This is a genomic window from Sphaerospermopsis sp. FACHB-1194 (assembly GCF_014696235.1).
Lineage (GTDB): Bacteria > Cyanobacteriota > Cyanobacteriia > Cyanobacteriales > Nostocaceae > Sphaerospermopsis > Sphaerospermopsis kisseleviana.
In genome coordinates, this window is the sequence record NZ_JACJPU010000009.1 from 1 (window position 1) to 114989 (window position 114989).

General features: G+C 37.3%; 123 protein-coding genes, 1 tRNA gene, 5 pseudogenes and 3 CRISPR repeat arrays (1 of these 132 running past the window's edge). Of the genes and pseudogenes, 72 read left to right on the forward strand and 57 right to left on the reverse strand.

What is annotated here, in order from left to right:
- From H6F45_RS07420 to H6F45_RS07430, 3 genes and pseudogenes are all read right to left on the reverse strand, one after another.
- A pseudogene (locus H6F45_RS07420) lies at positions 1-270 on the reverse strand (hypothetical protein); the annotation flags it as partial.
- A 283-nt stretch (positions 271-553) separates the two neighbouring features.
- Positions 554-1912: a DUF3370 domain-containing protein gene (locus H6F45_RS07425; RefSeq protein WP_190346871.1), complete on the reverse strand. Its 1359-nt coding sequence runs from the start codon at positions 1910-1912 to the stop codon at positions 554-556.
- Positions 1913-2036: 124 nt separating this feature from the next.
- Entirely contained in the window at positions 2037-2633 is a 597-nt protein-coding gene (locus H6F45_RS07430; RefSeq protein WP_137669302.1) for a peptidase C15, read from the reverse strand.
- 75 nt (positions 2634-2708) lie between these two features.
- Here H6F45_RS07430 and hisH point away from each other — a divergent pair, with 75 nt between their 5' ends.
- Together hisH and rsmD are read left to right on the forward strand one after the other, a co-directional pair.
- Positions 2709-3344, forward strand: a complete 636-nt coding sequence (gene hisH / locus H6F45_RS07435; protein WP_096571064.1) for an imidazole glycerol phosphate synthase subunit HisH — start codon at positions 2709-2711, stop codon at positions 3342-3344.
- 83 nt (positions 3345-3427) lie between these two features.
- Positions 3428-3985: a 16S rRNA (guanine(966)-N(2))-methyltransferase RsmD gene (gene rsmD / locus H6F45_RS07440; RefSeq protein WP_137669303.1), complete on the forward strand. Its 558-nt coding sequence runs from the start codon at positions 3428-3430 to the stop codon at positions 3983-3985.
- A gap of 204 nt (positions 3986-4189) precedes the next feature.
- Here the strand turns inward: rsmD and petG are convergent, their stop codons facing one another.
- On the reverse strand, positions 4190-4303 hold the full coding sequence (gene petG, locus H6F45_RS07445; protein ID WP_013191177.1) for a cytochrome b6-f complex subunit V: 114 nt from the start codon (positions 4301-4303) through the stop codon (positions 4190-4192).
- A 341-nt stretch (positions 4304-4644) separates the two neighbouring features.
- Here petG and H6F45_RS07450 point away from each other — a divergent pair, with 341 nt between their 5' ends.
- On the forward strand, positions 4645-5019 hold the full coding sequence (locus H6F45_RS07450; RefSeq protein ID WP_096571060.1) for a cytochrome c: 375 nt from the start codon (positions 4645-4647) through the stop codon (positions 5017-5019).
- A gap of 76 nt (positions 5020-5095) precedes the next feature.
- Here H6F45_RS07450 and H6F45_RS07455 read toward each other — a convergent pair whose 3' ends face one another.
- The 3 genes from H6F45_RS07455 to H6F45_RS07465 form a co-directional block, all read right to left on the reverse strand.
- Positions 5096-5368, reverse strand: a complete 273-nt coding sequence (locus H6F45_RS07455) for a hypothetical protein (protein ID WP_190346872.1) — start codon at positions 5366-5368, stop codon at positions 5096-5098.
- A 2-nt stretch (positions 5369-5370) separates the two neighbouring features.
- Positions 5371-5841 carry a tetratricopeptide repeat protein gene (locus tag H6F45_RS07460; protein ID WP_190346873.1) on the reverse strand — a complete coding sequence of 157 codons (471 nt, stop codon included), beginning with the start codon at positions 5839-5841 and terminating at the stop codon, positions 5371-5373.
- Positions 5842-6360: 519 nt separating this feature from the next.
- Positions 6361-7002 carry a Uma2 family endonuclease gene (locus tag H6F45_RS07465; protein ID WP_190346874.1) on the reverse strand — a complete coding sequence of 214 codons (642 nt, stop codon included), beginning with the start codon at positions 7000-7002 and terminating at the stop codon, positions 6361-6363.
- A 177-nt stretch (positions 7003-7179) separates the two neighbouring features.
- On the opposite strand from H6F45_RS07465, the gene H6F45_RS07470 reads away from it, so the two are divergent.
- The 4 genes from H6F45_RS07470 (at position 7180) to H6F45_RS07485 (ending at position 10106) form a co-directional block, all read left to right on the forward strand.
- Positions 7180-7902: a pyridoxine 5'-phosphate synthase gene (locus H6F45_RS07470; RefSeq protein WP_096571055.1), complete on the forward strand. Its 723-nt coding sequence runs from the start codon at positions 7180-7182 to the stop codon at positions 7900-7902.
- A gap of 212 nt (positions 7903-8114) precedes the next feature.
- Positions 8115-8843, forward strand: coding sequence for a SnoaL-like polyketide cyclase (locus H6F45_RS07475; RefSeq protein ID WP_096571053.1), 729 nt, complete (start codon positions 8115-8117; stop codon positions 8841-8843).
- A 64-nt stretch (positions 8844-8907) separates the two neighbouring features.
- Entirely contained in the window at positions 8908-9237 is a 330-nt protein-coding gene (locus H6F45_RS07480; protein WP_096572795.1) for an MgPME-cyclase complex family protein, read from the forward strand.
- Positions 9238-9413: 176 nt separating this feature from the next.
- Positions 9414-10106, forward strand: coding sequence for a hypothetical protein (locus H6F45_RS07485; protein WP_190346875.1), 693 nt, complete (start codon positions 9414-9416; stop codon positions 10104-10106).
- Between the two features lie 174 nt (positions 10107-10280).
- Here the strand turns inward: H6F45_RS07485 and H6F45_RS07490 are convergent, their stop codons facing one another.
- The 3 genes from H6F45_RS07490 to folD form a co-directional block, all read right to left on the reverse strand.
- Complete coding sequence (locus H6F45_RS07490; RefSeq protein WP_096571049.1) at positions 10281-10736, reverse strand: divergent PAP2 family protein; 456 nt, start codon at positions 10734-10736, stop codon at positions 10281-10283.
- Positions 10737-11090: 354 nt separating this feature from the next.
- Positions 11091-12020, reverse strand: a complete 930-nt coding sequence (gene crtE, locus H6F45_RS07495) for a geranylgeranyl diphosphate synthase CrtE (RefSeq protein WP_137667621.1) — start codon at positions 12018-12020, stop codon at positions 11091-11093.
- 147 nt (positions 12021-12167) lie between these two features.
- Positions 12168-13046 carry a bifunctional methylenetetrahydrofolate dehydrogenase/methenyltetrahydrofolate cyclohydrolase FolD gene (gene folD / locus H6F45_RS07500; protein WP_137667622.1) on the reverse strand — a complete coding sequence of 293 codons (879 nt, stop codon included), beginning with the start codon at positions 13044-13046 and terminating at the stop codon, positions 12168-12170.
- Positions 13047-13330: 284 nt separating this feature from the next.
- Between folD and H6F45_RS07505 the strand changes: the two genes are divergently transcribed.
- The 3 genes from H6F45_RS07505 to H6F45_RS07515 all read left to right on the forward strand — a co-directional run bounded on the left by H6F45_RS07505 (position 13331) and on the right by H6F45_RS07515 (position 15375).
- Positions 13331-13753 (forward strand): hypothetical protein, encoded by a 423-nt coding sequence (locus H6F45_RS07505; protein ID WP_190346876.1) that lies wholly within the window; start codon positions 13331-13333, stop codon positions 13751-13753.
- Positions 13754-13770: 17 nt separating this feature from the next.
- Positions 13771-14202: an NUDIX hydrolase gene (locus H6F45_RS07510; RefSeq protein WP_137667623.1), complete on the forward strand. Its 432-nt coding sequence runs from the start codon at positions 13771-13773 to the stop codon at positions 14200-14202.
- Positions 14203-14277: 75 nt separating this feature from the next.
- On the forward strand, positions 14278-15375 hold the full coding sequence (locus H6F45_RS07515; protein WP_096571039.1) for an AI-2E family transporter: 1098 nt from the start codon (positions 14278-14280) through the stop codon (positions 15373-15375).
- A gap of 77 nt (positions 15376-15452) precedes the next feature.
- Here H6F45_RS07515 and H6F45_RS07520 read toward each other — a convergent pair whose 3' ends face one another.
- The 6 genes from H6F45_RS07520 to H6F45_RS07545 all read right to left on the reverse strand — a co-directional run bounded on the left by H6F45_RS07520 (position 15453) and on the right by H6F45_RS07545 (position 18411).
- Positions 15453-15899, reverse strand: a complete 447-nt coding sequence (locus H6F45_RS07520) for a type II toxin-antitoxin system VapC family toxin (protein ID WP_096571037.1) — start codon at positions 15897-15899, stop codon at positions 15453-15455.
- Between the two features lie 15 nt (positions 15900-15914).
- On the reverse strand, positions 15915-16175 hold the full coding sequence (locus H6F45_RS07525) for a hypothetical protein (protein ID WP_096571035.1): 261 nt from the start codon (positions 16173-16175) through the stop codon (positions 15915-15917).
- A gap of 90 nt (positions 16176-16265) precedes the next feature.
- Entirely contained in the window at positions 16266-16499 is a 234-nt protein-coding gene (locus H6F45_RS07530; protein ID WP_190346877.1) for a CopG family antitoxin, read from the reverse strand.
- A gap of 25 nt (positions 16500-16524) precedes the next feature.
- Positions 16525-16770: a type II toxin-antitoxin system MqsA family antitoxin gene (locus H6F45_RS07535; RefSeq protein WP_199301774.1), complete on the reverse strand. Its 246-nt coding sequence runs from the start codon at positions 16768-16770 to the stop codon at positions 16525-16527.
- Between the two features lie 148 nt (positions 16771-16918).
- Complete coding sequence (locus H6F45_RS26185) at positions 16919-17068, reverse strand: XRE family transcriptional regulator (protein WP_199291022.1); 150 nt, start codon at positions 17066-17068, stop codon at positions 16919-16921.
- 20 nt (positions 17069-17088) lie between these two features.
- Positions 17089-18411 carry a serine/threonine-protein kinase gene (locus tag H6F45_RS07545; protein ID WP_190346878.1) on the reverse strand — a complete coding sequence of 441 codons (1323 nt, stop codon included), beginning with the start codon at positions 18409-18411 and terminating at the stop codon, positions 17089-17091.
- A gap of 323 nt (positions 18412-18734) precedes the next feature.
- On the opposite strand from H6F45_RS07545, the gene H6F45_RS07550 reads away from it, so the two are divergent.
- The 6 genes from H6F45_RS07550 to H6F45_RS07570 all read left to right on the forward strand — a co-directional run bounded on the left by H6F45_RS07550 (position 18735) and on the right by H6F45_RS07570 (position 23863).
- Positions 18735-19982, forward strand: a complete 1248-nt coding sequence (locus tag H6F45_RS07550; protein ID WP_137667627.1) for an ATP-binding protein — start codon at positions 18735-18737, stop codon at positions 19980-19982.
- A 22-nt stretch (positions 19983-20004) separates the two neighbouring features.
- The gene (locus H6F45_RS26445) at positions 20005-20217 is read left to right on the forward strand and encodes a hypothetical protein (protein ID WP_242052568.1); all 213 of its coding nucleotides are present in this window, start codon (positions 20005-20007) and stop codon (positions 20215-20217) included.
- A 27-nt stretch (positions 20218-20244) separates the two neighbouring features.
- Positions 20245-20520: a hypothetical protein gene (locus tag H6F45_RS26450; protein WP_242052569.1), complete on the forward strand. Its 276-nt coding sequence runs from the start codon at positions 20245-20247 to the stop codon at positions 20518-20520.
- Between the two features lie 129 nt (positions 20521-20649).
- On the forward strand, positions 20650-23274 hold the full coding sequence (gene mutS / locus H6F45_RS07560; RefSeq protein ID WP_137667632.1) for a DNA mismatch repair protein MutS: 2625 nt from the start codon (positions 20650-20652) through the stop codon (positions 23272-23274).
- A gap of 45 nt (positions 23275-23319) precedes the next feature.
- Positions 23320-23646, forward strand: coding sequence for a DUF4258 domain-containing protein (locus H6F45_RS07565; protein WP_096571017.1), 327 nt, complete (start codon positions 23320-23322; stop codon positions 23644-23646).
- Positions 23636-23863 carry a hypothetical protein gene (locus H6F45_RS07570; protein WP_096571015.1) on the forward strand — a complete coding sequence of 76 codons (228 nt, stop codon included), beginning with the start codon at positions 23636-23638 and terminating at the stop codon, positions 23861-23863. Before H6F45_RS07565 ends, H6F45_RS07570 begins: the two co-directional genes overlap by 11 nt.
- A 252-nt stretch (positions 23864-24115) precedes the next feature.
- On the opposite strand, the gene H6F45_RS07575 is transcribed toward H6F45_RS07570, so the two are convergent.
- From H6F45_RS07575 to H6F45_RS07600, 6 genes are all read right to left on the reverse strand, one after another.
- Positions 24116-24583 carry a DUF29 domain-containing protein gene (locus H6F45_RS07575; RefSeq protein WP_190346879.1) on the reverse strand — a complete coding sequence of 156 codons (468 nt, stop codon included), beginning with the start codon at positions 24581-24583 and terminating at the stop codon, positions 24116-24118.
- Positions 24584-24966: 383 nt separating this feature from the next.
- The gene (locus tag H6F45_RS07580; RefSeq protein WP_190346880.1) at positions 24967-27324 is read right to left on the reverse strand and encodes a putative PEP-binding protein; all 2358 of its coding nucleotides are present in this window, start codon (positions 27322-27324) and stop codon (positions 24967-24969) included.
- 508 nt (positions 27325-27832) lie between these two features.
- Positions 27833-28474: direct repeats of the CRISPR family, unit length 36 nt; unit sequence GTCCCCACTCGCTGGGGATATTAATTGAATGGAAAC.
- 125 nt (positions 28475-28599) lie between these two features.
- A CRISPR array of direct repeats spans positions 28600-28860; the repeat unit is 36 nt; unit sequence GTCCCCACTCGCTGGGGATATTAATTGAATGGAAAC.
- A 76-nt stretch (positions 28861-28936) separates the two neighbouring features.
- Positions 28937-29113 carry a hypothetical protein gene (locus H6F45_RS07585; protein WP_190346881.1) on the reverse strand — a complete coding sequence of 59 codons (177 nt, stop codon included), beginning with the start codon at positions 29111-29113 and terminating at the stop codon, positions 28937-28939.
- 52 nt (positions 29114-29165) lie between these two features.
- Complete coding sequence (gene recF / locus H6F45_RS07590) at positions 29166-30299, reverse strand: DNA replication/repair protein RecF (RefSeq protein ID WP_190346882.1); 1134 nt, start codon at positions 30297-30299, stop codon at positions 29166-29168.
- 359 nt (positions 30300-30658) lie between these two features.
- Positions 30659-33532, reverse strand: coding sequence for a cation-translocating P-type ATPase (locus tag H6F45_RS07595; protein WP_096571007.1), 2874 nt, complete (start codon positions 33530-33532; stop codon positions 30659-30661).
- Between the two features lie 66 nt (positions 33533-33598).
- Positions 33599-33760, reverse strand: coding sequence for a hypothetical protein (locus tag H6F45_RS07600; protein WP_190346883.1), 162 nt, complete (start codon positions 33758-33760; stop codon positions 33599-33601).
- 40 nt (positions 33761-33800) lie between these two features.
- Here H6F45_RS07600 and H6F45_RS07605 point away from each other — a divergent pair, with 40 nt between their 5' ends.
- Both H6F45_RS07605 and H6F45_RS07610 read left to right on the forward strand, forming a co-directional pair.
- On the forward strand, positions 33801-35486 hold the full coding sequence (locus H6F45_RS07605) for a transglutaminase family protein (RefSeq protein ID WP_199301775.1): 1686 nt from the start codon (positions 33801-33803) through the stop codon (positions 35484-35486).
- Positions 35487-35876: 390 nt separating this feature from the next.
- On the forward strand, positions 35877-36467 hold the full coding sequence (locus tag H6F45_RS07610; protein WP_347237718.1) for a hypothetical protein: 591 nt from the start codon (positions 35877-35879) through the stop codon (positions 36465-36467).
- Positions 36468-36527: 60 nt separating this feature from the next.
- Here H6F45_RS07610 and H6F45_RS07615 read toward each other — a convergent pair whose 3' ends face one another.
- The gene (locus H6F45_RS07615) at positions 36528-37379 is read right to left on the reverse strand and encodes a PD-(D/E)XK nuclease family protein (RefSeq protein ID WP_190346884.1); all 852 of its coding nucleotides are present in this window, start codon (positions 37377-37379) and stop codon (positions 36528-36530) included.
- 116 nt (positions 37380-37495) lie between these two features.
- Between H6F45_RS07615 and H6F45_RS07620 the strand changes: the two genes are divergently transcribed.
- The 10 genes from H6F45_RS07620 to H6F45_RS26455 all read left to right on the forward strand — a co-directional run bounded on the left by H6F45_RS07620 (position 37496) and on the right by H6F45_RS26455 (position 44234).
- Complete coding sequence (locus H6F45_RS07620; protein ID WP_190346885.1) at positions 37496-38923, forward strand: phosphoglucomutase/phosphomannomutase family protein; 1428 nt, start codon at positions 37496-37498, stop codon at positions 38921-38923.
- Between the two features lie 170 nt (positions 38924-39093).
- Complete coding sequence (locus H6F45_RS07625; RefSeq protein WP_096571001.1) at positions 39094-39363, forward strand: DUF1049 domain-containing protein; 270 nt, start codon at positions 39094-39096, stop codon at positions 39361-39363.
- A gap of 74 nt (positions 39364-39437) precedes the next feature.
- A complete protein-coding gene (locus H6F45_RS07630) occupies positions 39438-39725 on the forward strand; it encodes a BrnT family toxin (protein ID WP_190346886.1) in 288 nt (95 codons plus the stop codon).
- Complete coding sequence (locus tag H6F45_RS07635; RefSeq protein ID WP_199291020.1) at positions 39694-39966, forward strand: hypothetical protein; 273 nt, start codon at positions 39694-39696, stop codon at positions 39964-39966. Before H6F45_RS07630 ends, H6F45_RS07635 begins: the two co-directional genes overlap by 32 nt.
- Before the next feature lie 220 nt (positions 39967-40186).
- Positions 40187-40885: a Uma2 family endonuclease gene (locus H6F45_RS07640; protein WP_190346887.1), complete on the forward strand. Its 699-nt coding sequence runs from the start codon at positions 40187-40189 to the stop codon at positions 40883-40885.
- Between the two features lie 168 nt (positions 40886-41053).
- Positions 41054-43030: a DUF262 domain-containing protein gene (locus tag H6F45_RS07645; protein ID WP_190346888.1), complete on the forward strand. Its 1977-nt coding sequence runs from the start codon at positions 41054-41056 to the stop codon at positions 43028-43030.
- Between the two features lie 164 nt (positions 43031-43194).
- Entirely contained in the window at positions 43195-43413 is a 219-nt protein-coding gene (locus H6F45_RS07650; protein WP_096570991.1) for a hypothetical protein, read from the forward strand.
- Positions 43410-43613: a hypothetical protein gene (locus tag H6F45_RS07655; RefSeq protein ID WP_190346889.1), complete on the forward strand. Its 204-nt coding sequence runs from the start codon at positions 43410-43412 to the stop codon at positions 43611-43613. The genes H6F45_RS07650 and H6F45_RS07655 overlap by 4 nt, the downstream gene beginning before the upstream one ends.
- A gap of 181 nt (positions 43614-43794) precedes the next feature.
- On the forward strand, positions 43795-44019 hold the full coding sequence (locus H6F45_RS07660) for a DUF433 domain-containing protein (RefSeq protein ID WP_096570989.1): 225 nt from the start codon (positions 43795-43797) through the stop codon (positions 44017-44019).
- Positions 44016-44234: a DUF5615 family PIN-like protein gene (locus tag H6F45_RS26455; RefSeq protein WP_347237719.1), complete on the forward strand. Its 219-nt coding sequence runs from the start codon at positions 44016-44018 to the stop codon at positions 44232-44234. Before H6F45_RS07660 ends, H6F45_RS26455 begins: the two co-directional genes overlap by 4 nt.
- A 166-nt stretch (positions 44235-44400) precedes the next feature.
- On the opposite strand, the gene H6F45_RS07670 is transcribed toward H6F45_RS26455, so the two are convergent.
- Positions 44401-44652 carry a hypothetical protein gene (locus H6F45_RS07670; protein WP_187041448.1) on the reverse strand — a complete coding sequence of 84 codons (252 nt, stop codon included), beginning with the start codon at positions 44650-44652 and terminating at the stop codon, positions 44401-44403.
- Positions 44653-44833: 181 nt separating this feature from the next.
- Between H6F45_RS07670 and H6F45_RS07675 the strand changes: the two genes are divergently transcribed.
- Both H6F45_RS07675 and H6F45_RS07680 read left to right on the forward strand, forming a co-directional pair.
- Positions 44834-45052 carry a hypothetical protein gene (locus H6F45_RS07675; RefSeq protein ID WP_187041447.1) on the forward strand — a complete coding sequence of 73 codons (219 nt, stop codon included), beginning with the start codon at positions 44834-44836 and terminating at the stop codon, positions 45050-45052.
- A 15-nt stretch (positions 45053-45067) separates the two neighbouring features.
- Entirely contained in the window at positions 45068-45499 is a 432-nt protein-coding gene (locus H6F45_RS07680; protein WP_187041446.1) for a DUF29 domain-containing protein, read from the forward strand.
- Positions 45500-45556: 57 nt separating this feature from the next.
- Here the strand turns inward: H6F45_RS07680 and ndhD1 are convergent, their stop codons facing one another.
- The 5 genes from ndhD1 to ndhC all read right to left on the reverse strand — a co-directional run bounded on the left by ndhD1 (position 45557) and on the right by ndhC (position 50102).
- Positions 45557-47131 (reverse strand): photosynthetic/respiratory NAD(P)H-quinone oxidoreductase subunit D1, encoded by a 1575-nt coding sequence (gene ndhD1, locus H6F45_RS07685; protein ID WP_096570979.1) that lies wholly within the window; start codon positions 47129-47131, stop codon positions 45557-45559.
- A 731-nt stretch (positions 47132-47862) separates the two neighbouring features.
- The gene (locus tag H6F45_RS07690; protein WP_190346890.1) at positions 47863-48198 is read right to left on the reverse strand and encodes a hypothetical protein; all 336 of its coding nucleotides are present in this window, start codon (positions 48196-48198) and stop codon (positions 47863-47865) included.
- A gap of 311 nt (positions 48199-48509) precedes the next feature.
- Positions 48510-49022, reverse strand: coding sequence for an NAD(P)H-quinone oxidoreductase subunit J (locus tag H6F45_RS07695; RefSeq protein WP_096570977.1), 513 nt, complete (start codon positions 49020-49022; stop codon positions 48510-48512).
- Positions 49015-49749 (reverse strand): photosynthetic/respiratory NAD(P)H-quinone oxidoreductase subunit K, encoded by a 735-nt coding sequence (ndhK, locus tag H6F45_RS07700; protein ID WP_137668669.1) that lies wholly within the window; start codon positions 49747-49749, stop codon positions 49015-49017. The genes H6F45_RS07695 and ndhK overlap by 8 nt, the downstream gene beginning before the upstream one ends.
- Entirely contained in the window at positions 49740-50102 is a 363-nt protein-coding gene (ndhC, locus tag H6F45_RS07705; RefSeq protein WP_096570973.1) for a photosynthetic/respiratory NAD(P)H-quinone oxidoreductase subunit C, read from the reverse strand. The genes ndhK and ndhC overlap by 10 nt, the downstream gene beginning before the upstream one ends.
- Before the next feature lie 201 nt (positions 50103-50303).
- On the opposite strand from ndhC, the gene H6F45_RS07710 reads away from it, so the two are divergent.
- From H6F45_RS07710 to H6F45_RS07735, 6 genes are all read left to right on the forward strand, one after another.
- The gene (locus tag H6F45_RS07710) at positions 50304-50648 is read left to right on the forward strand and encodes a rubredoxin (RefSeq protein WP_096570971.1); all 345 of its coding nucleotides are present in this window, start codon (positions 50304-50306) and stop codon (positions 50646-50648) included.
- Positions 50649-50882: 234 nt separating this feature from the next.
- On the forward strand, positions 50883-51908 hold the full coding sequence (locus H6F45_RS07715; protein WP_137668670.1) for a photosynthesis system II assembly factor Ycf48: 1026 nt from the start codon (positions 50883-50885) through the stop codon (positions 51906-51908).
- A 96-nt stretch (positions 51909-52004) separates the two neighbouring features.
- Positions 52005-52253: a cytochrome b559 subunit alpha gene (gene psbE / locus H6F45_RS07720; protein WP_096570967.1), complete on the forward strand. Its 249-nt coding sequence runs from the start codon at positions 52005-52007 to the stop codon at positions 52251-52253.
- A gap of 9 nt (positions 52254-52262) precedes the next feature.
- Positions 52263-52400, forward strand: a complete 138-nt coding sequence (gene psbF, locus H6F45_RS07725) for a cytochrome b559 subunit beta (RefSeq protein WP_096570965.1) — start codon at positions 52263-52265, stop codon at positions 52398-52400.
- 9 nt (positions 52401-52409) lie between these two features.
- Positions 52410-52529 carry a photosystem II reaction center protein L gene (locus tag H6F45_RS07730; RefSeq protein WP_197704893.1) on the forward strand — a complete coding sequence of 40 codons (120 nt, stop codon included), beginning with the start codon at positions 52410-52412 and terminating at the stop codon, positions 52527-52529.
- Positions 52530-52587: 58 nt separating this feature from the next.
- Positions 52588-52707 (forward strand): photosystem II reaction center protein J, encoded by a 120-nt coding sequence (locus H6F45_RS07735; RefSeq protein ID WP_013190555.1) that lies wholly within the window; start codon positions 52588-52590, stop codon positions 52705-52707.
- A gap of 37 nt (positions 52708-52744) precedes the next feature.
- Here H6F45_RS07735 and H6F45_RS07740 read toward each other — a convergent pair whose 3' ends face one another.
- Positions 52745-52915 (reverse strand): hypothetical protein, encoded by a 171-nt coding sequence (locus H6F45_RS07740; protein WP_190346891.1) that lies wholly within the window; start codon positions 52913-52915, stop codon positions 52745-52747.
- A gap of 69 nt (positions 52916-52984) precedes the next feature.
- On the opposite strand from H6F45_RS07740, the gene H6F45_RS07745 reads away from it, so the two are divergent.
- Positions 52985-54163 (forward strand): MFS transporter, encoded by a 1179-nt coding sequence (locus H6F45_RS07745; RefSeq protein ID WP_096570963.1) that lies wholly within the window; start codon positions 52985-52987, stop codon positions 54161-54163.
- Positions 54164-54262: 99 nt separating this feature from the next.
- On the opposite strand, the gene H6F45_RS07750 is transcribed toward H6F45_RS07745, so the two are convergent.
- The 3 genes from H6F45_RS07750 to H6F45_RS07760 form a co-directional block, all read right to left on the reverse strand.
- The gene (locus H6F45_RS07750) at positions 54263-54751 is read right to left on the reverse strand and encodes a DUF2382 domain-containing protein (protein ID WP_190346892.1); all 489 of its coding nucleotides are present in this window, start codon (positions 54749-54751) and stop codon (positions 54263-54265) included.
- Positions 54752-54943: 192 nt separating this feature from the next.
- Positions 54944-55852: a DUF2382 domain-containing protein gene (locus H6F45_RS07755; protein ID WP_137668452.1), complete on the reverse strand. Its 909-nt coding sequence runs from the start codon at positions 55850-55852 to the stop codon at positions 54944-54946.
- A 225-nt stretch (positions 55853-56077) separates the two neighbouring features.
- Positions 56078-56902: a DUF2382 domain-containing protein gene (locus H6F45_RS07760; RefSeq protein ID WP_137668453.1), complete on the reverse strand. Its 825-nt coding sequence runs from the start codon at positions 56900-56902 to the stop codon at positions 56078-56080.
- Between the two features lie 551 nt (positions 56903-57453).
- Between H6F45_RS07760 and H6F45_RS07765 the strand changes: the two genes are divergently transcribed.
- Both H6F45_RS07765 and H6F45_RS07770 read left to right on the forward strand, forming a co-directional pair.
- Positions 57454-57753 (forward strand): hypothetical protein, encoded by a 300-nt coding sequence (locus H6F45_RS07765; RefSeq protein ID WP_242027307.1) that lies wholly within the window; start codon positions 57454-57456, stop codon positions 57751-57753.
- A gap of 311 nt (positions 57754-58064) precedes the next feature.
- Positions 58065-58841 carry a DUF4231 domain-containing protein gene (locus H6F45_RS07770; protein ID WP_137668454.1) on the forward strand — a complete coding sequence of 259 codons (777 nt, stop codon included), beginning with the start codon at positions 58065-58067 and terminating at the stop codon, positions 58839-58841.
- 82 nt (positions 58842-58923) lie between these two features.
- Here H6F45_RS07770 and H6F45_RS07775 read toward each other — a convergent pair whose 3' ends face one another.
- The 6 genes from H6F45_RS07775 to alr form a co-directional block, all read right to left on the reverse strand.
- Positions 58924-61923: a hybrid sensor histidine kinase/response regulator gene (locus tag H6F45_RS07775; RefSeq protein ID WP_190346893.1), complete on the reverse strand. Its 3000-nt coding sequence runs from the start codon at positions 61921-61923 to the stop codon at positions 58924-58926.
- A gap of 29 nt (positions 61924-61952) precedes the next feature.
- Positions 61953-64250: a methyl-accepting chemotaxis protein gene (locus H6F45_RS07780; protein ID WP_190346894.1), complete on the reverse strand. Its 2298-nt coding sequence runs from the start codon at positions 64248-64250 to the stop codon at positions 61953-61955.
- A 78-nt stretch (positions 64251-64328) separates the two neighbouring features.
- A complete protein-coding gene (locus H6F45_RS07785; RefSeq protein WP_096570950.1) occupies positions 64329-64826 on the reverse strand; it encodes a chemotaxis protein CheW in 498 nt (165 codons plus the stop codon).
- A 328-nt stretch (positions 64827-65154) separates the two neighbouring features.
- Positions 65155-66204, reverse strand: coding sequence for a response regulator (locus tag H6F45_RS07790; RefSeq protein ID WP_190346895.1), 1050 nt, complete (start codon positions 66202-66204; stop codon positions 65155-65157).
- Between the two features lie 577 nt (positions 66205-66781).
- Positions 66782-66863: transfer RNA gene (locus H6F45_RS07795), tRNA-Leu, on the reverse strand.
- 134 nt (positions 66864-66997) lie between these two features.
- Positions 66998-68185 carry an alanine racemase gene (alr, locus tag H6F45_RS07800; protein ID WP_190346896.1) on the reverse strand — a complete coding sequence of 396 codons (1188 nt, stop codon included), beginning with the start codon at positions 68183-68185 and terminating at the stop codon, positions 66998-67000.
- Between the two features lie 362 nt (positions 68186-68547).
- Here alr and H6F45_RS07805 point away from each other — a divergent pair, with 362 nt between their 5' ends.
- From H6F45_RS07805 to H6F45_RS07815, 3 genes are all read left to right on the forward strand, one after another.
- Positions 68548-69045 (forward strand): HNH endonuclease, encoded by a 498-nt coding sequence (locus H6F45_RS07805; protein WP_096570942.1) that lies wholly within the window; start codon positions 68548-68550, stop codon positions 69043-69045.
- Between the two features lie 711 nt (positions 69046-69756).
- On the forward strand, positions 69757-71055 hold the full coding sequence (locus H6F45_RS07810; protein ID WP_096570940.1) for a bifunctional oligoribonuclease/PAP phosphatase NrnA: 1299 nt from the start codon (positions 69757-69759) through the stop codon (positions 71053-71055).
- A 160-nt stretch (positions 71056-71215) separates the two neighbouring features.
- Entirely contained in the window at positions 71216-71683 is a 468-nt protein-coding gene (locus H6F45_RS07815) for a DUF29 domain-containing protein (protein WP_137667274.1), read from the forward strand.
- 197 nt (positions 71684-71880) lie between these two features.
- On the opposite strand, the gene arsS is transcribed toward H6F45_RS07815, so the two are convergent.
- Together arsS and arsM are read right to left on the reverse strand one after the other, a co-directional pair.
- On the reverse strand, positions 71881-72870 hold the full coding sequence (gene arsS / locus H6F45_RS07820; protein WP_137667286.1) for an arsenosugar biosynthesis radical SAM (seleno)protein ArsS: 990 nt from the start codon (positions 72868-72870) through the stop codon (positions 71881-71883).
- A gap of 173 nt (positions 72871-73043) precedes the next feature.
- The gene (arsM, locus tag H6F45_RS07825) at positions 73044-74012 is read right to left on the reverse strand and encodes an arsenosugar biosynthesis arsenite methyltransferase ArsM (protein WP_190346897.1); all 969 of its coding nucleotides are present in this window, start codon (positions 74010-74012) and stop codon (positions 73044-73046) included.
- Positions 74013-74130: 118 nt separating this feature from the next.
- On the opposite strand from arsM, the gene sixA reads away from it, so the two are divergent.
- The 5 genes from sixA to H6F45_RS07850 all read left to right on the forward strand — a co-directional run bounded on the left by sixA (position 74131) and on the right by H6F45_RS07850 (position 79093).
- The gene (gene sixA / locus H6F45_RS07830) at positions 74131-74625 is read left to right on the forward strand and encodes a phosphohistidine phosphatase SixA (protein WP_137667276.1); all 495 of its coding nucleotides are present in this window, start codon (positions 74131-74133) and stop codon (positions 74623-74625) included.
- A gap of 112 nt (positions 74626-74737) precedes the next feature.
- Positions 74738-75874: a citrate synthase gene (locus H6F45_RS07835; RefSeq protein ID WP_096570930.1), complete on the forward strand. Its 1137-nt coding sequence runs from the start codon at positions 74738-74740 to the stop codon at positions 75872-75874.
- Between the two features lie 640 nt (positions 75875-76514).
- Positions 76515-77633 carry an NADH-quinone oxidoreductase subunit NuoH gene (gene nuoH, locus H6F45_RS07840; RefSeq protein ID WP_096570928.1) on the forward strand — a complete coding sequence of 373 codons (1119 nt, stop codon included), beginning with the start codon at positions 76515-76517 and terminating at the stop codon, positions 77631-77633.
- A gap of 167 nt (positions 77634-77800) precedes the next feature.
- Positions 77801-78385, forward strand: coding sequence for an NAD(P)H-quinone oxidoreductase subunit I (ndhI, locus tag H6F45_RS07845; protein WP_096572790.1), 585 nt, complete (start codon positions 77801-77803; stop codon positions 78383-78385).
- Positions 78386-78487: 102 nt separating this feature from the next.
- Positions 78488-79093 carry an NADH-quinone oxidoreductase subunit J gene (locus tag H6F45_RS07850; protein WP_096570926.1) on the forward strand — a complete coding sequence of 202 codons (606 nt, stop codon included), beginning with the start codon at positions 78488-78490 and terminating at the stop codon, positions 79091-79093.
- Here the strand turns inward: H6F45_RS07850 and H6F45_RS26960 are convergent.
- Positions 79040-79168, reverse strand: coding sequence for a hypothetical protein (locus H6F45_RS26960; protein WP_277876966.1), 129 nt, complete (start codon positions 79166-79168; stop codon positions 79040-79042). The genes H6F45_RS07850 and H6F45_RS26960 overlap by 54 nt on opposite strands.
- Before the next feature lie 59 nt (positions 79169-79227).
- Between H6F45_RS26960 and nuoK the strand changes: the two genes are divergently transcribed.
- From nuoK to H6F45_RS07865, 3 genes are all read left to right on the forward strand, one after another.
- Positions 79228-79533 carry an NADH-quinone oxidoreductase subunit NuoK gene (nuoK, locus tag H6F45_RS07855; RefSeq protein ID WP_006199065.1) on the forward strand — a complete coding sequence of 102 codons (306 nt, stop codon included), beginning with the start codon at positions 79228-79230 and terminating at the stop codon, positions 79531-79533.
- Between the two features lie 6 nt (positions 79534-79539).
- Positions 79540-80463, forward strand: coding sequence for an NAD(+) kinase (locus H6F45_RS07860; RefSeq protein WP_096570924.1), 924 nt, complete (start codon positions 79540-79542; stop codon positions 80461-80463).
- Positions 80464-80731: 268 nt separating this feature from the next.
- Positions 80732-81517, forward strand: coding sequence for a GNAT family N-acyltransferase (locus H6F45_RS07865; protein WP_137667278.1), 786 nt, complete (start codon positions 80732-80734; stop codon positions 81515-81517).
- 159 nt (positions 81518-81676) lie between these two features.
- On the opposite strand, the gene H6F45_RS07870 is transcribed toward H6F45_RS07865, so the two are convergent.
- On the reverse strand, positions 81677-82456 hold the full coding sequence (locus tag H6F45_RS07870) for a Uma2 family endonuclease (RefSeq protein WP_190346898.1): 780 nt from the start codon (positions 82454-82456) through the stop codon (positions 81677-81679).
- 216 nt (positions 82457-82672) lie between these two features.
- A complete protein-coding gene (gene sfsA / locus H6F45_RS07875; protein ID WP_137667280.1) occupies positions 82673-83398 on the reverse strand; it encodes a DNA/RNA nuclease SfsA in 726 nt (241 codons plus the stop codon).
- Between the two features lie 436 nt (positions 83399-83834).
- Between sfsA and H6F45_RS07880 the strand changes: the two genes are divergently transcribed.
- Together H6F45_RS07880 and H6F45_RS07885 are read left to right on the forward strand one after the other, a co-directional pair.
- Positions 83835-84503, forward strand: coding sequence for a 2OG-Fe dioxygenase family protein (locus H6F45_RS07880; RefSeq protein WP_190346899.1), 669 nt, complete (start codon positions 83835-83837; stop codon positions 84501-84503).
- 218 nt (positions 84504-84721) lie between these two features.
- Positions 84722-85987: a tetratricopeptide repeat protein gene (locus tag H6F45_RS07885; RefSeq protein WP_190346900.1), complete on the forward strand. Its 1266-nt coding sequence runs from the start codon at positions 84722-84724 to the stop codon at positions 85985-85987.
- A 133-nt stretch (positions 85988-86120) separates the two neighbouring features.
- On the opposite strand, the gene H6F45_RS07890 is transcribed toward H6F45_RS07885, so the two are convergent.
- Both H6F45_RS07890 and H6F45_RS07895 read right to left on the reverse strand, forming a co-directional pair.
- Positions 86121-88226 carry a serine/threonine-protein kinase gene (locus H6F45_RS07890; RefSeq protein WP_190346901.1) on the reverse strand — a complete coding sequence of 702 codons (2106 nt, stop codon included), beginning with the start codon at positions 88224-88226 and terminating at the stop codon, positions 86121-86123.
- A 342-nt stretch (positions 88227-88568) separates the two neighbouring features.
- On the reverse strand, positions 88569-89075 hold the full coding sequence (locus H6F45_RS07895; RefSeq protein ID WP_137667287.1) for a 2TM domain-containing protein: 507 nt from the start codon (positions 89073-89075) through the stop codon (positions 88569-88571).
- 270 nt (positions 89076-89345) lie between these two features.
- On the opposite strand from H6F45_RS07895, the gene H6F45_RS07900 reads away from it, so the two are divergent.
- On the forward strand, positions 89346-89729 hold the full coding sequence (locus tag H6F45_RS07900) for a hypothetical protein (RefSeq protein ID WP_187038586.1): 384 nt from the start codon (positions 89346-89348) through the stop codon (positions 89727-89729).
- Between the two features lie 175 nt (positions 89730-89904).
- Here H6F45_RS07900 and H6F45_RS07905 read toward each other — a convergent pair.
- Positions 89905-91005: pseudogene (locus H6F45_RS07905) on the reverse strand (nickel-dependent hydrogenase large subunit); the annotation flags it as partial.
- A gap of 250 nt (positions 91006-91255) precedes the next feature.
- Between H6F45_RS07905 and H6F45_RS07910 the strand changes: the two are divergent.
- The 3 genes and pseudogenes from H6F45_RS07910 (at position 91256) to H6F45_RS27310 (ending at position 95431) form a co-directional block, all read left to right on the forward strand.
- Positions 91256-92674 (forward strand): annotated as a pseudogene (locus H6F45_RS07910) (tyrosine-type recombinase/integrase).
- A 134-nt stretch (positions 92675-92808) separates the two neighbouring features.
- A complete protein-coding gene (locus tag H6F45_RS07915) occupies positions 92809-95070 on the forward strand; it encodes a hypothetical protein (RefSeq protein WP_137668691.1) in 2262 nt (753 codons plus the stop codon).
- 130 nt (positions 95071-95200) lie between these two features.
- Positions 95201-95431: pseudogene (locus H6F45_RS27310) on the forward strand (hypothetical protein).
- A 100-nt stretch (positions 95432-95531) separates the two neighbouring features.
- Here H6F45_RS27310 and H6F45_RS07925 read toward each other — a convergent pair.
- Both H6F45_RS07925 and H6F45_RS07930 read right to left on the reverse strand, forming a co-directional pair.
- Positions 95532-95927, reverse strand: a complete 396-nt coding sequence (locus H6F45_RS07925) for a retropepsin-like aspartic protease (protein WP_190346902.1) — start codon at positions 95925-95927, stop codon at positions 95532-95534.
- Positions 95920-96138, reverse strand: a complete 219-nt coding sequence (locus tag H6F45_RS07930) for a hypothetical protein (RefSeq protein ID WP_096570900.1) — start codon at positions 96136-96138, stop codon at positions 95920-95922. Before H6F45_RS07930 ends, H6F45_RS07925 begins: the two co-directional genes overlap by 8 nt.
- A 120-nt stretch (positions 96139-96258) precedes the next feature.
- On the opposite strand from H6F45_RS07930, the gene H6F45_RS07935 reads away from it, so the two are divergent.
- The 4 genes from H6F45_RS07935 to H6F45_RS07950 all read left to right on the forward strand — a co-directional run bounded on the left by H6F45_RS07935 (position 96259) and on the right by H6F45_RS07950 (position 97656).
- A complete protein-coding gene (locus H6F45_RS07935) occupies positions 96259-96444 on the forward strand; it encodes a hypothetical protein (protein ID WP_137668689.1) in 186 nt (61 codons plus the stop codon).
- Between the two features lie 203 nt (positions 96445-96647).
- Entirely contained in the window at positions 96648-96869 is a 222-nt protein-coding gene (locus H6F45_RS07940; RefSeq protein WP_190346903.1) for a hypothetical protein, read from the forward strand.
- Entirely contained in the window at positions 96847-97104 is a 258-nt protein-coding gene (locus H6F45_RS07945; RefSeq protein WP_190346904.1) for a hypothetical protein, read from the forward strand. Before H6F45_RS07940 ends, H6F45_RS07945 begins: the two co-directional genes overlap by 23 nt.
- A gap of 309 nt (positions 97105-97413) precedes the next feature.
- Positions 97414-97656, forward strand: coding sequence for a hypothetical protein (locus H6F45_RS07950; RefSeq protein WP_137668693.1), 243 nt, complete (start codon positions 97414-97416; stop codon positions 97654-97656).
- Between the two features lie 491 nt (positions 97657-98147).
- Here H6F45_RS07950 and H6F45_RS07955 read toward each other — a convergent pair whose 3' ends face one another.
- Entirely contained in the window at positions 98148-98393 is a 246-nt protein-coding gene (locus H6F45_RS07955; protein ID WP_242052570.1) for a DUF5615 family PIN-like protein, read from the reverse strand.
- Positions 98390-98620, reverse strand: coding sequence for a DUF433 domain-containing protein (locus tag H6F45_RS07960; RefSeq protein WP_027402180.1), 231 nt, complete (start codon positions 98618-98620; stop codon positions 98390-98392). Before H6F45_RS07960 ends, H6F45_RS07955 begins: the two co-directional genes overlap by 4 nt.
- 279 nt (positions 98621-98899) lie before the next feature.
- Between H6F45_RS07960 and H6F45_RS07965 the strand changes: the two genes are divergently transcribed.
- Together H6F45_RS07965 and H6F45_RS07970 are read left to right on the forward strand one after the other, a co-directional pair.
- On the forward strand, positions 98900-99139 hold the full coding sequence (locus H6F45_RS07965) for a hypothetical protein (protein WP_096570890.1): 240 nt from the start codon (positions 98900-98902) through the stop codon (positions 99137-99139).
- On the forward strand, positions 99126-99323 hold the full coding sequence (locus H6F45_RS07970) for a hypothetical protein (protein WP_228051833.1): 198 nt from the start codon (positions 99126-99128) through the stop codon (positions 99321-99323). The genes H6F45_RS07965 and H6F45_RS07970 overlap by 14 nt, the downstream gene beginning before the upstream one ends.
- A gap of 56 nt (positions 99324-99379) precedes the next feature.
- On the opposite strand, the gene H6F45_RS07975 is transcribed toward H6F45_RS07970, so the two are convergent.
- The 4 genes from H6F45_RS07975 to H6F45_RS07990 all read right to left on the reverse strand — a co-directional run bounded on the left by H6F45_RS07975 (position 99380) and on the right by H6F45_RS07990 (position 102080).
- Positions 99380-100186, reverse strand: coding sequence for a NifU family protein (locus H6F45_RS07975; protein WP_190346905.1), 807 nt, complete (start codon positions 100184-100186; stop codon positions 99380-99382).
- A 97-nt stretch (positions 100187-100283) separates the two neighbouring features.
- Positions 100284-100508 carry a hypothetical protein gene (locus H6F45_RS07980; protein ID WP_096570885.1) on the reverse strand — a complete coding sequence of 75 codons (225 nt, stop codon included), beginning with the start codon at positions 100506-100508 and terminating at the stop codon, positions 100284-100286.
- 44 nt (positions 100509-100552) lie between these two features.
- Complete coding sequence (locus tag H6F45_RS07985) at positions 100553-100813, reverse strand: hypothetical protein (RefSeq protein ID WP_096570883.1); 261 nt, start codon at positions 100811-100813, stop codon at positions 100553-100555.
- A 286-nt stretch (positions 100814-101099) separates the two neighbouring features.
- Positions 101100-102080: a hypothetical protein gene (locus tag H6F45_RS07990; RefSeq protein WP_190346906.1), complete on the reverse strand. Its 981-nt coding sequence runs from the start codon at positions 102078-102080 to the stop codon at positions 101100-101102.
- A gap of 603 nt (positions 102081-102683) precedes the next feature.
- Here H6F45_RS07990 and H6F45_RS07995 point away from each other — a divergent pair.
- The 10 genes and pseudogenes from H6F45_RS07995 to hypB all read left to right on the forward strand — a co-directional run bounded on the left by H6F45_RS07995 (position 102684) and on the right by hypB (position 112608).
- Positions 102684-103646 carry a hydrogenase small subunit gene (locus tag H6F45_RS07995; protein WP_096570878.1) on the forward strand — a complete coding sequence of 321 codons (963 nt, stop codon included), beginning with the start codon at positions 102684-102686 and terminating at the stop codon, positions 103644-103646.
- Between the two features lie 98 nt (positions 103647-103744).
- Positions 103745-104254: pseudogene (locus tag H6F45_RS08000) on the forward strand (nickel-dependent hydrogenase large subunit); the annotation flags it as partial.
- 445 nt (positions 104255-104699) lie between these two features.
- On the forward strand, positions 104700-105839 hold the full coding sequence (locus H6F45_RS08005) for a hypothetical protein (protein ID WP_190346907.1): 1140 nt from the start codon (positions 104700-104702) through the stop codon (positions 105837-105839).
- Between the two features lie 37 nt (positions 105840-105876).
- Positions 105877-108219, forward strand: a complete 2343-nt coding sequence (gene hypF / locus H6F45_RS08010; RefSeq protein WP_190346908.1) for a carbamoyltransferase HypF — start codon at positions 105877-105879, stop codon at positions 108217-108219.
- A gap of 136 nt (positions 108220-108355) precedes the next feature.
- Complete coding sequence (locus H6F45_RS08015; RefSeq protein WP_096570872.1) at positions 108356-108604, forward strand: HypC/HybG/HupF family hydrogenase formation chaperone; 249 nt, start codon at positions 108356-108358, stop codon at positions 108602-108604.
- 51 nt (positions 108605-108655) lie between these two features.
- Entirely contained in the window at positions 108656-109807 is a 1152-nt protein-coding gene (hypD, locus tag H6F45_RS08020) for a hydrogenase formation protein HypD (protein WP_190346909.1), read from the forward strand.
- A 105-nt stretch (positions 109808-109912) separates the two neighbouring features.
- Entirely contained in the window at positions 109913-110128 is a 216-nt protein-coding gene (locus tag H6F45_RS08025) for a 4-oxalocrotonate tautomerase family protein (RefSeq protein ID WP_096570868.1), read from the forward strand.
- A 130-nt stretch (positions 110129-110258) separates the two neighbouring features.
- Positions 110259-111362: a hydrogenase expression/formation protein HypE gene (gene hypE, locus H6F45_RS08030; protein WP_190346910.1), complete on the forward strand. Its 1104-nt coding sequence runs from the start codon at positions 110259-110261 to the stop codon at positions 111360-111362.
- Positions 111363-111430: 68 nt separating this feature from the next.
- Complete coding sequence (gene hypA, locus H6F45_RS08035) at positions 111431-111772, forward strand: hydrogenase maturation nickel metallochaperone HypA (RefSeq protein WP_096570864.1); 342 nt, start codon at positions 111431-111433, stop codon at positions 111770-111772.
- Positions 111763-112608, forward strand: a complete 846-nt coding sequence (gene hypB / locus H6F45_RS08040) for a hydrogenase nickel incorporation protein HypB (protein WP_137666450.1) — start codon at positions 111763-111765, stop codon at positions 112606-112608. The genes hypA and hypB overlap by 10 nt, the downstream gene beginning before the upstream one ends.
- Before the next feature lie 49 nt (positions 112609-112657).
- Positions 112658-113067: a CRISPR direct-repeat array (repeat unit 37 nt; unit sequence GTTTCAATCCTCAATTACCTTAATTAGTAATTGTCAC).
- 228 nt (positions 113068-113295) lie between these two features.
- On the opposite strand, the gene cas7c is transcribed toward hypB, so the two are convergent.
- Both cas7c and H6F45_RS08050 read right to left on the reverse strand, forming a co-directional pair.
- A complete protein-coding gene (cas7c, locus tag H6F45_RS08045; protein ID WP_190346911.1) occupies positions 113296-114174 on the reverse strand; it encodes a type I-C CRISPR-associated protein Cas7/Csd2 in 879 nt (292 codons plus the stop codon).
- A gap of 185 nt (positions 114175-114359) precedes the next feature.
- Positions 114360-114989, reverse strand: the 3' end of a protein-coding gene (locus tag H6F45_RS08050; RefSeq protein ID WP_190346912.1) for a type I-C CRISPR-associated protein Cas8c/Csd1. Its footprint extends 1038 nt past the window's final position; the window shows 630 of its 1668 coding nt (coding positions 1039-1668); the start codon falls outside the window, past its right edge; it ends in the stop codon at positions 114360-114362.

Sequence of the window (114989 nt, forward strand, 5' to 3'; positions counted from 1 at the left end):
TTGTGGTCTGGTATCCTGTGTTGTTTCATAAATACTTGACCACTTACGACGAAATACTGGAGACAGTGATAAGTCTGCCAGACTGTAGGCGTTGCGTGTCAGCAATATTGCATCCGTCATTTCAAATGTTGCGTCTTTTGCCCTACATAAACAATCATCAGCTGCTTGACGGAATTCCATAAGTTGTGTAAAAACATCCATAGCGGTTATATGAGAATTGGTTGTGCTTTTTTCATTTTCCGCTATGGGGGTGTCTGTTCTTACAGGCATCCCTTAATTTTTTTGCAGTCCCTTTCACTAACGATCGCTCTCTTTTAGTCTAAAGTCCAGAGCAAAGCGATCGCACCAAGCACTAAAGACTAAACCGAAAATCCTTTAATCCTGTAAATCCTCAAATCCTGGACATCCTGATTCTGACAACAAACGTTTATAGTAGAGTCAGAGACTCTAAAACTGCATTCCCAGTCTGGAGACTGGGAACGAGAATAACGAGAATAGGTAATAAGTAATGAACTATTTACTGTCACCTGTCACCTGTCACCTGTCACCTAAATTACTCCTGTGTCGCAACCGTCAAAACCTGCGGAGGAGAAGCATCAGGAGGATAAAGAAAATCAACCTCTACCCAAGAATTATCCCCTGGTTTCATATTTAAAGACACCAAAGGTTGACCAGGTTCACCTCTTTTTTGCACTAAATGTACAAACTTAGTCGCCGGTTTACCCTGATCATCTCGATAACGAACTCGGACAGTTCCCCTAAAGAAAACCTGACGCGCAGGAGTTGTAAAAAACCTTAAACCTGATTTTGTTAACTCATTTTCTTTAATGGGAGTTTGCAGAGATACAGTGACATTTTTTGCACTTTGGGAATTATTCAACAAAGGCAACCTTAAACTATATTGAATGCCATAATTACCATGTGCAAAATAAGCTGTATCAGGATAACGCACTAACATCGGTGCTGTTTGAATTTGACCTGTACCAAAAGTTCCCCCATGTAAAGAACTTAAAGCATAAGAAAAAGCTTGACCAGGTTGGGGAATAGTTAAATACCTGCTGTTAGAATTATCTGTTAAAAGCGATCGCCATTGTGACCCACGGGACACACCCGCAACTCTTCCATAAATTGCAGGTTTACCAGTTCCCTGTATGGGAGTCGGGGTTTTATCTCTCGGTGTTGATAAATCACCATTCTTTAATAAATCTTCCCATTCTGCTAAAGTTGGCACTCGTTCACTACCATCAGCATTAGTTTTTGCAAACATCGCTAAACTAGCAGCATACACCGTCCCATTACTCCGCAAACGCATATAAGTAGAACGACCATTTAAAGGTGGTGTCAATTCTCGCACGGGAATAGGTAAATTTAATAACATCTGACTTTCCCCAGGAGGAATGACTATTTGCGCTGGGAAAATATTTTGTCTTCTCCCTCTCAAAATATCAGACATCACCCTACTACCCGGACCTGCAAACACATTTCCCGCATCATTAGGAATAAAAGAATCTAATGGTAAAAAAGGTGCATCTGGTTGACTTAAATAACTTGCACCTTGCAATATATTCACAGTTACCGGTGTAGTACCAGGGTTATGTAAGATTATTCCGTGGTAAAGAGAACGTAAATCTTCTGGTGGTTCTGCTCTAGCAATATGATGGGAAAAGACATCAAACCGCCCCTGAAAAGGAAAGTTTAAATGTGCAGTAGGTACTTTTTTATCCTCTGAAGGAAAGGTAGAAAGTAAAATACCTTCCTTTAATACCAATTCTGGACTATTACTATTAAATACTGGAACAGTATCCAACCTGCCTGGTAAAGCTCGCACCTCTTGAGGTATTACCACTTCTTCTGGTGGTGGTGCGGTTGGAGTTGCTTGCGCGAGAGTCAAACCGAGTAATGCTGACAACATAGGAAATTTAAAATTCAAAATTTATAACTGACTGGGGACTGGTGACTGGTGACAGGTGACAGTTAACAGTTAACAGTTATTAGTGAGTGGAGTTTATGATTTACTGTTCCCCATTCCCCATTCCCTATTCCCTATTCCCTGTTCCCTGTTCCCTTGATTCAAAAATAACCAAATTATTCATGATTAAAACAAAATCGGCAAGAATGTCTAGCAAATTTTCTTGATGCAAAATCGGAACATGGACAAAAATACAAGGAATGGGTAGTTGAGATTGATTCAAGTAGTCCAACACTGAATAATAAAGACCTTCGCACACAAATTTACCACAGTCGTAACTAATCTCAACTGCCGCTGTCTCAGCTATTAATTGTTCAACATTAACAATTGTGTGCAAAGTTATTATCCCAAAATTTTCTCCACCATCTCTAAATGAAATATCAGTAGTCTGTATAGACTCGCTACTAGCAACAACTTCCACACTTAAATTTTGCCGACTAGCAGCCATACCACAACAGATAACATAATCTGGTTTGAGTTCATTGATTTTGGCAATGACGCGAGAACTGGCAAGGGGAACATCTACAGGTAATCGTCGCAAAAAAGTTAAGTCATGATAGATATCAGCCATTTTGGCTAGTTCGAGTAACAAGTCATCAGAAGAATTTGACTGTTGTTCACTCAGCCAAGTGTCAAAAGAAGTTAATAATATTTTTTTCTGCATAATAAATATTATTTAGAATATTATTTAGAATTAGAATATAAATGCTTCCCTAATAAATTTACAAGGAGCAAGTAAATGCCAGTCATTGCGGTCGTAGATTATGATATGGGAAATTTGCACTCAGTCTGTAAAGGTTTAGAAAAAGCTGGTGCAATTCCTAAAGTAACTTATTCTGCCAAGGAGTTAGAACAAGCAGATGCTATAGTTTTGCCAGGAGTGGGAGCTTTTGATCCTGCCATGCAACATTTACGTTCACGCGGTTTAGAACAACCAATTAAAGATGTGATCGCATCTGGTAAACCGTTCTTAGGTATTTGTCTAGGACTGCAAATTTTATTTGAATCTAGCGCCGAAGGAACTCAACCAGGACTAGGAATAGTACGGGGAAAAGTGCGGCGATTTCGTCCAGAACCAGGAATAGCTATTCCCCACATGGGTTGGAATCAACTGCAACTGACTCAACCAAGAAGCATTTTGTGGGAACATTTACCCCATCAACCTTGGGTTTATTTTGTCCATTCCTACTATGTTGAACCAACTGAACCGCAAATTAGAGCAGCAACAGTGACTCATGGTAGTCAAACTGTGACAGCAGCGATCGCTCATGAAAATCTCATGGCGGTTCAATTCCACCCCGAAAAATCCTCTAATATTGGATTGCAAGTTTTATCTAATTTTGTGGCTCAAGTCCGTGAAAAAATCCCTGCTTAATAAAAATTTGCTTTCTTTGTTAGTCGTCAGTTGTCTAATGACTAATGACTAATGACTAATAACTAATGATCAATGACTAATTAATGAGTTTAAGAATTTACGGGAATCGTCTGTTAAAAACTTTACCAGGGCAAGAGACTAGACCCACCAGTGCGCGAGTACGGGAGGCCGTTTTTAATATTTGGCAGGGAGAAATTGATCATTGTCGCTGGTTAGATTTATGTGCCGGTAGTGGTTCAATGGGTGCAGAGGCTTTATGTAGGGGAGCCTGTTTAGTAGTAGGAATTGAACAAGCAAGTCGAGCCTGTGCCATTATTCAACAAAATTGGCAGCAGATAGCGAATAATGAACAAAAATTTCAATTATTGCGGGGAAATGTCCTGCAACAATTAAAAAAATTATCAGGTCAAAAATTTGACAAAATATATTTTGATCCACCTTATGCCAGTGGTTTATATGAGCCTGTTTTAGAAGCGATCGCTCACTATCAACTTTTAGATCCTCAAGGGGAAATAGCAGTAGAACATAGTCCTAATTTTACACCACCAATCATCCCAACTTGGGAAATCAGCCGCCAAAAAGTTTATGGCAACACAGCACTAACTTTTTACAGAACAATGGAAGTATCGGAAAGCGAGTGATATCATCTACGGTTGAATACTTATCATATCTGTTGAGACTTGTAATTGGTAATTGGTAATTGGTAATTGGGGACAATTACTAATTAAACAGCTATATCGTAAGTGATTGGGCGGACATATTAAAATTAATATACAAACACACACGCCTATATGTGACTAGGGGTTTAGCATTGCTAAACCCCTACGAGAACTAGCTGTTAACCCTTAGCCGCCCAACTCGGTAGGACGCTTGTATTGCTTATAGGCAGCGTAAAATAGTCCGCTAAGAGTGACGAAAATCAGACCCAGAACAATACCTGAGAGTAGGGGTTCAACCACTGTAAATCTCCTCTTTACAAATTTTCAAGTTTCGTTTCCCATTTTTAATCTTACCAAATCCCGCATCAATCCAGCGCCCTAAGCCGTTTTTGGATTATGAATACTATCTAAAAATTTTCATCTGTGGTTGCAGGTAGAATCAAGAAATTTTAAGCTATGTGTAGAAGATGAAATATTTTTTTGTAAGAATTCAGAAGTCAGGATTCAGGAGTCAGAAGATTTGCTCATCTAGCGGTTACTCAAATAGTGATTATTAGTTTAACCGTTAAAAAGCTGACTGCTGAACACTGATAGCTGAATGCTTACAGTTTTTCGTACACTTAGACTGTAAAAGCAAACTCTTGAATAACCAGCTTATCAAAACTGAAACTTGGAGTCAGTGGATCACTTTGTCGGTTTTGGCCATACTCATAGCCATACCCGTAACTATTTTTGGTGTTCAGATAGTTCAAACCTCTGATCCTTACGTCAAAAATGTTTTATCACTGACAGGCAACCCAGTACAGGGAAAGGCTATCTTTCAAACCAACTGCGCTGGGTGTCATGGTTGGGAAGCTCATGGACTCGTTGGACCGAGCTTACAAGCTGTCTCGAAACGCAAATCTCAATATGGATTGATTCATCAAGTTATTAGCGGTGAAACTCCTCCCATGCCCAAATTCCAGCCCAGCGCCCAAGAAATGGCAGACCTTTTAAGTTATTTAGAAGGTCTTTAAGGGAACAGGAAATAGGGAAAAGTGTTATTTTATGTTTTTATATGTTGTTATAGATTTTGACAGGCTGACCAGAAAATCAATGGATAATAAAACTACCACTAAAAGAGGGTTTTACTCCTGACTCCTGTAAGGGCGAAGCATTCAGGCGATAAATTATCAATTTTTGTTTAAGGCTATTTTCCTGTAAGGGCGAAGCATTCGGGCGATAAATTATCAATTTTTGTTTAAGGCTATTTTCCCGTAAGGGCGAAGCATTCGGGCGATAAATTATCAATTTTTGTTTAAGGCTATTTTCCGAATGCTTCGCCCCTACTTCGCCCCTACAACTCCTGACTCCTGGAAATTTCATGTTTAACTGAGTTTAAGAGTACATTCAAGAATCAATTTCTGGTTAACCAAGGAATAAGGTTGAATTTTCAACGCTTTTTGAAAAGCTTCAATAGCTTCACCATACTTTCTTATTGCTGCGTAACACAAACCCATACCATGAAGTGCGCCAAAGTGTACTGGATTTAGCTGCACAACCATTTGACAGTCAGCTAGAGATTTTTGATAATTGCCTATGCTGTAATATAAAAAAGCGCGTCTATTCCAAGCTTCAGCAAAATCTGGTTGTGTTTTAATAAGTTCTGTTAAAACTGCTTCAGCTTTGGCTGTTTCCCCAGCATCCATTAGTTTTTGACTATAATCAATCTTTTCTAGCCCATATATACCCTTTTGCTGAAACCAGAAGCGCCAAATTTTGCGAGTTGCTTGCTCACGAACTAAAGCATCAGGATTTTTCAAGTCTTCCAGTAAAGAATTGATAGATAAAGAATCCATGCAGTTGAGATAGGTAAGTTTATATTGCCAGTTACTTGTGCAGTAAGTATTCAAACATCAGCAGTCAGCTTTTTAACAATTACGCCAAAAATACTTATTTGCTCATCAAGCAATTAATCAAAAATTCTGACTTTTGACTTTTGAATTCTTACCTTGTGCAGAAGATTATCTCCTAATTTATGTTAATAGTCATCACGGTATTCTCCGATCTTGATTAAAAATTCTGGCAATATTTTGTATTGATTCATACTATTTTTTAAAAAAATTATGTAGGCAATGCTGGCGATCGCTCATTTGGGACAACATAAAAGGTAAGCATTCAGTCGTCAGCAGTCAGCCATCAGCTATGTACCTGAAATAGTGAAATCCAAGGAATGAAAAAACAGATGCAGATAACATTCCTGAAATTAACACTTCTGCATCCTTGCTATTGCTACTCTTGGCTGATTACTGATTACTGATAGCTGAATACTTGCCATAAAAGTAACTGTTCAGGGAGTGCTATATTTAAGCAACCTTTTACTGTAAATTCTCCTGCACCCAACTCCTAAAATTTCGCATTGCCTGACTTCTGCCAATAGTTAAACACTGCTGTACATACTCATTAACTAAATCCACAATGGGAATATTAGGAAAATTAGGACTAGATGGAGATTTTACATATTTCCCATCCTGTAACAAGAAAATTTCTAAACCTTGTTTTTTATATCGCCAAAGTTCAGGAACTCCCAAAATTTGATAATTTTCAAATTGAGTCCGAGAAGTAATATCAATTTCAATAGCTAAATCTGGTGGTGGATCTATATTTAAATCAATTCGATTTTTACCAATTACAGCGGCTTGATTTTGAATGTAAAAACTGGTATCTGGTTCTACGGCTTGCCTCATTCTCTCATTTTTCAGAGTTGTAGAACCAAAGGGTTCAAAATCAACATTCAGTATTTCTAACAAGATTTTCACCAAATCACCAACAATTTCTTTATCTTTTTCATGTTCAGGTAAAGGCACCATAATTTCTAACCATCCATTGCTATAGGAAATACGTGCAGCACGCTTTTCCCCCATTTCTTCTAAAATATTTTCTAGTTGCTGCCAACTAATATCTTTGAGTAACATTTGTTGGCCTGGATGAACAATAATTTGTTGCAATTCTAACAACATATTACCTCTTTAATAATTGATAATTGATAATTGATAATTGATAATTTGTAATTATTTATGGCTCTCCTCTTGCTCCTTACCTAATCATAACCAAAATTTTTAACACCAACCTGCTCACATCTCCTAAATTAGTTAAAATCAAAATCTAAAACACAGTGAACCAGGAGAAACACAGGCGTGCCTACACTCGGTGTAAACATTGATCATATAGCTACCATCCGCCAAGCCAGAAGGACAGTAGAACCAGATCCCATCGCCGCAGCAGTATTAGCAGAATTAGCCGGTGCTGATGGCATTACTGCCCATTTGCGGGAAGACAGAAGACATATTCAAGATCGAGATGTGCGGTTATTGCGACAAACAGTAAGAACCCACTTAAACTTAGAAATGGCTGCCACTGATGAAATGTTAGCGATCGCCCTGGATATCAAACCTGATTATGTAACATTAGTTCCCGAAAAAAGAGAAGAAATCACCACAGAAGGGGGTTTAGATATTGTCGGACAAATTGCTAGAATAGGGGATATAGTTGATAAATTGCAAAATGCTGGCATTCCCGTGAGTTTGTTTATTGATGCCGAACCTGCACAAATCGAAGCTTCTGTCAAGGTGCAAGCGAAGTTTATTGAACTGCATACCGGAAAATATGCTGAAGCTAAAGATGAAACAACTAGCCAGCATGAATTAGGCTTATTAGCCAAAGGATGCGAACAAGCTATAAAAGCAGGTTTGCGAGTCAATGCCGGTCACGGACTCACATACTGGAACGTTTACCCAGTAGCGGCGCTTCCAGGTATGGAAGAACTCAATATTGGCCATACTATCATCAGTCGGGCTGCCTTGGTAGGAATGGAAAGAGCAGTACGAGAGATGAAACAAGCAATGACTGGGGACTGGTGACTGGTGACTGGTGATTGGGGATACAATTTTGGATTTTGGATTTTGGATTTTGGATTGTATTTCATGAATCCAATCTAAAATCTAAAATCTAAAATCTAAAATTCTCCTGACTCCTGACTCCTGACTCCTGACTCCTTGATCTCCTTTCACAAGAGGGGTTGTAGCTGCGTAATCCTGAAAAATTAGAGTCACATTGGTAACGTAAAACTTTTATGACTTCCACACAGCCTAACAACCTACCTCTTTGGGTACAAAATAGAGATACTGTAATTGAATACAGTAAACAGGCCGAATGGCGCTATCAGACACCCCCAGATTATACCCGTTCTAAAGAAAATCTAGCCAAAGAAAGTACCTGTAATCACGCAGAAGGTTCACTAGAAGCTATTGTACAGAATTTAGTGAGAACCTTTGAAATGGAGGTATCTTTTAAGAGTAATCCTAAACAGTGGTTAGCTGTTGTGCAGGATAAGTTTCGCGTCAGTACAAATGGGGGACAAGAGTTTACAGCCACAGATGTATACACCCAGGGTACTTATAACACATTTATGGCTGATTCTGAACATTACAAAGCTTCAGAAGAAACTTTTGAATCATCAGCGAAACTTTTTCATAGTACCTTTCCTCAAGGTTTTCCTTGGGAACTGCTTGAAGTTTACTCAGGTCCACCAGTGGTTACATTTAAGTGGAGACACTGGGGACATTTTCGTGGTCCATATAAAGACTTTGCACCCACAGGGGAAACAGTAGAAATTGTCGGTATCAGTGTAGCTCGTGTTACCGATGATTTGAAGATTATCTCTTTGGAACACTATTTTGACAACAACCTGTTTTTAGAGAAATTGACAGCAGGTGGCAAAATGGAAAATGCTGCCAATAGTGAAAATAAGAGTAGTGGTTGTCCTTTCGGTTCTTGGTTCAAAGGCGTGAAGAAAAGTTAACCTATTAGGGTACAGTGTTGCTGCTGTACCCTATAAATTATTAGATAGTGACTCAAGGATGAAAATGACAACATACTATTACGTTTTAGCTAGTCAACACTTTTTACTAGAAGAAGAACCTCTAGAGGAAGTTCTCAAAGAACGTACCCGTAACTACCACGAACAAGAAAAAGAAATAGATTTTTGGTTAGTGAAAAACCCAGCTTTCCTGGAAGCACCGGAAATGGCAGCAAATAAAGCTAAATGTCCTAAACCTCCGGTAGCAATTATTTCTACCAATTCTCAATTTATTACTTGGTTAAAATTACGTTTAGAGTATGTCATCACTGGAGAATTTCCAGCTCCTTCGGCAACAATTCCTAATCCTTTGGCATCTTTAACAACTGTGTCTTAATGAAGGCAGGGGGCGGGAGGCAGGAAAGGTAGGAGGCGCAGAGGGAGCAGGGGAGGCAGGAAAGGCTGGGGAAGAATATTAACTTTTGCCTTTTGTTCTCTATTCCCTATTCCCTATTCCCTATTTCCTATTTCCTGAAATAAGTTATAAATTATACAATACTAGGTATACACCAAATGTTTTTACCAAAAGTTCATTATTTACCAAGTGCTTTATTATTAGCAGTAGCTCCAATAATTACTGGTATTAGTCCTGTTTTATCCCAACAAACCATTCCTGCCTGTCAACCTCCCAGTGCGGGGGAGTATCTGTTGTTGGTTGTTAGTCCTACGGTTAATAATCAACAGCAGTTACGTAGTGCCTTACCATCTGACCTAAAAACTGTTACTTGTAAATATCTGAATGAAACAGTAACGCGAGTTGGTGGTTTTAACAAGATTGAAGATGCTAACCGTTGGGCAAGATATGTTAACAACGTTGTTGGCTTGTCTGCTATTATTACGACTCGACCAACAGCAGCAACAGCATCAACAGCACCAACAACAGCAACGGTAACACCAGCAATAATCCCATCAGCAACTCTACCAAATCAGACAGTTAGTTATAATCCCAGAGTTTTGGGAGAAGGTTTTGCTGTGTTGGTAGATTATTTCAACCGCCCGGAACTAGCCAAAAATGTACAAAGAACGGTAGGAGGTAATGTTGGTTTAGTTTCCTATGGACAACGCCCCTATCTACTGGCTGTTTATACTACCAACCAAACAGAGGCATACAGGACATTGCAAAAACTGACGGAGAATGGTTTTTTTGCCCTGTTAGCAGATGGTAGAAAAGTCATGTTACTGCTTTCAGTTGTCACAGTAAGGTGATTGGTGATTGGGGACTGGTGATTGGGAATAATATTACCAATTACCAATTACCAATTACCAATTACCAATTACCAATTATGAATTATGAATTATGAATTACCTATTCTCTCTTCCCTTCTTACTGTCAACTGTCAACTGTCAACTGTCAACTGTCACCTGTCACCTGTCACCTTACTAATAAGCGGCTCTAGCTAACCAGGAAATGGTGACACCTAAAACTGAACCAGCTATGACTTGAACTGGTGTATGTCCGAGTAGTTCTTTGAGACGGTCTTGGAAAAAGTCTGGTTTTTCATGAAATAATTCATCAATCATTTGATTGAGTATGCGAGCTTGCTTACCTGCTGCTTGGCGAACTCCAGCTGCATCGTACATAACAATGATGGCAAATACCGCAGCTACAGCAAAATCTGGAGATGACCAACCGATAGTTTGCCCAACTCCTGTGGCTAAAGCTGTGACTAAAGCTGAATGGGCGCTAGGCATACCTCCGGTAGTCACTAAGACACGCAGATCCACTTTTTGATGTTTGATGACTTCAACGATGAGTTTTAATCCTTGAGCAACAAAACAAGCCACAAGTGCAACCAGTAGCACCCGGTTGTTGAAAATGTCGCATAAGTCCTGCATGGTTTTTTGGTTAGGTGATTGAATAAGAGCAGCACTTGTGTGTTGAGGAACAGTTTTTTTAGCAGTCAGCCTTCAGCTTTCAGCCATTAGCAGTATAACAGGTGACAGGTGACAGGTGACAGGTGTCAGAGTATAAAGTCTGTATGTGTTGAAGTTTGATCATCTGTTCATGAAGTACAACATTGACTGTCGCTATAACATGATTGTGGTGGATGATTTTGTAACTAAAATTTGGCAGTTTTGTGGTTGTGATTTTAAATTTGGGATTGTGCAATCCAAAATCCTAAAATCCTAAAATCCTAAAATCCTAAAATCCAAAATCCAAAATCCAAAATCCAAAATCCAAAATTCTCCCTAGTGATTGCGATTGATAATAAAGTGAGCGATCGCTTGTAAGGGTGCTGCTTTTTCACCAAAACTTTCTAGTTCTGCACAAGCTTCTTCAACTAGCTGTTGTGCTTTAGCGCGTGATTCTTCAATTCCCCATAAGCTGGGATAGGTAACTTTTTGTGCTGTAAGGTCTTTACCTGCGGTTTTACCTAGTTGTTCTTGAGTAGCGGTTATATCCAGAATATCATCAATGATTTGGAAGGCTAGACCAATATTTTGAGAATAACGAGTTAATTTTTGTACATCTTCTGGGGATGCGCCAGCAATTATTCCCCCACACACTACACAAGCTTCTAAGAGGGCGGCGGTTTTGTGGTTATGAATAAAATTCAAAGTTTCTAGGGAAATATCTGATTTTCCTTCTGATTCTAAATCTACCACTTGACCACCAACTAAACCGGCAGCGCCTAAAGCCTTACCGAGACGGGCAATTACTTGTAAAGTTCTTTGTGTAGGGACATTTTCGGGGGTTTGGGAGGCTACGAACTCAAAAGCCAATGCTAACAAGCCATCCCCGGCTAAAATGGCGATATCTTCGCCGTAGACTTTATGATTTGTCAACTTACCACGACGGTAATCATCATTATCCATTGCGGGTAAGTCATCATGAATTAGAGACATGGTGTGGATCATTTCCACAGCACAAGCTGTTGGCATGGCCATTTCAATGCTGCCACCAATCATTTCACAGGTAGCAAGGCATAGGATAGGACGTACACGCTTACCTCCTGCTAAGAGGGAGTAGCGCATAGCATCGTAAATCTTCTCTGGATAAACGACAGGAATTGATTGATCCAAAGCAGTCTCACAAAGCCTTTGTCGTTCTTTGAGATAGGCAGCGAGGTTAAACCTGGCTGGTTCTGATGTCTTTTGCAAGTTATCTGTTACTACCATGCTTCAATTCCTAAAATTTTCGGTTTATGGTGATATGTGTGACAATTTTACGGTGTAGAGGAGCAGAAACACTCACTGGATTTTGGATTTTGGATTTTGGATTTTGGATTTTGGATTTTAGTTAGATTCCATAAATCTGAAATTTGCTTAGTTACTGTTTGTCCGCAAATAGCTAGAGACGGTATTTTGCAGTAACATGGCGACTGTCATTGGACCAATACCACCAGGAACAGGGGTAATATATTCTGCCACATTAGCAGTTGGCGCAAAATCAATATCGCCCACTAAACGACTTTTACCACTGCTATCGGTGACGCGATTTATTCCCACATCTACCACAACAGCGCCTGGTTTCACCATGTCAGCAGTGATTAATCTGGGAATACCTGCTGCTGCAACGAGAATATCAGCGTTTTGGGTGATGGTTTTGAGGTTTTGGGTGCGGGAGTGGGCAATGGTAACTGTAGCATCAGCATCTAATAGCATTAACGCCATTGGCTTACCCACTAAGATACTACGTCCTACTACTACTGCTTTTTTTCCCACCAGGGGAATTTTATATTCTTCTAGTAGTCGCATTACTCCCGCTGGTGTGCAACTGCGTAAACCTGCCTCAGTTCGCACCAAACGCCCTAAGTTCACTGGATGCAGTCCATCAGCGTCTTTATCTGGGGCGATTTTATGTAAAAGACTTATAGCATCCAAATGATTAGGTAGGGGTAACTGTACTAAAATTCCATCTACCCGTTGATCTTGGTTAAGTTCTGCAATGACTTCCTCTAGTTCAGTTTGGTTGGTGTGGGTGGGAAAATGTTTACCAAAAGAAGCAATCCCCACTTTAGCACAAGCTTTTTCTTTGTTGCTGACATAAGCTGCTGAGGCGGGGTTATCTCCCACCATCAACACTGCTAAACCTGGAGATCGGCCAATTTTTGGTTGTACTTCTGCGATGGTAGTAGCTAATTCTTTCTGAATTTTAGCGGCTAATGCTTTACCATCAAGGATTTTCGCTGTTTTTGTTTCCATTGTCATTAGTTATTAGTTATTGGGGACTGGGGACTGGGGACTGGGGAGAAATATTTACCTCCTGCCTCTTGCCTCTTGCCTCTTGCCTTTTGCCTTTTGCCTTTTGCCTTTTTACTGTCACCAATCACCAGTCACCAGTCGCCTATTGCCTTAACTATTTTCTCAGATTAACTGCGTCAACTGAAGGATAAAGAATAAAAGGATGACCTCAAGCCTTTTTTTATCAGTGCAACATAGCTAGTATTAATAGAAACTTGAAGAAACTGGTAACAAGGTAAGGATTAATGCAAAAATTCTCTCAATTGCTTGCTGTTCAACAACAAATACAACGTACTTCTTTGAAATCTTTTCATCAAGGATTAGCCTTTTTTTTGGTAGTGGGACTGTGTAGTTGTGCTAACGGTAAATCTGGTGAAATGAATTTACAAAATCTGAGGATTGGCGCAAATGTTACACCAATTCAGGAAATTAAACCAGCACAGGATAATCAAGCTACTGTTTACATCCAAGGAAAGATAGAAAAACACGCTCCTTTGCTCAAGCAGCAAGCATATCAAATTGCTGATGCCAGCGGTAAAATTTGGGTTGTAACTAATCAAAGTAATTTAAAGGTGGGACAAGAGGTAGTATTAAAGGGTAAGGTAAGATACAAAAGTATTCCCTTGGCTGGGCAAGAGTTTGGGGAAGTTTACTTAGAGGAAGAATAATAGAGGAAGAATAATATATGAATGATCAAATTCCACAAGTAGCGATTGTTATTCTCTACCAAGACAATAAATATCTCATGCAGCTACGGGACAATATCCCCACCATAGCTGCTGCTGGGTGTTGGGGTTTATTCGGTGGACATTTAGAAGCAGATGAAACCCCAGAAATAGCACTGGTGCGGGAAGTAAAAGAAGAAATCAGTTATGAGTTACCTTCTTTTGTTAAATTTGGAATCTATTCCGATGAGAGAGTTATTCGTTATGTTTTTCAAGCACCATTATTAGTAGGATTAGATCAACTGGTTTTAAATGAAGGTTGGGATATGGGATTATTAACAAGGGAAGATATTGAAAGGGGTAGTTATTATTCGGCAATAGCTGGAGAATTTAGGCCTTTAGGTATTCCTCACCAAAAAATTATGCTTGATTTTATAGTAGGTGACAGGTGACAGGTGACAGGTGACAGGTGACAGGTGACAGAAGAAATTATTTAGAAATTGTAGAGAGAATCATCATAGTATTTTATGCAAATAGTAAATAAACTTCCCCGCTGGTTAACTTTTGGTTTGGCTTTTCCTCTGATCATTCTGAACGGATGGTTATTAATTCAGGTTGTCCAATATTTTCAACCTTTGGTAAGCGTTGTTTCTGTCGCTATTTTATTATCTTTTGTTTTAGACTATCCCATCAAATTTTTCAATCAAAAGGGAGTACCACGTAATTTAGCTATTGCAGGAGTGCTGCTTTTAGCAATAGTAATTTTAGGAGCAGTTGGTGTAATTTTAGTACCTTTGATTTTTCAACAACTCAACGAATTAGTTAATATTCTTCCTGTTTGGATAGATTCAGGAACTCAACAATTACAAGCTTTTTTAAATTGGGCAGCTACACAACAAGATTTACCTGTTAATATTAGTGGTTTAGCTACGCAGTTGTTAGAAAAAATTTCCAGTCAATTTCAATCTTTTACCGGTAAAATTTTGGGTTTTGCTTTTGATACTATTGGATTTTTAGTGAATTTTCTTTTAGCTATCGTTTTAACTATTTACCTAATATTAAATGGTGAAAAATTATGGGATGGTATTTACCAATGGTTTCCCAGTTATATTAGCATAAAAGTGAGAGCTTTATTAAAAGAAGATTTCCAAAATTATTTTATTGGACAAGCGACTTTAGGAGCGATTTTAGCTGTCACAGTTACTTTAGCATTTGTGGCTTTAAGGATTCCTTTAGCGTTATTATTTGGTATTGCAATTGGGTTTTTCTCTCTTTTCCCTTTTGGTACGGGAATAGGTATTGGTATTGTGAGTTTGTTGGTAGCTTTAGAGAACTTTTGGGAAGGGGTAGAAGTTGCGGCTATAGCTGTAGCAATTGACCAAATTAATTCTAATATTGTTGCACCGAGATTGTTAGGAAATTTAACAGGTTTAAATCCTGTTTGGGTGGTAATTTCTTTATTAATTGGGGCAAAATTAGGTGGTGTTTTAGGTTTGTTGGTAGCGATTCCTATTGCTAGTTTTATTAAAGATATTGCTGATAGTTGGAAAGCGGGGGAGTTGAAGAAGGTTGATGATGTTGATGGTATTGTGGGTGAAGTTAAGGAAGGTTTAGAGGTGAGGTGAGATTTGTTTGAGGATAAAAAAGTGTGATTTTTTGTTAATCTCTTGAGTAGAGGCGCTTTTCGTAATGCTTCATCATTTTATATCCATGATTCTAGGGAAAAATTCTCTACTTCATGAATGCGCCTAAAATCGCTATCAGCAGAAACTAGAGTAAGATTGTATTGAATAGCTGTTGCTGCTATCCAAAGATCATGATCACTAAATCCCAGATTTTCAATTTTGAAACTACGACGTTTGCTTTTTTCTTTGGGTGCAAAATAATTAAAAACAGATGCTTTGAGACGACTGTAAATAATAGCTGTTTCTTCATCCAGAAAATACAGATCGACTTGAGATAAAAATTTCTGAACTGCACTAAGATTTTGATATTTTAGTTCTGATTTTTCTGTCATATATAGCAGTTCAGAATATGTTATAATACTCACACCAATTGTTAAACCAGCATAGGATTTTAAGATATTGGTAACTTGAGGATTACCGTTGATAATGTAACTACAGTGGTTAGTATCCAGTAAATAAGACATAGATAGTAATAAAAATTAAAACTGCGTTTGAGAACGGGTTTCTTGAACAAAACGCAAACAATCTTCTAAATCATCACCTTGCCAAGTTCCCGCATACTGTAACAAATCACCTGCTTTTTTGCCTCTTTTTATAGGAGAAATACGGAGTAATTGCTTTTGGTTTACGGTGTTTTTGGTGAGGAGAGAGTCGAGAAATTCACTTAATAAGGAAAGTTGTTCTGGTGGAAGTTGGGATATTTGTTGTTTAATTTTTTCATGTATTTCTAAATCTGTCATTTTTACCTCAGTTTGTTAGTCTAATGATTGTATTTAATTCCTAGCATAACCTAAAAATGGATCATTTTTGGTGTTTCATAACTAATGAAACTAACCAGTAATTACCTTTTTATCAAGACGTTCAGCAAGCCATAATTTAATTATAGAATCAGAAGTGACACCTAAACGTTTTGCTTCTTTTTCCAATGCTTCTATCATCCACACAGGAAAATCAATATTCACTCTTTTTTGTTCATAACTGGGACGACGTGCTTGATATAGGTCTAAAAACTCAGTGATATCTTCATCATTGTCAAATTTAGTATCAAACTCTTCAGCTTGCATATATTTCCTAATTTACCTAATTATTTCACTTATCAAAAAACCTTAGTAGGAATAGATAAATATTCATCAGGTTGTTGATGATTTTGATAAAAAAATACTGTTCAATTTTCTTCAAAATTTTGGCATCATAATAAATCATGCCACAATCAAGACAAATTTGCACCGGAGTATTAGGAACTAATAAATATTGTCCTTGATGGCGATATAAATAATCAATTTGGCGTTGTTCATAATGGGGACTTCCGCAAAAGTTACATTTGATTTCACGCATTAGTTTATCCTCTAGGTTTCCGTGTGTTGATTTGTTACCATTATTTCTACATTTTGAGCCAATTTTATTAAAAAACTTAATAAATTCTCAATGGTAAATTCTTTGAGAATACCGTTACTTAAATTATTGATTTGTGCAAGTTATAAACCTAAAATTTGTCCAGCTTTGGTGTGATTTGTTGTTGTTTTAAAATATCGGCAATGACAGAAGCTAATTTAACTTTGGCTAGTTTTTCTTCTGCATTTGCAAAACCTAAATCTTGAAAGATATTGCCGGAACTGATGGTATAATTTAACATAATTTCTTTACTGCAATTTACTAACTGGAACGCCCTAATTGTTTTAATAAATCATTACGATTATTGATATAAAGTTCATCATCTGGTTGAATACTAATTGCCTTTTCATAACATTTTAGTGCTTCTTCGTACCTTCCTAGACACCATAAGGAATTAGCGCGGCCATTCCAAGCATTAGCATAGTCAGGTTGAATGGTAATAGCTTTTTTATAAGATGAAATTGCTTCTTGATATCTTTCTAAATTGTATAGGGAATTACCCCGGTTATACCAAGCTTTGTAGAAGTCAGTTTTAATAGCAATGGCTTGATCAAAAGATGAGATTGCTTCTTCATGTTTTTTTAACTTATTTAGGCAATAACCTCTGCAAAACCAGGCTTCATGTTTGTCATGTTGAATAGCAATTGCCTTATCAAAGGATGAAATTGCTTCTTCATACCTTTCTGGATCAAATAATTTAACTCCTTGTTTAAACCAATATTCACTGGACTGATTTTGTGTTAATGACTGTCTATTCTGTTGTTTAACAGTTGAAAAAACTTGATTTAATTCTTCTAATGCTTCCTTGGCAACTTTATAACGTTGTCGCCAATCATAACGCACCATTTTATTAATAAAATTCTCTAATTGATGACTAACTGAAACCAAATTAGTCCAAATGATTTCTCCTTCCTCATCTTCTGATAACGTATTAGGAGAAATTCCAGTTAATCCTTCAATGGTTGTCATTCCTAAAGCATAAATATCACTACTATATTTAGGCTTACCAAAACCCTGTTCTGGTGGCATATACCCATGAGTACCAACACCTACAGTTTTACTTGTTAACCCTGATTTCATGGCAATAGTAGTATTAATTTGTTTCACTACCCCAAAATCAATTAATACTAACTTCCCATCCTTACGTCTCATAATATTGGCAGGTTTAATATCCCGATGAATCACCTTATTTTCATGGACATAAACCAATATTTCTAAAACATCTCGCAAAAGTTGAATTACATCACCTTCACTCAAGTTTTTACCAGGTGTTATTTCTTGAGTTAAATCATATCCATCAATAAATTCTTGAATCAAATAAAAATTTTGACCTTCCTGAAAATAAGCATACAATTTAGGAATTTGATCGTGATTTTGTCCTAATTGATATAATATTTGTGCTTCCTGTTCAAATAATCTAATAATTTCTGGATCAATAACCGTAGGTTGTAACCGTTTAACGACACAAACCGGTTTAGGAGTAACAGGAATATCCAAATCTTCTGCAAGGTAAGTTTCCCCAAACCCACCTGCACCTAATTGTTTGATAATCTGGTAACGTTGACGGAGAATCTTACCAATCATAAGATGTTATCTCTATAACCCTGTTTTTGTCTATAATAACCGATAATCTCTCTTTGTGTCTCTCTCTGCGCCTCTGCGTCTCTGCGTGAGAAAAAAATTAAACAACTTAAAGCGATCGCCTCCATTACCCCATAAAATCATCAACCATGTTTTTAAATAAGTATTATTATGTAATAATTTGCTATAACAACTAAAAATGTTATCAACCAAACATATACTTAAAGATTAGGAGTAACACCATAAACCAGAAACACTGACATAGAATAAAAACATTTGATTTATATTACAATGATTAAATCACTAAAATATATTTGTTGTTAATTATGCTGAAAAAACTGATTCTCGAAAATTGGAAAAGTTTCCGTTATGCTGAACTTCCCCTTGATCCTTTAACTGTACTTATTGGAACTAATGCAAGTGGTAAATCTAATGTGGTTGAAGCATTGGAATTTTTACAAAGAATAGCTAATGGTGAAAATGTTGAAACAGCTTTAGCAGGAGATAAAACACTTCCTGCTATTCGTGGTGGTGTTCAAGGTGCTGCAAGACATGGTGAAAAAGAGTTTAGTTTAAAGGTGTTAATTGGAAGTGAAGATGATGATTATTTATATAATGTAAAAATACAAACATTCCCTGATTGTCAAATACTACAAGAAGATATTAAAAGTGATTTATATTATCACGAACAAGGGATTTACTTAAAAAAGTTTACTTTAAAGACAGGACACAACAATAGAAGTAATCTCAATAATACAGGTAATAGTTTTAGTTTGAGCGATTTATTTGAAAACAACATTCTATATAACACTACTGAAGGAGGTAACATGGTTTTTAGTAAAGATGTTAAAGATATATTCTTACCCGCAAAAAAGAAAGTTCAAGAGTTTGTGGTATCTAATTTAGAAAATATGTTAACTCTTAATCCCATTCCATCTACAATGCGTGACTATTCCCGACTTTCTGAAAACCTAGAAAGCGATGGTTCAAATATTGCTGGAGTATTAGCAGCATTACCAGACGATAAAAAATCAGAAGTTGAAAATACCCTATCTGAATATATTAAATATTTACCAGAAGGTGATATTAAAAAAGTATGGTCTGAACCAGTAGGAAGACTGAAAACAGATGCAATGCTGTACTGTCAAGAAGAATGGAAACCAGGAGAAATTACAGAAATTGATGCTAGAAGTATGTCAGATGGAACATTGCGATTTCTAGCAATACTCACAGCATTATTAACCCGTCCTGAAGGTAGTCAAATTGTCATTGAAGAAATAGATAATGGTTTACATCCTTCCCGTGCAGCATTATTAGTAAAAATATTAAAAGAAATTGGCAGTAAACGCAATATTGATATTTTACTAACCACCCATAACCCAGCTTTACTAGATGCTTTTGGTTCAGAAATAGTTCCTTTTGTAGTTGTTGCACATCGAGATTCAGAAACCGGAGAAAGTAAACTTACCTTATTAGAAGATATTGAAAACTTCCCTAAATTATTTGCTTCTTATTCCTTGGGACAAATGACAACAAAAGGCGCAATTGAACGTAGTCTTTCTCATGGTGTATAATTGGGGGAGTAATTTAAAAAAAATGAGAAAAGTTTTATTAATAGATACATCTTTATTATGTGTTTGGTTAAAAGTTCCAGATAAAGAAACTGCGGGTAATAATAAATGGGATTTTGAACTTGTAAATGAGAAAATTCACACAGAAATTGAAAAAGGAACAACTTTGATACTTCCCTTAGCTACAGTTATTGAAACCGGAAATCACATTGCACAAGCGAAAACCGGCGATAAATGAACATCTGCGGAAAAATTTGCAGAAATTATGATTTTTGCTGCTGACGAAAAAAGTCCTTGGGCTGCTTTTCGTGAACAAATTGTATTATGGGAAACAGAAGGATTGAAAAAGTTAGCTGCTACATTTCCCAACCAAGCTGTACAAAACACCTCTATGGGTGATGCCAGTATTGTCGTCTTAGGTTGGTATTATTATAGTGAAAAAGGGTTTCATGTAGAATTTCTCACTGATGATGAAAAATTGAAATCTCAAGAACCACCACCACCAACCACACCCACCCGTCGCAGTAGTCGCAAAAAATAATAATATCTCTCTTTGCGTCTCTCTCTGCGCCTCTGCGTCTCTGCGTGAGAAAAAAAATTAAAAAACCTTAAACAACCACCCCACATCACGCTATCATCAAGAATAGTGCCAAAAATCGCAGCATCTACCATGACCACACCAGAACCCCAATCACAAAACACACCTCTCAGCGATACAAAACTGGTAGAAGACCGCAGCAAGCTGAGTAAAATGTATCAGCACTACGTAGAAATGAAAGATAAATACCCCCATGCGTTGCTGCTGTATCGTGTTGGTGACTTCTTTGAAACCTTCTTTCAAGACGCTGTAACCGTTTCCAGAGAATTAGAATTAGTCCTCACCAGTAAACACGGGGGTGATGTGGGTCGGGTAGCTATGACTGGTGTACCTCATCACGCATGGGAACGATATACAACCATGTTGGTAGAAAAAGGTTATGCTGTAGTTATTTGTGATCAAGTTGAAGACGCATCAGAAGCAGTAGGTTTAGTGAAACGGGAAGTTACCCGCATCCTCACACCGGGAACTTTGCTAGAAGAAGGAATGCTCAAAGCCAGTCGCAATAATTACTTAGCGGCTGTGGTAATTGCGGTGAATCATTGGGGTTTAGCTTATGCTGATATATCAACTGGGGAATTTCTCACTACTCAAGGCAGTGATTTAGAACACCTAACCCAAGAATTAATGAGGTTGCAACCTTCTGAAGTGCTTTTCCCCACCAATGCACCGAATTTAGGTACTTTACTACGTCCGGGGGAAACTTCTCCTTCCCTTCCTCAGTGTTTACCACCCACATTTTGTTATAGTTTGCGATCGCAACTTCCCTTTTCTCAAGCCGAAGCCAGAAGTAAAATATTGCAGAAATTCAAATTGCGATCGCTCGAAGGTATCGGTTGTGAACATCTCCCCCTTGCAGTCCGCGCTGCTGGTGGACTGTTGGAATATCTGGAAGATACCCAAAAACAAAACCCCGTATCTCTGCAATTATTACGCACCTATACCTTAACCGATTACCTCATCGTAGATCATCAAACCCGTCGCAACCTAGAAATTACCCAAACTGTCCGCGATGGCACATTTCACGGTTCTTTATTATGGGCTTTAAACCGAACCAGCACCGCTATGGGTAGTCGGGCGTTAAGAAGATGGTTGTTACAACCGCTACTTGATATCAAAGGTATTAAAGCTAGACAAGATAGTATTCAGGAATTAGTTGAGAATACACCTTTACGGCAAGATTTACGAACATTATTAAGGAAAATATACGATTTAGAAAGGTTAGCAGGTCGCGCAGGTTCAGGAAGGGCAAATGCACGGGATTTAGTCGCGTTAGCTGATTCTATCTCTCTTTTACCTGAATTAGCTAACATAGCAGCAGAAGGGCGATCGCCTTTTTTAAAAGCTTTGCAAAAAGTACCTCCCGTACTGGAAGAATTAGCAAAAAAAATACAATTGCACATCGTAGAATCACCACCTAATCATTTAAAGGAAGGCGGTTTAATTCGTCCTGGTATAAATCCCCTATTGGATGAAAGAAAAGCGACAGTAGAAGCAGATCAACAATGGATCGCAACGTTAGAAGTTGATGAAAGAGCGAGAACGAGTATTCCTAATTTAAAGGTCGGGTTTAATAAGACTTTTGGGTATTATATTAGTATTTCACGTTCTAAATCAGATCAAGTTCCTGAGAATTACATCCGTAAGCAAACGTTGACGAATGAGGAACGTTACATTACTCCTGAGTTGAAAGAGCGAGAAGCGCGGATATTAACGGCGCGAGATGACTTAAATCAGCTAGAATATGAGATTTTTGCCGCTTTACGGGATGAAGTGGCTGAACACGCGGATACTATTCGCAATATTTCCCGTGCGGTGGCTGCTGCTGATGTATTATGTGGGTTGGCGGAGTTAGCGGTACATCAGGGTTATTGTCGGCCGGAAATGGTGGAGGGACGGGAGGTTGAGGTTATTGATGGTCGTCATCCGGTGGTTGAACAATCTTTACCTTCTGGATTTTTTGTTCCTAATTCTACTTGGTTAGGTGGGAAGAATTACGGAGGAATGAACCACGAAGGAACGAAGGAAGCGAAGGAAGAAGAGAAGAGAAGAGGGAAGGAAGGAAAGAAGGATACATCTTACCCTGATTTGGTGATTTTGACTGGTCCTAATGCTAGTGGTAAGAGTTGTTATTTACGGCAGGTGGGTTTAATTCAGTTAATGGCGCAAATTGGAAGTTTTGTACCTGCTATGTCGGCACGCTTGGGAGTTTGCGATCGCATTTTTACCCGTGTGGGTGCGGTTGATGATCTGGCAACTGGTCAATCTACTTTTATGGTAGAAATGAATGAAACTGCTAATATTTTAAATCATGCAACTGCGAAATCTTTAGTTTTATTAGATGAAATTGGTCGGGGTACTGCAACTTTTGATGGTTTATCTATTGCTTGGGCTGTGGCAGAATATTTAGCAGTGGAGATTAAAGCTAGAACTATTTTTGCAACTCATTATCATGAGTTAAATGAGTTAGCGAGTATTATTAATAATGTGGCAAATTATCAAGTTACGGTGAAAGAATTACCTGATCAAATTATCTTTTTACATCAAGTGCAACCCGGTGGTGCTGATAAATCTTATGGTATTGAAGCTGGGAGGTTAGCGGGTTTACCTGCGGTGGTTATTCAACGAGCAAAACAGGTAATGGGACAAATTGAAAAACACAGTAAAATTGCTATGGGTTTACAAAATTTACAATAGTCAAACCTCTGGGATTGTTAAGTTCTTGAGCAAAGAGATAAAATAATGTCAGTTTCTCTTGAAGAAATACAAACGAAATTTTCTCAGGATCAATTCGAGTTTTCTAAACATGGAGTTGATCAGTCTATACTCAGAGGTATTGGAGTCAAGGAAATTAAAAAGGCAATTCAAAACGGAAAAATAATTGAAGATTATCCAAATGATAAGTATGGAGCTAGTTGTCTAATTCATGGTTTTACCCAAAATGGTCGCCCTATTCATGTACAATGTAGTTATCCGTCACGTTCATTGATTAAAATTATTACAGTGTACGAGCCTGACTCTCATCGCTGGAGTGATGATTTTACTAGGAGGAAAAGTAATGCAGAATAACAATTTTAACGAAAACTTTGTAGAGCAAAGAGTTACTTACTCATTAGAAAAAGATGGTCAATTTTTTATAGTCGAAAATGTACCAGCTAGAGTCAACATAGAAACTGGTGAGCAATTCTTTTCTCCTGAAACTGTTGAACAGTTACAGCAAATTATTTTGCAGAAAACTCAACCAGTTCGGTTTATGCAAATTCCAGTTTATAAATTTGCGGCGTAAAGTGTGGACAGGAATGATAAATCACCCTTTCAAAGTTGCTTTTTTAGAGACAACCCATAAAAACTTATGTGGGGCTTGCTGAAAAAAGGGTGTGCCGTGATGAATAGCAGGGTCTATGCTGATGTATGGTGAAATTTCCATAAATACCTTCTTGGTGTTTGCTGTTTCTCTATTTTGCCTTGAGATTTTGCCAAGCGATAGCTTGATAAATTCTCTTAGTGATATAACTTATAACTGGAGCATCTTCAAAAATTATCCTTCCCAGTCCTGACTGGTATCACACAAAAAATCATCAGCAATAATATCATCAAATAAATAAGGACAATTTTCGGGAAAAGTTCTTAACGGTAAATTAGTTTCCCGTAAAGCTAAATCAACTCCTGCTTCAAAACCATCTAACATAGCTTCTTCCATACGAGATTTTAAACTAGGGTTTTGTCGCAGATGTCGCAGAATAGCGCGACGTTGTTCTCTAATTGTTAAAAACCAACTGCGAGAACGGTTTTCCGGTTGATATTCCCATTTTAAGAGATGACCTAATAATACACCCAAACGACTTGCTAATTCTCGATATTCCTGCCTTCCCAAAGATTGAATTTCCTCTTGTAAATGTTGCCAGTCTAATTCTAAAACTAGCCTTTCTTCTAAAGCTTTAGCTTGTTGTTGTGTCCAACAATAGAAATCTTGATGATACAAAGAAGAAGATTGAGATTGATCCATATTCAGATAATTTGATCTTCATCTGCAATGATATTTTAATTATATAACTTATATATAACTTATCCCAAAAATTATCATTTTCCCATACAATTTTTAACAATCTTATCCACCTGCTATGACAGCATATTTATCAATTGATAATTGACAATTGATAATTGATAATTGTTTCATTTAAGGTTTAAAACCTCCCCTTACCAGCGGAAAAAAGCCAAAAATTCCACTTTTCAATCCTTTGGCTTTAAGGGAGAGTTAATTGTCAATTGTTCATTGTTAATTGTCCATTATTGAAATTCCTGTCTTCCTTTGCGCCTTTGCGTGAGATATAAAAAATTAGTCCCATCACCCAAAAATTGCTGTAATTTTCAATTTTCAATTTTCAATTTTCAATTCCCCAAAAGTTTCCGCGCTGCTGCTAAAATCAAACGTTGTTCAGCACGAGCGATCGCTTGATAAGTCCTTTCCACCGCTTCCGGTTCTACAGAAATAGAACTAATACCCCATTCCACCAATTTATCAATAATTTCTGGATATAAAGCAGGTGCTTGACCACAAATAGAACAAGGAATACCCCCATCTTTAGCCATTTTAATTAATTGAAAAATCGCACCCATCACCGCAGGATGACGTTCATCAAATATACTTGCTAATTCTCCTTTTTCTCGATCCACGCCTAAAATTAATTGTGTCAAATCATTAGTACCAATAGAAATACCCGCTACCCCAGCTTTAATATATTCAGGTAGTAAAAATAATATACTCGGAACTTCTGCCATGATCCATAATTGAAAATGGGGATTTTCAGTTAAACCAGCTTCTTCAACTTGACGACGACAAAATACAAATTCTTCCACAGTCCGCACAAAAGGCAACATCAAATGAATATTACTATAACCATTTTTTTGTAACCTTGCTAAAGCCTGTAATTCTAATTCAAAAACCGCCGAATTTTTCACATAACTCCAAGTACCATGTTCACCTAAAATTGAACTTGATGCAGAGTTTACACCATAATTAAACGAAGGAAAATCCTGTGATCGCCAATCTAAAGAACGATATAAAATAGGTCGTGGTGCAAAACCAATGGCAAATTTTTTAATCTCCTCAGATAAACTTTCTAATAATTCTCTTTGTCTACCATTTGAAAGCCAAATATGAGGATTTTGTCCCTGCAAAATATTCAAAATCATCAATTCTGAACGTAACAAACCTACCCCATCCACAGGTAAACCCCGTACTGTTTCAATCAAATTTACTTGACTAAGATTAACTAATAATTGGGTAGCAATCATCGGTAATATTTTAGTATTACTCAACCCATAATGAGGTTGATTTGCATGATGATCAAATTGTTCTTTTTTATTCTCGGTTAATGAAATTTTTTCTCCATCTTTCAAGATATTACCCTCTTTTAGACCACGATAAACTTCTCCCCTATCACCATCAAGCAAGAGACTTTCACCAGTTTGAATTAAATTAGTCGCATTTTTAGCACTGACTACAGCAGGAATACCCAACTCCCTAGCTAAAATTGCCCCATGACTGGTTAATCCTCCTCTTTCTGTAATAATACCACTAACCTGATGTAATAAAGGCAACCAATCAGGAGTAATAGCAGGAGCGATTAAAATTACTCCCTTGGGTATTTGTGAAGGTTTGGGTTGTGAACCAAGAATGACATACGCGGTAGCAGTTATCCGCCCCCTAGCCGCCCCTATTCCTTTGAGGAGCAAGTTAGGAATTAAAGACGGTGGAACATTAACTTGAGTAATGTAAAGTTTTGGGGTAGGAATATTAATTGTAATTGTCCATTTTATTGTTAATTTTGTCCCTATTTCACTAAATAATTGATTGCCTAAAATAATGATTTGTTGCAGAAATTCTTCTGGAAGTGCATACTTCTTTTGTTGTTCCTCACTGAGCAGATAGGAGAATAAACAATTATGATCTGTGATTAATCTAGATTGTAATTCTTCAGCAGTCACAGATATAGGATCATGTACAGAATAGGCGAGAATTTTATTTCCTAATTGTTGTTCTTGAATAACTTCGGTGTTTTCTTCAATGTAGTAAACATCTGGTAATATTTCACCCTTGTTAATAGCTATTCCTAATCCATAAGTTGCTTCTATTTCTGCTCCTGATGTATCAGCTTGGAATGAACCGGAGGCGATCGCATTTTCTACCGGTTGCACTAATACCGCAAAATTAATGTGTTGTAAATTAATGCCGACACTCTGCCAATATAGTAAACTTCTAGCACGAAACAACTGACTCCAAGTTTGTTTTAAACCTTCAACTATAGCTTCCTCATTACAAACACAAAACACCGACTCCAGCAACCCAGAAATATTTCCCATCACCTGATTACCAGATGATATACTTAAACTCGGACGCAAAATTAAACATTTCCCTTCCCAGGTTTTAGCAGCTTGGAAAATCTCACTTACCCAATAATGTGGTACACTACCAGCAATAATTTCCTGACGCAAACGGCCAGCCACCTGTTGCAGTTGTTGCCAATTACTTACATCTAAATGTAGAGAAGAATAGGGTAAGTCCGCAACTAATGACTCTGAACTATTGAGAGTTTCTAGAAATTCTCGCCACACATCTGCGGAGACTACAAAACCAGGTACTACAGGATAGCCCCTTTGCATAATTTTACTCAAGTAAAACGCCTTATCCCCAACTTGGGCGCGGTCTTGTGGTTTAATGTTGTCTAAGCGGTAGAGTTTATCCACTCAAGTGTTAGGTGTCATTTGTGCAAGTTTTACGTATTATTTGTCAATTATCGACCTACTGTTTTTATGGTAAGATACAAACGCTACATTTTTGATTATTTCTTTAATACACTATTTCAAAGCAATAAATATAAATATCTTATATAAATAAATAAATATTATTAAAAATTGAGTTTTTACAATTACATTACTAATTCAAGTAAGATATAATACAGTTTTTAGCTCAATAGGGGTTGCTGAATAAAACTAAAACCTTGATAAATCAAAGGTTTGAAGTAGTCAGTGAGGAACTCCTGGAACTTCTGACTCCTTGATTATTGTGTAGTTTTTCCGAAGGTCAGGTAAAATGGCTGAAATATTGATTTTTTCGTTGCGAACTTCGGTCGCTTACTGGGTAACGGTTTCAGGGATTTTTTACCGCTGTTGGTTAGTTGTTTCACCACTTTTTTTCCTGACCTTCGGAAACTGCCTCTGGACACTTTACTGGGTAAGGGTTTAAAATGGAGGGGTCCCCACTCGCTGGGGATATTAATTGAATGGAAACGGATTTGAAAAGAAAGTGTAGTAGTCATCTTAGTTAGTCCCCACTCGCTGGGGATATTAATTGAATGGAAACCTATCAAGGCTGACTTACTCCGGTATCCCAGAGCCGTCCCCACTCGCTGGGGATATTAATTGAATGGAAACTTACCTTTCCGTATTTTATACTCTACACTCTCAACGTCCCCACTCGCTGGGGATATTAATTGAATGGAAACGACAAAAGCATCTAAGACTTTTGCCTCTCTGTTTGAGAGGAGTTTTTCTAGTCCCCACTCGCTGGGGATATTAATTGAATGGAAACGCAGAAGTAATTGATGAGTTCGTAGCTACACACTACATAGAGTCCCCACTCGCTGGGGATATTAATTGAATGGAAACCATAAGCGAACAGCTTAATCACTTTTGTAGAGGGAAGTGTCCCCACTCGCTGGGGATATTAATTGAATGGAAACTTTGTAGGAGTAAGACCTGATTAGGTTTCTTGCCTCCTCTTCCTGACAGTCCCCACTCGCTGGGGATATTAATTGAATGGAAACGGGTACGTTTTGCACTTTTCCTCCCTTCGCGTTGTGTCCCCACTCGCTGGGGATATTAATTGAATGGAAACTTTCTGTTAGTGGAAGGCTTTAGGTCTACCCTACAAGAGTACGCGGTTATCGCAAGATAGCTGTGCGCTGACTTCTTACTGCCAAGGCGGTTTGAAGTTGCCCTTGTCTCAAGGGGCTCTGGTAGGTCCCCACTCGCTGGGGATATTAATTGAATGGAAACTTTTTGATGGTCTGTTTGTATGGGGCGCTCAGTAGTCCCCACTCGCTGGGGATATTAATTGAATGGAAACGCAGCACTGTATTGGTACAATCCATCAATAATTATTTCGTCCCCACTCGCTGGGGATATTAATTGAATGGAAACATGTAATTTTGTTCGCCATTATTGGAGATATCGGCTAACTCAACAGTCCCCACTCGCTGGGGATATTAATTGAATGGAAACGTAAAGCTAAAAAAGCTTGCACCTTGTTGATATTTAGGGTTTGCTGAATAAACCTAAAACCTTGATATATCAAAGGTTAGAGGCTGATAAACACAGAAATTAGTGCAAGGGTTTTGAAGGGTATACCGGAAAAAGTGTGCATTTTTTGGGATTTCAAGAGATGGCAAAGAAATTTTCCAATCTCCTCCTGACTCCTGACTCCTGACTCCTGACTCCTGACTCCTATGCCCTCACGGAAAGACTTTCTCAGCAACCCCTATTTAGACAATTTCAAAATAAAAAAATTTCTGGAACTCCTAACTCCCTCACGAAAAGACTTTTTCAGGAAACTCTATTTCTCCTGATTTGACAAAGAGAACTTGTGAAGATTTTAACCATTGAGAGTCAAAAGCACCCAAATGAGTAGTAGTAATTAAAGTCTGAAACCGATCTTGAATAGCATCAAGTAATTGATTTTGACGGGATAAATCTAATTCTGCTAAAACATCATCTAATAAAAGTAAAGGAGCTTCATTCACGACTTCTTCAATTAATTGTAATTCTGCTAATTTTAAAGCTAAAACTAAAGTACGTTGTTGACCTTGAGAACCATATTGACGAGCAGGAGTTTGATTAATAATTAATTCTAACTCATCCCTGTGGGGTCCAACAAGGGTAGTACCTCGGTGTAATTCAATAACAGAACGTTGTTGAATTTTCCCGAAAAAAGATTGTGTAATATCTTCATTATCATCTTTTCCTATTGGCACATTAGGAGAATAATTAATTTCCAGAATTTCTGTACTGCCACTAATACTAGCGTGCCATTTGGCAGCAATAGGTGTTAATCTTTGAATAGCTCTGTTGCGTCTTCTAATTACCTTTGTGCCGGCGTTAACTAACTGTGCATCCCAGATAGCTAATTCTTTCTCCTGACTCCTGACTCCTGACTCCTGACTTCTTTTTAAGAAAGCATTGCGCTGTCGTAATACTTGGTTATATTGATGTAAAATGTGAGCATAAACTGGTTCGAGTTGCATTAAAAGAGTATCTAACCAATTACGACGAACTTCAGGACTACCCCGCACTAATTCTAAATCTAAACTAGAAAATTCTACAGCATTTAAAACACCAAGAAAATCCATTTGTCTGCGGACTATTTCACTATTTATAGCTACACTACGGCGGCCATTTCGGCGTAAAGTTAAAGTTAAATCACTTATTCCTGAGCTTCTTTCTAGGGTAGCATTAATTTGAGCGATATCTTCACCATCTTTAATTAAATCACGATCTTTTGCCATACGGTGCGATCGCAATGTAGCTAACAACTCTACCGCCTCCAATAAATTAGATTTTCCCTGAGCATTGTTACCCACTAAAATTGTTTTAGGGGCAGTAAAATCTATTTTTTGCTCTTGGTAATTCCGATAATTTCTTAGGTGTATATTTTTAAGATACATATTTAAGCATTAAGGAGTCAGGAGTCAGTAGGGGCAAACCCCCTGTGGTTGCCCTCAAGAGTCAGGAGTTAGTAGGGGCAAACCCCCTGTGGTTGCCCTCAAGAGTCAGGAGTCAGTAGGGGCAAACCCCCTGTGGTTGCCCTCAAGAGTCAGGAGTTAGTAGGGGCAAACCCCCTGTGGTTGCCCTCTTGTGTCAGGAGTCAGGAGAAAAATCATCAAATTTTGACTATTTACTATATTCTCTTATTTAGGAATTAGTAAAAAATTTGTTCAGCAAACCATTTTAGTCATTTAAACATAGTAATAGGTAATATTGATTGATTATTACCTATTACCAATTACCAATTACCAATTACCAATCAAACATTCTTCTTGCCCATAACTCGGAAGAAAATCTTTTCTCCTTCAATCCAAACAAACATCAAGGCACTGAAACCAATACAAATTAGTAACTCATTAAAAGGCAGATAATGAGTACCAAAAAAGGCTCGCAGTGGTGGAACATAAACCAGCATTAACTGTAAAATCGTAGTGGCAAGAACAGCCCCCAATACGAATTTATTAGAAAGAGGATTCATCTCTATTGTTAGCTGATTGTTAGAACGAATAGCGATCGCATGACCCATTTGGGCGAGACATAAAGTAGTAAAGACCATTGTCTTCCAGCGTTCGGGATTTAGACCTTCTCCGGTAGCTATTTGGACGTGAGAATAAGCCCATTGCATGAGAATAATTGTAATAATCGCAAATACAATTCCAATCCGCACCATGTAAGCACCCAAACCCCTGGCAAAAATACTTTCACGGGGACTAAAAGGGGGACGTTGCATCACATCTGGTTCTGGAGGTTCGACCGCTAAAGCTAAAGCTGGTAAACCATCTGTCACCAAGTTCATCCAGAGAATTTGCAAAGGTGAGAGGGGAACACCACCCAAACCTAAAAGTGGCGCTGAAGCAATGGTGAGAACTTCACCGATATTACTGCCGAGAATGTATTTGATAAACCGCCGAATATTGGTATAAACAACTCTACCTTCTTTCGTAGCTGCGACAATGGTGGCAAAGTTATCATCTAATAGCACCATATCGCTGGCTTCTTTACTGACATCTGTACCGGTGATGCCCATAGCGATACCAATATCAGCTTGTTTGAGGGCGGGTGCATCGTTAACGCCGTCTCCAGTCATGGCCACAAATCTACCACGACGTTGCAAGGCTTGAACAATTCGCAGTTTGTGTTCTGGGGAGACTCTAGCATAAATACTGACTAAATCAACTTGTTGTTCTAGTTCAGTGTCACTCATGCGCTGTAATTCTTGACCTGTGAGAACTCTAGCATCAGCATCAGCTATACCCAAGTCAAGAGCGATCGCCCTAGCTGTTAATTGATGATCACCAGTAATCATAATTGGACGAATACCAGCTTGACGACATTCTGCCACAGCCGCCCGTACTTCGGGGCGTGGAGCATCCAACATTCCCACCAAACCCAACCACACTAAATCATTTTCAGAAGTGTCTTCTGAAGCTTCGGGGGGTATTTCTGTTAAAGGTTTATAAGCAAAACCCAACACCCGCAAACCTTGAGAGGCCATTTGGTCATTAGCAGCCAGAATTTGGGCGTGTTGTTCTTCATCAATAGGAATAGAGCGATCGCCTAAATAAATGTGTGTGCAACGAGCTAAAGTTAATTCTGGTGAACCCTTAGTAAACATTAAATACTGTTTTGAGTCCACAAAACCAGCTATTACCGGATCAACCCCAGTCATCCCCGGATCACCTGTGGCCACTGCTTCCACTTGAGAAATAACACTCATGCGTTTTCTTTCAGAAGAAAAGGGAAACTCAGACACACGGGGTAACTTACTATTCCATTGATCTTTTTCAATACCAGCTTTACCCGCCAAAGTCATCAAAGCGCCTTCGGTGGGGTCGCCTAAAATTGCCCATTCTCCGGCTTCTTTTTGCAGTACCGAGTCATTACACACAGCACAAGCAACCAACAGGGCGGATATTTCTGGATGTTCTTCTAAATCGGCTTTTTGTCCATCTAACTGAAAATCACCAACAGGAGCATAACCTTCTCCTGTCACCCTAAAAGTTTTTTGATTGGTGTAGACTGACTGCACCACCATTTTATTTTGAGTTAAAGTCCCGGTTTTATCAGAACAGATGGTAGTTACAGAACCAAGAGTTTCTACGGCTGGAAGTTTACGAATTAAAGCATGATGGCGCACCATACGCTGAGTTCCCAAAGCCAGAGTTACAGTAATAACCGCAGGTAAACCTTCAGGAACTACCGCCACCGCCATACTCAGAGAAACTTCTACCAACTCTTGTAAATTTTTCCAGCCTATTCCCTTCACTAAATCATGGATCAGACCACCACCGACAACTAGAGCAACCAGCACCAAAGAACCAGATACCAACACATTACCCAGTTGAGTCATGCGTTGTTGTAGGGGAGTAGGTTCACTCTCCACCGACTGTAACATGGTGGCAATTTTGCCCAGTTCCGTTGTCATGCCGGTATTGGTAACAAGCACCTTAGCCCGGCCTTGAACAACTTCAGTACCTTGAAAAACCAAATTAATGCGATCGCCGAGTGACGTATCTTCTGGTAATGTAAGTATGGCTTGCTTATTGACAGCTTCAGCTTCACCAGTCAATGCTGATTCTCGGACTTGCAAATTAGACTGTTCTATTAAGCGTCCATCAGCAGAAACCTGTACCCCCGCTTCCAGTAGCATCACATCCCCAGGTACAAGATCCTTCCCCGCTACATCCGTCAGTTTACCATTACGGATCACGCGCACTGAGGGCGAAGAGAGTTTTTTCAGGGCGGCTAGAGCTTTTTCAGCACGGCTTTCCTGGACATAACCGAGAATGCCATTGAGAATTACAATTGCCATAATCGCAATTGTGTCTTTAAATGGAACTTCACCAGGTTTTAATGTACCTTGTTGCAACGCCAAAAAATCTAAGAAACCAGAAATAAAAGCCACACCAATCAGCATCAATAACATAATGTTAGTGAACTGATCTAGGAGAATCTCCCAAGGGCTACGGCCACCCTGTTCTTCTAGTTCGTTGGGACCGTATTTTTGCAAACGTTGTTCAACTTCTTGGGGTGTTAAGCCGCTGTCTGCATTGCTATCAAGCAGTTCTAAAGCTTTATCAACCTCCAAACCATGCCAAACTGCGGCACTTTCAGGTAAAGAATGAGCAGACATCGTGTAGGTTACAGGAAATGGTTACAAAATTCGATCATAATTTAGTGATGGCAGGATTTCCATCAATCATGTATTAGGGATCGGGGACTGGGGACTGGGGACTGGGGACTGGTGATGCAATTTTGGATTTTGGATTTTGGATTTTGGATTGTTTTTCTCAACTCCAATCGAAAATCTAAAATCTAAAATTTCCTTGTTACCTGTTCCCTGTTCTCTTTTCCCTACCATGACTAATAACTAATGACTAATGACTAATGACTAATGACTAATGACTAATAATATAAGTTTGACACTCCCTAGTTTGAATGTTAGCCAGATGTTTGGGCAAAAAACTATTCGACCGTTTACTGCTGCTACCCTCTATGGTATTGCTTTCATTAAAGATAAACTCATTGCTATTGACTCTATCAAGGGACATCTACTAGAGATTGACCCCATCTCTGATAACAGTAAAATTCTTAATCCCCACCAAGTTAAGGAATTTACAGATGTTACTGGTTTAGCTGTGTGGGAAGATACACTGTGGGTCAGCCGTGGTAATAGCGTTTATTTGTGTAAGTTGGGTTCTTGGGGTTTGGAGCATTTTGTTACTTTACCTTATGCGGCTGATGGTGTTGCGGTTTGGGAATCTACTGTCTATGTTAGCTGCCAAAGACTAGGTTATATTCTGATTTTTGACCAAGATACACGCAAAGAGATTACTAGATTTTATGCCCCAGGGGTGGGGAGAGAAAATTTGGCAGTCAGCGCAGAAACTCTCTGGGTTTGCGATCGCACTGAGCAAACAGTTTACTCTATGGATCGGGCAACTGGAGAAGTTCGTTTTAGTGTCCTGACTTCTTTTGCTTCTCCTACAGGTATTGCTATCCACAGTCAGGATCAAACAACAGGTAAGGATCTGCTCTACGTTGCTTACTCTACAGAAGAGCCTTATATTCGTGATAATCCCAATGCTGATCCCAATCATGAGCTAACTTATCGGGATATCACTTTTATTCATCCTCTCTACTATCACTACAACCCAGATAAACGCTACGCCTTATCTAATGGTTATTTAGTGGAAATGTCATACATAGAGGAAATTTCACCCTTAGAAGAAGTTTATTTACCCAATGTGGAATGGCGTATTGCTCTCCCCTCAGAAACAGAACGCCAAAAGGTGAAACAAGTTGAAGCTATTGGTTTACCCTTCACAGAAGAAATTATTGAAGGACAACGGGTAGCTGTATTTAACTTTGATACTCTCGTTCCCGGTGAACGTCATCTATTTGGCTGGAAGGCACTTTTAGAAGTTCGCGGTATTAAGTATCGCATTACACCCAAAGATGTAGAAGACCTCCCTGAACTAACACCAGAATTGCAAAGTCGCTATTTGGTGGATGATGATGATTTAGCAATGGATACAACCATTGTCCGCCGTGCTGCTCGTGATGCTGTTGGTTCGGAAACCAATATGTTACGAAAAATGTATAATATCCGCAACTATGTCTATGATGAGTTATCCTATGGTATTAAACCCCACATAGATACACCAAACATAGTTTTAGAACGAGGCGTTGGTTCTTGTGGGGAATATGTAGGCGTATTGCTGGCTTTGTGTCGTTTAAATGGTATTCCTTGTCGGACTGTCGGCAGGTATAAATGCCCTCCCTACGGTGAACAACAGGGAGTTCCCCTACAACCTGACTTTAATCATGTTTGGCTAGAGTTTTACATTCCTAATTTTGGTTGGCTACCAATGGAATCTAATCCCGATGATATAGGTGATTATGGTCCCTATCCTACACGCTTCTTTATGGGTTTATGCTGGTATCATATTGAAATTGGCAAAGGCGTTTCCTTTGAAACTCTTACCAGTAATGGTGAAAGGCTAACCAAAGAAGAAATATCCATTGGCAATTTGGCGATTAACCATATTCGGTTTACAATTCTTAAAGAATTACCACCTATTTAATTTGGGACTTCAAAATTGACAAATTGTATTTAGTAATGGGGTATCAGGTAGGAGCAGAATTAGCTCCTAACGCCCCTGGATAGGGCTGATCTGCCTAAGTTAATCAAAAGTTTAAGGTTTAGGTAAAAATTTTTTATGTAGCCTTGAATGAAAATATCAGTAATTTTTCGGGTTAAGCTGTAAAATGGTGATATGAACTGCTCATCAGGAAATATGGAAAATAAACTTTATTCAACCATTGTTTGTTAAAACTGTATCAGTCAAGTTCACAAGAAAATCGCTGAAAGGCACGGAAGCCACTTGGCTGTCTTACAGTGGAGGAAGTGCCAACGGCGAATTTATTCGCCTTGACATTTAAGTAATTTGTAAACGGTAATAAAAGTTTCCCCAGTGGAAGCTAATAGGATATTACGCCCTGTTGATAATCCTACATTATTGAGTGATAGGGATCTCTATAGTACGGTAAAACAATTTATTGGTAAAACAGATAGTAACTATACTTATCAAGAGAGAGCGCAGCAGTTCTTAAAATATATGAATCACAGGGGCAATAATTTCCATAATTTTAAGAAAGATTTACATGAGTATCTAATATCTTCCATTGATAGTAAATATGGTCAACGTCAATTTAATCAACGTTTGTCAAATCATTTACAAAATATATTACCGGATGCTGATGATCAAAAGATAAATGATTTTTTGGTTGTTAATAGCCAAGCATCACCACAACACGCAACTTTTTTAGATTTAATTAGTAATCAAGGTTCTCTAGAAACTATTGGGTTGTTGCTAAAAGTGGTGTTAATTTGCAGGAAAGTAAAATCCTATCTAGAGAAGAGATTTAGAATTTTATTTAATCATTATGAAAATGCAACTACAGATGCTATTGATTGGTTAGTAGCAACTTTAGAACAATTAAATATTGCTATGAGTATTCACTTTGGTAATATTGATTTATCGTTTTTTAAGAGATTTTGTTAGAGGGTGCCTGGTGCTACGCCACGGTGACAGTAAAAAGGCAGGATGTTTTAAATTACAAAATTACGAATTACGAATTATTGGCGTTGAATGTGATTTTTCCGGGTTAAATTGAGAAAATTCACAGATTGAATTAAACGGACAAAAACGACAGTGATAACCGGGGTTAGGTGGAAAGATTTTACTAAAGTTATTGCTTGTAGCTGCATAGTTTTGTAAATCAAGTTGGTGTTTATTTGCTACATTAGCCAACTCAAATTCCAAAGATGCTAACTCATGATTATTAATAGTAATTAAATCAGATTTTTTACCAATTTCCAAATTATAAAATGATGCTACGGCAGTTTTCCCAGGATAAAGATAACGTGCAGCTAATAAATAAACTAAAGCTTGTCTTTGATCAAAATCTGACTTACCAGTTTTAAAATCTAAAATATGCAAAGTGCTATCAGACTCAATAAAAACACAGTCCATAGCTGCATATAACCGAAAACAATAATTAGCTTTTTCAATGAAAATTGGTTTAGGAAAACCTTCATCACCAGGAGTTAATTGCAGAATGCGTTTATTTAACAGCAAAGGCGATTTTTGATATTTTTGTAAAATGTGCAGTACCCGTTGCTTGACTTGAAAAGTAAAATTACTTAATTTTAACAACTGGGCTACTTTTTCCACACCATCCGATTGAGTTAACCAATGGAGATGATGATGAAATTCATAGATACCCTTTTGGGCAAGCATACCAATCCGCTGTGGTGGTGTAGCTTGGGATAATAAAGCTTTTACCTCTGGTTCATGTTGTCGTGCTTTAATGAATCCCCTTCTCATTTGACAATGCCAATGTTCTTGGCCTCTTTTGGGGGAAACTAGGGACCAAAGGTGGTAACTTACAAAGGGTCTAGCAGGGATTGACATTGCTCAGGTACAGTGAGAGAAATTACCTTGGGGATACTTGCAGGATGGTGGTTGTTCCACAAGCTTTGCGGGATGCTTCCTCATAGTAGTGATGATGCACGGGAGAGAGTAGCAAAATGAGTAACCCTAACAATTCTGGTAAAATAAAATTCGGTACTGATGGCTGGCGTGGCATTATTGCCGATGATTTTACGTTTCCTAATGTGCGGAAAGTAACTAGGGCGATCGCTAGTTATCTGGAAACTGCCTATAGTAAAGACAGACCAGTTTTAATTGCCTACGATACAAGATTTTTGGCTGATGAGTTTGCACGGACATCTGCTGCGGTTTTGGCAGATTTAGGGTGGAATGTGAAAATTACGGATCGGGATTGTCCGACTCCTGTGATTGCCTACAATGCGAAACACCTTAATTCCGCAGGGGCTTTGATGTTTACTGCTAGTCATAATCCTGCACCTTATTGTGGTATTAAATATATCCCAGACTATGCTGGTCCTGCCACTCCAGAAATTACTGATACTATTGTGGCCAATATAGAAACGGCATCGGATGAGTTACCAGGAAGTAACCCATCTGGTACGATTTCTACTTTTGATCCGAAGCCCGATTATTTGCATTTTATCTACACATTGCTGGATGTGGAAAAAATTAAGGGTGCAAATTTAAAAGTTAAGTACGATGCTCTCTATTCTACATCTCGTGGCTATTTAGATGAGGTGCTGCAACATTGCGGTACTCAGTTGGAAAGTTTCCACACTTGGAGAGATGTACTTTTTGGCGGTGGTATGCCAGAACCTAAGGGTGAACAGTTGGTGGAGTTGGTGGAAGCTGTAAAAGCTGATAAAGCTGACTTGGGTTTAGCAACGGATGGAGATAGCGATCGCTTTGGGATCGTTGATGAACTAGGAAATGTTCTCACTCCCAATACAGTGCTGTTGGTTTTAGCAAGACATTTAATCAAAAACAAAGGTAAGAGTGGTGCGATAGTGAGAACTGTGGCGACTACTCACTTGCTGGATAATTTCGCGGCTAAGTATAATTTACCAATTTATGAAACTGCGGTTGGTTTTAAATACATTGGTGAGAAAATGCGAGAAACCACCGTTTTAATTGGTGGTGAAGAGTCTGGTGGTTTAAGTGTTATTGGCCATATTCCTGAGAAGGATGGGGTTTTGGCTGATATGCTGGTGGCTGAGGCGATCGCCTATGAAGGTAAACCTTTAAGTGTGTTAGTTCAGGAAGCTATTGCTGAAGCTGATGGTCCTTTATATAACAACCGTTTGGATTTACACCTGACGGAAGCTCACAAAAACGCTGTGATTGATGCCTATATCAAAAATCCTCCTTCCGAAGTAGCGGGAATTAAAGTGAAGGAAGTGGGAAGAAAGGATGGGATTAAACTTTATTTAGAAGAAGGTAGTTGGGTGTTATTGCGTCCTTCTGGTACAGAACCTTTGGTGAGAGTGTACATGGAAACCAACTCACCGGATAAACTTAGTCAAATTGCAGCAACAATGGAAGCTGAAATTGCTAAGTTAGGATAGGTGACTGGGGACTGGGGACTGGGGACTGGGGACTGGGGACTGGGGACTGGGGAAGAAAATTTTAGATTTTAGATTTTAGATTTTAGATTGGATTTGACAAAAACAATCCAAAATCCAAAATCCAAAATCCAAAATTAATAACTCCTGACTCCTTTTTTATATATAAAATTATGAAAATGTTTGTGAATTTATTTATTTCTATAGTTATAGCTGGTTGGGTGTTGGCGATCGCACTAATTTCTGTGCAGAATGCCACACTTGTATCTTTAAAGTTTTTGGTTTTTCAATCAATACAAATTCCTTTTGGTTTGATGTTGGCTTTTTGGGTAGCGGTGGGTTTGGTTGGTGGGGTGGTTTTGCAGTCTCTTTGGGGTTTGGGTGAGTTGAAGTCTGGGGTTGATGAGGAGGCGGAATTTTTTATTGATGATGAGGATTTTTAGGGTTTTTCTCACGCAAAGACGCAAAGGCGCAAAGAGGAAGAGAGAGTTAGCAATTGGTGTGGTAGATTGAGTTTATGAAGTTTGAATGGGATGAGCATAAAAACCAAAGTAATATCACAAAGCATGGTTTTGATTTTGCTGATGCTTACCGAATTTTTAATTTACCGATGCTTGTCTATATTGATGAACGACAAGATTATGGTGAAGAAAGATATATTGGTATTGGACTACTTGATGGTAGGGTTATAGTTGTTGTCTACACTGAACCTGATGTGAATATAGTTAGGATTATTTCATTAAGAAAGGCAATTTCTCATGAACGAAAACGCTATGAACAATACATCAAAAACAGATTGGGCTAGAATTGATGCGATGAGTGATGAGGAAATTGATACTTCTGATATTCCTCCTTTGTCGGATGAGTTTTTTGAGAAAGCACAGTTGCGAATGCCTCAATCACCTGTAAAAATTATGATTGAAGTTGATCCTGAAACTTTGGCTTGGTTTCAAGCACAGGGAGATAATGCTAAACAACAAATGGCGGTTGCTTTAAAGATTTATGCTGAAGCAAATAAGGCTTTTTCTGTGTCTGAGGTTAAGTAAGTTTGATGGATTTTTTTATTGATGATGAGAATTTTTAGTAGTTTTCTCACGCAAAGACGCAAAGACGCAAAGAGGAAGAACAAAGTTTTTTTATGAGTCGGTTTTAACCGACTTTTGCTTTTAGACAGGGAATTTATTCCCTGGCTCTTATTAAAAATTACGGTATCTATTATTTAGTGCTAAGATATTGGTAAAGTAAACAACTAACTAATTTAAAGTTATGGTTACTCAACCTCTACCCTTAAATACATCAGAGGTAATCTACCCAGACAGTGATGGACAACCAATGGCTAATAATACAGAACAGTTTCGTTGGATATTAGTTATTCAACAAAATTTAGATTGGTTATTTGCAGATAACCCTGATGTTTTTGTGGCTGGTGATTTATTTTGGTATCCCATTGAAGGGAAAAATTATATAGTCAATGCACCTGATGTTATGGTTGTATTTGGACGACCAAAAGGTAAACGCGGTTCTTATTTACAATGGCAAGAAAATAATATTGCGCCCCAGGTAGTTTTTGAAATTCTTTCTCCTAGTAATTCTCAAACCGAAATGGAGAGGAAATTGATATTTTATGAAAGATATGGAGTAGAAGAATATTATATTTATAATCCTCAAAATAATCAGTTGAGAGGATGGTTAAGAACGGAAGATGGTTTAGATGTCATTTCAGAAATGGAAAATTGGGTTAGTCCCAGATTAGGAATTAAGTTTGATTTATCAGGGGAAGAATTACAAATTTATCGTCCTGATGGGAATAAGTTTTCTTCATATCTGGAAATTTCTCAACTTTTGGAACAGGAAAAACAACGTGCTGAACAAGCAGAAACAGCTTTAGCAGCAGAAAGGAGAAAAACGCAACTTTTAGCTGAAAAGTTAAGGGCTTTAGGTGTGAATCCTGATGAAATAGAGTGATAATAAAAAATAAATATAGTCGGTTAAAACCGACTTTTGTTTTTAGACAGGGAATTTAATTTATTCCCTGGCAGAAATGTTTAATTTTGTTACGCTATCTTGTGCTATTTATAGAGGATTATTTTATACTAAGAGGATAAATGTTGAGTAAGTTAGGTTACATTAACCATGCAAGCATCAGAAACCAAGCTACAAGAGATCATTGAAGGTAATAAACAGTATGTTGTCCCGTTGTTTCAGAGAGCTTATAGCTGGAAAAAATTTCAGTGGGAAGCTTTATGGAATGATATTTTAGAACTATATCGTAGTGATAATCGTCGTCCTCATTTTATGGGTTCTATCGTCACTATGCCAACTTCTACTATACCTGAAGGCGTAAGTAAATATTCATTAATTGATGGACAACAACGTTTAACTACTATTTTTATCTTATTGTGTGCTTTGCGAGATAAAGCTAAAAATATTGATGATGAGTTATCCGCAGAAATTCATAATACTATTATTGTTAATCCATATAAAAAAGGCTTAGATTATTATAAACTTCAACCCACACAGGTAGATAGAAAATCTTTTCATAGTTTAATTAATGGACAAGATCATGTAAATCATTCTGGTATTACGGAATGTTATGTATTTTTTGATAAGAAGATTAGACAAAGTAATTTAGATTTTTCTGATCTCAAAAAAGTAATTTGTAGTTATTTATCTGTCGTTAGTGTTGTTTTAAGTACAGAAGATAATCCTTATTTAGTCTTTGAAAGTCTCAATGCCAAAGGTGAACCTTTAACACAAGCTGATTTAATTCGTAATTATTTCTTCTTGAGAATTAATACGGAAAATCAAGACAATGCCTATAATAAATATTGGCTACCAATGCAAGAAACTCTAAATGATAATTTAACAGAGTTTATCAGGCATTATTTAACAAAAGATGGTGTAGAAATTAAGAAAGATGAAGTTTATTTTGAGATTAAAGATAGAATGAGTACGAGTGATGCTCTGTCTTATTTAAAAAATTTATATGAATTTTCAGAATATTATGCAAAACTTTTAGATCCAGTCAAGGAAAATAATTTAAAAATTCGTCGGTTGCTAGAAAAAATCAACCGTTTAGAAGTAGCTACTGTTTATCCTTTTTTACTTAATTGTTATCATGATTATGATGAAAATAAACTTTCAGAATTAGAATTTATTGATGTTTTGCAGATTTTAGAAAATTTCATTATTCGCCGATTTGTTTGTAATGTGCAAACAAGGGGATTAAATAGAATCTTTTCCGTGCTATATTCTCAAGTGAGCAAAGAAAGTAATTTAGCTCATGCTAATTTTGTGGAAAGATTAAAACTAGATTTACAAAATCGTGATTATCCCAAAGATACAGAATTTCAGAAAAGTTTATTGGATGTTAAATTATACGGTGCTGGGCGCTCTAAAAAAGGTAGATTAATTTTAGAATCTATTGAAGAATCTTTTAATCATAAAGAACAGGTCATTTTAGATGGTCTGGAGATTGAACATATTATGCCACAAACTATAAATAAATGGTGGCAAGAACATTTAGGAGAAGATTGGGGAATAACTCATGATTTACTACTTCATTCTTTGGGTAATCTAACTATTACCGCTTACAATGGTGAATTATATAATTTGGAATTTGCCGATAAAAAAGAAATATTGATTAATAGTCATTTAGAAATCAATAAATACTTTGAAAATAAAGAAAATTGGAAAAGAGAGGATATAGAAAAAAGAAGTTTAGATTTAGCTGAGATAGTTTTACAAATTTGGCCTTACTTTGGTAATGAAAATCTTATCATTCCATCCAAAAGTAAATTAACTGGTACAACTCCCAAACAACTAAAAATTTTTGGTAAAGAATATCCTGTTAAAAGTTGGCGTGATGTTTTAGAAACAACGTTAAATGTGATAGCTGATTTAGAAGCTGATAAATTTGAATATATTATTGAGCAATTTCCGCGTTTTATTAGTAAAGATGAAAAAGATTTTCGAGATACAAGAAAATTAGATAATGGGGTGTTTGTCAATGTGAACTTATCAGCTAGAGATATTAATACTTTTTGTATTAAAGCTATCGAAACGGCGGAAATTTCTACGGAAGAATGGCAAGTAGAAACTACTAATTAATTTATGTTATGTATCATTTTCGCCAACTCTTCCTTTCCTTCTTTACGTCTTTGCATGAGATAAAAAAAGAGCGATCTGCTTGCAGCAGCGCTTCGCTATCGCACCGACAACCTTTAACCAAGGTACAATAATTAACAACACTTATTGACACCAGCTTACTAGCTATGACTCAACTACTAGAAAAAGCCATTGCACAAATAAAACAACTTCCTGAAACCGAACAAGATAGAATTGCCTTACTCATCCTTGAAGAAATAGAAGACGAAAGCCGATGGGATCAAGCATTTGCAAAATCTCATGATGTACTTGCTCAACTTGCAGCAGTAGCATTAGCAGAAGATCAAGCAGGTAAAACTTTAGAATTAGATCCAGAAAACCTGTGAAGTCGAAAACAACTATTCAATTTCGCAACTTATACGCTGATCTTCCACCACAGGTTAGACAACAAGCACGTACAGCTTATAAACAATTTAGAGAAGATCCTTGGCATCCTAGCCTACGTTTCAAGTCAGTGCATCCCAACTTACCTATTTATTCTGCTCGTGTGAGTAAAAATTATCGTGCTGTAGGTGTACGAAACTAAAGCGGTATCATCTGGTTTTGGATTGGTACTCATGCAGATTATGACAAGCTATTATCTCAGTTATAATTCCCGTAAAAACCCTTATTTTCCTTCTTTGCGCCTTTGCGTCTTTGCGTGAGATAAAAAAGAGCGATCGCCTCTAACGCTAAAATAGAAAACAAAACCTACCCCTTTAAACAATATGCAGTATCAAAATATAATTACCATTGAACCAGGAAAACGAGGAGGTAAACCTTGTATTCGGGGGATGAGAATTACAGTATATGACGTTCTATCATACCTTGCATCTGGCATGACTTATGAGGAAATACTGCATGATTTTCCTTATTTAACACAAGAAGATATTTTAGCTTGTCTTAGCTATGCAGCAGATAGAGAAAGACAAATGTTGATGGTGCAAGCATAAAGTTATTATTTGATCATAATCTATCACCCCGGTTAGTAGATAAACTCGCTGCTATTTACCCCAACTCTCAGCACGTTTTTCTCTTAGGTTTAGATCAAGCGGATGATAGAATTCTGTGGGAATTTGCAAAACAAAATAAATTTATAATTGTTACCAGAGATGCAGATTTTAATGAATTAAGTATACTGCGTGGATATCCACCTAAAGTAATTTAGGTGAGACGTGGTAATTGTTCAACAAATCAAATAGAGGAAATTTTGCAATTACATTTAGAGGATATCCAAGCCTTTGCAGAAAATTCAGATTTAGGAGTTTTGACACTTTATTAAATTAAGTTAATATGATTTTGCGTGAGATAAAAAAGAGCGATATATTATGTAACTACCTACATTTTACACAAAGACCAGATTCCAGATCATTAGTTTTTGCCAAACAACAATAACATATCTGAAAATAATCTGTATGTCCTTCTAAAATTTCCCCCGAATTACAATCATCTTCATAACGAGCTAAGTTGACAATTTCTTCAATCAGATTTTGCTTCTTTTCTTGATCCAAATGATCAAAACAATGCTCACGTCTCAAGATTGTAATCACTTCATTTAACATATAGCTACCGCTATGATTTGACATACAATTTACTCCTATTGAAAAATTGAGAATATAACATTTATTATATTATAGTACAAAAGTACTTGTAAATAGTGTAAACAATTTTTATAAATGTAAATTTCGATACTATATATACAGCACCCAACAACTTTTAACTAAAGTACAATAATTAACAACACCTAATTACACCAGCTTACTAGCTATGACTCAATTACTAGAAAAAGCCATTGCACAAATAAAACAACTTCCTGAAACCGAACAAGATAGAATTGCTTTACTCATCCTCGAAGAAATAGAAAATGAAACTCGTTGGGATCAAGCATTTGCAAAATCTCATGATGTACTTGCCAAACTTGCAGCAGCAGCATTAGCAGAAGATCAAGCAGGTAAAACATTAGAATTAGATTCCAAAAACCTTTAATGAGGTAAACTAAAAATGACTGTAACTTATCAAACCGACTTCAATATGTGGCTGGAAGAAACCGCAAAACTATTATTAGAAAATCGCTGGCAAGAAATAGATAAAGAACATTTAATTGAGGAGATTTCCGACTTGGGTAAAAGTGAAAAAAGAGCTATTTCTAGTCAACTGATTCGCCTACTTTTACACCTACTTAAATGGCAATATCAACCTCAACGACGTTCCGATAGTTGGTTAGATTCTATCACAGATGCACGCACTCAAATTGAATTAGCGATAAAAGATAGTCCTAGTCTCAAAAATTATCCTCAAGAACAATTAATAGAAAGCTATGAAAAAGCACGTCGTCAAGCAGCTAAACAAACAGGATTAATCATTTCCACATTTCCCGAAGAATGTCTTTATGAATTAGAATTAGTTTTAGATGAAGACTGGCTACCAGAATAGAAAGCTAAAAAAAGGGCAGGTATCAAACCCACCCTAATTATCATTTGTAACTAACAACTATTCACCAATCACAGGCGCACTTAAAGAAACCTGTTCCACCGCTTTCTTAGCAGCTAAAGTTGGAACAGAATCCCGTAATCTTGCCGTCAATTGTACAGTAGTAGAATCGTACATTTGAGTTAGCAGTTTGGGATAAAAACCAATCCCAATAATAGGAACTAACAAACAAGCAATGATAAACACTTCACGAGGTTCAGCATCAATTAAAGCTTGGTGAGAAACTAACTCTTCGTTTTCTTGTCCGTAGAAAATTTCTCGCAACATTGACAGCAAATAAATTGGGGTTAAAATCACACCAATTGCCATCAAGAAAATAACGATGACTTTAAATGTAGGGTTATAAGCATCGCTAGTGGCAAAACCCACAAACACCATTAATTCTGCTACAAAACCACTCATTCCTGGCAATGCTAAAGAAGCCATTGAACAAGTAGTAAACATCGCAAAAATCTTCTTCATCCGCTTACCAACACCACCCATTTCATCTAACATCAGGGTGTGTGTCCGGTCATAAGTTGCACCAACCAAGAAAAATAAACTTGCACCTATTAACCCGTGAGAAACCATTTGTAAAACTGCACCACTTAAACCTAAATCGGTAAAAGAGGCTATCCCAATAGTAACAAAGCCCATGTGAGATATTGAAGAGTAGGCAATTTTCCGCTTCAGGTTACGTTGGGCAAAAGACGTTAAAGCCGCATAGATAATATTGACTACCCCCAAAATTACCAACACCGGGGCAAAATAAGCATGGGCATCAGGCAACATTTGGGCATTCATGCGAATTAAGGCATAACCGCCCATTTTCAGCAGAATACCTGCTAATAGCATATGCACAGGTGCGGTAGCTTCCCCGTGGGCATCTGGTAGCCAAGTGTGCAGAGGGATGATAGGTAACTTAACAGCGTAAGCAATTAAGAAACCAGCGTATAGTAAAAGTTGTAAATTGAGGGCGTAGTCTTTGAGGGCGAGTGACTGCATATCAAAGGTGACATTATCACCATAAAACGCCATCGTCAAAGAACCGAGAAGAATAAACAGCGAACCGCCGGCGGTGTAGAGAATAAACTTCGTCGCTGCATAATGGCGTTTTTTACCACCCCAAATAGCCAGCAGTAGGTAAACCGGAATTAACTCCAATTCCCACACCAGGAAGAATAACAGCATATCCTGGACTGCAAACACGGCAATTTGGCCACCGTACATGGCTAAAAGTAAAAAGTAAAATAGCCTGGGTTTGAAGGTAACAGGCCATGCTGCCAAAGCCGCTAAAGTGGTAATAAAACCCGTCAAAATAATCAGAGGCATGGATAAACCATCAGCCCCCACGGACCACTTCAAATCTATTTGTGGTAGCCAAGAATAACTTTCTACCAATTGTAAGTCAGGGTTAGAGAAATCATAACCCAAGTAGAAAGCGGCAATGATGAGGGCAAAATCAATCAAACCGACAATTAAGGCATACCAACGGATGGTTTTACCTTCCTTATCGGGGATGATAGGAATGAGCAGTGACGCGGCTATTGGTAAAAGAATAATCGTCGTCAACCACGGGAAATTAGTTATATTCATCACAATTTGTCTAGGATTAAAATCATCTTTGGCAAAAAGTCCTAGTTATTAATTAACAGCTTTTTACCAAATTTCCCTTTATTGTTAGGTTGATTTAATTAAATTGGCAATTTCTCATGCTACCAGATGCCCCGGTAGAGGATATTTACCGGCTGGGTTGTATCTGGTAGGTAAATTGCCCGCCAATTGGCTCTGATTGAGCTATGATGGCATCTGTTTTACATTAAATGGCAATTTTCTCAAAAAGTCCAAATTCTTTACAATTCTCAAATTTATCAATGGGTATTGACAAGATGAGAGGATTTACAAAATTTTATTTTTATTTTTATTGCAATTTTTATTTTTTTAAGTTTATCTGTGTTAATAATCAGAGATTATTTGTCAGAATCAGGATATCCAGTATTACAGGATTTGCAGGATGTTTGATATATCAAGAATAATTGAACGCAGATGACCACAGATAAACGCAGATGATAGAAGATAAATTAATGGATTTCCTGCTTTTTTATGAACAATAAATTATGGTACAGGAGCTTGTTTAGGATGTTTCCCCGCATAATAGACAACAACCTTTAATTGTTCCTCATCAGGAACATAAAATACCCTATCACCACTTGTAACGTCATACTCCCAAGCACCTTGATAAAGTACCCTTTAAGAGGATGTTTGAAAAGTCTAACTTGGGCGATTAGAAATCACATCTACACAGACAAAACCTGCCTACGCAGGTTTCAAATCCTTAATTTTTCGTTAGTCCACGCAGGTGGACTTTGCTTGTGTAGTAGTGAATTATATTCGCCGAAAAATTTTAAGACAACTTCTAAGATACATTGTTTTAGGTCAGAGCGATGGTCACGAGAATATCCTTGTGTAATCATAATTGGATGTTCTCGATTTATTCCTAATTCTTTCTCTAGATTATTTAGGCAATTATCATATTTTCCATGTAAATGTAATGAGCTTGAGTCTAAATGGGAATATTTTGTGTCTATTCCATATTTTTTTACTACTTCTAAGGCAATGATTAAGAATAGTTTAGTTAATCCATATTTATAGAGTTTATCCATGACTCTACCTATTTTATTGAAGTGCGGAATGTGGGCTATAATTTCCTGATTTATCAGACCCAAAATGCACACTTTTTCAGGTATACCCTTCAAAATCCTTGCATCTTTTTCTTGTTTATTAGCCTCAAACCTTCAATATATCTAGCTTTTGTCTTTATTCAGCAACCCCTACCTAAGATTATTCATAGTTTCGCTAAGTCTCTGATTAACTTAAACTCCAGTTGATAGCACCTCATGATTTTTGCTAACCCCAAAAAAAAACAATACCCCTCTCCACCATTGGAAAGGGGTAAACCACAGATTAGCACTACCTAATAAGCGTCTTGCAACTCATAGAAATCAGGCGAGATGTAATCCTTACGTAAAGGCCAACCTACCCAATCTTCCGGCATCAAAATCCGCTTCAAATTAGGATGACCTTCATAGATAATCCCAAACATATCGTAGGACTCGCGCTCTTGCCAGTCAGCAGTGCGCCAAATCCAATACACTGAAGGAACAACGGGATTTTCTCTAGGCAAAAACACCTTGATCCGCACTTCTGCTGGCTTATCAGCATTATCACTCACCTTGATCAAGTGATAAACACTAACTAAATCTTGTCCTGGTCCTAAATCAATACCGCCTTGAAATTGGAGACAATTAAACCCATAAGCATACAAAGCTGTAGCGGTAGGAAGTAAAAACTCAGGTGCAACCTTAATAATTTCTACACCATTGACATCAGCTGCCAAAGATTCGTGGTCAAAACCATTTTCTGTTAACCACTGGGAAACCTGACCCGCAGGAACTATTTTAGATTCTTGAGATTCTGCATCAGCCACGCTTTTCTTCCTCCTTCTGTTTAGATGTCAACAACGCAGGTGGTACAGGCATACCAATCGCTTCTGTTAATTCCTTGGGTGGGTTGTAGCGAGTTTCTGATTGTAAATACTTACCAGTTAAAATTTCGGGAACTGGCTTCATATTGTGGGTGGTACTGTAATAGCGGTGGGTTTGTTTGATTTGACCCCGTTCTTGCATCGAATCATTAGCAATTTTCTTCCGCAATTTAATAATTGCATCAATAATCGCTTCTGGACGGGGAGGACAACCAGGTAAGTACACATCTACAGGAATCAGCTTATCAACTCCGCGTACTGCACTGGGAGAGTCAACGCTGAACATACCCCCTGTAATGGTACAAGCACCCATAGCGATTACATACTTGGGTTCGGGCATTTGTTCATAAAGACGCACCAATTGAGGAGCCATCTTCATGGTAATTGTTCCAGCAGTGATGATTAAATCGGCTTGACGGGGGCTAGAACGGGGAATTAGACCAAAACGGTCAAAGTCAAAACGAGAGCCAATTAAAGCCGCAAATTCAATAAAGCAGCAAGCTGTACCAAACAACAAAGGCCACAAACTAGAAAGCCGCGCCCAGTTGTAAAGGTCATCAACTGTCGTTAAAATCACGTTTTCTGACAGTTCTTGAGTTACCGTAGGACGCTCAATGGGGTTAATAATTCGTTCTTTGTCCTGGGTGGTTAGATTAGAATTTACGACCATTCCAATGCTCCTTTACGCCATGCGTAAACTAACGCGATTACGAGAATCGCAATAAAAATCAATGCTTCAATAAATGCCAATAGTCCTAAACGGTGGAAGGCTACCGCCCAAGGGTATAGGAAAACAGTCTCCACGTCAAAGACAACAAAGACTAAGGCAAACATATAGTAGCGAATGTTGAACTGAATCCAGGCTCCGCCAAAGGGTTCCATACCGGATTCATAGGTGGTGCGCCGTTCAGGGCTGTAGCTACTAGGTCTCAGAAGTTTGGACGCTGATAGCGCCAGGGCTGGAACTAGGCTGCAAAGGATCAAGAAGCCTAGAAGATATTCGTAACCGCTAAGGACAAACACAATAAATATCTACTGATTACTGATTATGGTGGAAATCAAGCTGTAACTTCTTTTTACATTATATCTTTCCAGGTATTTTGAAATCTGGGAAACAGACAGAGTGGAGTATTTGATTCAGTTTGAGGATTGATAGAAAAGTTTAACAATTATGTCATAATTTGTAACGTATCTTTAAGATTTCCCCTCTAGGAGAATCTAGCCATGAGTGAACAAGCTGAAGAAGCTCTTGAGACTCAGGCGTTAGACCGCTATGAGTGTCGCGCCTGCGGTTATGTATATGAACCACAGAAGGGAGACGATAAATATGATATCCCAGCGGGAACAGCGTTTGCAGAACTGCCAATCAATTGGAAGTGTCCAGTTTGCACTGCCAAGAAGGTAGCTTTTGCTAATATCGGTCCTGCGGGTACGGCATCTGGTTTCAAAGAAAACTTAGGTTATGGCTTGGGTGTAAATAAACTGACACCAGCGCAAAAGAATATCTTAATATTTGGTGCTTTAGCCCTTGGCTTCTTGTTTTTTATCAGTCTTTACGGACTACAATAATATCCCTTTTGGGGACTGGTGATTGGGGACTGGTGATTGGTGATTGGTGACTGGTGACTGGTGACTGGGGAAGAAAATTTTAGATTTTAGACCCCAGATTTTAGATTGGAGTTAACAAAAACAATCCAAAATCCAAAATAAAAAACTCCTGCCTCCTACCTCCTGACTCCTAACTCCTGACTCCTAACTCCTGACTCCTGTTCCCTTGATTCAAACAAACACTAAAAAATACTGATGCAATCAATTTTCAAAAGGTGGCAAGGTATATTTGCCGCGTTAATAGTAGTCTTAGCTTGTATAGGTTGTAGCAAAGTTCCCTCTACAACTTTTAATCCTTGGGAAGTTATCAGTGTACCAACCGAGGAAAAACTGTTTGATATTGCTTTTACTGATGACCCCAATCATGGTTATTTAGTAGGCAGTAATGCCACTCTGTTGGAAACTAAAGATGGTGGTAGAACTTGGCAACGTTTAGAACTGGCTGTGGATGAGCTAAGATCCCGTTTTGACTCGGTAAGTTTTGCCGGTCAAGAAGGTTGGATCGTGGGTGAACCTTCTTTGTTGCTGCATACCAGTGATGGTGGGAAATCTTGGTCTAGCTTACCTTTGAGTCAAAAATTACCCGGTAGTCCCATTTTGGTGACTGCACTGGGTGAAGGTACAGCCGAAATGGCCACTGATGTGGGCGCGATTTATAAAACTACCGATGGTGGTCTAAACTGGAAAGCACAGGTAGAAACTGCTGTGGGTGTGGTGCGGAACTTAGAGCGATCGCCCGATGGTAAATATATTGCTGTTTCTGCGAAAGGTAGTTTTTACTCTGTTTGGGAACCAGGAATGGCAGCTTGGGAACCCCATAACCGTAATAGTTCCCGTCGTTTAGAAAATATGGGTTTTGCTGATAACGGCCAGTTGTGGTTATTAGCAAGAGGTGGTCAAGTGCAATTTAGTGATCCAGCTAAATCAGATGAATGGTTAGATGTAGAATATCCAGAGTTATCAACTAGCTGGGGTTTATTAGATTTAGCCTATCGCACACCTGATGAAATTTGGATTGGTGGTGGTAGCGGTAACTTGCTACGCAGTACCGACGGTGGCCAAACTTGGGAAAAAGACCGTGATGTGGAAGAAGTCGCTGCTAATCTGTACAAAATTGTATTTTTTAGCCCCGATCAAGGTTTTATCATCGGTGATCACGGCGTTTTGCTCAAATATAACCCCACCAATGCAGAAACAGCCAATCAAGCTGAGGCCGCTTAGGTGATAACCTTTTCTGAGAAGAAAGTTGCAACTTGTAACTGTTTCTAAACTTTGTAGGATAATAGACTCAATAGTAGTTTTTGCGAAGGTAGTTAAATGTCAGGTACCACTGGAGAGCGTCCATTTTCGGACATTGTTACCAGTATTCGTTACTGGGTAATTCACAGCATCACCATCCCAGCTTTATTTATTGCTGGTTGGTTATTTGTCAGCACCGGTCTGGCTTACGATGTTTTTGGTACACCCCGTCCTAACGAGTATTTCACTCAAGTACGTCAAGAAGTACCCATCGTTAGCAACCGTTACGAAGCTAAGAAACAAGTAGAAACATTTATCCAAAAGTAATTTGAGATCATGGCTACCGGCAATAACGTCAATCAACCTGTTACTTATCCTATTTTTACTGTCAGATGGCTGGCGGTTCACACTTTAGGCGTACCTACTGTCTTCTTTTTAGGTGCGATCGCAGCAATGCAGTTTATTCAACGTTAGGAGCAAATCATGGAAAGAACGCCTAATCCTAATCAACAACCTGTTGAACTAAACCGTACTTCTTTGTACCTGGGACTGTTATTAATTTTCGTTCTCGGTATTTTGTTCTCCAGTTACTTCTTTAACTAACTGGAATCGTCATCATTATTAACTTTCTGTTGATTTGTTGTTAAGGGAGGAGAAAACCATGTCTGGAAGTGGGAGAATTCCCCTGTGGGTTGTGGCTACAATCGCAGGGTTGGGTGTAATTACTGTTGTAGGTATTTTCTTTTATGGAGCCTACGCTGGAATCGGTTCTTCATTGTAATGACAACCTGATACGTTTTTCTGTTTAATAAGCAACATTAAATAACCGCCTGTCTCTTGAGGATGGGCGGTTTTAAGGTGACTGGGGACTGGTGACTGGTGACTGGGCAAAAATATCTATCTCCTACCTTCTGCCTCCTGCCTTCTGCCTTCTGCCTCCTGACTCCTGACTCCTGTAAGGGCGAAGCATTCGGGCGAACAATTATCAATTTTTGTTCCAGGTTATTTTCCGAATGCTTCGCCCCTACGACTCCTGACTCCTGAATTCTTACTTATTTATGAATCGTCATTTTTGGATCACTGCTTTAATTGTCTTTGTTAATTCCCTCAGTTTGACAATTTTAATTCCTATTATTTACCTCTATGGTAAACAATTTGAACTGAGTGATTTTCACACCAGTTTATTATTTTCTATTTACTCAATATCTCAGTTTTTCGCAACTCCAGTAATTGGTAAATTATCTGATAGATTTGGACGTAAGCCTTTATTAATTATCAGTTTAGCAGGTACTGTAATTGCTAACTTTATAGCTGGCAATGCGACAGTAGCCTGGTTGCTATTTTTTGCCAGATTTTTAGATGGTATTACAGGTGGTAATGTTTCTGTTGCTCAAGCTGTGATTTCTGATATTACCAGTCCAAAAAATCGCGCCCAAGCTTTTGGTATTTATGGGGCGGCGATGGGATTAGGGTTTGTTTTAGGACCTGCTATCAGTTTGTTGGCACAGCAGATTTCTTTAGGGACTGCGTTTTTAGCTTCTGGTGCAGTGGCGTTTATCGCTTTATTAATAACAGCTTTATTTTTACCAGAAACTCTGCAAAAACAATCTCAAAAACCTAAAAACATTTTTGATTTAGGTTTAGGAAATTTAATTAAAGGTTTAGTAATGCCAGGAGTGGGCATTTTACTATTAATTAACTTTCTGATTGGTACAACTTTTACAATGTTTACTTATGCTTTTCAACCTTACTTTATTAAAGTGCTAAATCAAAATAGTCAATCATTGACTCTTTTATTTTTAACTTTTGGTACGCTAGGCGTGATTATGCAAACTTGGGGAATTTCTATACTAAAAGAAAAATTTGATGTCGTCAAAATATTATTTTTAGGTTTGTTTTTCCGCAGTTTGTCATTTTTCTTGATGCCAATTTGGGCTAATATTAATTATTTTGTCGTAGTTGGTATATTATTTTCAATCTTCAATTCTCTGGTGCAACCGATGATTAGCACATTAATTTCTCTCAATGCTAAACCAGAAGATCAGGGAACTGCATTAGGATTGAATGCTTCTTATTTAAGTATTTCTAATGGTATTGGTCCTGTAATTGCGGGAATGATTGTACAGCAATCTCAGCCGTTAACTTATGGCTATCCTTTATATTTAGCAGGAATATTCACGTTTGTAGTTTTAGCTTTTGCAATCTATAATCGTCAAAGATATACACCAATTAATTGATAATTGATAATTGATAATTGATTGATATTTTTAATTATTAATTAATTAGTTAATTAGTTAATTAATTAATTAAAAAGGTGGGTAATACCCACCATAAAATTAAATATGAGAAGAATGAGAACAACGGTTAAACCATTCTTGATACTTTTGCTGTTGGGATTGATTTTCTACAGAAATTGTGATTTTGACTTGTTGACAACCATGATCTTTTTCTTGAGCGATCGCATTTAAAAGCAAACTAGCAATTTTTGGGGAAATAAACTCTCCACTCACCGTTAAACCTCTATCCAAACTAGAATCTTTTGATATTTCCTCATTTATTAACTCAATACCAGGAATCTCCCCGTGACTTAAATCAATTTCTGCTAATTGTTGGTGTTGTGGACTAACTTGTTCAACAATTAATTTTTCCCGTCTCACAGGAACTTGGATCATCTCAGTTTCGATTTCCTTACGAACAATCACCTCTCCTACCTTTTGTTTATTATGATCAACAAACAACCTTTCTTCCAAGAGAGGGATAATCTTTTCTTCCTTCGTGTCCTTCGTGTCTACCCTTCGGGAAATGCTTTGCATAACGTGGTTCATTAAATACAATCAATATTATTTCAATAGTTAAGATAGAAGGATTCAAAATTCAAAATCCAGATCCAGAATAAATTAAAACTTTGATTATCTTGATGTATTTGATAAAATCTTGAATCTCTTGATTCCTGATTTTACAATTATTCTAACTCCTGAATCCTGAATCCTAAATCCTGACTCCTGAATACTTACTAATTATCGTTCTTCAATCGGGAGATTAGGAGCATTCACATCTAACTCTTCCCGACGAACTGTGTCTTGAGTTTCCACAGTATCTTGCTCAACGACTTTTTTCACTCTCACTTCTTCCCGCACAAAAGCCTCTTTTCTAACTTCCGGGATTTCTTCGTGGATTTCCATGCGAGCAACTTCACCTTCATGGAAGTCAGCTTCACGGGAAGAAACTGTTCTACCAGCATTTTCAGGGGTGACACGCTCAATAACAACGTGTTCTCTTTCAACGGGTACTGATACTCGTGCAGTTTCAGTTTCTACGTGCTTACCAACAGTTACATCCCCCACTTTGCGGCGATGTTTATTAGCAATAAGCCGTTCTTGATACAGTTTTAGAGTTTGATGATCTTGCTCATTTAATCCAAATAACTCCGGTTCATGTTCGTAGCGGTAGGTATCACGGGTGTAATTGGGTGTAGTTCTGGCTGTAGAGGTTGTTGCTACTTCTCTGGAATCTACGGGCGTTGGTGATTCTACTGAACCTGATGCTTCTAGCGGTGTGGTGCGATAGTCGGGTTTACGATATACACCACGCACCCGTTCTTCATAGTCGTAATCTCCTGCTAAACGTTCGTTAAATTCAGGTAAATCTTCTGCCTGTTCTTTTGTTAAACCAAGAGCATAAACGCGATCATTATTATAGTCGATGCGAGTACGACCAATAGGTAGTAAAACTTTTTTACCAAAAATCCAGAAGCCTAAGTCAACTACTAAATAGCGAAAATGTCCATTTTCATCAACTAACGCATCATGGACTGTACCGATTTTTTCATCATTTCTTTCTGTATATACTCCTAATCCCTTAATGTCTTTGTCTTCAAAAGTAGTGCGGTACTGAGGGTCAAAATCTTCTAATTTGTAAAGAACCATTATATTTTTCCTCAACGGTTAATAGTGTTTCTGAATTTCTTACCTTCAAGAATATTAATTGATGCTGATATTTCCATCTTTCTCACGAATGAATCGCCAGAAAATCTAATTATCAAAAGTCAGATATTTGGTGGAAATGAAAAATACCCAATACCCAGATCCCGGACTTCTTGAAGAAGTCGGGGATCTAAACCCCTACTATCTCCTGATTCCTGATTCATGAATTTATACACGATTTTCATTGATATTTAATTCACCGGAGGTATCAATATCTAATTCTTCCCGGCGAATCGTGTCTTCTGCTTCCACAATATCCCGATCTACTACTTTTCTGACTCGCACCTCTTCACGAACAAATGCTTCTTTATGAATTTCTGGAGTTTCTTGATAAACATCTATATGTGCTACTTCCCCTGCTTGAAATTTGATTTCGTTGGGGTCTACTATTGTACCTATCTCTGGTGTTTGAACTCTATCAATAACAACGCGTTCTTTTTCAATAGGTACTGTCACCCGTGCAGTTTCAGTTTCAATGTGTTTACCAACTGCTACTTCTCCTGTTTTCACACGATGTTTGTTAGCAATTAGACGTTCTTCATAAAGTCTGAGAGTTTGATGATATTGCTCATTTAAACCATATAAAGTTGGTTCTTGTTCGTAGTTGTAAGTTTCCAGTTCATAAGTTATGGTACCAAGGTGAGAACGATAGATAGAGCGTACCAATTCTTCAAATGATTGATCAACAATGATGTTTTCCCGGTACTCTGGTAAGTGTTCTACTTGCTGTTTGCTCAGTCCATCGACATAGACACGCCCAGCGGGATAATTGATGCGAGCTAGTCCAATGGGTAGTAATATTTTCTTGCCAACAGTATCTAAACTTGTATCAATCACTAAATATCTAAACCTGCCATTTTCATCGACTAAAGCATCAGCAACTGCACCTACTTCTGTTCCTCCTTCGGTATAGAGATTCAAGGTTTTAATATCATCTCCGCCAAAGGTTTCTCTATAGTTTGGATCAAATTCTTCTAGTTTGTAAAGAGGCATATTCTATGTCCATTTTTTTGAATATCTATTCACAACATTAGACGTAATTTGACTATTTTTCCTCTTGCTGATGACTGACTTCTAGCGATATATACTATAGTTTATATCTCATACTGGGAGGGAAATTTTAGGCAATTTTTAGTAGTGATGTTGCTGATGGAAATATAACTAATGATAGATAAAAAATTGATTGAGTAATTTTTTCTTTCTCATTTTCTCATTTCTCGTTCCCATACTCTGTATGGGAATGAATTCTCAAGGCTCTACCTTGATCAATATCACGAAAATGTTACAAAATAGTCAGAGACTCTTGATAGCATTCACAGTCTGAGACTGGGAACGAGGAAATATTTTGAGAAGATCAATTTTCAATTTTTAATATACCCCTACCAACTGTGTATAATTTTGCTGCCGCCAATGGTAAATTCTTCTTCACTATTATAAATAAGCGGTTTTACTGTCACCTAATAATACCCAAACATTATAAGGCAATTAGTCTAAATATTTACATTTTTTCTCTATCATCTATATCTGGCAAGAATACAGGATTTATGAAAATTACAAAACAGCAAATTTTAACAATTCATACTCTCTGTGTCTCTGCGTCTCTGCATGAGATAAATTCATATCAATACTCAACACGAAAAACTAATAATATTGAAGAAACTCCTTCCGGATCTAATGATTCATTAATCGCTAAAAATTTGCAAAAAGAACAATATATTGGTATTGCCATTTTATTAGTAGGATTAATCACTATTATCGGATTTTTTAGTCGTAGATTTGAATATGCTTTAATTTTTGCTCTGACTATCACCATGATATTAATGGTTTTCTTTCTCACAGTTTAAAAATATGTGCAATTACTTCATGAATATTTTAATTTGTTTTTTCAACCTCTTGTTGATGAAAACCGATGGAAGATTGCTGAATACTTACAAAGGTATAAATCAAATGTATGGATTTTACAAAACTTTAAATTTTTCATCAAAATATTTTTATTTTTGTTAACTAGCCGGATGACAACCTTGTATTTAATGCTACTTTGGTGTAAGATAATTAATTGTTTGCAAAATGACCTATTTTCAGGCTTTTCACTCAATTTTTAATTGAGTTAGAAAATGCTTATACATTCCATCCATTTTCTTCGCCAGGTGAAAAAATGCTCTTGTTCTTAAAGCTGATTGATTATCTATTAGCAGCTGTTTTTATCAGTGCGGCTTTCATCATTTATTTCGATTCTAGTAATCAACAGTATGTACTAGCTGGAGTTGGAGCTTTAGCTATTGCAATTTTTTTGTTTCTCCTCAACAGAAACTCAGTTAATAATGCTAGAAAAGAAGCTCAAAAAGCAGAACTAGCAAAAAAAGCTGAACTATACACCTCTTTATTACAGAATAGTAATTCCTTGGAAAACAATACCATAGTTCCTGCCAGAGCCAAAGCTTTAGAGTATTGCCAAGATTTGATTGATGATTACAAAAGCACTAGAAATTTAGCAAGAAATCTTTACTATATCCTGCAAATTTCTACTGTAATTTTGTCTGGTGTCACCCCAATTTTAGTATTGGTGGATAAGTTAGAAACCGGACAACCTTGGCTGAAATGGCTACCAGTCATTTGTCCGGCCGTAGCTTCCATTGTCGCTAGTATTGTCACCTCTTTCCCATTTCAAAAAAATTGGGTTGCAGCTAACGCAACTGTTGAATTGTTAGAAGCAGAACAAGAAAAATTTGTCTTGGGAATTACACCAGCTTACCGTTGTTATGATGTTTCTGGAGAAGCAGAACAACAACAAAGAGTAAGTCAAGCAGTCGAATTATTTATTAACCAAGTAAATAATATTCACCTGCAACAAGTTCAACAAGCAGAACAACAACAGGAGAAGAAGAAAGAAGAAGTCTCCGCTGAAGGAACTAACGAAGAAACAGGTTCTTAAGATAAACCCAAAACTGAATAACCTCTTTAATATTGAATCCTAATACTCAGATACCGGACTTCTTTAAGAAGTCCGGTAGCTTTCAATTATTATCTGTTTCTGTTATTCTAAAAATCATATCTTCTAATGTTCTCAATAAATCTTGTTCATTATAAGGTTTAGAAAAATACGCCCGCGCTCCTAACTGCATTGCTAGTTGACGATGTTTATTACTACTACGAGAAGTCAACATGGCAACGGGAATACTTTTTAAATCAACATGAGATTTTACCCGTTCTAAAAAGCTATAACCATCAAGACGGGGCATTTCAATATCACAAATTACTGCTTGCACTTTTAACCCACTTTCTAACTTTTCCCAAGCATCTTGACCATCTTTAGCTTGTTCAACCTGATACCCTCCTTTTTCCAAAGTTAAGGCTAAATAACGTCGTACATTAATGGAGTCATCGACAATTAAAATCATGCCTTTTTGATGAGTAGGTCTAGCTATGGGTTTCGGTTTTTGTGGTTTGAGAAAAGCTGTTTTTAATTTAGTGGTAGGTAATTGATTAGTTTTATGAGGACGTTGATTGTTTGTTACCCAAGATACTAATTCATTAGTATTTACTAATGGTACTACTCGACCATCACCAAGCATTGTACAGTTACTAAAACCATCAGGTAAAGGTATATTTCCTTCCACTTGACGAATTGCTACTTCTTGTTCACCCCAACAACGATCTATTTGTACAGCTATTGGTTGATGATCATGTTTGATAATTAACACACTACTAGCATTTATTCCCGTCGGACTTTCTATTTCTAAATGATGATAGTGAGAACAATTAAATTCAAAATAATTACCCAAACGCATTAAAGGTAACATGGTATCTTGCCATTTGAGAAATTCTCCACCATCCATTGAAAAAACTTGCTTATTATCTAATAAAAAGATTTCCGCAACTACATCTGTAGGAAATGCTAAAACCATGCGATGATGTGGACTGGTGGCAGTATCGCTTTCTACTAATAAAACTCTTGCAACTGAAAGAGTAAATGGCACTGATAAAGTAAAAGTTGTACCAATTCCTGCTTGTGTATCAACTTGAATATCACCCCGAACTGATTGTAAGTTATTGCGAACTACATCCATTCCCACACCACGGCCAGATAAAGCTGTCACTTTTTCAGAAGTGGTAAAACCAGGTTCAAAAATTAGTGATAATAGTTCATCTTCACTCGCAGTAGCTATTAATGTGGTATCCAAACCCATAGCTACAGCACGTTGACGAATTTTTTCTATAGAAATACCTCTACCATCATCACTGATAGTAATAATTGTGCGATCGCTGCGATGAAATCCTTTAATTTCTATCAATCCTTGTTCTGGTTTTCCTAAACTCCGACGGGTAGCAGGATCTTCAATTCCATGATCAAAAGCATTACGTAACAAGTGCATTAAAGGTTCATTCAAAGCTTCTAAAATACTACGTTCAATTAAGGTTTTCCCCCCTTCAATTTTTAATTGAACATTTTTACCATATTCAACATTTAAATCTCTAATTGCTCTGGGAAAACGTTCAACTAAATCAGATAAAGGACGCATTCGCACTTGCGTTAATTTTCTCTGGACTTGCTTAGATGTTTTATTCAACTTCCGAGCAATTTGATCTGTATCATCAATACTGAGTTGAATATCACTGGCAACTTCTGCTACCTGAACAATAGTTTCCATAACATCCTGAGAAAGCAAGTTTAATTTTTGATAGCGATTTAATGTTTCTGTTTCTCTCATCGTCTCTGCTGATGTTGATACTCCAGAATTTACATCTTCGCTAATGATTTTTTCATAAACTGCACGCACTTGTTGATTTTCTTGATGCAAAGTTTGCACTCGTTGGCCTAGTCCTAAAACCAATTTACGTAATCTTTCTAATTGGGAATTTAAACCATTACGCTGTATGATAATTTCCCCAAATAAATCATTAATTTCTTCTAATTGTTTACTAGGAACTCTAACTGTATTTTCATGAATTTCTTTATCTTTAGTAACTCCAATGATTTCGCTTTTGCGTTCAATATGTTTATAGTCTAAGGATGTATTTTCTTGAGTAAATGCTACATTTGGATCAGGAAACTCGACAGCATTTATTTCTGGGGGTAATTCTATTTCTAAATCTGCAAAATCAGGAATTACTACTTCTGCTACTAATTCTGTTACTAAGGTATTCTCTTGATTTTCTGTAGGGATATTGCTAGTATTAACCTGTGGGGGAATAGGATTAACAACTACTTCCCCTAACTCACCTAGCTCAATATTTGCTGGTATTCTATCCCGTTGATTTGTTAATACTAAAGCTTGCGATCGCCTCCATGCTTGCAATGCTAACTGAGAAATTTCCACACAGCGATCGGGATGATTTGCTAAATGTTCACGCACTGAATCACAAAGCTGAGTAAAAGCAGGTAACTCCAACATTTCACCCAAACCACCAAACTCTGTAGCCATCACTTCTACTTGTGAATATAAATCATTTGTAGAACTATTTGCTGATAAAGATTCTAAAGTTTGTTCTAAAGTTTGTTCTAAAGTTTGCAGACATTCTTCTACTTCCGTTTCAAACAGCAAAGGAATAATTTCTTGACCATCTTCTGGTGAGAGCATGGTAGTAATATCCTCTGGAGAAGGATCACCCAAACGCTCATGCAGTTCATCAAACATCGGATAACAAAAAGTTCTTAACCATTTATCATCTAGAGATTTTCTATCTGATAATAATTCTACAATTTGCCGTAACCAATCAACTCCAGATAACAATAAACTCTGTAAATGAGTATCAATTTTTAAAGATTTTTTCCGAGTTTTTAAAACCTTAAAAGAATCTTCCAAACGATGAGCCAAATTACTCAAAACTTTAAAACCCATCATCGCCGCACCACCTTTAATAGAATGGGCAGCTCGCATAGCAGCATTAATCGTATCTACATCTAGATGTTTACTTGTATCTATTTTCAGTACGATACTTTCTAAGGTATTCAAATAATCAGTTGCTTCCTCCAAAAACTGCATTTGAATTTCTAGTTCTTTATCTGTAGTCATAGATTATTTTTCCTTATTTATTTTTTAAATTAATTGACTTTAAAAGTCTCAACCTTTTGTTCTAATTGCTGGGAAATCTCCGCAGTTTTTTGTAAAGATGTAGAAATGTGTCGGCAAGACTCGCTATTGCTTTGTGAAATAGCCAGCACATTTTTCATTAATTGGTTAATCACCTGTGATGTTTCTACTTGAGAAACTGAAGCAGTAGCAATTGACTTAACAAAAGCATCTATTTGTTGGGAAATATCTACAATTTCGCTTAAACTCTGCTTCGCATCTGCGGCAATTTGCGTACTTTGAATCACCTGATTTGTCCCCACCTCCATAGCTTTCACAACTTCATCTGTATCTCGTTTAATTTGCTCGACAATTTGCTCAATTTCTTGAGTAGCAGCCGCACTGCGTGTTGCTAATTCCCCTACCTCTTCCGCAACAACAGCAAAACCTTGACCTTCTTCTCCTGCACGTGCCGCTTCAATACCTGCATTAATCGCCAACAAATTAGTTTGAATCGCAATTTGGTTAATTAAAGACACCACGCGAGAAATTTGTTGAGAAGATTCTCCCAAATGCCTAACTTTTTTGGCAGTTTCACCCACAGTTTCTTGCAAAGATAAAATATTTTCTACTGTCAAATCCATTGCTTTTCCACTTTTGTTAGCATTGTGGTTAGCATGATTAGCAATAGCAGTAATTTCTTGAGCGCCATCTGCTAAAGCTTGGATAGAATTAGTCATTTGCTCAACAGTTGCTAAGGTGCGGTTTATTTCTTCAATTTGTGTAGTTGCTGACTCTGCTAAGTATTTGATATAGTCTTGATTTGAGCCAATATCTCTATTAATTTCACTAGCATTCTGTTTGACTTGGGTAACAATATCTCGGAGGCTTTCTAAAATAGAATTGAACACATTAGCAATAGTACCAATTTCCCCATCTTGCACCTTCGCCTGTACTTTTAAATCACCTCTAGTCGCATTTTTTACCTGACTAATTAATTGCAAAAGTTGTAAATGCAGAGTATCTTTTTGCTGCTTTTGTTCCTCAGATATAGATTCTTTAGATATAGATTCTTTGATAGATTCTTGATTCACCTGAATATAATCTTTACCATCAGCAGGTAATTCTTCAGGTAATTCGGCAATTTTCTGATCTTCCAGAGGAGTCTCAATTTTATTAGTGAGGTTTTCTACTGCTACTAATTCAGCCGAATTTTGCTTGATGATACTCTTTGCTAACCAAGCAACCAGCAATGTCATCACTAATGCTATTAATGTTGTGATATTAACAATCAGCTTGAGAAATTGTCTTTGCGGTTCAAAAGCAATTCCAGCATTTTCAGCCAGAATTAATTGCCACTTGAGATCCGGTAAACCTTCTAATTTTTTTAGCGGTGCATAACTAACCAATTGTGGCGTTTGATGAATGGTTCGCACTCCTGTAGAATTTTCCACATTTTCACTGTTCAGCAAGTCAGCTAAACCAGGATATATTACTGTAGCTTTTTGACCTAATAACTCCCTCTGAAGACTGAGAAAAAATTTCCCCTCATGATCAACTAAATAATAATCTTTGTTATTATCTACCTGATCTTTTATTGCTTCTATTAACCCTTGCATGGATATGCGTGTTCTCACTACAGCAATCACTTTTCCTGTAGCTACATCTTTCACAGGAGCAGCAATATAAATCACTACTACATTATTTTGTAATCTTTCTGGTTGACTAATAACAGGACTATTCTTTTGTATAACATCTTGAAAATATTTCAAGTTTTGTTCCTGACTACTGGTTGCACCTTGAGATTGAATAATCACTCTTCCATTCAAGTCAAAAACCGCCAGATGATCATAACCTTGATAAGCTGTAATGAACCGATTTAATACTGTTTGTTTTTCGGCAAGAGTGGTACTTTTACTAACTTCAGCATTAGTCAAAAATGGCAAAGTTGAGAGAATTTGAATATCTCCATATCTTGCCAACAGAAACAGATTAATAATATCACCTAAACTAATTAATTTATTTTCTTGAGTTTTGATAATTTGCTTACTAATCACATTGCTACCAAAGCTATAAGCAATTATGCCAATTCCCAATACTGGCAAGGTACTGATAGCAATGGTAAAAATTAATGCTTTTGTTCTTAATTTCACTTGCTGTAAATATTTATTAATTATATTTTTCCCAAAATACTTATGAGTAGTTGTTATATGTTCCTGTTCAACAACTTCTTTAACTTCTTTTCTCTTATCTGTCATGGGCGATAATGTCTTAATAGATGCTTTTTTATTGGGATCACCAGTCTGAGCAGTGTCAGTTTTATTAAACATAAATAAATACCCCTAAATTAATACCCCTGACTCTATGTAATAATAACAACAAAAAATGATTTTTCTGAGCTTGATTAACTAATCACTGCCCCCATGAGAATAATTTACAATATTATGTGCATCTAATACCAACAATATTTCTTCTTTTTGTTCCACGCAGCCACATAAATAAGGCACTAAACTAGCCGCCACTTGTCCGACAGGAGAATGAATATCATCAGCCATCAATTTAGTCGTACCTTTAATTTCTTGCACAACTAAACCTAAAAGCTTTGATTCCACTTTGGTCACGATAATATTATACTTTCTCAGGCGATGATCTAAACCTTCTAAATTAAACATTTTTGGCAAATCAATTACCCAAATTACCCGACTACGCCAATTCATCAATCCTAATATACAGGCTGGCATATTAGGCATAGATGTTACAGCTTCAATAGGTACAATAATTGCTTCTTGGGTGTGAGCGACGGATAATACAGCTGTAGTTTGTTGATTGATTTGAAATTGAAGATAGCTATCTCCCAAAGAGTTTTGAATGGTTTGATAATACACGGTTTGTTTAGAATTGCTCATGACTGTAATTCAAATATTTGTTGGCAAAATTCTCAAAAATTTATGACTTACGCAATATTAAAATAAAAACCTGATTCTTGAGTAGGGTTAATTCATGAATTACCCCTACTTTCGTTCTGTTTTGCGTAATTACTGAACTTGAAAAGTTCTATCAGGTTCAATATTGAAAAATATTATGCATGAATAATAAGAATTTCAATATTCTTCTGACTTCTGTAAAAACTTTCCCCATCCACAAATTCTCATTCTTAGGGTGAAAGCTTTTAGTCAAGTGTGGCGTAGCCATTGGCTGATTACTGATAGCTCAATACTTACGAAAAGTATTAAATTAACCAATGTATTTAGATACCATTTTCAGCAAATCTGATCTTGTAAAAGGCTTAGTTAAATAGCCAGATGACCTGACAATTTTCGCCTTCGCTTTATCCACAAATCCGGTTCTACCAGTAACCATAATAATGGGTGTATTTTTAAATGCTGAATGCTTCCGTAATAATGAACATAGTTCATAACCATCTAAATTAGGCATTTCTACATCTAGTAAAATTAAGTCTGGTTTGCTTCTAATGATTTGCATTAAAGCTTTAATTGGATCATTAATCATGACAACAGAAAATGTTTTTTCATCTAAAAAATGTCTAATAGAATTCAGCACTGCTTGGCTATCATCAATACAGGCAATTGTATATAATTGCTTACTCAAAACAGATGGCAAATTGTTATGAAAATTCCTTTCAACAGTGGCGAATTTTGCTGATTTATCCTCTAATTCATCTTCTGTTTTTGGTGCAGATGTTGTTTGTTTTGTTAAACTGCTATTAGATAATTTTTTTGACTGAATTTGTTGACGATAACGTAACTGTTTTTGACACTGTTCTACTATTAATTGCAAATCCAGATGACAGTATTTTGATAGTTCATTTAAGGAATTATCAGTATTAAGTTTATAGTTACCTTCTTTTAAAGAAATAAAAGACTCTAGCACTTCTTTGGACAGTTCTTCTATTAACATCCCTGCTTGTTGATGGGTAATATAATTTTGATTTACTAGCCAGCAAATCGCATGATAGTCAGCGTTTGGTATCAATTGACAGTTATTGCCATACTGATATATCAAACCCATCTGTTCATAAGTTACATTGTTAAAAGTAGGAATTTCCTGATTTAAACGTTGTAAGTGACTCTCCAGACGTTCAAATAGTTTATCTGAATAAGTAGCGTAAGTTAATTTACCTTCTTCTAAATAAATTGACCAAGAAACTAATCCAGTAAATACACTTAAACAACCTGTTACTTTCTTTGTGCTTAACTGTGCCAACAAAGACAGGGGATGTAGTTTGTTAAACAACCTGTAGCTACCTAGAGGAGTTGTCATCATTTTGCTTTAGCTAAATTAAAGACTTGTGATTTGAATTTGCATAGCAGATACATCACAATTGAAACCAAGTATAAAACATCAAAGATTTAGTAGTCATAAATACAAAGCCAGATGTTTTATTTTGTATGAACTCTCAAAAATAACAGAGTTACAGCAGATTGCAGATCAATCAGGTACAGAATCAAAAGTGAAACATAAACAGAAAGAGAGTTTTACTCCTGACTCCTGCTGTATTTAAAGATTATCAAATCTTAGTCAATTTGTAAGTTTTCCATCACTTACTGAGAGATACTGCGATAATCAAATATTTTGGGTGAATCACGCCAAACATATTCACAATCAAATTATAAAAAATTATTAACTTTATTAAATACTGTAATTTACCGCAAATAGCTTTTTAGCTTGCTGTTCACGGTATACTCAACCAATCTCTCTGTATTTATCAGCAAATACAAGTTTTACCCAGCTTTCTTGTTGTTTACACTCTGCTGAATCCAAGCCATTATTTTAATCATGCTGATTTTTCAACTTCGATATCAGCGCCAACAGAAGTTTTTTATGATCAATTTTTTTAAAATGCGGATGAAAGGACTTGAACCTTCACACCTTGCGGTACTAGAACCTAAATCTAGCGCGTCTGCCAATTCCGCCACATCCGCATCAAGATATTATAATAGCATAACAAATTAGTAATGGCAAGAGGGAATTGGTGATTGGTGATTGGGAAACATAAAATTGATTACCCAGCCCCCAGTCCCCAGTCCCCAGTCCCCAGTCCCCAGTCCCCAGTCCCCTACATCACAGCAACACGGGGTAGACGATGCTTGAAGCCGCAAAGAATTTCCCACGAAATGGTATTTAATTGATTTGCCCAATCATCAGCTGTGATTTTTTCTCTTCCTTGTTCTCCCAATAAGGAGACTATTTCCCCTTCCTCGACATCGGGTATGGAACTGACATCTATCATGAGTTGATCCATTGTAATCGCGCCAATTTGCTGCAAACGCTGGCCACGCAGTAAAACTTGCATTTGTTGGGAAAGACTGCGGGGAACTCCATCCGCATAACCAATACCCACTACTGCAATCCGCATTTCTCTGGGTGCGATAAACTTATGACCATAGCTCACACCAGTTCCCGCAGCAATTGTTTTTACATGGGTAATTCTGGCTTTGAGTTGTAAAACCGGTCGCAGTTTGATTTGATTTTGCAGGTGGGGAGCAGGATAAAGTCCATAAATGGCTAAACCTGCACGCACCATATCATAATGTAATCTCGGATCTGCCAGGGTAGCGGCTGAATTGGCTAAGTGCAAACTGGGAATTGTGATACCTCTGGCTTTGATTTGGGCGATCGCTTCCTCAAATCGTCTATGCTGTTCTTCCATGATCGCCGGATCAGGACTATCTGCTGTAGCTAGGTGAGAATAAATACTGTCAATATTTAGATGTGGTAATCCTTGTACTAATTGCACAAAATCACCTGCTTGCTGCCAATCAGTACCTAATCTCGACATTCCTGTATCTAATTTGATGTGTACAGGTAAGGGAGAATTATATTTAATTGCTTCTAATGTGTTGGAAAATATTAAAGCTTGTTTAGGGCTGCAAAGTGTAGGTTGCAGTTTCCAATGAGCGATCGCATGAATTTGTTCTGCTGTATTGGTTGCTCCTAAAATTAAAATCGGTGCTTTTATTCCACCTTCCCGTAATTGAATCCCTTCGGGAACTGTCGCTACCCCCAACCAACTCGCACCCGCTTCTAACACAGTTTTAGCAACAGTTACCGCCCCATGTCCATAGGCATCAGCTTTTACCACTGCCATTAACTGTGTACGTGGTGATAAAAATCTTACTAATTGCTTGACATTATCGGACAACGCCCCTAAATCAATTTCCACCCAAGCACGTTGAGAAAACCAAGCGTAAGTATTGCACTCCTGACTATCAGCAAAACTAGGGGTTTGTTTGCTACTAAACATTCCTCTTCACTCCTATCACACCACTGCAAAGCTTCCAGACGCTCCGACTGTGCTAATTTTTGCCCCTTAAAGCCATATCAATTTAATCAGCAAAGTGTACCGTTGATCCGGGAGTTTGTACAAGTAGTCAGGAATCAGAATAATTTTAGATTTTAGATTTTAGATTTTAGATTTTAGATTTTAGATTGGAATTGACAAAAACAATCCAAAATCCAAAATCCTTTCATTGTATCCCCAGTCACCAGTCCCCAGTCCCCAATCACCTGCAACCAAATTATTAAGGAAGTATAAATTATTCTCATCTCCCCAGAAAGGTATATTTGTGTTAAAATATCTAAAACTAATACCTTGAGCTAATATCAATGGGGAAGGTTTTAGTCCTAAACGCCTCCTACGAACCGCTCAACATCACGAGTTGGCGACGTGCCATAGTTTTGTTGATAAAAGGCAAGGCAGAACACGTAGAACACAACGGCAAATTCCTCTACTCGGATTTTCCTCTGCCAACCGTAATCCGGTTGCGTCATTACGTGCGTGTTCCCTATAAAGAAATTCCTCTGACGCGCCGAAATATATTGCATCGAGATGGGCATACTTGTCAATACTGTGGCTACACAGGTGATGAGTTGACCCTAGATCATGTAATGCCGCGATCGCGTGGAGGAGGTGACACCTGGGAAAACATCGTTACTGCCTGTGTACGCTGCAACGTCAAAAAAGGCTGTCGTACACCTCAAGAAGCCCGGATGCCTTTGCGCCATCCACCCCGTCAACCATACAGTAGCCTCTATTTTGAGGTGACAAAACATCTCAAGAGTGGACTTCATCAGGAGTGGCAAAAATATGTGATAGGACTTTGACATTAACACAGAAATAATTGAGACAGCAGGGGAATGAGTCTTAACCTGTAGGTGTTGCTGTTTGACCTTGGTCAACACAGTATACCACAAGTTGAGGGTTAAATTTGCCCTTGGCGAGTGTTTTTTGCAGCTTTTCAGGGGCATTCCCCAAAGCTGGAAGGATTGTTTGTTCAAATTCCAGCGAGACAACACAAACACAGATTTACGATTATACCTCATTTTTTGAGGCATGGATCATTGTCACTATAAATTATTCCCAATCATCACAAAATTAAGCTTGAAGGTATATTTTTGAGGAAAATAGTTGTTAATGGCTGAGAAAACATAATAAATATATTTAGATAGTAAGTATTGTAAAATTCCGAAACTGTGTATACTAAAAAACGTTACAATACCCAAACTGAGATAGATATTGAAGTTAAAATCAGCTGTTAAGAAAAAGTTGCTGGGTTATAAGAAAAAGCGCAGCGAGTATTTTTCCGTCCTGAAAGACCTAGACCTGTACCAAATTTTTTTAATCTAACATCTAAAATCTAAAATCTAAAATCTAAAATCTAAAATTCCCGGTCAGCAATCCCTGACTAATGGGCTTGACAAAACATAGACAAACATGATGCCGTGCCAAAGCTGTAGATTTCTGTCAAGATCGTAATGTGTGGACGAGCCAGAGCATAACTGGTGGAAGCCACCAAGCTGAAAACTAAATTCCCTATGTACTTGAATTCTCCCGTTACTCAATTTGAGGGCTTTTCATTGACCACAGAGCCGAATGGGGAGGAAGTAGAAATAGAGAGAGATGCTCTTGAACTTCCACCACTTACCCGGCCTTCCTTACCAGCAGCAAATGGGGCAGCAGCAAATGGTGATGGAGGTATCTATTTAGCTCAACGTGGCAATTCCCTGGCGATTCAGAAGTCAGAAGAGTTACAAAAAACCCTGCTCAACCATAGACATGAGCGCCATCTGGTAATTCTACAAGATTTTCCTGACCCTGATGCTCTTTCTTGTGCTTGGGCTTACCAACTAATTGCCCAACAATACGATATCAAATGTGAAATCATTTATGCTGGCACTCTCAGCCATCAGGAGAATATTGCCTTAGTTAAGCTAACTACTTTACCTGCTCAACGCTGGACAATGCAAACCCTAAAAAGTAAAGATTTGTTATCTTATCAAGGGTTTGTGTTGATTGATAATCAGGGAACTACATCTCAATTACTAGCAGCAGTACAACAGGCTGGACTTCCCCTAGTCGTGCTGGTTGATCATCATAGCTTGCAAGGAGAACTGAAAGCTGAGTTTACCGATGTTCGTCCTTATGTACGAGCAACTGCCACAATCTTTACACAGTATTTACAATCGGGTTTACTCACATTAGATAGCAGTCTGAGCCAGCACGTAAAATGTGCAACTGCTTTAATGCACGGTTTGCGCTCAGACACCAATCGGTTAATGCAAGCGCAAGAAGAAGATTTTATGGCAGCTGCTTACCTGAGCAGGTTTTATGATGCTCAGTTGCTCAATGCCATTTTACAAGCCAATCGTTCTAAGCGTGTAATGGATGTGATCGAGCGATCGCTCAAAAATCGCATTGTCCAAAATAACTTTTCCATAGCTGGTGTAGGTTATTTACGCTACGACGACCGAGATGCTATACCCCAAGCAGCTGATTTTCTGGTGACAGAAGAAAACGTGCATACTGCTGTAGTGTACGGCATAGTTCACGATGAAGATGACGAACTAGAAGTAGTCATAGGTTCTCTGAGAACCACAAAACTTACCTTAGATCCTGACGAATTTATCAAAGAAGCCTTTGGGCAAGATAGCACAGGACGGTTTTTTGGTGGTGGACGCACTGGTGCAGGTGGCTTTGAGATTCCGATGGGATTCTTATCTGGCGGTAACGAAAATTCTGCTTATGCGAAAATGAAATGGGAAGTTTTTGATGCTCAAATTAAGCAGAAATTATTGAAATTGGTAAATCCTAAAGATAACCCAATTCAGTCTTAATTACCCTGTTTCGGTAAAAATCGCCTCATTCCCCATCCGTTGTGAGGTTGGGGGTAAATAAGGCAGGAGTAAAACTGGCTTTGTGTATAGGTTTTAATTGAGATTGCGTACCTCATTGATATGCAATCTTATTTATCATCATTAAAATGTGAGCAATTCTATGATGAAATATCTTTACGAACAGGATTTTCAAGTTTGGATTGATACAACAATTCAGAATTTACAAAAACGTGAATTTGAATCACTAGATATAGAGAATTTGATTGAGGAATTAACAAACTTGGGGAAATCAGAAAAGAATGCTCTTAAAAGTAATCTAATGATTCTATTAGCTCATTTGCTGAAATTAAAAGTTCAATTTGATGCTCCAGATACCATGAAAATGAGTTGGTACAACTCAGTTATTGAACACCGTCAGCGAGTTTTGAACAATTTACAAGATACCCCATCTCTCAAAAATTTTCTTCCTGAAGCAATTGAGCAAGCATATCCTCAATCTCGAAAATTAGCTATTAGAGAAGGTAAATTAGCTGCTTTTGGGGTTCGTGTTCCTGATGAGATTGAATATCCTCATACTTGTCCATTTTCCCTAGAGCAAATATTAAATGAAGATTTTTATGGTTTGTAACTGTATAGTTAAGTGTACAATAAGAAAAAACCGCGAACCAAGATAGTTGGTGTCACGGCTTTCGGTATGGTGTGAGGAGCTTAACTAACTCCATCATAGATCACCAAATCAAGAATGGGGATACTCGTATCAATTTTGGTAACAGAATTTTTTTAGTAACAGGTTATTTGAGGATTTAGCTATCAGCTATCAGTGATTCATTCTACTAAAGCACCACCACAACTAGAACCACATCCAGCAGTACAACCATAACAATAATCAGCAGTTTGTACTTCTTTGATGACATCTAAACTACCAAGTTCTAATAATTTACTAATTGTCAAAGTTTCACCATTGTGAGTTCTTGCTGGTAAATTCATCATTTGGTTAAAATCGCAATCATAAACATTACCCAAATAATCAACAGAAATTTCCTCACGACACATTAAATTATCAACGGTGTCAGGGTTAAAATGTGATTCTAAAAACTGCAAATATTGTTTATAAAGATGTTTACTTTCTAAATATAACTTAGTTCTTCCTACAGGTAAGTTAGTAATAGTCAGTAAGTTATTAAAGACAATATCAAAATGTTCTTGTAAGAAATTTTTATAAGCTAGTTGAAGATTTTTTTGATCTGGAGTTAAAGAAAAATTTTCATCCTTTGGTAACTGAGGATTATAAACCAAATCTAAAATTAAATTTGCATCTTGACCATAACCCAATTTATTTAACCATTGTAAAGCTTGAATAGACTGAACAAAAACACCATGACCCCGCATTTTATCCACATTATCAGCTAAATAACAGGGAAGAGAAGCAACAACACGCACTTGATTTTTAGCTAAAAAGTCAGGAATATCTGCAAAACCTTCCACAAAAAAGATTGTTAAATTTGATCTAACAATTACTTGTTTACCTGCTTTTCTCGCAGCTTCCACCAATGGTTTAAAACCATAATTTATCTCTGGTGCGCCCCCAGTCAAATCAACAATTTTAATTTCAGGAAATTTATGAATAAAATCAATTAAATCTTGACAAACTGCTGGGGAAAGTTCCTCAGTTCTTTTAGGACTTGCTTCCACATGACAATGAGAACAAGCAAGATTACAACGTTTACCGAGATTGACTTGTAAAACCTGAATTTTTTGCTTAACTAAAGCTGAATTAAGTTGTTTGTGAAAAGGAGTAACCGCTATTTTTACCATCATTAATACCTAAAAAACCTCATATTAAAACTTTCCGATGATTGCGTAGGGATGATTCATGAATTACCCCTACTTTTTCTTTCTCTGCGTTCTGTGTCTCTCTGTGGTTCGATACTCTGAAAAATCATCAAACACCAAACCACAAAACAGAGAATATAATTATAAAAAATTCCCTAACAGCAACCACCACCATCATAATACCAAGTAGAATCAGTAATCATGATTTCTTCTGGTTTCAAATCTCCCAATTTAGCAGCCGTTTTATCACAAACTGCGGCGGGAATACCCCTTTGTAAAATATGTCCTGCTCCATCATCAAAAAATGATTCTGAACCTGCATAAATCGCTGTTTTACCTGTGAAAATACAAGCACCGTCTTCAGGAATTTGCACCTTAAAAGAAACGGAATCAAGACTTTCCAAAAGTAGATTTTCTTCCAGGTTATAAGTTTGTTTATCTAATAATCTATAGGGACGACGGGCGCGAATTTCTAGTTGTCCAAATCCAGCATTTATAATTAATTGTGTATATTCTTCATAAGTGAGCGCACCGGATAAACACATTGCCCTTAATCTTTCATCTTGTCGTAGATGTTGGGGAATAGGACGGGTAGCAATGGGGTCACTCATTTGTAATCTACCACTGGGTTTTAAAACTCGATATGCTGCTTTTAAAGCGCAGGTTAAATCAGCAGGTTCAAAGATATTAAAAAGACAATTTTGGGCGACTATATCAACAGAGGCATCATTGACAGGTAAATTAAAAGCATCCCCGGCAATAATTTCCACAAAACTAGGATCAAACCAAGGATTTTCTTGGGCAGCAATTTCTAAATTTCTTGTCGCAGCTTCTCGCATTTCTGCTACTGGTTCAACTGCGATGACAGCACCAGGACGACGGGAAAAATAAGCAAATTGTAAAGCTTCTAAACCACCACCAACACCAACATATAATACTGTAGGTTGGTTTGCTAATTCGTTAGTATGAACGGTAGTTCCGCAGCCATAATTCATTTCCTGCATGACTAAAGGAATTTTTAATCCTGGTAGTTGCAGGGGTGTACTTTGGACACAACAAAGTCCTACTTCTGGTGTTTGAGCAACTTCGCTGTAAAATTGGGCTGCGGTTTCTAAATAGGTCATTGCTGTTTTTTGGGTTTAACTTTGTATATATTGATTCTGCATATTAATATATTGACATATATTCTGAGGAAATTTTAATGATTTTTACAGTGATTACGGTGATTACCGTAGAAAATTTATGGAACTATATTTAATCCGTCACGGTATCGCCGAAGAACATCAACTAGGGCTAAAAGATGAAGCGCGATCGCTCACCCAAGAAGGCAGACAAAAAACCGCAAAAGTAGCCCAAAGATTAGTAAAACTTGGGTTTAAATTTGATTTAATCCTCACTAGTTCCCTAGTCCGCGCCCAACAAACAGCAGAAATACTCATGGCAGCCGGATTAAGTTCTCAGTTAGAAACCTCAGATTATCTCAGCTTTGAAGGCGATCTTCAATGGTGGCTAAGAGACTGGTTAGAACCGAGAAAATATCCTCAAAATACCCAACTAGCACTGGTGGGACATGAACCCTGTTTAACTAATTGGGCTGAAATTCTCCTTTGGGGTGAAGCAAAAGAACAACTCGTCCTTAAAAAAGCAGGTATGATCGGAATAAAAGTACCAGATGATGGTTCTCCTGTGGGTCGTAGTCAAATGTTCTGGTTGACACCTCCCAAGTACCTACTATAACAGTTTTTCGAGCTTTCGCATAAAATAGTTGTTAAATCGGCAACTGTTATAGTGAAAAGAATCTCTGGTAAGTTAGCGTGTTCAGATATTTCACAAAGCAAGTGGTGTAGCCATGACGGTGTGCGAATATAAGCCTGGTTTAGAAGGCATTCCCGCAGCCCAGTCTAGCATTAGTCATGTAGACGGGCAAAAGGGAATACTAGAGTATCGGGGCATTCGGATCGAAGAATTAGCAGAAAAAAGTACCTTCCTAGAAACTGCTTATCTTTTAATCTGGGGAAAATTGCCCAGCAAAGAAGAATTGACAGCTTTTGAGAGTGAAGTTAACGCTCACAGACGGATAAAATATCGTATTCGGGACATGATGAAATGTTTTCCCGAAAGTGGTCATCCAATGGATGCTCTCCAAGCCTCTGCTGCTGCCTTGGGTTTATTTTATTCTCGTCGTGACTTACATAATCCTGTCTACATTCGTAATTCTGTAGTCCGGTTAGTAGCCACAATTCCCACAATGGTAGCAGCGTTCCAGTTGATGCGGAAAGGAAATGATCCTGTAAAACCAAGGGATGACTTAGATTATGCCGCCAACTTCTTGTATATGCTCAATGAAAAAGAACCTGACCCCCTAGCAGCGCGGATTTTTGATATCTGCTTAATTCTGCACGTTGAGCATACAATGAATGCTTCTACCTTTAGTGCGCGAGTCACAGCTTCCACCTTAACCGATCCCTATGCAGTTGTAGCTAGTGCAGTAGGGACATTAGGCGGACCATTGCACGGTGGAGCAAACGAAGAAGTAATACAGATGTTAGAAGAAATCGGATCTGTAGATAACGTTCGCCCCTATATCGAAGATCGTCTACAAAGAAAAGCCAAAATCATGGGATTTGGACACCGCGTGTATAAGGTAAAAGATCCTAGAGCCACAATATTACAACGTTTAGCGGTGCAATTGTTCGAGAAATTCGGCTACGACAAGTTTTATGAAATTGCCCAGGAAGTAGAAAGGGTAATGGCCGAAAAAGTTGGCAGTAAAGGAATTTATCCTAATGTTGACTTTTATTCTGGTTTAGTGTATAGGAAAATGGGAATTCCCACAGATTTGTTTACACCAGTATTTGCGATCGCCCGTGTTGCAGGTTGGTTAGCACACTGGAAAGAACAACTTGAAGAAAACCGGATTTTCCGACCCACTCAAGTCTATAACGGTCTTCACGAAGTTCCTTATACTCCCATTGAGCAGCGTTAACTACCTGGGAAGGTGACAGGTAAAAGTTGACAGGTGACAGGTGACAGTTATGAGGTATTTTCCTGGGAATAGGTGATAAATACCCAATTTTAGATTTGAGATTCTAGATTGATGCTCTCAAGTGGACAGATTGATAAGTGTCATCTGTCAGCTTGATGAGGTTGACAATCAAAAATCTCGAATTTACATGGATAATCTGGAATTGGCATTGTCATCACAACCTGCTGTACAGGAAAATCCGACAATTTGCATAGAATAGAAAACCGTTACCAATTTGGGGACGGTAACTTTGTCTTGTCAGAGTCTTGTCAGAAGAATAGGTGACAGGTGACAGGTGACAGGTGACAGTAAGAAGAAAGAAGAGAACAGGAAGAGGAGTAGGAAAGAGGTTTTTCCCAATCACCAATCCCCTAATCACCAATCTCAATCTCAACCATAAGCAGAAGTTGTCATCTGGGATCAAAAGGGTAAAACCATCAAAGGATATACTAAACTCAGGAATTAGCAACAAATCTACAATTCTACAATCACGCATCATCTCAATAGAGATTCTTCAACAGTAAATTTACAGATATTAAATTAAATAATATTTGTGAATTTACTATGAGTAGACGAATTGACGAATTACAGAGTAGCAAACATGAATGCAGGAATTGACCTTCAAGGAACTTTTATTGAATCCGTCAAGGATTTGGGCATACCAGCAGGGGCAGCCAAAGCCCTGTGGATGCCATTACCAATGATCCTGATGCTGATTGGGGCAACAGTAGGTGTACTGGTTGCAACCTGGCTAGAACGGAAAATTTCTGCGGCCGCACAGCAACGGATTGGTCCTGAATATCAAGGTCCATTTGGTTTGTTAGTGCCTGTAGCCGATGGTCTCAAGCTGATCTTTAAAGAAGATATCGTACCAGCCAAAGCAGATCCCTGGTTGTTTACCATTGGTCCAATAATAGTTGTAATTCCGGTATTTTTATCATTTTTGATTGTTCCCTTTGGGGAGAATATCGTGATTACTAACGTCGGTATGGGCGTATTTTTGTGGATTGCATTATCCAGTATTCAGCCCATAGGCTTATTAATGGCTGGTTACGCATCTAATAATAAATACTCCCTGTTAGGGGGTTTGCGGGCAGCAGCACAATCAATCAGTTATGAAATACCATTGGCGTTGAGTGTATTAGCGATCGCCATGATGTCTAACAGCCTCAGCACCATTGACATCGTAAACCAACAATCTAACTTCGGGATTTTGGGTTGGAACGTTTGGAGACAACCACTAGGTTTCATCATCTTCTGGATCGCCGCCCTAGCAGAATGCGAACGTCTACCCTTTGACTTACCCGAAGCGGAAGAAGAACTGGTAGCAGGATATCAAACCGAATACGCAGGGATGAAATTCGGTTTATTTTACTTAGGTTCATACATCAACCTGATCCTGTCTTCCCTACTCGTAGCAATTTTATATTTGGGCGGTTGGCATTTTCCCATTCCCGTCAGCTTGATAGGTGACTTTTTGGGAATGAGTGAAACCAACCCCATCTTACAAGTAATCACAGCTGCTTTAGGTATCACAATGACCGTACTTAAAGCGTATTTTCTCGTATTTCTGGCCATCCTGATTCGTTGGACAGTACCACGGGTACGGATTGACCAACTGCTAGATTTAGGATGGAAGTTCTTACTACCAGTTGGCTTGGTTAACCTGTTATTAACCGCAGCACTAAAACTAGCCTTTCCCGTCGCTTTCGGTGGTTAATAGGTGACAGGTGACAGGTGACAGGTGACAGTAAAGAGGGTGTAGGGCATAGGAAAGTGGAGAGATGGGGAGGTAAATAACCCAATCACCAATCACCAATCACCAATTACCAATCACCAATCACCAATCACCAATCACCTGACAAGATTAGAGAAGAGACACAAAAAATGCTAAAGTTCCTCAAACAAGTTGGTGATTACGCCAAAGAAGCAGTACAATCAGCGCGTTATATCGGACAAGGGTTATCCGTCACCTTTGACCACATGCAACGCCGCCCTGTTACCGTACAATACCCTTATGAAAAACTGATTCCTGGTGAACGGTTTCGGGGTAGGATTCACTATGAATTTGACAAGTGTATTGCTTGTGAAGTGTGTGTGCGTGTTTGTCCCATTAACCTCCCTGTAGTTGACTGGGAAATGGACAAAGCCACCAAGAAGAAAAAACTCAAACACTACAGTATAGATTTCGGAGTTTGTATTTTCTGTGGTAACTGCGTGGAATACTGTCCCACAAACTGTTTATCCATGACAGAAGAATACGAACTTTCTACTTACGATCGCCACGAATTGAACTACGATAGCGTAGCATTAGGACGCTTGCCCTACAAGGTGACAGACGATCCAATGGTGACACCACTGCGCGAACTGGTTTATCTACCTAAAGGCGTACTTGAACCCCACGGAGTCCCCGCAGATGCTCCCCGTGCTGGTTCTCGTCCAGAAGACTTAGTTGAAAGTGGTAATGGGTAATGGGTAATAGGTAATGGGTAATAAATCGTTTTTTCCAATTACCAATTACCAATTACCAATTACCGATCAGCATTTATCAAAACATCAAGAGGATCGAAAAAAGTGAATTTAGCCGAAGGAGTACAATCTGTTTCATTTGGCATATTAGGTGTAATGATGATTGGCGCAGCACTAGGAGTAGTGTTGTTTTCCAACATCGTTTATTCCGCCTTTTTGCTGGGTGGTGTATTCATCAGCATGGCCGGACTTTACCTATTGCTAAATGGTGATTTTGTCGCAGCAGCACAAATTCTGATTTATGTGGGTGCGATCAACGTCTTGATTTTGTTTGCCATTATGTTGGTAAACAAACGTCAGGATTTTTACCCTTTACCCAGTGCTGGTTTACGGAAAATCATTACCGGTGTAGTTAGTCTGGGACTATTTGCTCTATTAAGTACAATGGTACTGGCAACACCTTGGGCTAATACCTCTACATCCCCAGCAGCTAAAAATTCCATAGTTTTAATAGGTGAGCATTTCTTCACGGACTTTTTGCTCCCCTTTGAATTAGCTTCCGTATTGTTGCTAATGGCAATGGTAGGAGCAATTATTTTGGCACGTCGGGAATATTTACCAGATCAAGTTACCCCTTCCGAACTGCCACAAACCATCTTAACCTTGCCAGAACGCCCCAGAGAATTGGTATCTAGTGGCACTGAGGACTAGGGTACTGGTGACTGGTGACTGGTGACTGGTGACTGGGAATATGAATTTACCCAATGCCCAATTACCAATTACCAATTACCAATCACCAATTACCAATCACCAATTACCAATTACCAATTACCAATTACCAAACTATGCAACTTCAATACTTCTTACTACTTGCAGCAGCTTTATTTTGCATTGGCATCTATGGTTTAATTACCAGCCGTAACGCCGTCCGTGTACTCATGTCAATTGAGTTACTGTTAAATGCTGTTAATCTAAATTTAATGGCATTTTCCAATTTTCTCGACTCAACATTAATTAAAGGTCAGGTTTTCACTGTTTTTGTGATTACTGTGGCAGCTGCGGAAGCGGCGGTAGGGTTAGCGATTGTACTGGCTATTTATCGTAACCGTGATACCGTTGACATGGAGCAGTTTAATCTCCTCAAGTGGTAACAGTACGTGCAATTAAAGCAGGTAATCATAGCTTACAAAGCGCGAGACTCCCAAAGTAAACGCTGGGCTGAACTCTGCGCTAAACAATTAGAAGACCGCCAATGTCAAGTTTTGGTTGGACCTAGTGGACCCAAAGACAACCCCTATCCAGTGTTTTTGGCATCTGCCAGCCAACCAATTGATTTAGCTTTAGTCCTTGGTGGTGATGGTACGGTTTTAACCAGTGCTAGACATTTAGCCCCGGCTGGTATCCCCATTTTGGGGGTAAATGTGGGTGGCCATTTGGGGTTTTTAACTGAGTCAATGGATGAGTTTCAAGAACCGGAACGAGTTTGGGATCGGTTATTTGAAGATCGCTATGCTCTCCAACGCCGAATGATGTTACAAGCGGCTATTTATGAGGGTCATCGGACAAATTTAGAACCAGTTACAGAACATTACCTCGCCTTAAATGAGTTTTGTATTAAACCCGCTTCTGCTGATAGGATGATCACCTCGATTCTGGAAATGGAAATTGATGGTGAGGTGGTTGATCAATATGTGGGTGATGGGTTAATTATTTCTACTCCTACAGGTTCTACAGGTTACACGGTTTCGGCTAATGGTCCAATTATGCACGATGGGATGGAGGCTATTACCATTACTCCTATTTGTCCGATGAGTCTTTCTAGTCGTCCCCTAGTTTTACCTCCTGGTTCTGTGGTCAGTGTTTGGCCGTTTGGGGATTATGATTTAACTACAAAATTATGGATGGATGGGGTGTTGGCTACTTCCATTTGGCCTAATCATCGTGTTGATGTGCGGATGGCTGACTGTCGTGCTAAATTTATCGTTTTGCGGGCTAATAATTCCTATTATCAAACTCTGCGAGAAAAGTTACTTTGGGCTGGTACTAGGGTTCGCTACACTAATCATGGTCAGCACAATTAAAAATAAGTATTCAGCCATCAGCTATCAGCCGTCGGCTTTTGAGGCTAAAAGTCAATTCACCTGAAAAAACTCAATACCAAGATCCCAGGTTTCTTGTAGAAGTCCGGGATCTATTACTATTTAGGGCTTTTGTTATTGACAAAAAAAATAAATTGTGTAATTACAAAATTTGTATTCTATTGCCAGATTTTAGTGATCAAAATGTTCATAATTAGATATTAAATCCTCTTAGAATTTTTCACAAATTTAAGTATTAACCTGGATGTAAATGTATTACAATCCTATCACTTCATCTTTTTCATCTGTACAGTTTACTGATTTTCCGGTCTTGGAAAGTGAAAAGTATATCCTGCGACTGGCTAAAACTGATGCAGAGTTAGAATCTATTTTTCGCTTACGGTTTCAGGTTTTTAATCAAGAGTTGGATTTGGGTTTTTCTAGTTCTAATTTTTCTCAAATGGATCGGGATAAGTTTGATTATTTTTGTGATCATTTATTGCTGATTTGTAAAAGGACTGGTGCAACTATTGGTACTTATAGAATGCAAACTTATACAATGGCTGCAAAAAATTTAGGTTTTGATGCTGCTGATATATTTAATCTTGCTCAAATTCCTGATTTTATATTGCAGTCTTCTGTAGAAATTGGTCGTGCTTGCATAGCTCAAGACTATCGCAATAGTTACACACTTTTATTACTTTGGCAAGGTTTAGCTAATTATTTAATTTATACTGGTAATCAATATTTTTTCGGTTGTGCATCTTTGTTAACTCAATGTCATAAACAGGCTGTTTGTGCTTATAATTATTTTCTCTATAATCATTGTTTACATTCTCATATTTTAGTGAATCCTCATCCAGAATATTCCATAGAAATTAATTCTAATTGTCCAGATATCTATGATGTGGAAATTCCGAAAATTTTACAAGCTTATTTGAGTATTGGTGCAAAAATTTGTAGTCTTCCTGCTATTGATAGACAGTTTAAAACTATTGATTTTTTAATTATCTCTAATATTGGGGATTGGGGATTGGGTATGGCTGATTTAGCGTAAGCATTCAGCCATCAGCAGTTAGTCGTCAGCTATGTATCTGTAGGGGCAATTCATGAATTGCCCCTACAATATATAATTTGACAAAAATCTGATTATGGCAGTAAAATCTAAAATTGCCGGTTAATTGTTCATTGTTAATTGTCCATTATTTAATTTGGCTTACTCTCCAATAAGTTGCTTTGGTTCTAAACCTGTTAACTGTGTGACTTGTTCTATAGGCATTCCATTATTTAACAAATTAACTGCCACTTGTCTTAATTTATTTTCAGCTTGTTCAGCCCGTTGTTTTTCTTGTTCAGCCCGTTGTTTTTCTTGTTCAGCAAGTTCTAAAGAAGTAGGAAATAACTCACCGATTTTATTTGCCCAGCGTAACCAAGTGGCATTGACACCGCGATAATTACCCTGCCAACGTACTAAACTTAAACCTAAAACTGTACTTACTAACTGATTTTTTTCATTAAAAGCAATCGGTTCATACACACCGGTATTGATGTGAAAACCTGCAAAATCATCTGGGTTAAAAGGATCAAACCAAAAATATTCAGAAACACGCATTTGATTTTGATAAATCAGTTTTTTCTCATTTTTATCATTTTTAGCTGTGCTTTCTGAAAGTAATTCAATTACTACATCTGGTGATTTTCCTTCTTCCCAAACTACCCAAGAAAGACGCTCTTTTTTGGGAACTCCTAAGACGGTAAAGAAGTCTGGACCACGAAAATCCTGATTTTTTAATTGCGCTAAACTGTAGTAGACAAACATATTGCCCCCTACATATCCATCAGTCCTTTGATCTAGCCAAGGCTGAATGGTATCAATTAAAATATCCAATTGTAATTTATGTCTTTGTGTCTCCATCGGAATACCGTCATCATAAGGAAGTTCTGCCTGGGTGGGTGGCATTTCCATAGTGGTTTCAGTCGCAAGAGTTTCTAACATATAGCAATCTGATATGATGACTCAGATCATTCACGTTTCCTGCTGTTTGTTGTTTTTATCCAACAAAAACTGCTGATCAAAAATAGGAAGTTTATCTTTGCTGTTTGTGGAAACGTGAGGAACAATCTTTGTATTCATATTAGCATTCTCTTGAAAGAAAGTTTGTGTGTAAATAATGATGCACTTTGCTTTCATTTTTGGCTGGCTGATAAATGCTTAAATTTTCAGTTCTGCTAACCCCAAATAACGGATACCTTCAGGAGAAATATCAAACCGACAAGGGAGAACTTCTAAACCTTGTTTAATTGCTTCCCGTAACAATTTACCATATACAGGATCTGTGCTATCTCCTGGGGCAAATTGTGTACAATCTCCGCGATTGATAAAATACAACATTACTGCCCGACTTTGGGGTAAAACTTCCATTAATTCCCGCAAATGTTTTTGTCCTCTGGTGGTTTCTGTATCGGGAAACAGGGCTAAAGTTCCCTGCGACCAAGTTGTATTTTTTACTTCTAAATAAATGGGGCGTTGTCCTTCTTTTCCGGTCAGGTAAAAATCTATCCGGCTTTTTTTATCTTTTCCATAAACAACTTCACCTTTAACTTGTGTATATTCACTTAATTCTGGGAAAAGATGTTTCTCTAAAGCTTGTTTCACAACTCGATTAGGTAAAGCAGTATTGACACCGACCCAAGTTGGTGCTAAATCATCTACTTGAATCAATTCCAGTGTATAAGCTAATTTGCGGTTAGGATTATCACTTTTAGATAACTGTACAGGACTACCTACTTTGGAAACTCCTGTCATGGGTCCTGTATTGGGACAGTGTGCTGTTACAACCTCCCCGGAGTCCAGTTGAATATCAGCAAAAAAACGCTTGTAGCGTTTGAGTAAAATACCAGTGTATAATTTAGGGTACTGATACAGCCAGTTATTCATTCTGCTAGGTAAATTATAAATTTGAATTAATAGTAAATATACGATAAAAGAGGTTAGCAGGAGGAATGAGAGCTTTGAAAATATTGGGAAAATATTGGGAAAATATTTTTGTTCCCAGATGAGTAACTATATAATGGAACAGGGAATAGATAATGGAACAGGGAATAGGGAATAGGGAATAGGGAATAGGGAATAGGAAAGTGAGTAGCTAGAGTTCTTGTTAAATATTCCAACTTAATAAATTTTGTAGTCACATTTACAACAATTACTAAATAATTGCTTATAATAGATATTACATACCTCTCATGTAAAAAATGGGAGGAATTTAAAAATCCAGTTCGCATTCAGCTATTAGCGGTCAGCAGTCAGCTAAAACTACCTGGAAAATGGAGTTTTTGCTGGCTGAATAATTATAAAATGCAAGGAGAAAAATCCTATGCAACAAGTATCTTCTGTAACGGGGTTAGAATATGCTTTTCTGTTTACTCTGAGAAAGGTAAATTCTATTAATACTCAAGGTTTCCAGCCATTTTTTGAAAACTTACCTGTTGATCCTTATATTAAGGGCAAATATCGCTCTAGAAGGTTATCAAGAGTAATGGTTGCTGAGAATAAGTTAATTAAACTTTCTCATGGATATTTGTGCCAAAGTCGAGAGTATAATCCTTTATTGGGTGATGTCAAAAGAGAGTTCGCAGAATTAGAACATGGACTGATAGAACTGGAAATTTTTAAGAATTTGGTTTTAGCATTTATTGATTCTTGCAAACTCCATCCAGAAGCAGAAATTGGTATTCATCAAATCAGAACTACTTGTTCACCAGGTCATTTAGGAAATCCCGCACCTGAAGGTATTCATCAAGATGGAACTGATTTTATTGGCATTTTTTCTGTTTGTAGGAACAATATTCAAGGTGGAGAAACACATTTATATACTGCTAAAAAAGAGAAACCAGTTTTTCATAAAATACTCCAGCCCGGAGAACTGCTTTTAGTTAATGATCATGAGTTTTTCCACTTTACTAGCCCGATAAAGTCTGAAAATCCAGCACCGGGAACTAGGGATGTTTTCGTGTTGACTTCTCCTAGTTTAATTCAACCTTAAAAAACGTAATACTCAAATCCCCGATCTCTTAAATAAGTCGGGGATATATCCACTTTATATTTGATGACAAGTATATCGAAAAACCACATTTTCCGTAGGGGTTGAGCATTGCTAAACCCCTACAAAACGACAACAACAAAAATTTGTGATATAATAAAATTTGTGATATAATATTGTTTTAAATCAATTTAAATTGAGTTCATGGAAAAAACTAAATTATGACTTCTGAATTTTACAATCGCGGCTTAGAAAAAGCGAAACAAAAAAACTATGCTGGTGCTATTGAAGATTTTAACCAAGCTATACAGCTAGATCCTTACTTTAGTAAAGCTTACATAGAAAGGGGTTTAGCTTATTATAAATCAGGTGCGACTTTACAAGCAGTTTTTGATTATAATGAAGCTATTAAGCTGGATGGAGAAAATGCCAAAGCTTATTATTTTCGGGCGTTAGCAAAATTAACTTTAAAAAATCTTCCTGGTGCTTTAGAAGATGTAGAAAAAGCGATTCAGTTTAAATTTAATGATGCTGGTGCTTATGATTTACGGGGGATAGTGCAGCGCAAACAAGGAAATATTCTAGAGGCGATCGCTAATTTTAAAAAAGCAGCAGAATTATATTTAGCACAAAAAGATAAAGAAAATGCGTGTCTTTGTTTAGAGAAGATTAAACAACTACAACCCAAAGCTGAACCAAAACCAAATCAAGAAATCAATAAATCAGCAGCAATTATATCTACTCAAGATTATTTCACACAATTATTAGAAAAGGCAGAAAAGGGAGATACAAAATCGGCGATCGCTGATTTAAATTGGATATTAAAAGCTGATGCTCAAGATGCCCAAGCTTATTGCTGTCGTGGGGTGGTACTTTGTAAAATGGGTCAATATCGAGAGGCGATCGCAGATTTTAATCAGGCAATAAATTTAAATTTTCAAGATGCTATTGTTTATCGGAATCGGGGAAAAGCTCGTTCTCAAATAGGAGATTATCAAGGGGCTTTAGCTGATATCAATCAAGCCTTGAAAATACAACCCCAAGACAATTTAGTATATATTGCTAGAGGTAATGTCTATCAATCAATGGGCAATTATTTAGCAGCAATTCAAGATTATTCTCAAGCAATACAAATGAATCCTGAGCATCCGTTAGCTTACTATAATCGTGGTATTGCCTACACTTGTTTAGAAGAAATGCCCAATGCTGTGGAAGATTACCAAAAAGCAGCTAGTATCTATTGTGAACAAGAAGACTGGGAGAATTATCAACTAGTTTTAAATAGTCTGCAAAAAATTCAATCATCTATCCCAGCAACCAACAAAGCCACCTATAATTTATTACGTCAAAGACTATTACGCATGGTTGGAGGACATTGGGAAATAGCCGCAAGATTAATTGAGCAAAAGCAAGATTTTTATCCAGGTATGTCGGAGGAGTGGTATTTACAAACAGTAATTGATGATTTGGAAAGAGATAGACGATAACAATTGATAATGGACAATTGACAATTGACAATTACATCTTTTTCTCATTAAAAGGAAAGGTTTTAAACTTGGCATCAAACAATTATCAATTATCAATTATCAATTATCAATTATCAATTACCCAGTTCCTACATTATTGTGAAAAACGCCAAATCTTAATTTTATTATCCTCTCCACTGCTAACTAAAGTTTTGCCATCAGCACTAAAAACCAAAGATGTGACGGTGTTAGTATGTCCAGCAATAGAGGAAATTTCCTCACCTGTAGCCACATCCCATAGTTTAATATTAGGTTTAATATTAGGTTTAATAGTTGGATGACATTCTATACAATCTCGATTACCACTAACAAGAGTTTTACCATCTGGACTAAAAGCTAAAGATGTGACATTATAATCTTGTTTAGTTATAGTACGAATTTCCGTTTTTGTATTGAGATTCCACAGTTTAATTTTGCGATCGCGACTAGCACTAGCGAGAATTTTACCATCTGGACTAAAAGCTAAAGATGTCACAGTTTGGGAATTAGGAGTTAATGAATGAATTGATTTTTCTGGTGATTTTTCTGGTGATTTTTCTTGGGTGATATTCCACAGTTTAATACTTTTATCAAAACTACCACTTGCTAAAGTAAAACCATCAGGACTAATAGCCAGAGAACGTACCCAATAAGTATGATCTTTGAGAGTAATAATTAGCTTTCCTGTTGCTAAATTCCAAACTTTAATAGTTGTGTCATCACTAGCACTAACCAAAGTTTTCCCATCCTTACTAATAGCCAAAGCATGAACTGAATCAGTATGACTAATTAAGGTATGAATTAACTGACCTGTTGCTAAATTCCAAACTTTAATTGTTTTGTCATCACTACCACTGACCAAAATTTTACCATCAGGACTAATAGCCACGACATTGATTTTTTGTGTATGTCCTTGCAGTGAATAAATCTCTTGACCTGTGGTAATATTCCATAGTTTAATAATGCGATTACCAGCACTAGCAATAGTTTGAGCATCTGGAGTAATAGCTACAGAGGAAATTGATTCATTTGGTTCTGTGATAGTTTTCAATAAAGAAATTTTTTCTAAAGACTCCTGTGGTGGTTGTTGAACAATAGTATCACTCTTAGTTTGACTTTTCCTATTTTGCAGGGGACTCCAGCGAGAAAAAAGAGTTGTTTGTAGTTGGTGAAAGTGTCTATAACCAAATTCTCCCAACCCTAAAAATACTATTGTTCCTACTATTAAAATTGAATTTCTCAGCAAAATATATTTTTGAGGATAAACATTAGCTTTCTTTGCTGGTGCTGATAATAAAGAATTACTAGCTGGTGCTAGTAGATGTGTGTACTGTTTACTTAAATCTCTAATCACTTCATCAGCAGATTGATAGCGATTCCGAATATCTATTTGTAGTAACTTATCAATAATTATTGCTAACTCATAACTGAGAGGAGAATGCAAATAAGATTGCCAATTATTTAACCAACTATATCCATGTTCCATCCATAACTGAAAAGGAGAAATTCCCGTTAATAAATGAAAGCAGGTAGCACCCAAACTAAATAAATCACTAGCAGGGTACGCTTTACCATCTCTGATTTGTTCAATGGCAGAATAACCATGTGAACCTATAGAAGTTCCATGTTTTTTCTGCACTTTAGCTGTTAATTGTTTAGAAGAACCAAAATCAATGAGAGTTAATCTTCCGTCACTTTTGCGGCGGATAATATTTTCTGGTTTGATATCTCGGTGAATAACTCCACGACTGTGAATAAATTTGAGAATAGGCAACAAATCTAACAAAATAGATTGAATATCCCAATCTTTGTAGTTTTTCCGTAATTGCAACTCCTGTAATAAATTTTGTCCATCAATAAACTGTTGTACCAAATACAGACAGTTATCTTGTTCAAAATAAGCTAAGAGAGTGGGAATTTGTGGATGTTCTCCCAGTTCTCTCAGTCGTTTTGCTTCTTCACAAAACAACTCCATTGCTTTTTTTTGTGACCAAGTTCCTTGAAATTTTGGTGCTAACTGTTTAACGACACAACAATCATTTAATTTATCTGTATCTTCTGATAAATAGGTTCTGCCAAAACCTCCTTCATCGGAAAGCACCCGAATCACACGGAAACGATTTCTTAAAAGTGGTACTAAGGGAGTATTGCAAGTTTGACAAAACTCTTTTCCTTCTGGATTTTGAGGATTTTTGCAATCAGGATTTAAGCAGCATATCATGATCAAAGAAGAGTGACTGCATGATAAATAATGCTAAGTTATTTCCGCATTTTCCCTTGATTTCATGGCTTCTTGCTGACTGAAATGGTAGATCAACCTGGTGAGGGATTGAGGAATTACTTATTATATTCCAAGTTTTTAAAATGTCTTCTGTTTTCCTGAAGATGGGAAAACCACAAGAGCCATTATTTATATCTTTTGATCATACCGCAAGCTCAATCAAAAATCATGTCAAATTGCCATGACAATCTTTGATTTATATGTTATTGATTTCTGAAACCAATACTACTAAATGCAGTAATCACTCACCAATTACCCATTACCCATTACCTATTACCAATTTTAATGTGTTTGTAATGCTTTAAACCATTTATTTAGAACTGTATTGATAGTTTGTTTAATTTGATGCTTACGATTCCATTTTTGGAAAGCAGCTTCATAGTCTTCACCTTTGCTTTGAAAGGTGTTCCAAATATCAAGTACAATGGTGAGTCCAGAGAATAGTAAAATGTATAGTGACCAAGAAAGACCAGCACCACCAACCAAATCTACAAGTATGAAAAAACTATTAACAATTGCATAATTACCCAGACGCTTTTTAAATTTACCTTGGCGGTAAAGATCAAAAGCTTTGCGTTGTTGTACTTCGCTTTGTTGGACTATCCAATCACATTCCGCTTGTTTAACTGCTTCTGGTGAAATTTGTAACTCGGCAGCAATTTCGATAATTTGCTGATATGAAAATTCTTGATCACGATCATCGGTTTGACGAGCGATCGCTAATTGTAGAATTTGCTGCACCTGTTCTTGACTGTAGGAACGGGGGTTGTTAGATTCAAATACCGTCATAATTTTTGCTCTGATAAGAATTTTCATAATTTGCACTACTTCTACAGTAGCAAATCTAGATGGTAGATGGTAATTGGTGACTGGTGACTGGTGATAGGGTTATTAACTTCCCCTACCGCCCTATCACCTCATCTTCCCACCCAGCGACAACAGAAGTAGTCATTTGAGGGCAACTTTGGGGTTAAAAGCTGCAAAGATGTAGATTTACCCAGGAATTTAAGGTAATATTAAGAGGTAATATTAAATATTATTGCCAAGTTACCTGATACCATGTTTGATATATTGCCCTTTAGATTTGAGTTAGATAAAATTGCGATCGCTGGAGCTTGTTTATGGTCTTTAGCTTTATATTTAGCTTTAGCATCCACCAGAGAATGGGTAATAGATCAATTAAATCGCTGGTTTAATTTTGCCGAAAGATTCCTTTACACCAGTGAAACAGAATTTGAAAAAACCCGCAAAGCCAGAGAATCACAAAATGCTTTTTACGCTTCACTTTTTAGCATTGTACCTTTTTTCATCTTTGGTGCATTATCTAACTGGGGTTTAGAAATTAGTTTAGGTGAGAGTTGGGGAATTAGCACAGGTATACTGTCATGTATGGGTGCGGGTATTTATGAACTAGGGCGTAGAGATGGGGAAAATTCTGATTAGATGGGTGTAACTTGAGTAAAATTTGGGGACTATAAAACACATACTAGAGATGTTACATTGAAAAATGTGTTAAATTGATAGAAATATAATAGGCTATTCGGCAAAAAATAAATCAATCTCAAAGTTAAATCAGGTGGGAAAAACCCACCCTATAAAACATAACTCAAAACATAAATTAAGCAGTGCGAAAACGGGCTAATTCTTTTCCTGTTTTAGCATCATGGGCGTGAACAGTACACACCAAACATGAATCAAAAGAACGGGCAACATGGCCAACTTCTACAGGATCATTAGGATCAGCAATAGGTGTACCTATTAACGCTTCTTCCACAGGTCCACGTTTACCAGCACCGTCACGCGGCCCAATATTCCAAGTTCCGGGGGCGATAACTTGGTATTGTTTAATCTTACCTTGTTCAATTTCTACCCAATGACATAAAGCGCCCCTTGCTGCTTCTGTTGCACCCCAACCTTTACCGTCTTTTTCTTGGGGTTTAATATACCAGGGTTCGTTTAATTTGAACTCCTTCAAACAACGTTCCGCTTGACGATATAATTTGACTAATTCGTGAACTCTCGCTAGTTGTCTGAGGTGAACATTTGCACCGCCCATTTTTTTGAAGACATCTAAAATAAATGGGTCATAATGTTGCCATGACTCTCCATGTTTTCCACCTGCAACTAATTGACGTGCTAAAGGTCCAGCTTCTAATCTTCCTAAGTCTTGGTGTAATACTGCACTTGACCAAGAATATGCACCTTCAAAATCTTTTTGGTTTTTGATAGTTGGGGACGTTTTGCGATCGCTCGGATGCCAATCTTGAGTACCTTCATTATACCAAGAATGGGTTAAATTTTCCCGTGCAAAAGCCTGATCCATCAATCTATGAGTATCTTTACAACCATCGTAAACACCGCTTTTCATAATTACCGCAGCGTTACGTCCTTCAATGGTAGGTTTATTATATCTATCCTCATGGGGTAAATATCCCCAAGTGACAAATTTACCCACACCTACACCATATCTATCTAACCCGATATCTAGACCCATACGCCAGTATAAACCTAAGTCAGATTCTCGGTGTTTGATATCTTCATTTAACCATTTTTGGAAATCCTCATAAGATTGAATTTCCTCATATCTTTCTAAAGAACATCCTAACCAAACTGGTTCTAACCAATTGGTGCGGAAATATTCTAAAATCCCCCAAGCACGGGTAATATCAGTTAAGGTGGGGGCGCACATCACACCACCAGGAACCATATAACTGCTATGGGAACAGGTGATATGCTGAAAATGTTACTAAAGAACTTATTTTTTCAGGTAATTTTGCTCAGTCATAACATTTTATTTTCACTATTTCAGCTTTTATAAATAAGTGAATATTTAGGGAATAAGTCAGTAAAATCAGGGAAATTGCGTAGGCGCAGCCCGCCGCAGGCATCGCCAAAAGTTAATATCGGAAACCTATCCCCCATCTCTACATAAGGATGCAAATACAGACTCCGGGGACTGGTTCGCAGATATGTTTGCAGATTTTGTATAGATTTTGAACCGCAGAACACTACAGACGGTAGGTATAGGGAATGGCGAAAATAAAAGCAACAGAATTACAGTATCAAGCAGTTTTTGAACAGAAGTTAATTGAAGCTAATAGTAATTTAAAAAGAGAGAGAATTAAAGTTAGTATTAAACAAACTGGCAATTCTCTGCAATTACGAGCTACATTACCTTTAAAACCAGGTGATCAAAGTGTAGGTAAACAGAAAAAACAGTATGATTTATCTCTAGGAATACCCGCAAATTTAGAGGGTTTAAAAACAGCCATTGAGGAAAGTTACGAGTTGGGTAAATTAATTGCTCGTCATACTTTCCAGTGGAATGATAAGTATTTAGGAATTAAATCTAGAGAAAAGCAAGAAATCAAAACAATTGGGGAATTATTAGATACCTTTGAAGAGAAATATTATCAAACCCGTCAAAAAACTATCACCAGTGAAAATACTTTTGCTAACTATATATCTGTGATTAAAAGAAATTTTGATTTAACAACTTTAGCTACTAAAAAAAAATTTGAGGAAGTGATTAATTCAGTTAATGGTAATAAAAAAAATGAATTAATTGCGGTAAGTTCAGTTTTGATTAAAACTTTTAATTTAGGATTTCAACTGGATGTTAAACGAGATCATGTCACTCCTGCTTATCGAGAAATACCAGATGATGAAAAAATTATATCTGGTTTTTATCTGTTTGAAAAATTCGCCCTCAACCGCAAAAATACAAATATTACTGATGAAATAGACACTTGGGAAATGTGGCGATGGGTATATGGAATGTTGGCAACTTATGGGTTAAGACCAAGGGAATTATTTGTAGAACCGGATATTAATTGGTGGATGTCTCCCCAAAATCTAGATCATACTTGGAAGGTGAATAAAAATACCAAAACTGGATATAGAGAAGTTATTCCTTTTGTGACTGAATGGGTAGAATTATTTGATTTAAAAAATACCAAACCATTAAATATTTTAGCAAAAAAACTTGAAAAAATTGCTTCTGTACAAAATATTAATTGGATGCGAAGAGATATATCCAGATGGTTTAGAAAAGTGGGAATTGAATTTCAACCTTATGATTTACGCCATGCTTGTGCAATTAGAGCGCATCTTCAGGGAATACCAATTAAAGCAGCAGCAGATAATTTAGGTCATACTGTTGATGAACATACAAAGACTTATCAAAGATGGTTTGGGATTGAAAACCGGAAAAAAGCCTTTGGTGAGGTAATTAGTCAAAGGTCGTTAATTGAGTTGCAGAAGAATGAGATTTTGGCGTTAAGGATGGAGAATGAAAGGTTAAGGTTGGAGGTGGAAAGGTGGAAATTGTTGGGGAATACAAGAATAAAAATGTAGAGGAGTGCAAACAACTTTATCACCACGATTAAGAATTTGGGTATAAATCATGGTGGTTGTGTAGCTTAACTTTGAATTCTCCCTATTTTATTTGTCAGGCAATGCTGTATAATATGGATCAATCAGAGAACAGAGTCATTGGTTCACGGAAGGGGAAAGATGAACTATGCAAAAGGAAAACAAGAAAATATCCTTACTCGATATTGAATTTTGGGTGGATTACTCTATATCTAGATTTATTTTGACTGTTCCCGCACTAACTCTCTGCTTGGTCGTTGCGATTTTATCCATCGGTATCAATGATATTGTTGGTGTAGTGTTTAATCGCTTTCCCGTGTCTACCGCGTCATCGGTACAATCTTTTTTTGCTTTCCTACGATCTAATATACCAATCATTAGAGTCGCTTTAGTTATCCCCTTACTACTGTTCGTAAATCCCAAATTTCGAGAGTTAACACCCACTGAAATTACTATTGCCAGTCTCGTTGCGATCGGAGGCGGGTATTTCCTCGATCTATTGCCAGTCGAGACAGCTAATGGATTAATTCCCTCAGCATTCCTGCTTTTATGGTGCGTAGCTTGGGGGATTATCCAGTACGATTATCAGCAAAAATATAATAAAGAATTAGAAATTCGAGAATATTGGACTAAAAAGCGTATTCAAGAATTGAACAAACAATATGAAGACTTGCAAGCAGCAGAAGATTCAATAGCTAATGATTTAGCGTCTTTACAACACAAATATAATCTAGCAATTATTAAGGAAAAAGAGTTAAGTATTTTATTCATTCCTTCATTTGGCCAACTTATTTCAAGAATAAGGAATAGGAATATTAGTAATGAATTATTATATGTGCCTTCTTTTTTTCCGGCAGAAATAGAAACACAATTAGAAATGGTAGGAAAAATATACGAAGAATCACCAACGGAAATTGAAGAAGAATTACTAAATGAATACAGAAATAGTAGAACAAGTTCATCATATAGATATAGTGAGTATAGAACAAGTTCATTATTCTCCTTGGAAGAAAAAGAATTTAAAGAAGAAATTAAAAGACAATTAGAAAGAATAAAAAAAATCAACAGTAGCTCACAAAGTGAAATTGAAAAAATCTTACGAGAACAATATGAAAACTTGAGTTTTTCTCATATTCTTGATTTTTTAAATGAAGAATCTTCAAAGCTTGATATTAATTCTCCTTATATCAAAGTTTTGCATTTCAAGAAAAAGTTACCAGAAAAATTGCGAATAAAGCTAAGGGATAAAACTCAAATTCAATCATTTCCTGTCGATAAATTGATGGAATTATGGTTTAAAAAGATGAAAAATCAAGAAGATATAGCTTTAAAATATAAACTGAGAATATTTTTGAATTCATCCACCTTTAAGATACCGTTCGACATTAGAAAAATCACCCTGAAATCCTCTAGGGACACACTGCGATTTTTGTTTGTTATTTCACTTCAAGCCTCAATCTTTTATGTTGTGAATTTCTGGATTTCAAGCCGAATCAAAGATTATTATCATTATTTTTTGGTTGGAAGTTTGGTAGTTTATCTTGGCGTGATGGTATTTCATATAATCCATAGATGTTTGGTAGAAACTCCTGTCTTATCGGTCATTGAGAGGATGAGCGATTTTGCTTTCAATGGGCTTAAATGGCTTGATACTCCTTTTGAATATGCCATGTTTGTAAACAATTTGATCGCCGAAAAAGTTATACTTTTTACTGAGAGAAAATATACTGTATCGCTTCGCTCTCGCAACCCACTTGTTTTGATCTCCCTCGCGGTTGCCGATATTTCAATTACAACGATTCTGCTAACTATTCGTATCCTTATTTCAAGCCTGCGGATTGTGCTTAACTTTTTATGCTTTCTATTTTGTCAAGGGAGGATAATACTGACTACTATTGTGATAAGTCTAATTTCGATTATCGTCTTTATTTTTTATAGTATTATGCCATTTTGTGGATTGGTCTGGAATGTTTTCGTCGAGATCAGTATCTCTCTAGAGTCGAATCTAAGACGGCGTTACTTACAATGGGTTTTGTTAATCATTTGGGGTTTGAGTATTAACACGCTGGCCGGACTCACAGCGATTAGAATCTCTGGAACTTATCCCTGGATATCTTCGATCACTTTCGTCACACTTATTGTTTCTTATCTTGTCTTTATGTTTTACGGTACTTTAGCGAACCACCGGACGATTGAGGAGGAATGGAAGGATATCGACGAGCCATTAAGTAAAAGACTAGCATGGTCTGTCCTCTGTTTTGTATTCATCTCTTGGGTATTGATCGGGATTGATCGAATTTTCCAAATCAACTATTTTAATCCGCAACCGGATCTGGTTGTCGGAACGATCATCCTGTTAGCTCTGACAATAATTGTATTTATCGCTGCTCTTGTTTCAGGATCAAAGTGAAGATGTAAGAATTGCGGTGCAGACAATACCTTACTCGAAAAACCCTGCGTTACTATTAGAACTAGAGGCGATCATTTTGAGAGCGACTGAGCCACCATATAATGTTAAAATCCATATCGAGTCCTAACCCATGCAAGTGAAACCTTCAGAGCAAATTTCATCCGATGATGCGGAAATTATTTTAAAACACTTACCAGACTGGATTCAGGATGCCTTGATTTCTCGTGCTAATGAAATTGATTATCCCGTTGAAGCAATAATTGAGATGGCGTTCACGTAGTGTCTCTGAAAGAGAATCGCCAGCTTTCTAGACACAGAGGCATTAAGTTTTGCCGACTGTAAGCCAGGGCGAGGTCAATAAATCTAATAAACATCTTTGCAAAGAGAAATCGCTCCACTTCCTTTTCCTGTGCTTCCTTAACTATTATTAAATGGGATGTTTACGGATAGGGAAGCGATTGCTAATCACGTCGGATAATTTTAATCGTGCATTGCGATCGCTCAAAACAAACATCAAATTCTCGAAAAAAGTTCGTTTGCCCAAGGATTAAGGGTACATGAGAGGCTTCTACCCAGGCAAATGCTAGACGAACGGGTTCAAGATTCCCAATTTGAACTTGCACAAATAACCCCCGTGCTTCAACTTTTGCAAGATTTCCAGCCAATGGCAAACGGACAGTTTGATTATCCCAAATTGCACCTAATTTTAACCCAATGTCATAAGGTAAAACATTGACAGTAGACCCAGTATCCAGCAGTGCATTTGCAGAAACAGAAGAGTTTGCATAACTCAGAATGATCGGAATTGTGGGTAATGCTTCATCATCATTAAAGGGAAATTCCACTGTACTAGCCATCAGTAGATGCCTCTTGGTGATCCTGAATCATCTGCATCAGGATATTTGCAGCTTCCGTTGAGTCATAGGGCGACCAAATTGGATACTCTGAGGCAGAAAAGATCACTTGTAATTCAGCATTTGGGATTTGTTTTGCTAGGAGTTTCAAGAGTGATAATTTATCTGACTGACTCAGATTATTGACTAGAGGAATTAACTCAGCGAGTGACATATTTTAAATTTTTAGATATACAATAATACATTGATTATAAGCGATCTGTGAGGTAAAAATTAGAATTACTCCTCTCTACAAAGCTATAATGTGATTGAAGTCAAAAAACTATAACCTGAAATGTCAACCATTGAACAAATTGAAGCAGCTATTCTGACGCTTCCACCAGAGCAGTTTCAGCGACTCCGGCAATGGATCTTAGACATAGACTACCAGCGTTGGGATGAGCAGCTAGAACAAGACATCGCAGACGGCAAACTGGAGGCTTTAGCAGAAGAAGCGATCGCTCAATTTCCTTTTTTGTGATTCCTTAACTGTGATTAACTGCGATCTCATGAGTAAGCGATCGCCAATTCTGTGGGGTGCGTTAATGAAATGTAATGCACCTGATAAATTCACCATTAAACATCTTTAATAAGTGCGCTCAGTCAAATAGCTACCATCTCAATAGCGTTTCAATGCTATAATTGGTAATAATATAGAAAAGTTCTTGAAATGTAAAATCTTATATGACTACTCTCCTAGAAGTTGAATCAGCAATCAAGCAATTGCCAGAGAGTGAAGTTCGTGATCTGGCAAAGTGGCTTCAAGAATATATTGATGAGATGTGGGATCGGCAAATTGAGGCAGATTTAGCATCAGGGAAATTAGATCGCCTTATTGCTCAGGCAGAAAAAGATATTGCAGCCAACAACGTGAGGGATCTTGATGAAATCCTTTGCAACGAGTGAGTTTTGGAAAACTTATGCTAATTTGTCACCTGAGATGCAAGAGCAAGCGCGGAAGGCTTATCAGCTTTGGCAGGAAAACTCACTTCATCCCTCTTTGCACTTCAAAAAAGTCAGTAAAAATCTTTGGTCTGCCCGTGTCACTGGTGGATATAGAGCCTTAGCCTTAAAAAAGGGTGACGATTATTATTGGATTTGGATCGGTAATCACGATGAATATGAAAGTCTTTTAAATTAGCCCGTTGTGGTAAGCCAGTTTGCCAATTCTATAGGGTGCGTTAATGAAATGTACAGCACCTTAATTTCTTAATATATTCCACCTAATTACCTTCTGGTTGCACGGAAGAAAGTGTTAAAATTAGACATCTCCAGAAAAGAAATTATGGAACTTATTTATGGGGGCAGGGCGAAGCTTATGGGATATCTATATCTCTGATTTTTCCGTTAAATTATCGCCCATAAGCTTCGCCCCTACAATTTATGACAAATTAATACATTCTGTTGTGGAGATGTCTATTGAACCCAATGATGTTTTGTGCCTGAAACCATGCGTGCGATTGAAACCACAGGTATCTTAAATAAACAAGGACAAATTCAGCTAGATCATCCCCTTCCCCAAGACAAAGCCAGTCGGGTGCGTATTATCCTGCTAATGCCAGAGGAGGATGATCTCAACGAACAAACCTGGTTAGATGCAGTCTCAACCAACCCTAGCTTTACTTTCCTCAACGATCCAGAAGAGGACATTTACACCCTCGAAGATGGGCAACCTGTAAACTATAAAAGGTAAGGTTGTTCTAATTCAAGAGAAACTTGATAGACTAATTTTTGTCTCGGATGAAAATTGTTCAATACTAAGTCAATTTCATAGATGGTAGTGCGATCGCTCTACTTCTTTTTTGTACTTCCTTAACTAGGGTTTGCTGAATAAACCTAAAACCTTGATATATCAAAGGTTAGAGGCTGATAAACACAGAAATTAGTGCAAGGGTTTTGAAGGGTATACCGGAAAAAGTGTGCATTTTTTGGGATTTCAAGAGATGGCAAAGAAATTTTCAAATCTTCTCCTGACTCCTGACTCCTGACTCCTGACTCCTATGCCCTCACGGAAAGACTTTCTCAGCAACCCCTAACTATTACTAAGTGCGATACCTACGGCGAGGGAAGCGATCGCTAGTTGTGGTTTAAGTGCGATTATGAGAGAGCAAGTAAGGATGAATTTTCATCTTCATAAAATAATTTGATTGTACTGAACTCCCGACGCAGTAAATTTTCAACTTGTCAGGTAGAACAGTTTCCCAGTCTAAGCCAGATGACTTTTGGAGGATTCCCAAACACTAAACTCAAATCGTGCATATCAGCATCTTTCGAGACGAACATCAAATCATTATCTTTTGCATAATTCCAAACTATCGGGTCTATTGTTGCTTTCATGCCTACATCCCGAACATGAAGCGAGCCTGGAAAAATATCGCTCAAACGGGTGGATAATTTGGGGGATAAGTTTTCATCAAATAGTAATTTCATGCTGATAAAGTCGAAATCATCAGCCGACGTTCACGATCAGCCGCATAAGCAATACAAGCCTTTAAATCTTCTCGCGTTAGATCGGGAAAATCATCAAGAATTTCCGCTTCCGTCATCTCAGAAGCTAGGTATTCAAGCACCTCATAAACTGTAATTCGCAAGCCACGTACACAAGGCTTACCACCGCGTTTATTGGGTTCGATTGTGATATAATCTCTGTAATTCATGATGTGGCGAGTGAATTTCTGCTAACTTATCTAATCTTACTATGTATTTCTGCTAAAAACCCAATAATTTCACTGTTAAACATCTTTGAGAAAAGCGATATCGCTCTACTTCCTTTTTTTGTACTTCCTTAACTATTATTAAATGCGATGTTTACGGATAGGGAAGCGATCGCTATGTAGGGTGCGTTAATGAAATGTAATACACCTTATCTGAATCTGATTGGTTTTGTAAAAAAAATTCTCGCTAAACTATAATCAGAGAAACAGCAAAATCAGATTATGAACTTAGATACAATTCAACAAGATATTGCCTCTCTTCCTCCCGATGCACAACAAATCATAGTCGAACTTGTAGAAGTCCTAAAAAAACCCTATCTTCTGAATCAACACAAATCTTCAGAAAATTCCTTGCAAGACTGGTCAGACTTTATCGGTTGTATAGAAGCTGAAACTGACCTCTCTAAAAACTATAAAAACTACTTAGATCGTGAACTTAATCAAAAATATGATCATAGTTGATACAGGCTTTTGGTTAGCTCTTGCTAATAAACAAGATGTAGTTTATATAGCCGCCAAAAAACGATTTCAAGATTTAGCTAATCAGCAATTTATTACAACCTGGTGTGTCGTTACAGAAACTTGCTATTTGTTACAAAAAAGAGTAGGAGTAGATGCTCCAAAAATATTTATTAATATTTATTAATATTTATTAATATTTATTAATATTTATTAATAAAATTTCCACAGGAATCTCAAACTTTAAACCTGGACATACACTTTATCACCTTTAACTTGCACTTGATAACTTTGTAGAGAAATATCCGGTACTGTTAAACATTTGCCTGTATTTAAATCGTATTCAAATTGATGGGATGCACAGGTGATAATACCATTTTTAACTTTACCTTTATCCAAGGGAAAACCTAAATGAGAACAGGCATTACCATAACAGTGTACCTTATTATCTTGTTTGTATAAAATCAAGTTATGATTTTCAATTCTAACTCCTAATATTTGATTTTCAGGAAGTTCATTAACATTCGTAACTCTTACCCAATAGGAATTTGTGGGAATAGTAGCAATTGTAGAATTAAGAGTATTATTAACAGCTACAATTTTGGTAATTTCTGGACAATGGTTTTTAATAGTTTGTTCTACTAACTGAGTTAAAGTCAAAGTAGAACTGGCACAATTACTACAACTACCAATTAACTTAACTTCAACTGTATCCGGTGGTTTAATAGCAACTAATTCCACATCCCCATTATGGCTTTGTAAACTAGGGCGAATTTCCGCTAATGCTGTTTTTATCCGTTCTGATAATGGCAGTTTTACCAAATTGTGATACAATAAAACCGCATAAACAATATCATCATTTACCGCATTGCTTAAAGCGGCTAAATTATCCTTTTTCAAACTTTTAATCAAGTTCGTTAAAGCTGCTTTATGTAAAGCTTCAACCGCACTTTTTAAAGCAACTGCCACACATCTTTGACTTTCATCCCAGTCAGAAATAATTGCTTCAAATCTTTGAATATCTGCTATTAATTCATTTAAATTATCCATAAAAATCTGCGTTTATCTGCGTTTATCTGCGTTCAATCATAAAACAATCCCCCAGATAAATCTGTAGGGATTGATAAGTTTTATAATTGTAACTGCATCATTTCATGCGAAAATCTTTCAGTAGAAAAGGCATCATGACACCTGTAACTAAACTAGTTACAGTAATAGGAATACAAAGGGGAATTGATAGCTGTGCTAATAAAATTAATAATAGTGTACCAATACCACTAGCGATTATTGTTTGACGCAGAAAATATAGTGGATCACGAAATAATTTACCCTTGAGAAATAATCTCAAAGAAAACCAGCCTAATTCTAACATATATCCTCCTATTAGTTACCTATTAGTTACGTATTAGTTACCTATTAGTTGCCTAACAAATTTAAAATTAATAACCCTAAAATGAGGGTGGGAATTACGCCAGCAGGGGCAAATAAACTACCAATGGTGGCTGAAAATTTGTAGCCTAAATCTTTACCGGCTAATATCATACCTCCAATTGCACCACCTACCATTGATAAAATTACGGCAATGGCTAACCAAGCTAATGCAGTGGTAAAATTGAGGTTGGTATTTAAACTATAAAGAAAATCTCTAAATTCTGGGTTGTTGATAAAATCAAACATTGTTTTTTCTCCTATTTGTTGACAAGTTAATAGTCATTTTTCAGGATTCATCAGATTCATCAGTTTGTTTGATTTGATATTGAAGCCTGATTAATGAAACCTGATTAATGAAACCTGATGAAAATACTTGCTTTTCTCCATTTTTGATGCAAGTAAATATTCTGAATCCTGACTCCTTTACGGGCGTTCGCGAAGCGTGCTGGCAGCATCAGCATTCGGGCAATCAAGTATCAATTTTTGTCCAAGGGTATTTTCCGAATGCTTTGCCCCTACTGACTCCTGATATTTAATTTAAGGAAACTGCTAGTATTTCTGCTTCCAAATCTTGGATTGCTTGGGCTACTATTTCCGCTTTCTCAATTTCTTGATGTGCTGTAAATATTTGCCAAGCTTCTTGATAGTAGAATTTGGCTTGTAGCAGGTTTTTAGGATTCCCTAATTCTGGTTTTTCGGGGTTGTCTGGCAAGTTAAAAAGAACGTTAGCTTTGTTAGAAATTGTGTTAGCATATTCCAAGGGTGTATCTCTAGAATTACGCACTTTTAAAGCTTCATCGTAAGCTGCAACAGCCCGCAAATTATTGTCAATGGGATGGGAACTAATTAAATATTGCAAAGCATTACCTAAATTATTTTGCAACATGGCATATTCCCTGGGATGATCAATTATGTTAATATGCTCAAGTGCTACTTCAAAAGATTGTACTGCTAACCCTTGACGTAAATATTCCCGTTCAGATGCCATGGGCATTGAAAGATAGGCGATCGCAATATTATTATATAAAATCGCATATTCTTGGGGGTATTCTTGCCAAGTAAACACCCGCAAAGCCTCATGATAAGCTTGGATACTATCAGTTATCCGCGCTAAATTATAGGGAACTAAAGACTGTAAAACTAAACCCAAATTCATCTGCGCTTCTGCTACTTCTTCTGGTGTAGCAAACTGCTGTAAAATAGGTAAAGCTTCTTCGTAACTATCCTTAGCTTGTACTAATAATTGGGGATTAGAATCGGGTATTATTTGTAAAGTACCCGCCATTCCCACTTTTGCCCGTGCTTTCAGTAAAGGATAATCTTCACCACACATTTGATAAGCACGATAAAACAATCCTAACCCACTGCGTAAATCTTGGGAATTTTTCGGTTTTTTGAGAAAACCCTGCGCCATTTCTATCAGCATTTGGATTTTTTCCTCTGCTGTTGCTGACTCATCAGAAATGGCCGCCATAGCCGCTTTTACGGCAGAATCTGTAATACTAGAAGTCATAAATTGGCCATAGTAATTGAGTCATCAACTAAGCCGACTTACGCAGTTATTTAGTTTTTACAGATTCCCCTTTTAATAGCTATTAGCTATTAGCTATCATTTATCAACTATCAGCAGTCAACTTTGTAAAAGTTCTTCTGACTCCTGACTCCTGATTCCTGGAAGGGTTTACCAGTGCTAAACCCCTACTAAATCATGAAAATAAAGTGTTTGTACCTATCCTTTGTTAAGATTCAAGGAAAGGGTAATAACATTAATATTTTTCACTATAAAAGATTCATTTAAGAGAAATCTAGCGTAAAATTACTAATGTTAATTTTTGTAGAGATAAATTGATCACTTGAGAATAGATTTCTGTATCATCAATCAATCAAAATCCAGTAAATCAACAAATCCTGTCAATTCTGATTCAGACAGAAATCCTATGTTAAAATAACAATAATAATCAATCAGCGAGACTCTACAAAAATCCTCAGTAGTAGAAATTCAAAAATTGATAATGTTGCTAAAATTCCTGCGTATCTCCCCATCAACACTGACGGAATAATCCCGTGAAATAATCCCGTGTATCTCTCCACATCTACAATAGAAAAATCATAGCCAATGACAAATGTACTCTGGCTGCAAGGTGGTGCTTGTTCAGGTAACACCATGTCATTTCTCAATGCCGAAGAACCTACAGCTTGTGATTTAATAGCAGACTTTGGCATTAAAATTCTTTGGCATCCTTCCCTGGGTTTAGAACTCGGTGCAAACTTACAAACCCTGCTTTGGGAATGTGTCTTAGGTAAAACTCCCCTAGATATTTTGGTATTTGAAGGCAGCGTAGTTAACGCCCCCAATGGTACAGGAGAATGGAATCGTTTTGCAGATCGTCCGATGAAAGAATGGTTAAACGAATTAGCCCAAGCTGCTAACTTTGTTGTAGCCATTGGCGACTGTGCCACTTGGGGCGGTATTCCTGCAATGTCACCCAACCCCAGCGAATCTGAGGGTTTACAATTTCTGAAACGGGACAAAGGTGGTTTTTTAGGTAAAGATTTTGTCAGCAAAGCCGGTTTACCTGTAATAAATATACCCGGATGTCCCGCCCATCCTGACTGGATAACCCAGATATTAGTCGCCATAGCTACCGGACGCATCAGCGATATTACCTTAGACGACCTACACCGTCCCCAAACCTTCTTTAACACCTTTACCCAAACTGGTTGTACTCGTAACATTCACTTTGCTTACAAAGCCACAACCGCAGAATTTGGACAACGTAAAGGCTGTCTCTTTTATGACTTAGGGTGTCGTGGTCCCATGACCCGTTCTTCCTGTAACCGCATTCTTTGGAATCGCGTATCATCAAAAACCCGCGCCGGAATGCCTTGTATTGGTTGCACAGAACCAGAATTTCCCTTCCATGATCTCAAACCAGGAACAGTATTTAAAACTCAAACAATTATGGGTGTTCCCAAAGAAATACCCCCCGGAGTCAACCAAAAAGATTACGCAGTTCTCACAGTTGTTGCTAAAGATGCAGCACCAAAATGGGCTGATGAAGACTTTTTCTTGGTTTAGGGATTAGGGACTGGGTAAGAGTTTTTCCCCATCACCAATCACCAATCACCAATCACCAATCACCAATCACCAATCACCAATCATCAATCATCAAAATTATGCCAATTCAAACATTAGATATTGCTCCCGTTGGTAGAGTCGAAGGTGATTTAGATGTCCGTGTAGAAATCGAAGACGGATATGTTACAAATGCCTGGACTCATGCAGAACTTTTTCGCGGTTTTGAAATAATTTTACGCGGAAAAGACCCCCAAGCCGGTTTAATTGTCACCCCTAGAATTTGCGGAATTTGTGGCGGTTCTCATTTAAGTTCAGCTTCTTGGGCATTAGATACCGCTTGGGGAACAGAAGTTCCTAGAAATGCAATTTTGGCGAGAAATTTAGGTCAAATTGTGGAAACAATCCAAAGTATTCCTCGCTATTTTTATGGATTGTTTGCCATTGATTTAACCAATAAAAATTATCGCCGCAGTCATTTTTATGATGAAGCTTGTCGTCGCTTTGCCGCTTTTACAGGTAAATCTTATGAGATTGGGGTAACAATTTCTGCTAAACCTGTAGAAATCTACGCCTTATTAGGTGGACAATGGCCGCACAGCAGTTATATGGAGATAAATTAGGAAATTGCTGATATAGCAAGCATTTTTCAGGATAGGTCTGATTATTCCCTATTTTTTCCTTAATTTAACCGATAAACCCACCCCATATATACAATAAGTTCATTTATTTTTACCTACTAGAAGTCATTTGGGGTTCTCAGACGTTACCTAATTTTTCCCTAACCTTATTAGGGGCGAAGCATTCGGGTGATAAACTATCGCTGAAACCAGTTCATATTCTGTCCGAATGCTTCACCCTGACGATTAATGAATTGGTGTTCTAGATTAGCGAGCATAACTATGGTAATGGGATAAACCCAAAACGGGTTTTTACACTCAAACAACAACAGCAGACTAAATTGCCATTAAAACTACATCTTAGTATCATCAAATATTCTTAAATAAATAAACCCCAAAACTTCTCCTTCTCTTTGCGCCTCTGCGTGAAATAATAATGAACCCAATACCCCGCACTTCCCAAGCTGCAAAAATCATCTTAGGAAACCCTAACAAACCCGAACAAATAACCATACCCCTTGCACCCACACCCTCAACAATGTTCGGACCCCGTGCAGCTTGTTTACTATCACCAAGTGGACCATTATGGGTGTCGGATACAGGACATCATCGGGTATTAGGATGGCGAAATTTACCGATGGAAGATAACCAACCGGCAGATTTAATTATCGGACAACCGGACTTTTTTAGTGAAGGACAAAACGCCAAAGGTACACCAGGAAAAAATACATTTAGTGTTCCTACAGGTATTTGTAAATATGGTAATGGTTTAGCTGTTGCTGATGCTTGGAATCATCGGATTTTAATTTGGTATAATCTCCCAGAGGAAAATAATCAACCCGCAGATTTAGTATTAGGACAAAGTAATTTTATTGATAATGAACCTAACAGGGGCAGTCAACAACCAGCAGCTAATACTTTACATTGGCCTTATGGGATTTTATGTGATAAAAATCAATTATTTGTTGCTGATACTGGAAATAGAAGATTATTAATTTGGCATAGTTTACCTACAGAAAATGGACAACCTGCGGATATAGTTTTGGGACAACCAAACATGATTTCTCGTAATGAAAACGGGGGCGGTTCTCCCACTGCTGCTAGTATGCGTTGGTGTCATGATATCACGATTTGGAATGGTAATTTGGTGGTGACAGATGCGGGTAATAATCGGGTGATGATTTGGGAAGGAATACCCACAGAAAATAATAGTTCTTGTGCGGTGGTTTTGGGTCAGAAAAATTTTAATTTTGTGGAATTAAATCAAGGTGTTTATTTTCCTAGTCGTAGTAGTTTAAGTATGCCTTATGGTATAGATATTTGGGAAGATTGGTTAATAGTTGCTGATACTGCTAATTCTCGTTTGTTAGGATGGAAGAAAAGGGAAAGTATTTTTTTGTTACAGGGTGCAGATGCTGATGGAATTTTCGGACAGGATAGTTTTACAAGTAAGAGTGAAAATAAGGATTTTGGTTTACCAACTAGGGAAAGTTTAAATTGGTGTTACGGAATTAAGGTTTGTGGGGAAAATATGGTAGTTTCTGATTCTGGGAATAATCGGGTTTTGATTTTTTAATTTTATTAATCTCACGCAAAGACGCAAAGGCGCAAAGATGATAAGAGAAGAAATTAGGGTTAAGGGTATTGTTCAAGGTGTGGGTTTTCGTCCTACTGTTTATCGGTTGGCGAAATTTTGTGGTTTGAAGGGTGATGTTTGTAATGATGGGGAAGGGGTTTTAATTCGGGTTGCTGGTAGTGAGGAGAAAATTACTGAGTTTGTAGATAAATTATATCAGGAATGTCCGCCCTTAGCTAAAATTAATAAGTTAATTAGAAGTTCATATTTGGGTGATTTTGATTTTGATGATTTTGTGATTTCTCACAGTGTGAATACTGTGGTGAAAACTGAAATTTCCCCTGATGCAGCAACTTGTTCTCAATGTCAAAAGGAAATTTTTGACCCTTTTAGTCGTTATTTTCGTTATCCTTTTACAAATTGTACTCATTGCGGTCCGAGGTTAACTATTATTCGGGCTATTCCTTATGATAGAAATCATACGAGTATGGTTAAGTTTCCGATGTGTGGAGACTGTAACACAGAATATGAAGATGTGGAAAATAGGCGTTTTCATGCCCAACCTGTGGCGTGTTTTAAGTGTGGTCCAAGTGCTTGGTTAGAACGTGCTGATGGTCAACCTGTCATCGCTGATATGTTCTCGATGTTGGATGATGTGGATGCGGTTTGTACTTTATTACAAAAGGGGGAAATTGTCGCTATTAAGGGTTTAGGGGGTTTTCATTTAGCTTGTGATGCAACTCAAGAAACGGCTGTTAAAAAGTTAAGGGAACGGAAAAGACGTTATCATAAACCTTTTGCTTTGATGGCTAGGGATATCAATATTATATCTGAATATTGTTATGTTTCTGATTTAGAAAAAACTTTATTAACCAGTCCTGCTGCACCTATTGTTTTATTAAATATTAAACCTGAAAAACAGGTAGCTATATCAGTTGCACAAGGACAAAATACTTTGGGTTTTATGTTACCTTATACGCCTTTACATCATTTAATTCTCAGAAGAATGAACCGCCCTATAGTTTTGACTAGCGGTAATATTTCTGATGAACCACAATGTATAAATAATGAAGATGCTAAAGAGAAGTTAGGGAAAATAGCAGATTATTTTTTATTACATAACCGGGATATTGTTAACCGGGTTGATGATTCAGTTGTGAGGGTTATTGATGATAAAATACAAACTCTCAGACGTGCGCGGGGATATGCACCAGCACCAATTATTTTACCATTTGGTTTTGAGAAAGTAGCACCTATTTTAGCAATGGGTAGCGAGTTAAAAAATACCTTTTGTTTATTAAGAGAAGGTGAGGCGATTTTATCCCAACATTTAGGAGATTTAGAAAACGCTGCTGCTTTTAATGCTTATCAAGAAACATTGAATTTATATCTGAATTTATTTGAACATAAACCAGAAATAATTGCTATTGATCAACATCCAGAATATTTATCATCTAAACTGGGAAAAGAATTAGCATCAAGTAACGAAATTAAATTAATAGAAATTCAACATCATCACGCCCATATAGCAGCTTGCATGGTAGAAAATAAAATACCATTGGATGCAAAACCAATCTTAGGAATAGCCTTTGATGGGTTAGGATATGGGGAAGATGGTACTTTATGGGGAGGGGACTTTTTATTAGCTGACTATCGGAAATTTCAGAGAGTAGCAACTTTTAAACCTGTAGCCATGATAGGAGGAGAACAGGCAATTTATCAACCTTGGCGAAATACCTACGCCCATTTAAATAGTGCATTTAATTGGGAAGAAATTAAACAACAATATGCTGATTTAGAAATTATCAAATTTATAGAACAAAAACCATTAAAATTACTGAACCAAATGATAGAAAAAGATATTAACACACCCTTAGCATCATCAGTTGGGCGGTTATTTGATGCAGTAGCAGCAGCTATAGGTATTTGTCGCGAAGAATGCAGCTATGAAGGACAGGCAGCCATAGAAATGGAGGCAACAGTTAATGTTAACATATTAAACAATGATAAAGAAACTATAAATTATCCCTTTAAATTTGAAAAATTAGATAAAATTTATTATATAGACCCTGCACCGATGTGGGAAGGGATATTACAAGACATCAAGCAGCAAATTTCACCATCAGAAATAGCTGCAAAATTTCACATAAGTTTAGCTATTGTCATCACAGAAATAGTTAAACAACTAACCCAAGAACACAAAATTAATCAAGTAGCATTAACAGGAGGAGTATTTCAAAATCGCATACTTTTAGAACAAACAACCAAAAACTTAAAAAAACTAGGAATAGAAGTTTTCACCCATAGCATAGTACCAGCAAACGATGGCGGTTTATCATTAGGACAAGCTGTTATAGCTGCTGCTAGATGTATGAGGTGACAGGTGACAGGTGACAGGTGACAGTTAAAAAGAGAAAAAGATAGAAATTGAATAATTTGATTTTTATCTCATTCTAAATTAAAACCTCTGCGTTCTCTGCGCCTCTGCGGTTCTTATAAAAAAGGAAAATAAAAAAATGTGTTTAGGAATACCCGGACAAATTGTAGAAATAACCAACCCAGAACATAAACTAGCAATGGTAAATGTCGGCGGAGTCAAACGTCAAATAAACATAGCTTGTATAGTCGATGAACAACACCCACCAGAAAAATGTATAGGCGACTGGGTACTTGTTCACGTTGGTTTTGCTATGAACAGAATTAACGAACAAGAAGCAGCAGAAACCCTAAAACTACTGCAAGAAATATCCCAAGCATACACCTAAAAACCCTTTTCTTCCTTTGCGTCTTTGCGTCTTTGCGTGAGAAATAAAAATATGAAATATGTAGACGAATTTCGTAACCCAGAAAAAGCCCAAGCCTTACAAAAGGAAATAGAAAAACTCAGCCGCCAAATAGACAAACATTTAAAAATCATGGAAGTATGTGGCGGACATACCCATTCTATCTTTAAATACGGCATCGAAGAAATATTACCCCATAATATTGAACTAATTCATGGACCTGGTTGTCCAGTGTGCGTAATGCCTAAAGGTAGAATAGATGATGCGATCGCCCTCTCCCAAAATCCTCACATCATCTTAACAACTTTTGGCGATGCCATGCGCGTACCCGGTTCAAAAACCAGCCTTTTACAAGCAAAAGCCCAAGGCGCAGATATCCGTATGGTTTATTCACCCTGGGATAGCTTAAAAATTGCCAAAGAAAACCCCGAAAAAGAAATAGTTTTCTTCGGTTTAGGGTTTGAAACCACCGCCCCCAGTACCGCTTTTACCGTTCTCCAAGCAGCAGCAGAAAATATTACCAACTTTAGTTTATTTTCTAATCATGTATTAGTAATTCCCGCATTACAAGCATTATTAGAAAATCCAGATTTACAACTTGATGGTTTTGTTGGTCCAGGTCATGTAAGTATGGTCATAGGAACAGAACCCTATGAATTTATTGCCCAAAAATATCATAAACCCATCGTTGTTTCTGGCTTTGAACCATTAGACATTTTTCAATCTATTTGGATGTTATTAAAACAAATAGTAGAAAATCGCTGTGAAGTTGAAAATCAATATAATCGCTTAGTTGAAAAAGCAGGAAATAAAAACGCATTAACAGCCATGAATCAAGTTTTTACAGCCCGTGAAAAATTTGCATGGCGTGGTTTAGGAGAAATACCCAATTCTGGTTTTCAAATAAGGGAAGAATACGCCCAATTTGATGCCGAAGTTAAATTTGCTATTCCTAATTTAACAGTTCCCGATCATAAAGCCTGTAAATGTGGTGACATTCTCAAAGGAGTTTTGAAACCTTGGGAATGTAAAGTATTTGGCACAGCTTGTACACCAGAAAATCCTATTGGTGCTTGTATGGTTTCTTCTGAAGGTGCTTGTGCAGCCTATTATAAATATGGCAGACTGACAACAATGGAGAAAAAAGCCAACCAGCAAAATAAAGTAGTGGCAAATGTCAGTTAAAACCTCACATAAGTTCCTGATTTATTTTAATAAATGTATTCATTTATAGAGAATATAAAAAAGAAGTCGGGGATCTTATAAGTTGTAGATTAAAGGTAAATTATTATGCCATTTGTAACTGTGCAAATTGCCAAAGGACACTCTATAGAAAAGAAGCGGAAACTAGCGCAAGCTGTCACAGATGCTTTAGTTTCGGCTTTGGGTACAAAACCGGAATGGATCACTGTTCACATTGATGAATTTGAACGGGATAACTGGGCGGTTGGTGGTGTTTTACACTCTGATAAACACGCTGGAAGACATGAAGAAACTGGGAGGTAATTTGTAGGGTGCGTTGGCGTTATCGTAACGCACCAATTCATTTTTTTCTAACCGCAAAGTACGCAAAGTACACAAAGGAAGAAAAGAAAAATTTTTAAGTTAAGAAGTTTATAAGATGAAGATGTTTAATATGGAAGTTTACAATAATCAAGAAGTTAAAAATCCGCTATTTCAAAAAATTGAACAGGTGCGCCGTCGTGCTAATAAGGTGAAAGATACTCACATTAATTTATCTCATGGTAGTGGTGGTAAGGCTATGAGAGATTTGATTAATGATGTGTTTGTTAGTAGTTTTGATAATCCGATTTTATCACAGTTGGAAGATCAAGCGAGTTTTGATTTATCTCAACTTTCTCTATTAGGAAATAGGTTAGCTTTTACTACTGATTCCTATGTGGTTTATCCGTTGTTTTTCCCTGGTTCAAATATTGGGGAGTTGGCGGTTAATGGTACTATTAATGATTTAGCGGTGAGTGGTGCGAAACCTTTATATCTTACTTGTAGTATGATTTTAGAGGAGGGTTTGGAGTTAGAAACTTTAAGAAAAGTTGTTTTTAGTATGCAAAATGCCGCCCAAAAAGCAGGGGTACAAATAGTTACGGGAGATACTAAAGTCGTCCATCGTGGTTGTGCTGATAAACTCTTTATAAATACTGCGGGTATTGGTATTATTCCTTCAGGAATTGATATTTCTCCCCGCAATATTCAACCCGGTGATGTGGTAATTATTAACGGCGAAATAGGAAATCATGGTGCTGCCATTTTAATTGCTAGGGGAGAATTAGCATTAGAAACAGATATAGAAAGTGACTGTCAACCATTACATGAATTAGTGGCGGAAATTATTAATGTTTGCCCAGGAATTAAAGCTATGCGAGATGCAACGAGAGGAGGTTTAGCCACAGTATTAAATGAATTTGCCCAAACTGCCAATGTGGGAATTAGTATTAATGAAAAAGCCATTCCTGTACGAGAAGAAGTAAATGGAATGTGTGAAATTTTAGGTTTAGATCCTTTATATTTAGCCAACGAAGGCAAATTAGTTATAATTGCACCCAAAGAAAAAGCCGAGTTAATATTATCAACAATGCAAAATCACCCAGCCGGAAAACAAGCAGCAATTATTGGTGAAATTCTCCCCCAACCCCCAGGAATAGTATTATTAAAAACAGCATTTGGTGCAGAAAGAATAGTAGATATGCTAGTAGGTGATCAACTTCCTAGAATATGTTAGTCATTAGTTATTTAGTTATTGGTTAATTTCTTCCCAGTCCCCAGTCCCCAGTCCCCAGTCACCTCAAAATGCACGAACTAGGAATAACTCAAAACATCATCGCTATCGTTAGCGAAAACGCCCAAAATAAAAAAGTCCAAAGAGTTTTATTAGAAATAGGCAAACTATCCGCCATTATGCCCGATGCCATCAAATTTTGCTTTGATATTTGCGCCCAAGGTACAATAGTCGAAGGGGCAATATTAGAAATATTAGAAATACCGGGCATGGCAAGATGTCGCCAATGTGGTAATACATTTTATGTAGATAAACCCTTTGGAATTTGTGAATGTGGTAGTGTAGAATTAGATTTAATAACCGGTCAAGAATTAAACATTAAAGAAATTGAGGTAGAAGAATTATGTGTGTAACCTGCGGCTGTTCTGATGATAACAATACAACTATTACAAACATGGAAAATCAACATTCTCATACTCACACTTTACCCGATGGAACTGTAATTACCCATTCCCATGATCATGAACATCATCATCATGATCATCAACATCATCACCATGAATCACCTGCAAATGTTCACGCTAAAATTCATAATACTACTATCTCTTTAGAGCAGGAAATTTTAGGTAAAAATAATTTATTAGCTGCTCAAAATCGAGGCTGGTTTAAAGGTAGAAATATCCTGGCTTTAAATTTAATGAGTTCTCCTGGTGCTGGTAAAACTACTTTATTAACTCGTACTATTAATGATTTAAAAGAGAAGTTAAACATCAGCGTCATTGAAGGTGATCAGGAAACTACTAATGATGCAGAAAGAATTAAATCTACAGGCTGTAAAGTGGTGCAAATTAACACCGGAACAGGCTGTCATTTAGATGCTTCGATGATAGAAAAGGGTTTACAGGAACTTAACCCCCCATTAAATTCTGTGGTGATGATTGAAAATGTGGGTAATTTAGTTTGTCCGGCTTTATTTGATTTAGGTGAACAGGCTAAGGTTGTAATTTTGTCGGTGACGGAAGGAGAGGATAAACCAATTAAATACCCTCATATTTTCCGCGCTAGTGACATTATGATTATTACAAAAATTGATTTGTTACCCTATTTGCAGTTTGATGTAGAAAAATGTATTGAATATGCAAAACAGGTAAACCCAAAAATACAAATTTTTCAGGTTTCTGCTACTACTGGTGTGGGTTTAGATGAGTGGTATGGGTTTTTGTCATGTCAATCTGCAATTACTGTGTAATTTCTTGTTGTGAAAATCATTATCTTTTAGTTTAGTTTCAATCCTTAATGTTTCAATCCTCAATTACCTTAATTAGTAATTGTCACCTACTTTTTGCTGTTCTGGAGTCAGAAAATAAGGGGGTTTCAATCCTCAATTACCTTAATTAGTAATTGTCACTATATGCAGCTTACTGGAAGATAAAGAAGATGCCCCAGAGCATGTTTCAATCCTCAATTACCTTAATTAGTAATTGTCACAGCAAGCGTTAACTAATAATATTTGGGTTTTGTGCGTTTCAATCCTCAATTACCTTAATTAGTAATTGTCACTGTAGTCTGGAATTTGTGGAGGCATCTAGTCTGTCGTTTCAATCCTCAATTACCTTAATTAGTAATTGTCACAACCGGATATTGTTAAAAGGACTTTTGCAGCGAAAGTGAGTTTCAATCCTCAATTACCTTAATTAGTAATTGTCACTGCCGATCGCGCAAACCCTTAGAAATAGGACATTTCCACAACGATTTGCGCGGATGCCAAAATAATACCCGATCCCAGAGAATAGCACAAGAGCGAAAAACGCCGAAACCCTTACAGCGTAAGGTGCGCGGGTGGTTGACAACACCCAACGGATAAAAACTAGACAGTGCAAGAGTTTCCAGCTTAGTCATAATCACTCCGACTTAACACCCACCCATCCGCGCATTTTCAAACCAACTTTGTCAAAGTCACACCATCAGGTAACACCTCATCCAAGTCAACCTGATAATCAGCAAAACTGCGGGGTACATCAACATTAGACTTAATTTGCAGTTTATCAAATAACTCATGAACGGGAGCATTACCATATTTACTGGCATGAGTAAAAACATACAAACCACGACAAGCCATAAAACCCCGTGCTGAAGAACGATCAAACTCCCAAGCATTAATCAAAGCTTGCCAAAATAAAGCTAAATCCCGTTCATTCACACAACCAGATTTTTCCGCCAAATGGGGATTATAAAAAACATAAGACCTATATAAACCATAGGGTAAAACCTCTTTTCTGCCCATAGTTTTATTATCTTTTTTTACACCATCTTTTTTTTCTTTTTCTTCTGTTGCAGCACAACGAGTAATACTCACAGATTGGGGAAAAACCGGATCAATACTACGAGAAAAACTAATTTGTACAGGTCCCCAAACCTGGCCAGCTTTTAAACCAGTAGAAAGTACCGCCCCAAACATTCTTAAATCATAATAATTCTGCTGCATCCACTTAGCAACCTTTAATTGATCTTCTGGTGTTCCTTCTTTTTGTGGTAAATCTACAGCAGTATAAGCGCGACTGATTTTTTCATTTAATACGCTTCCTTCTTCCACAAATATTTTATATTTTTCTGGTGTTTGTTCATTCTTACCAACCATGTCTACATAGTTTCTTACCTTGCGTTTTAAACAGGCATCTGTGACTAAACCTTGATTAGTTTGAGGGTCAATTCTTGGTTGATTTCCGGCATCGGGATCACCATTGGGATTACCATCCAAACAATCAAATAATAAAATTGCATCGTGTTTTTTAGTAGGGTCTAAATGTGCAGTCATGATTTTTTTTCCTTGTGATTTGTTGATAGTTTGAAGACTTAACCCCTAGCTTCTTCCCTACGAGGGAAGGGGGACAAGAATTAGATAAAAACTGGTTTTTAAAGCCTTTCTCTTAGTAGGAGAGCGGTTTGAAGAGAGGTTAACATTGAAAATTATTTGTTGGGTTTCACTTTGTTCAACCCAACCTACTCAGATTTTTCCTTACTTTTAAAAAACTCGGCTCTTTTTTGCCACCAACCTTGAAAAAACAAAGCCTGAGATTTTAAATCTAGCACTTCTGGCAATATGGAAATATCAAAGTTTTCAAATTCTTCAGCTAGTAACTTTTTGATGTATTTACTATTATCACTTTCTATATGATAATGAGTACAACCATGACAAAGCCGAGCAAAAACTTGAGTCGGTGTAGAAGATAAAGTCTTTAAACTACGCATAACATTAGTATTATCTTCACTCATATTTTGAGCTTTAACTTGTGATTGGTGCATTAAAAATGCAATTCTGCCTAAAGTGTAAGCAGTATCAAATTTTGGATCGCCTGTGGGATATTTCATATTGTTTGTGGCTAAATAAAGTAATAAACCTTGCAGTCTGGGAAAATATCGAGATTGTTTAGATTTAGATGGAAAGTCATGAAACACCTTTTCACTACATATCCTATCAATGATTCTGTAAGCATATTCATCCGGTAATGCTTCACCTAAAAAAGCGGCTTTAATTAATGCTGTTGCTATTCTGTCTGTATGTTCTTTACTAGGATTAAAAAAAGCACTATTACATAACATCCACATAGGACTAGGTGACAAATCATTAAC

Bases quoted from the DNA above. Each gene is read 5' to 3' on its own strand.
- H6F45_RS07565 (WP_096571017.1), top strand. From the start codon at position 23,320: ATGTCAGTTTCTCTTGAAGAAATACAAACGAAATTTTCTCAGGATCAA.
- H6F45_RS07570 (WP_096571015.1), top strand. From the start codon at position 23,636: ATGCAGAATAACAATTTTAACGAAAACTTTGTAGAGCAAAGAGTTACT.
- H6F45_RS07600 (WP_190346883.1), bottom strand. From the start codon at position 33,760: ATGGTAGGGAAAAGAGAACAGGGAACAGGTAACAAGGAAATTTTAGAT.
- H6F45_RS07460 (WP_190346873.1), bottom strand. From the start codon at position 5,841: ATGGATTCTTTATCTATCAATTCTTTACTGGAAGACTTGAAAAATCCT.
- H6F45_RS07475 (WP_096571053.1), top strand. From the start codon at position 8,115: ATGACTTCCACACAGCCTAACAACCTACCTCTTTGGGTACAAAATAGA.
- H6F45_RS07615 (WP_190346884.1), bottom strand. From the start codon at position 37,379: ATGTCAATCCCTGCTAGACCCTTTGTAAGTTACCACCTTTGGTCCCTA.
- H6F45_RS07635 (WP_199291020.1), top strand. From the start codon at position 39,694: ATGAACAATACATCAAAAACAGATTGGGCTAGAATTGATGCGATGAGT.
- H6F45_RS07630 (WP_190346886.1), top strand. From the start codon at position 39,438: ATGAAGTTTGAATGGGATGAGCATAAAAACCAAAGTAATATCACAAAG.
- H6F45_RS07955 (WP_242052570.1), bottom strand. From the start codon at position 98,393: ATGAAATTACTATTTGATGAAAACTTATCCCCCAAATTATCCACCCGT.
- H6F45_RS07915 (WP_137668691.1), top strand. From the start codon at position 92,809: ATGCAAAAGGAAAACAAGAAAATATCCTTACTCGATATTGAATTTTGG.
- H6F45_RS07995 (WP_096570878.1), top strand. From the start codon at position 102,684: ATGACAAATGTACTCTGGCTGCAAGGTGGTGCTTGTTCAGGTAACACC.
- H6F45_RS08005 (WP_190346907.1), top strand. From the start codon at position 104,700: ATGAACCCAATACCCCGCACTTCCCAAGCTGCAAAAATCATCTTAGGA.
- H6F45_RS08015 (WP_096570872.1), top strand. From the start codon at position 108,356: ATGTGTTTAGGAATACCCGGACAAATTGTAGAAATAACCAACCCAGAA.
- H6F45_RS07990 (WP_190346906.1), bottom strand. From the start codon at position 102,080: ATGACTTCTAGTATTACAGATTCTGCCGTAAAAGCGGCTATGGCGGCC.
- H6F45_RS07620 (WP_190346885.1), top strand. From the start codon at position 37,496: ATGAGTAACCCTAACAATTCTGGTAAAATAAAATTCGGTACTGATGGC.
- recF (WP_190346882.1), bottom strand. From the start codon at position 30,299: ATGTATCTTAAAAATATACACCTAAGAAATTATCGGAATTACCAAGAG.
- hypB (WP_137666450.1), top strand. From the start codon at position 111,763: ATGTGTGTAACCTGCGGCTGTTCTGATGATAACAATACAACTATTACA.
- H6F45_RS07975 (WP_190346905.1), bottom strand. From the start codon at position 100,186: ATGGATAATTTAAATGAATTAATAGCAGATATTCAAAGATTTGAAGCA.
- H6F45_RS26450 (WP_242052569.1), top strand. From the start codon at position 20,245: ATGATTTTTGCTGCTGACGAAAAAAGTCCTTGGGCTGCTTTTCGTGAA.
- H6F45_RS07745 (WP_096570963.1), top strand. From the start codon at position 52,985: ATGAATCGTCATTTTTGGATCACTGCTTTAATTGTCTTTGTTAATTCC.
- H6F45_RS07505 (WP_190346876.1), top strand. From the start codon at position 13,331: ATGCAAAAATTCTCTCAATTGCTTGCTGTTCAACAACAAATACAACGT.
- H6F45_RS07965 (WP_096570890.1), top strand. From the start codon at position 98,900: ATGAACTTAGATACAATTCAACAAGATATTGCCTCTCTTCCTCCCGAT.
- psbF (WP_096570965.1), top strand. From the start codon at position 52,263: ATGGCTACCGGCAATAACGTCAATCAACCTGTTACTTATCCTATTTTT.
- H6F45_RS07670 (WP_187041448.1), bottom strand. From the start codon at position 44,652: ATGTCAAATCATAGCGGTAGCTATATGTTAAATGAAGTGATTACAATC.
- H6F45_RS07760 (WP_137668453.1), bottom strand. From the start codon at position 56,902: ATGCCTCTTTACAAACTAGAAGAATTTGATCCAAACTATAGAGAAACC.
- mutS (WP_137667632.1), top strand. From the start codon at position 20,650: ATGACCACACCAGAACCCCAATCACAAAACACACCTCTCAGCGATACA.
- H6F45_RS07950 (WP_137668693.1), top strand. From the start codon at position 97,414: ATGCGTGCGATTGAAACCACAGGTATCTTAAATAAACAAGGACAAATT.
- H6F45_RS07680 (WP_187041446.1), top strand. From the start codon at position 45,068: ATGACTGTAACTTATCAAACCGACTTCAATATGTGGCTGGAAGAAACC.
- H6F45_RS07605 (WP_199301775.1), top strand. From the start codon at position 33,801: ATGACTAATAATATAAGTTTGACACTCCCTAGTTTGAATGTTAGCCAG.
- H6F45_RS07805 (WP_096570942.1), top strand. From the start codon at position 68,548: ATGGGGAAGGTTTTAGTCCTAAACGCCTCCTACGAACCGCTCAACATC.
- H6F45_RS07525 (WP_096571035.1), bottom strand. From the start codon at position 16,175: ATGACAGATTTAGAAATACATGAAAAAATTAAACAACAAATATCCCAA.
- H6F45_RS07690 (WP_190346890.1), bottom strand. From the start codon at position 48,198: ATGGATAAACTCTATAAATATGGATTAACTAAACTATTCTTAATCATT.
- arsM (WP_190346897.1), bottom strand. From the start codon at position 74,012: ATGACCTATTTAGAAACCGCAGCCCAATTTTACAGCGAAGTTGCTCAA.
- H6F45_RS07750 (WP_190346892.1), bottom strand. From the start codon at position 54,751: ATGAACCACGTTATGCAAAGCATTTCCCGAAGGGTAGACACGAAGGAC.
- H6F45_RS07810 (WP_096570940.1), top strand. From the start codon at position 69,757: ATGTACTTGAATTCTCCCGTTACTCAATTTGAGGGCTTTTCATTGACC.
- ndhD1 (WP_096570979.1), bottom strand. From the start codon at position 47,131: ATGAATATAACTAATTTCCCGTGGTTGACGACGATTATTCTTTTACCA.
- hypD (WP_190346909.1), top strand. From the start codon at position 108,656: ATGAAATATGTAGACGAATTTCGTAACCCAGAAAAAGCCCAAGCCTTA.
- arsS (WP_137667286.1), bottom strand. From the start codon at position 72,870: ATGGTAAAAATAGCGGTTACTCCTTTTCACAAACAACTTAATTCAGCT.
- H6F45_RS07545 (WP_190346878.1), bottom strand. From the start codon at position 18,411: ATGATTGGTAAGATTCTCCGTCAACGTTACCAGATTATCAAACAATTA.
- H6F45_RS07935 (WP_137668689.1), top strand. From the start codon at position 96,259: ATGTCAACCATTGAACAAATTGAAGCAGCTATTCTGACGCTTCCACCA.
- H6F45_RS07535 (WP_199301774.1), bottom strand. From the start codon at position 16,770: ATGCGTGAAATCAAATGTAACTTTTGCGGAAGTCCCCATTATGAACAA.
- nuoH (WP_096570928.1), top strand. From the start codon at position 76,515: ATGAATGCAGGAATTGACCTTCAAGGAACTTTTATTGAATCCGTCAAG.
- H6F45_RS07430 (WP_137669302.1), bottom strand. From the start codon at position 2,633: ATGCAGAAAAAAATATTATTAACTTCTTTTGACACTTGGCTGAGTGAA.
- hypE (WP_190346910.1), top strand. From the start codon at position 110,259: ATGGAAGTTTACAATAATCAAGAAGTTAAAAATCCGCTATTTCAAAAA.
- H6F45_RS07925 (WP_190346902.1), bottom strand. From the start codon at position 95,927: ATGGCTAGTACAGTGGAATTTCCCTTTAATGATGATGAAGCATTACCC.
- H6F45_RS07960 (WP_027402180.1), bottom strand. From the start codon at position 98,620: ATGAATTACAGAGATTATATCACAATCGAACCCAATAAACGCGGTGGT.
- H6F45_RS07660 (WP_096570989.1), top strand. From the start codon at position 43,795: ATGCAGTATCAAAATATAATTACCATTGAACCAGGAAAACGAGGAGGT.
- rsmD (WP_137669303.1), top strand. From the start codon at position 3,428: ATGAGTTTAAGAATTTACGGGAATCGTCTGTTAAAAACTTTACCAGGG.
- H6F45_RS07980 (WP_096570885.1), bottom strand. From the start codon at position 100,508: ATGTTAGAATTAGGCTGGTTTTCTTTGAGATTATTTCTCAAGGGTAAA.
- H6F45_RS07780 (WP_190346894.1), bottom strand. From the start codon at position 64,250: ATGTTTAATAAAACTGACACTGCTCAGACTGGTGATCCCAATAAAAAA.
- H6F45_RS07755 (WP_137668452.1), bottom strand. From the start codon at position 55,852: ATGGTTCTTTACAAATTAGAAGATTTTGACCCTCAGTACCGCACTACT.
- ndhK (WP_137668669.1), bottom strand. From the start codon at position 49,749: ATGGTCGTAAATTCTAATCTAACCACCCAGGACAAAGAACGAATTATT.
- H6F45_RS07985 (WP_096570883.1), bottom strand. From the start codon at position 100,813: ATGTTTGATTTTATCAACAACCCAGAATTTAGAGATTTTCTTTATAGT.
- psbE (WP_096570967.1), top strand. From the start codon at position 52,005: ATGTCAGGTACCACTGGAGAGCGTCCATTTTCGGACATTGTTACCAGT.
- H6F45_RS07790 (WP_190346895.1), bottom strand. From the start codon at position 66,204: ATGATGACAACTCCTCTAGGTAGCTACAGGTTGTTTAACAAACTACAT.
- H6F45_RS07870 (WP_190346898.1), bottom strand. From the start codon at position 82,456: ATGTTAGAAACTCTTGCGACTGAAACCACTATGGAAATGCCACCCACC.
- H6F45_RS07490 (WP_096571049.1), bottom strand. From the start codon at position 10,736: ATGCAGGACTTATGCGACATTTTCAACAACCGGGTGCTACTGGTTGCA.
- H6F45_RS07480 (WP_096572795.1), top strand. From the start codon at position 8,908: ATGACAACATACTATTACGTTTTAGCTAGTCAACACTTTTTACTAGAA.
- sixA (WP_137667276.1), top strand. From the start codon at position 74,131: ATGGAACTATATTTAATCCGTCACGGTATCGCCGAAGAACATCAACTA.
- H6F45_RS07425 (WP_190346871.1), bottom strand. From the start codon at position 1,912: ATGTTGTCAGCATTACTCGGTTTGACTCTCGCGCAAGCAACTCCAACC.
- H6F45_RS07865 (WP_137667278.1), top strand. From the start codon at position 80,732: ATGTATTACAATCCTATCACTTCATCTTTTTCATCTGTACAGTTTACT.
- H6F45_RS07835 (WP_096570930.1), top strand. From the start codon at position 74,738: ATGACGGTGTGCGAATATAAGCCTGGTTTAGAAGGCATTCCCGCAGCC.
- H6F45_RS07455 (WP_190346872.1), bottom strand. From the start codon at position 5,368: ATGAAATTTCCAGGAGTCAGGAGTTGTAGGGGCGAAGTAGGGGCGAAG.
- H6F45_RS07510 (WP_137667623.1), top strand. From the start codon at position 13,771: ATGAATGATCAAATTCCACAAGTAGCGATTGTTATTCTCTACCAAGAC.
- H6F45_RS07885 (WP_190346900.1), top strand. From the start codon at position 84,722: ATGACTTCTGAATTTTACAATCGCGGCTTAGAAAAAGCGAAACAAAAA.
- folD (WP_137667622.1), bottom strand. From the start codon at position 13,046: ATGGAAACAAAAACAGCGAAAATCCTTGATGGTAAAGCATTAGCCGCT.
- H6F45_RS07940 (WP_190346903.1), top strand. From the start codon at position 96,648: ATGACTACTCTCCTAGAAGTTGAATCAGCAATCAAGCAATTGCCAGAG.
- H6F45_RS26185 (WP_199291022.1), bottom strand. From the start codon at position 17,068: ATGTTAAATTATACCATCAGTTCCGGCAATATCTTTCAAGATTTAGGT.
- H6F45_RS07550 (WP_137667627.1), top strand. From the start codon at position 18,735: ATGCTGAAAAAACTGATTCTCGAAAATTGGAAAAGTTTCCGTTATGCT.
- H6F45_RS26445 (WP_242052568.1), top strand. From the start codon at position 20,005: ATGAGAAAAGTTTTATTAATAGATACATCTTTATTATGTGTTTGGTTA.
- H6F45_RS07465 (WP_190346874.1), bottom strand. From the start codon at position 7,002: ATGTTGTTAGAATTGCAACAAATTATTGTTCATCCAGGCCAACAAATG.
- H6F45_RS07735 (WP_013190555.1), top strand. From the start codon at position 52,588: ATGTCTGGAAGTGGGAGAATTCCCCTGTGGGTTGTGGCTACAATCGCA.
- H6F45_RS07730 (WP_197704893.1), top strand. From the start codon at position 52,410: ATGGAAAGAACGCCTAATCCTAATCAACAACCTGTTGAACTAAACCGT.
- H6F45_RS07890 (WP_190346901.1), bottom strand. From the start codon at position 88,226: ATGATATGCTGCTTAAATCCTGATTGCAAAAATCCTCAAAATCCAGAA.
- H6F45_RS07895 (WP_137667287.1), bottom strand. From the start codon at position 89,075: ATGACGGTATTTGAATCTAACAACCCCCGTTCCTACAGTCAAGAACAG.
- H6F45_RS07715 (WP_137668670.1), top strand. From the start codon at position 50,883: ATGCAATCAATTTTCAAAAGGTGGCAAGGTATATTTGCCGCGTTAATA.
- crtE (WP_137667621.1), bottom strand. From the start codon at position 12,020: ATGGTAGTAACAGATAACTTGCAAAAGACATCAGAACCAGCCAGGTTT.
- H6F45_RS07710 (WP_096570971.1), top strand. From the start codon at position 50,304: ATGAGTGAACAAGCTGAAGAAGCTCTTGAGACTCAGGCGTTAGACCGC.
- H6F45_RS07650 (WP_096570991.1), top strand. From the start codon at position 43,195: ATGACTCAACTACTAGAAAAAGCCATTGCACAAATAAAACAACTTCCT.
- hisH (WP_096571064.1), top strand. From the start codon at position 2,709: ATGCCAGTCATTGCGGTCGTAGATTATGATATGGGAAATTTGCACTCA.
- H6F45_RS07640 (WP_190346887.1), top strand. From the start codon at position 40,187: ATGGTTACTCAACCTCTACCCTTAAATACATCAGAGGTAATCTACCCA.
- H6F45_RS07770 (WP_137668454.1), top strand. From the start codon at position 58,065: ATGCTCTTGTTCTTAAAGCTGATTGATTATCTATTAGCAGCTGTTTTT.
- H6F45_RS07645 (WP_190346888.1), top strand. From the start codon at position 41,054: ATGCAAGCATCAGAAACCAAGCTACAAGAGATCATTGAAGGTAATAAA.
- hypA (WP_096570864.1), top strand. From the start codon at position 111,431: ATGCACGAACTAGGAATAACTCAAAACATCATCGCTATCGTTAGCGAA.
- H6F45_RS07775 (WP_190346893.1), bottom strand. From the start codon at position 61,923: ATGACTACAGATAAAGAACTAGAAATTCAAATGCAGTTTTTGGAGGAA.
- H6F45_RS07765 (WP_242027307.1), top strand. From the start codon at position 57,454: ATGAAAATTACAAAACAGCAAATTTTAACAATTCATACTCTCTGTGTC.
- ndhI (WP_096572790.1), top strand. From the start codon at position 77,801: ATGCTAAAGTTCCTCAAACAAGTTGGTGATTACGCCAAAGAAGCAGTA.
- H6F45_RS07675 (WP_187041447.1), top strand. From the start codon at position 44,834: ATGACTCAATTACTAGAAAAAGCCATTGCACAAATAAAACAACTTCCT.
- H6F45_RS07785 (WP_096570950.1), bottom strand. From the start codon at position 64,826: ATGAGCAATTCTAAACAAACCGTGTATTATCAAACCATTCAAAACTCT.
- H6F45_RS07520 (WP_096571037.1), bottom strand. From the start codon at position 15,899: ATGTCTTATTTACTGGATACTAACCACTGTAGTTACATTATCAACGGT.
- H6F45_RS07880 (WP_190346899.1), top strand. From the start codon at position 83,835: ATGCAACAAGTATCTTCTGTAACGGGGTTAGAATATGCTTTTCTGTTT.
- sfsA (WP_137667280.1), bottom strand. From the start codon at position 83,398: ATGAATAACTGGCTGTATCAGTACCCTAAATTATACACTGGTATTTTA.
- H6F45_RS07485 (WP_190346875.1), top strand. From the start codon at position 9,414: ATGTTTTTACCAAAAGTTCATTATTTACCAAGTGCTTTATTATTAGCA.
- H6F45_RS07515 (WP_096571039.1), top strand. From the start codon at position 14,278: ATGCAAATAGTAAATAAACTTCCCCGCTGGTTAACTTTTGGTTTGGCT.
- cas7c (WP_190346911.1), bottom strand. From the start codon at position 114,174: ATGACTGCACATTTAGACCCTACTAAAAAACACGATGCAATTTTATTA.
- H6F45_RS07575 (WP_190346879.1), bottom strand. From the start codon at position 24,583: ATGGATCAATCTCAATCTTCTTCTTTGTATCATCAAGATTTCTATTGT.
- H6F45_RS07970 (WP_228051833.1), top strand. From the start codon at position 99,126: ATGATCATAGTTGATACAGGCTTTTGGTTAGCTCTTGCTAATAAACAA.
- H6F45_RS08025 (WP_096570868.1), top strand. From the start codon at position 109,913: ATGCCATTTGTAACTGTGCAAATTGCCAAAGGACACTCTATAGAAAAG.
- H6F45_RS07900 (WP_187038586.1), top strand. From the start codon at position 89,346: ATGTTTGATATATTGCCCTTTAGATTTGAGTTAGATAAAATTGCGATC.
- hypF (WP_190346908.1), top strand. From the start codon at position 105,877: ATGATAAGAGAAGAAATTAGGGTTAAGGGTATTGTTCAAGGTGTGGGT.
- nuoK (WP_006199065.1), top strand. From the start codon at position 79,228: ATGCAACTTCAATACTTCTTACTACTTGCAGCAGCTTTATTTTGCATT.
- H6F45_RS07595 (WP_096571007.1), bottom strand. From the start codon at position 33,532: ATGTCTGCTCATTCTTTACCTGAAAGTGCCGCAGTTTGGCATGGTTTG.
- H6F45_RS07815 (WP_137667274.1), top strand. From the start codon at position 71,216: ATGATGAAATATCTTTACGAACAGGATTTTCAAGTTTGGATTGATACA.
- H6F45_RS07945 (WP_190346904.1), top strand. From the start codon at position 96,847: ATGAAATCCTTTGCAACGAGTGAGTTTTGGAAAACTTATGCTAATTTG.
- H6F45_RS07530 (WP_190346877.1), bottom strand. From the start codon at position 16,499: ATGCAAGCTGAAGAGTTTGATACTAAATTTGACAATGATGAAGATATC.
- H6F45_RS07930 (WP_096570900.1), bottom strand. From the start codon at position 96,138: ATGTCACTCGCTGAGTTAATTCCTCTAGTCAATAATCTGAGTCAGTCA.
- H6F45_RS07625 (WP_096571001.1), top strand. From the start codon at position 39,094: ATGAAAATGTTTGTGAATTTATTTATTTCTATAGTTATAGCTGGTTGG.
- alr (WP_190346896.1), bottom strand. From the start codon at position 68,185: ATGTTTAGTAGCAAACAAACCCCTAGTTTTGCTGATAGTCAGGAGTGC.